Raw genomic sequence first — 115343 nt, 5'->3', positions numbered from 1 at the left:
GGGCGCGTGACATGGATTCCACACCACCAGCCACAATCAGATTCGCTTCACCGGCTTTAATGGCACGTGCCGCAATCGCTATTGCATCCAGGGAGGATCCGCAAAGACGGTTAATGGTAGTGGCTGGCACTTGATAAGGTACACTTGCAAGCAGTGCTGACATACGACCCACGTTGCGGTTGTCTTCACCGGCCTGATTGGCACAGCCGTAGATAATGTCATCAACTTTTTCCCAGTTGATACTTGGGTTGCGTTCCATCAAGGCTTTAATCGGGATCGCGCCAAGATCATCAGCACGAACAGGTGCCAGCCCACCAGCATAGCGACCGAATGGGGTACGAATGGCATCGATGATATATGCATTTTTCATTGTGTATTTGCTCACATATTTAAAAGAAGAAAACTCCTCCCTTTTTAAAGGGAGGTTGGGAGGGATTTAATGAAGTAGTTTTAATCCTCAAATCCTCCCTAAATCCCTCCTTTAATAAAGGAGGGACTTCCCCTTAATTTGATTGAGTCGCATCAATCAGTTTGGCACCAGTTAATGCCTGCAATTCTTCAAATGACAGACCTTCAACTTTCTCAATCACTTTCATCCCTTCAGGTGTCACATCAATCACACAAAGATCGGTATAAATACGGTCGACACATTTCAGGCCAGTCGCAGGATAAGACAGTTCGGCCACGATTTTTGGCTCGCCTTTTTTGGTTACGTGATCGGTGGTAATAAAGACTTTTTTCGCACCCACAGCCAGATCCATGGCACCGCCCACCGCTGGAATCGCATCTGATGCACCGGTATGCCAGTTGGCCAGATCACCATTTTCAGCCACCTGGAACGCGCCCAGTACCGCGATGTCTAAGTGACCGCCGCGCATCATCGCAAAAGAATCACCATGATGGAAGAAAGAACCACCTTTGAGCAAGGTCACGAATTCTTTACCGGCATTAATCAGCTCAGGATCGCGGTCTTCTTCAGCAGGAGGAGGACCGAAAGCCAGCAGGCCATTTTCAGAGTGCAGGAATACGTCTTTGTCGCTTGGCAGGTAGCTTGAAATCTTGGTTGGTAAACCAATACCGAGGTTCACATAAGCACCATCAGGAATGTCTTGTGCCACACGTTCAGCGATCTGGTCACGGGTCAGTTTGTTATAGCTCATGAATCTTCTCCTTATCCGTGATTACTGTGCAGGTTTAACTTGAACAACGTGTTGAACAAAAATTCCTGGGGTAATGATGTGCTCTGGATCCAGTGCACCCAGTTCAACCACCTCAGAAACCTGTGCAATGGTTACATCAGCTGCCATCGCCATAATCGGGCCAAAGTTACGGGCAGATTTACGGTAGACCAGATTGCCCCAACGGTCGCCCTGATGGGCCTTAATTAAAGCAAAGTCAGCTTTAATCGGATTTTCCAGGACAAAATCTTTGCCTTCATAGTTCAAGGTTGGTTTGCCTTCAGCCAGCAAGGTACCAAAACCGGTTGGGGTATAGATTGGACCTAAGCCCATACCTGCTGCCTGAATACGGCAAGCCAGATTACCTTGCGGCACCAGTTCCAGTTCGATCTTGCCTGCACGATAGAGTTCGTCAAATACCCAGGAATCAGACTGACGCGGGAAAGAGCAGATAATTTTACGCACAGCGCCCGCTTTAAGCAGTTTCGCCAGACCATAGTCGCCATTACCAGCATTATTATTGACAATAATAAGATCCTTGATTCCCAATTCGATCAGACCATCAATCAGTTCAGCAGGCTGACCCGCTGTCCCAAATCCGCCGATCATAATGGTAGAACCATCCTTGATCTGGGAGAGTGCTTCTTTCAATGATAATGAACTTTTATCTATCATAATCTGGTCCTTACATACCCTAAACTAATGGATGTCTTTAAATTCGTTTTGAATCTGATGTTGCAACCGGAACAGCATTACGGTCTTTCTGTGACAGCAGAAAATGTGCTACCAGGCCAATACAAATCCCCCAAAAGACTGAACTCAGCCCCAAGAAATGCATGCCGGAAGCAGTTGCTAAAAAGGTGATCAGTGCGGCATCACGTTGCGACTCTTTGCCCATCGCCATAGAGATGTTAGTGGCAATTGCTCCGAGTAAGGCCAGTCCTGCCAAAGCTGCAATTAATTCCTTCGGCATCAGGCTAAACAGCATGACAATGCTGCCGGCAAACAGGCCGCCTAAAATATAAAAAAGCCCGTTCGCCACACCCGCGATATAACGCTTTTCTTTCAGCTCGTGCGCGTCTTTGCCTAAACACAATGCGGCCGTAATAGAGGCCAATACAATAGTAATCCCCCCCACACAGGCTACTGCGAGCGAGGCAATACTGGTTGCACTGATAATTGGCTTGGCAGGCATGTCATATCCACTGATCTTGATAATGGCCATTCCTGGTAAGAACTGGCCCGACAGACTGACCAGAATAAGCGGGAGGGCCAGATTCAGGGTGGAACTCCAAGTCCATTCCGGTGCAATAAATTGCGGAATTGCCAGACTGAAATCTGCCGTGACCGGATTAATCTTGCCCAGCAGCATGCTTAAAATCACACCGGCAACCAGCACCCAGACCATGGCATAACGTGGACTGAAACGCTTGGCCAGCAAAAACACCGCCAGCATGCCAAAGACGATATAGGGCATGGTATCGGTCGCGGTGAACAATCCTAAACCAAACTGCAGTAAAATTCCGGCCATCATTCCGGCAGCGACTTCCTGGGGAATCCAGGACAGCAATTTGTCGAAATAACCGGTAATCCCAATGAGAAAAATCACCACAGCAGAGGTGATATAGGCCGCAACCGCTTCATTGAGCGAAATATCGGGAAACAGCGTGACCAATAGTGCCGTTCCGGGCGCAGACCAGGCGGTGACAACAGGTATTTTGTATTTAATCGATAAAAAGATACCTGCGAGCGCCGCACCAATAGAAATTCCCCAAATCCATGAAATCATCATGTCTGGGGAAACCTGGGCTTGCTGCGCTGCCTGGAAAAAAATGATCAGTGGTCCTGAATAGGAAATCAGCACTGCTAGAAATCCTGCAACAGTCGCTGAAATTGACCAGTCATTTTTTAATGTCTGAAACAGGGTGTTCATTGGTAATGTGCCTCCTTGCGTCGAACCATGAGCCTGTCAAAAATCGTGATGATCAGGACTAGCCTTGATCTCCACCACCGACCGGTACTACGGTACCTGTCATATAAGATGATTCATCGGAAGCCAGGAATAGAATGGCATTTACTTGCTCCTGAATCGTGCCGTAACGTCCCAGGAAAGTACGGTCAATAGTTTGATCCACCACTTGCTGCATCCATACTTTTTCAGTTTCCGTTAATGGATTGGCATTGCGCGGTACTTTACGGGGAGGTGCTTCGGTGCCACCCGTTGCAACTGCATTAACGCGAATACCATCTTTGGCATGTTCAAAGGCAAGGGAAGCCGTCAGGCCATTTACGCCACCTTTCGATGCCGAATATGGCACACGGTTAATGCCGCGTGTGGCAATAGAAGATACGTTTACAATGGTACCCTTCTGATTTTTAATCATTTCTGGTAAAACTGCACGGCAGCACCACAGCGTTGGAAACAGCGAACGGTTCACTTCCTTGATAATTTCCTCTTCAGAAAATTCCTCGAAAGGTTTCATCCAGATCGCGCCACCGACGTTATTGATGAGCGCATCGACACGACCATAGGTTTCTAGCGCTTTTTCAACGACTGACTGAGCACCGGCAAACGTTTCCAGATTGGCTTTGACGGTAATCGCATCACCGCCAGTCGCTTCAATTTCAGCCAGAACTTCTTCCACATAAGGGGAAAGATCAGCCATGACGACTTGAGCGCCTTCGCTCGCCACTTGCAGCGCGACACCGCGCCCGATGCCCTGAGCGGCACCGGTCACGATTACAACTTTATTTTCAAATCTTGGGTTACAGTTCATGAGGTTCTCCGGCTTCTAAACTTAGTTGGCAGAGAATTTTTCAAACAGGAAGCTGGCAGGTTTGACACCTTCAGCATCCAGCCAGCTGCGAACCGCTTCAACCATTGGCACCGGACCACACAGGTAGATGTCGACATCTCCAGCATTCAGCCATTCGTTTTCGATATGACCGGTCACATAGCCTTTACGTTCATGTGCAGATTCCGGGTTTGCCACTACAGTACGGTATTCGAACCACGGGAATTTGTCCTGAAGTTCATTCAGCTTTTCGATTGCGATCAGGTCAAAGTCATTGGTCACACCAAATACCAGACGTACTGGATGTTCCGAACCTTTTTCTTCCAGAACTTGCAGCATAGACAGGAACGGGGCAATCCCGGTACCACCTGCCAGCATCAATACCGGCCGGGTCACATTACGCAGATAGAAGCTGCCGAATGGACCGGTAAAGGTCATTTTGTCACCGGCTTTTGCGTCAGCGCTGAGGAAGCTCGACATTTTGCCGTTAGGGACATTACGTACTACAAAACCAGTTAAACGGTTACCCGGTTTAGAGCTGAATGAGTAAGAACGGGTTTCAGTGGTTCCAGGAATACCGACATTGACATATTGACCTGCCAGAAAGTGAATGTCTGGTTGACCTTCGTCTAACTGGATATCAAAAGTAATAGTTGAATCAGACAGGTTTTCTACACGCGCCAGCGCACCCTGGAAAGTATGAATTTCGGTTTTACACACTTCTGAAGAAGCCTGAATCTGGAACACTGCATCTGACGTTGGCTTACATTGGCAAGCCAGGATAAAACCTTCTGCGGCTTCTTCTGGTGTCAGTGCATCTTCAATGTACATTTCTTCAGGCATGTCATACGCACCTGATTCACAAAAAGCGCGGCACGTTCCACATGCACCGTCACGGCAATCTAGAGGGATATTGATCTTTTGACGGTAAGCTGCATCGGACAAGGTTTCGCCTTGGGCAACACTAATAAAACGTGTAACGCCATCTTCAAATTGGAGTGCAACATTGTGGTTTGACATGGCTGAATATCCTATATAAATCTTTGAAACTTAGCCTTTCAGCCATATTTCCCCGGCTGAAAGGTTTGACCTTGCTGTCGAGACAGTCTTAGAGGTGATAAATGTCGATAACCTGGTTGATGTAATCGTTTTTCAGTACCACGTATTTGCTTAAAATCTGTGGTTTTTCGCCTGAAAAATCGATTACATAACGAGACATACCGAAGTAGCTGTAACTGGTTTTGTAGCGGAAACTCAGGGTATTCCAGTTAAAACGTACAGTGACCTTGTCGCCATCACGTTCCACAATTTCAATATTGCAGATGTTGTGGCTGGTACGGGTATCCGGCATGGTGGCAGATGAACGTTCTGTCTTGATCCGGAACACACGGTCTTCAAGACCCTGACGGTCTGGGTAGTAAATCAGTGAGATTTCAGACTGTGGATCTTCAGTCAGACGGTCATCATCATCCCAAGCAGGCATCCAGAAAGAAGCAGTAGGGGCGTAGCACTGTAACCAGTCATCCCATTGCTCATCATCTAAAAAGCGGGCTTCCTGATACAGGAACTGTGCAATATTTTCTAAAGTGATGTCGCTCATGCGGTTTCTCCTTCAGTGCTTGCAGCAATTTCTTTTTCAGTCGCAATGCCTTTTTTGATCAGCTCTAACCAGTACTGGTGCTGAGCCAGGTACAGGCCTTCATCTTCTGTTTTAATACCAGACAGTTTTGGTTTCAGGCCAATTTCATTGGCTGCATCATCTGGCCCTTGAATCCAGTGCTTAGACCCGCGACACATGTCGTTCCATTCCAGTGCGATCCCGGCATAACCAGCCTGACAGGCACGGAATTCTTCCAGATCGTCTGGGGTAGCCATACCAGAAGCATTAAAGAAATCTTCATACTGACGGATACGGCGAGTGCGTGCTTCCGGCTCTTCACCGACAGGACCGATACAGTAAATCGTCACTTCAGTCTTATCGACAGAGATTGGACGCAGAACACGGATTTGTGAGCCGAACTGATCCATGAAGTAAACGTTTGGATAGATACACAGGTTACGTGAACGTTCGATCATCCATTTCGCCATGGCTTCACCATACCGTTCGGTATATTCATCTTTCTTGGCAAAGTTTGGACGGTCTTCCGGGTTGGCCCATTGTGTCCAAAGCAGCATGTGACCATGTTCAAAGCCGTAAGAACCACCGCCTTGTTTGCCCCATGAACCTGCGCTCATGGCACGAATATTATCGCCAGCTTCTTTTTCCTTACGTTGCTGAGTCGTTGCAGCATAGTTCCAGTGCACGGCAGAGACGTGATAACCATCGGCACCGTTTTCTGCAGTCAGCTTCCAGTTACCTTCATAGGTATAAGTCGACGAACCGCGTAAAACTTCCAGACCTTGCTCAGACTGACCCACGATCATGTCGATGATCTTGGTGGCTTCACCCAGGTATTCTTCCAGAGAAGGAACATCCGGATTCAGGCTGCCAAACAAGAAGCCTTTGTAATTTTCAAAACGGGCTACTTTTTTCAGGTCATGAGAACCGTCCTGGTTAAAGCAATCTGAATAGCCTGCATCAGCCGGATCTTTCACTTTTAACAGCTTGCCCGAGTTATTGAATGTCCAGCCATGGAATGGGCAGGTATAGGTTGCTTTATTGCCACGCTTATAACGGCACAGTTGTGCACCGCGGTGAGAGCAGGCATTGATCATGGCATTCAGTTCGCCATTGCGGTTACGTGCAATGATGATTGGCTGACGGCCAATATGGGTTGTGTAGTAATCGTTGTTATTGGGAATCTGGCTCTCATGGGCCAGATAAACCCAGTTTCCTTCAAAGATGTATTTCATTTCCAGATCAAACAGGGCTTGATCAGTAAATACGGAACGGTGCAGTTTAAATTCACCAGATTCAAAATCATCGACCAGTAATTCATCAATACGGTCTAAATGGCTGGTGTTAATTACAGGAATACGAGGCATGTCCAGTCTCCGACTTTCCAAGGAGGGGAAGTCATCGGGATGTTGCTCAGACTGACATCCCGATTCCATTTTGAATTAAGCGCTTGCGCGACGACGTTCTACTTCAGTGCTTGGCGCTGCAGCCTGGTCTTTCACCAGTTCAATATTGAACTGGATATGTTTGAATGGACCATTTAAACCACGGCGTGCGATTTCAGCTTCATCGGTCACATCAACAGCGGTTGCGACCAGACCATCACGTGTGGCGAAGGCAAAGTCATCCCACAGGTATTGATCGCCTTCGATATTGAACTGTGTGGTTAACTTTCGGTAACCCGGTGCAGATACGAAGTAATGCACATGAGATGGGCGGTTACCGTGACGACCTAATTTGTCCAGTACGAACTGGGTAGTACCTTCAGGTGGACAGCCATAACCGACCGGCATGGTAGTCAGGGCAACATATTTACCGTCTTGATCGGTAAAGATAGAACGGCGTAGGTTAAAGTCAGATTGCGACTTGTCAAAGAAAGAGTAGTTGCCCAGGCTGTTGGCATGCCAGACTTCAACTTTTGCACCTTCAATGATGTTGCCGTCAGTATCGGTCACTGTGCCTTCAATAATCAGGGTTGGAATTTTGCCCTCTTCAGAACCGTCATCCATACGCGCAAAACCAACTGACTCAGGAGCACCTGCAACATACAGCGGGCCTTCGATGGTACGTGGTGTACCGCCAGTAATGCCTGCTTTGGCATCTGCTTCATCCGCGCGTAAGTCTAAGTAATGTTCCAGACCCAGACCTGCAGCCAGTAAGCCTAATTCATTGGCTTGACCTGCATCAGTAAAGTATTCCAGACCTTTCCAGAGTTCAGTCTGAGAAATATCAAGATCTTCAATAGCCTGGAAAAGATCACCTAATAAACGTACAACAACTTGTTGTACACGCTCATCAACTGGTCCTGTCGCTGTATCGACATTCATTTTTTTAACCAGTGCATCAATTTCTTGGCGGTTCATACTATTGCTCCTAAAGTATGTCTTTCATATTTTAGTGGCGCATGTTTAGCATTCGTTTGGCTGGCTAAATCTTGCTGGCCACAAGTCCTTTTGGATTACCCTCAGGTGTAAGGGGGGAAGAAAACTCTTTCATTTCCATTCCCGAATTTATTCATTACTTGTCATCATCCCGAATCGATGATGGATGGCGGTTCAATGCCATAACTTTGATGTTCATATACGGGTAGAGCGGCAAGCCTTGTAGCAGGTTGTGCAACTCTTCATTGCTTTCAACATCAAAAATACTGATGTTTGAATACTGTCCGGTGATGCGCCAGATATGACGCCACTTACCTTGACGTTGCAGATCCTGTGAATAGGCTTTTTCAACTGCCTTAATTTCATTGGTCTGTTCAACCGGCATATCTTTTGGAATATTGACGTCCATTCGTACTTGGAAAAGCATGGGGTTCTCCTGGAATTATTGACGACGCAAGTTGTCAATTTTGTTTTCATCCAACTCAATACCCAGACCTGGTCCTTTCGGAATCTCAAGTTCAAAGTTTTGATACTGGAGTGGGGTTCTTAAAATTTCATCAGTTAACAGCAGTGGACCAAACAGTTCGGTGCCATAAGCGAGACTTTCAAAAGTCGAGAAGGCATGGGCAGAGGCGATCGTGCCCACCGGACCTTCAAGCATGGTGCCGCCATACAGATCGATACCTGCCAGCTGTGCCACTTTTGCAACTTCACAACCTTCAATCAGGCCACCAGATTGCGCCACTTTGACTGCAAAAACTGATGAGCCATGCTGACGTGCGATCTGATAGGCAGACTGCGGACCCATCAAGGATTCATCCGCCATGATGGCGATATCAAAACGCTGGGTCAGACGTCGCATTGCATCCAGATTATCAATGGCACATGGCTGTTCAATCAGGTCAATGCCGCCGTCCTGGAGTAACTGAATGCCTTTAATCGCGTCTAGCTCTGTCCAGGCACGGTTCACATCAACACGGATCGAAATGTCTTTGCCTAATGCCTGTTTAATGGCAAGCACGTGTTCAACATCCTGTTCCACTGGACGAGAACCAATTTTCAGTTTGAAAATATTGTGGCGTTTGGCCGCAATCATTTTCTGGGCTTCAGCAATGTCTTTCTCGGTATTGCCAGATGCCAGGACCCACAGCACTGGTACGCTGTCACGTAAACGTCCACCTAGAATTTCACTCAGTGGCTGGTTCAAACGTTGTGCCTGAATATCCAGTAGCGCAGTTTGAATGGCACACTTGGCAAAACGGTTACCATTAATATTCTTTTTGATGGCTTGTAATGTCTGTGCAACATTCAAACCTGATAATGTTTTCAGAAGCGGTGCAAAGTAAGTCTCAATATTCACTTTGACACTTTCTGGGCTTTCTTCACCGTAGCCTAAACCGCCAATAGTGGTGGCTTCGCCCCAACCCACATAGCCGTCTTCGGTGGTGATTTTGACCAGGACCAGTGTCTGGGTTTGCATGGTTGCGACAGCCATCTTGTGAGGACGGATCGTCGGTATTTGAACCAGCAAGGTTTCAACTGACTTATACATAATTACGCTTCACATTCTTGCTTTAATGTTTTGACTTGATATACCTTAAAAGAATAATTTTGATTGGTCTAAGATCGATTTAGCATTTTTTTATACTTTAAAGGTATGCAATAATATGGAACTCAGGCATTTGCGTTACTTCGTCGCAGTCGTCGAAGAACAAAGTTTTACCAAGGCGGCAGAAAAACTGTTTATTGCTCAACCACCTTTAAGCAGACAGATACAAAATCTGGAACAGGAACTGGATATTCAGCTCTTTGAAAGAGGTAGCCGACCGCTTAAGACCACAGAAGCAGGTCAATTCTTCTATCAACATGCGGTTAAACTTTTGTCTAATGCGGAAGAAATCAAATCGATGACCAAGCGGATTGGTATCGCGGATCGCACCATTAGCATTGGTTTTGTTGGCTCGTTATTGTTCGGTTTGCTATCGCGTATTGTGTTTCTATTTAAGCAGCAACATCCCCAGCTCAAAATTGAGATGGTTGAAATGAATACTTCAGAGCAGATTCAGGCACTTAAAGAAGGGCGGATTGATGTCGGTTTTGGACGTTTAAGGATTTCAGATCCGGCAGTGAAACGGGTGTTGCTGCGTGAAGAACGGCTGATGGTCGCGGCACATTCCAGCCATTTTCTCTCGCAACGAGATGGCGTGAACCTGACTGAACTGGTGGATCAGCCACTCTTTTTATACCCGAATAATGGTAAGGCTAATTTTTCTACCCAGGTGCGCGGTATATTTTCCGAGTATGGGCTGGAACCGAAAAATATCCGTGCAGTCAGTGAATTGCAACTGGCGCTTGGTTTTGTGGCTGCCGGAGAGGGCGTCTGTATTGTGCCGGAAAGTGCCCAGAATATTCGTCTGGCACATTTAAACTTTATCCCTTTATTAGATGAATTTGCGGTCAGTCCAGTTTTTATGGCTATTCGTAATATGGATGAAAGTGAATATATTCGATATCTGTTTGATGCGGTCTATCAGGTCTATGATCTTGAAGCGATTAAATATGATCGTGCTGTATTTTAATTCAGATCAATACCTGTCTGGATCTTATAGGGAATAAAGCGAATCCATATTTTAATATTGAATGAAGGTTTCATTTTTTGGATGAATATCATTAAGGCATAGTAAATAAAGCCTTTTCTTTAAGGCAGACTTTATAGGTATAGAAGCATGCCTATTCAGTTTTGGACATTTATGCACATCTTCTGCATTGTGAATCTCATAAATTGAACTTCACAATTAGGAGGTGGAGATGTCTACAAATAAAGTGAATATAAATACGCTGATTGATGAAGCAAAGTTCACGCCATTTCATTGGGGCGTCCTGATCTGGTGTTTGCTGATCATTATTTTTGACGGTTATGACCTGGTAATTTACGGCGTGGCTTTACCGCTACTGATGCAGGAATGGGCACTCAGTGCAGTACAGGCAGGCATGTTAGCCAGCACCGCCTTGTTCGGTATGATGTTTGGAGCGATGAGTTTCGGCACTTTGTCCGATAAACTGGGACGTAAAAAAACCATCATGATCTGTGTCGCGATCTTTAGTGGTTTTACGTTTATCGGTGCCTTTGCAACATCACCTGTCGAATTCGGAATTTTACGCTTTCTTGCCGGACTCGGAATTGGGGGCGTGATGCCAAACGTTGTTGCCCTGATGACGGAATACGCACCAAAAAGGATTCGCAGTACATTAGTTGCCTTGATGTTTAGTGGCTATGCCATCGGAGGCATGACATCTGCTTTGCTTGGCGCATGGCTGGTACCACAGTTCGGCTGGAAAATCATGTTCTTGCTTGCGGGTACTCCTTTACTGTTCCTGCCGATACTCTGGAAATATTTACCAGAATCCCTGATGTATCTGACCAATAAGCAGCAAACGGCTGAAGCGCAAAATATTATCCAGAAAATCTCGCCAACCCAGGTAATTGGATCTGACACCCAGTTCGTCCTGAATGAAGTACAAAAAGGCGATGAAGCACCTTTAAAAGCATTATTTCAGCAAGGCCGCACATTTAGTACCTTTATGTTCTGGCTGGCATTTTTCATGTGTCTATTAATGGTCTACGCACTGGGTAGCTGGTTACCAAAACTCATGATTCAAGCCGGATATTCACTGGGTGCCAGCATGATCTTCCTGTTTGCCCTGAATATTGGTGGCATGATCGGGGCTATTGGTGGGGGTTATCTGGCAGACCGTTTCCATATCAAAAAAGTGCTGACCATCATGTTTCTTTGCGGGGCAGCTTCTTTAATCCTGCTCGGTTATAACAGTCCGCAATTCGTGCTTTACAGCTTGATTGCTGTGGCCGGTGCAGCAACCATTGGTTCTCAAATCCTGCTCTACACCTTCGTGGCGCAATATTATCCATCAACGGTGCGTTCCACTGGCATGGGTTGGGCTTCCGGAATTGGACGTATCGGTGCGATCGTTGGACCGGTATTGACAGGTGCTTTACTCACCATGAATTTACCGCATCAAATGAACTTCTTTGCAATTGCGATTCCCGGTTTGATTGCTGCGCTGGCAATTTTCCTGGTGAACTTAAAGATGTCTGTAGAAGGTCAAGCCCTTGCTACACCTGAGATTCGCACTGATTCTCTCGCTGAAAAAGCAAGTTAATGGATTAAATATCAATTAATAAAGAAAACACTTCTAATGATAGAGATCGCCATCGTAAGCGGTGGTGATCTGTTGCTAGAATCGAGACGCATAATAAAAAAGTGAGTTTAGGATGAACACGAAACAATTATTTAATAATCAAACAATCACATTAAAACGCACGGTTCTGATGAGCATGATGGCAATGAGTTTAGGGGGCCTTAGCTTGTCTACCCAGGCACAAACTCCAGCTCAGTCCAATCAGCAGGAAATTGAGCAGTTGCGTCAGGAGGTTCAAGCTCTACGCGCCTTGATTGAACAGCAGCAGACTCAGACAGCTGCTGTGACTGCACCTGTAGCGACAACGCCGGCACCTGCAAATACAGCAGTAGCCCCTGCGAGCAAACCTGTGATGAAAATTGCCAGTGGGGCCGAGTTTAATCTATACGGTAATATCCGTGCTGATGCCTCTTATCAGGCTGAGGGCGGTGCAGCGACACGTATGTATAACCAGATTAATGCCGTACCTCTTGAAGGCACAGGTGAACGCAGTGATGAGTTTAAATCCACGCTTTCAGCCACCCGTTTAGGGATGGATTTTAAAGCGCCCGTGGGTGCTGGGGATAATGCCTTAAGCGGTAAGATTGAGGTCGATTTCCTGGGTGGAGCTGGTTTTGACAACCTGCGTATTCGCCATGCCTATATCAGCTATGCTGACTGGTTAATTGGTCAAACCTGGTCAAACTTTGCAACTCCGGACTATATACCTGAAACAGTAGATGCGCTGGTTTATGCTGGCGGTTCAATTAAACGGACGCCTCAGATTCGTCATACCAGTAATTTGAGTCCGGCAACCAATCTGGTGCTTGCAGTAGAAGACCCGAAAGATGCGACCATTACTGGAATCAAACAGCGTTTACCTGCCTTAACTGCACGCTTAAATCACAAATTTGCAGATAATCTTTCTGTCAGCGCGCGTGCGATGGGGAATGAAAAACGTGTGAATGAAGATGAAAAAACTGCATGGGGTGTGGGTTTAGGTGCGAAATATGAGTTTGTTTCAGGCACCAGTCTTAAGGCAGATTATTATCATGTCAAAGGTGATAGCAGCTTTGTCTCTTACGCTAATCCTGGCGTAGTTCGAGCTCCTAATGGTGATCTTCTACAGAGTGAATTTGACTCGATTACGGTTGGTCTAACGCAGCAGTTTAATGATAAATTGCGTGGCACAGTAGGCTATGGTTATATGAATTTCGACCAAGATAATGGCTATCTTGCTGCTCCTGGTCTGACTCTAACAGCAGTGAACAAAGACCTTTGGCAGGCTTGGGCCAATGTGTTCTATAACCCTACAAAACCGCTGAGTTTTGGCCTGGAATATGTTTATGGTGAACGTGAAGCATTGGGTGCTGCACCAAATGGCAGTACAAAAGGTGAAGATAACCGAGTGAATGCAGTTGCAATTTACAGTTTCTAAGCTCTAGCGATTTTACATAAGAGACTTAAAGCGTGGATGAATTAATCCACGCTTTTTATATGATTCAGGATCACCTCTGCCAGCACATTGACAGCGTTTTCTATCTCAGAGGTCCAGTCAAATGAGCAATTCAAACGAATATAATTCTGGCTGGTATGTTCCGGTTTAAACAGCAAAGCGGGTGCAATAGCAATATTGTGCTGAATCAGCTGTTCATATAAAACCTGTCCATCCAGCTGTTCGGGCAATTTGATCCAGAGAAAATAGCCACTGGAATAATAATAAATTTCACAGACTGAATCTAAACGCGCTTTGAGTTCCTGATAAAACTTTTGCTTATACTTTTCCAGCTGCTGTCTTAAATGGCGCAAATGCTTTTCATAATGATGATGGGACAGAAAATCGACCAGTGCATTTTGTAATAGCGGACTAACAGTCAAAGTACTCATGAGCTGTAAATGCTGGATTGCATCAGAAAATGGGCCAGCGAAAACCCAGCCGACCCGCGCACCCATGCCCAAGGTTTTGGAAAATGAAGAGCAGTGCAATACCCGTTGATGCTGATCAAAATATTTCACGGAAACCGGTTTATGAGCGCCGTAATTGAGTTCCTGATAGACATCATCTTCAATCAGATATACCTGATATTCATTCAACAGTTCCGCAATTCTTTGCTTGATCTCTGAATTTACCGTAAAGCCAATCGGATTATGCACATTCAGCATCAGCCAGCAAACTTTGATCGGGTACTGTTTTAGGGCTTGTTCAAATGATTCCAGGTCAAAACCAAACTGTGGATGTTCAGGGATTGTGATCACCTGCAAACCTAAACGTTCAGCCGCCTGCCAGGCACCATAAAAAATGGTTTGCTGGAGCAGAATAAAATCACCAGGTTGAGTCAAAGCCTGTAAAGACAGATTAAGGGCTTCCAATGCACCAGAAGTAATGACAATGTCATCCGAAGTGCAGTTTATGCCTTGTAACTGATAGCGGTTAGCAATCAGTTGGCGTAATTCCTGATTACCCGGTGGCATATGATTTTGATGGCTATAACTGCTTTTTCTTTTGCTATGCTGCGCCAAAATCTGCATAAACCGGCTGTTATATAACAGTTCAGCATTTGGAAAAGCTGAACCAAAAGGCGCAATATTTGGAGTTTGCAGTGACTTTAAATAATTAAATACCACAGAGTTAATTTTAACTTTGGAGTTTAAGCCAATCTGTACCGCGGGTTCTTTGCTGTTATAGGTTTGAGGTCGCTCCGCAATATAGTAGCCAGATTTATCTTTGGCATAGACCAATCCTTGCGATTCAAGCACCTGATAGGCATTAAGCACCGTCATCAGGCTATAGCCGGACAGTTCAGTTTGTTCCCGTAATGAAGGTAATTTGTCATGCGCCTTCCATGCGCCATTTTCAATCATCTGGCGAATATTTTGGGCTAGCTTTTCAGATTTGAACATAAGAAAATAAAATCTAAACTGTACTAATATAATCAGAATTATATTATGAATAAGTTATTAAAATATAACAAATCAAAAAAATAAGTGGCTAACTGTTATATTTTTTTAAATGAATATTGTATCTATACAGCTGATTTAGGTCTGCTGATAATAAAACTCATAACGCCAGACCAACCTATGGGTGATCATATGAATTCAGAAGACAACAAAGCACCAAAATATGCGGATAGCAGTATTTCTGATGCAGCATTCAAGAAGATGATTCTCTGGTTTGCACTTTATGCCGGTTTATTCTGCCTCGGCGTTATCTTTGTAGTAAATGCAGACAAAATTATGATGAGCGGCTTTTAAAATTCTCTTCTCCCTGAACACTATCATCGCCCCAATCTAAATTGGGGCTTTTTTATGCCACACATTACCAGTTTTATTTTCTACTTTTTCTGCATCCACTCTATGACTTTGTCACAATTTGACACTCACAAAGTCAGATTTCCTTGCTAGATTCAGACTGTTTGATGATAAAAATGAATACAGGCTTTTCGCCAGCGCATCATACAGAAATAACAACGATATAGCAGATGGACAAACAACAAGGATAAAGGAGTGAAGCATGCTCGGAAATATGATGTTCCAGCCCTTACTGATCAGCAGCATGATTGAACATGCCGGTCGTTATCATGCCGATACCGAGATCATTTCTAAAAATACTGATACCAGCATTAAAAAGACCAATTGGGGAGAAATCCGGGAAAACTCGAAACGTTTTGCCAATGTATTACAGCAATTCGGTCTGACACTCGGCGACCGGGTTGCAACCATTGCCTGGAATAATCATCGACATCTAGAATCTTGGTATGCCATTTCGGGAAGTGGGCTGATTTGCCATACCATTAACCCGCGGTTATTTCCGGAACAGCTGGTATTTATTATCAATGATGCTGCCGATCGAATACTGCTGTTTGATAAAACCTTTGCACCTTTAATTAAAGCCGTCAAACCGTTATTAAAAACTGTAGAACAGTATATCTGTCTGGATGCTGAAGATTCGTCGATTCGTGAAGCCATTCCGGAAGTTCAGTTTTATGACGATTTGCTTGCCCAGCAATCTGCAGAATTTGACTGGCCTGAACTGGATGAAAATACAGCGAGTTCACTGTGTTATACATCCGGTACGACTGGAAATCCGAAAGGGGTTTTATATAGCCATCGCTCAACAGTATTGCATAGTTACGCCATCATCATGCCGGATTCCCTGAATGTGGCAGCGCGTGACATCATGCTGCCAGTGGTACCAATGTTCCATGTCAATGCCTGGGGAACTCCATATGCCGCTGCCATGGTCGGTTGTACTTTGGTGTTGCCGGGGCCGGGCCTGGATGGAGCCAGTCTGGTCAATCTGATTGATACGTATAAAGTATCTGTGGCTTTAGGTGTTCCAACGATCTGGCAAGGGCTGATTGCGGCTGCCCAGCAAAGTGGTTCAAAACTGGAAAGCCTGAAACGGAATGTGGTCGGTGGTTCTGCCTGTCCACCGGCTATGCTGAAAACCTTTAAAGAGCAGTTTAACTGTGAAACCATTCATGCTTGGGGGATGACTGAAACCAGTCCACTTGGTAGTGCCAATCAGCTAAAAACCAAACATCTTGATCTAGCGGATGAAGAAAAAATGCAGATTCGCTTGTCTCAAGGTCGTCCACCGTTTGGCGTTGATTTGCGCTTAACCGATGAAGAAAAAGGAACTCAGGAAATTGCCCGCGACGGTGAAACCATAGGTAATCTGCAAATTAAAGGGCACTGGATCATTGATCATTATTTTGGTAAAGAAGAATCTGCGCTCACAGCAGATGGCTGGTTTGATACCGGAGATATTGCTACCTTAAATGAAGATGGATTTATGAAGCTGTGTGACCGTTCCAAAGATCTGATCAAGTCAGGCGGTGAATGGATCTCTTCAGTCGATCTTGAAAATATGGCGATGGGACATCCTGAAATTGCCATGGCTGCCGTGATTGCGGCACAGCATCCTAAATGGGATGAGCGTCCCGTTCTGATTGCGATTAAAAAGCCAGAGAGTCATGTGAGTGAAGCTGAAATGCTGGATTACTATGCGGACAAGGTCGCTAAATGGCAAATTCCGGATCGCGTGATCTTTGTAGATTCTATTCCGTTAAGTGGAACCGGCAAGATGCTGAAAAAAGACCTGCGTGAACTTTATGGCTCTATCTTGCTGGAACAGGCCGTAGGTTAAGCTATTTCTTTAAAAGGTAAAATTTTGCCTTTTTAACTCACCGAATATTTAAAACAGAAACTGATCTCTTATATAGAGGTCAGTTTTTTTATATGTTTTTGCTAAAAATATACAGACCAAAAAAGCAATTTATTCAGTTCATACAGTTTTAACAGCACTTTCTGGCTAGGATTGTCTTACAAAAAGTCCAACTATGGTTTCTAAGCACATAATTTGACCTACATTGACATGGTGTGAGCTTCAAAATTCTTTATTCTGGACTACATAATAAATAGACAGTTGTACATTAATGCTGTCTGCGGAATAGAGGGGATAAAAATGACAAGTATGACAACCTACAAGCCGCATTGGATTCGTGAAGATTTCATTGATTTTGTTGGTGAAAAAATCCATCCAACCTGGGCACTCAAAAAAGTCAAAGCATCGGTCGTGAATATTCAGGCGGTTAGCCCAGACTTTTTCAAAATCCAGTTACGTCCAAATTATAACTTTAACCGCGGGTCATTTCAGGCCGGTCAAAATATCGCGGTGACTCTGCGTCTGGATGGAGTACGTCATCAACGTCATTATTCTATCGTGACCATTTTAAAAAATGGTGATGTGATTATTGCAGTCAAGCAGCAAGGTAAGGTGTCACGCGCCTTAACTTTATTGCAACTGGGTGCAGTGGTCGAGCTGTCTCAGCCACAGGGCGAATTTACGTTATTAAACTCTCCTAAACCGATTCTGTTTCTGGCATCAGGCAGTGGCATTACTGCAATTTATTCCTTATTGCAAAAAGCAGTCGTGCAGTTTCAGCATCCGATTGATCTGATCTATTTCACCCGTGATGATGCATTTCATGCCGAGATCAAAACCTTGGCGTTGATGCATCCTCATCTGAAATATCATCATTTTAATACAGTCGAGCATAAGCAGCATCTGAGCCAGCAATTGCTAAACAAGCTGGTACCAGACTTTGAACAGCGTGAAATCTATGCCTGTGGTTCAGCGGGAATGATGAAAACTGCACTCAAAATTGCCGATAAACTGGCGGTGAAATCCAGCTTCCATTCTGAATATTTCCAGATTGCGATGGATGAAAAAGTGAAAGCTCAGCCTGTACAGTTTTTAAGATCGCAGCAGGAATTCCAGGCAGAATCTAATCTGCTGGAAAGTGCAGAGCAGGCGGGTCTTCGTCCAGCGCATGGTTGCCGTATGGGCATTTGTAATACTTGCTCATGTACCAAAGTCAGCGGTTCGGTAAAAAACATGCTGACGGGTGAGATCGACCACGGCAGCAATACTCCAATCAAACTTTGTATTTCACAGGCCGTCAGTCCTGTGGTGATTAATTTATAAGCTATTTCAACCATTACTAAACGAATAAGAAGGTGCTTCCATGAATATGCAAATTGATTTTAAAAAACACAGTAAATCTCAATTTCTAAGCCCGGAACAGGTTGAAGAGTTCGGTGCCAAGGTTGATGCTATCCGCCGTGAAGTAATGGAAGATTTGGGCGAAAAAGACGCAGAATATATTTATAAAATCCGTAATTTTGTACGTTATAGCGAGATTGCTTCCCGTGGCATGCTGATGTTTGCAGGCTGGTTGCCGCCGGTCTGGTTAGCGGGAACAGGCTTATTGGGTATCTCGAAAATCGTGGAAAATATGGAACTTGGCCATAACGTGATGCACGGCCAGTTCGACTGGATGAATGATCCGAGTCTGAATGGTTCGACTTATGATTGGGATACTATTTCCACTGGGGATGACTGGAAATACACGCATAATTATATTCACCACACGTATACCAATATTGTCGGTATGGATCACGATGTCGGTTATGGTCTGATCCGTGTCAGTGAATCTCAGTCGTGGGAACTACGTTTTATCTGGAATATTCCTTTAACCATTCAGTTGATGGTGTTCTTTGAATGGTATGTGGGTGTACAGCGTTTGCATCTGGAAGATGTGATTGCCTATAAAACCAAAACCTGGAAACAGGTCTGGGAAGAAGCAGCGCCTTTACGCAAAAAAATGCGCCGTCAGGTCCTGAAAGATTATGTATTTTTCCCACTGATTGCCGGTCCAAATGCCATCCCAGTATTTACCGGGAATGCGGTTGCCAATGTGATTCGTAGCCTATGGGCGTCCGCGGTGATCTTTAATGGACATTTCACTGAAGATGCAGAAACCTTTGAAATGGACAATACCGACAATGAAACCCGTGCGGAATGGTATCTGCGTCAGATCCGTGGTTCGAGCAACTTCAGTGGCGCGAACTGGTTGCATATTCTGAGTGGTAATTTAAGCCATCAGATTGAGCATCATCTGTTCCCAGATATGCCAGCAAACCGTTATGCCGAAGTAGCACCAAAAATCAAAGCCTTATGTGCTGAGTACGGGATTCACTATAACGAAGCCAGCTTTATGAAACAGTTCTCGACTGTATGGGTCAGACTGGCGAGATGCTCACTGCCAAATGAATGGAATCAGCAAATTGCAGAAAAAACTCACGCAGTTAAATCGGTGTTTCGTTACTTTAAATCCAAACTTGTAAATTAATTTTTTAAGGTTTCTCTATTATCCAGTTTGGTACTCCTCAATAGATTTGGATGGTCTATTGAGGATTTTTTTATCTGTTAAAAAGTGGTCAGTTCACACGAATTTATGAATGAAATATGAAGATGATTTTCAAAAAATGACGAAGGCGGGACAGATTTACTACCGCTGAAACGCTTCGCCTACAAGCTAAGCGTTTACCTCAAGGAGGTTCTTTTTATAATGGCCGCGTTCTATCATTCAAGGTCTCAGTTTTGAAATATCTTAAATATTTTTCAGGCATCTCACTTTTATTGCTGTTAACCGCGTGTAATACCCCGGAAACTCCAGCACCAGATTATCAGGGGAACTGGAAAAATACACTGGAAAATCCAAAATTGGAAAATATCCTGGTGATTTCCAAAAATGGTGAAAACTATTTCATTACCAATACCATTAAAGACAAAGAAAGCGGCAAAACCGACAAGAAAAATCCGATGCCAGCTTCAGTCGCTGATAATGGTCTGCTTCAGATTAATTCAGGTACAGGTGTCGTTGATTTCGCAATTGACGAAAAAACTGGCAATCTGGTCGGTTCAGGCTCCGTCTATAAAAAAGCCAAATAATGCTCTAATCTAATCAATTCAGAGATAACACGAAAAATGCCATGATCAGGGAGGATTCATGGCATTTTTTTAGTTCACCAATTTTATGAGACCAGCAAAATCTTCTACAAAATAATCTGCCTTGGCTTTGATCAGGTCTATTTCATGCGCAGAATACTGGTCGTAAATTGCAACGACATCAATTCCCGCATTGTTGGCAGCTTCCACCCCAATTAAAGAGTCTTCAACAATCAGGCAATCTTTAGCCTCAATTTCAAAATGCTGGAGCGCATTTAAATACACTTCTGGATGCGGTTTGATATTCTCAACATTTTCACGAGTCAAAATAATCGCAAAATCATCATCAAAACTGATTTTCTGATTAATCTTCTGGTTATTGTCCTGATAACGCTGCACATTGAACAAGCTGGTGGTAGTCGTGAGTGCCAATTGTATCCCTTGCTGTTTTAGGGCTTGAATCAGCAGCTCAGCTTGCGGTTTGAGTTCAATCACATGATCCAGAAAATGCCGTGAAATATGATAACGGCGATTTTTAACCTCTTCCTTGCTTGGCTTGAAACCATATAGGTCTTTTAAATAGCCACAATATTCCAGATAGGGATCGGGCATATGTCTAAAGGCTTTCAGTTGCAGGTCACGCTGTTGCTGAATCTGATCCAGACCGACTTCGATCCCCGACAATTCCTGAATCAGGGCAGCATCGACTTGGTTCCAGATTCCCACTGAATCAATCAAGGTCCCATCCAGGTCAAAACATACCAGCTTTTTATCTTTAAACATGTCACACCCAATTCTCTTTCACCGCCATTATCCCGTTTTTGGATAGAGATAAAAAGTCCAGTTTGGGTGCACATCCAGACTGTATTTATCAATAAATTCGTAAAATGAACTTATTTTGAGCATTTTAAGTATTACTAATAATAAAAATCGTAATACTAAATTGGCACGTCATTTGCATTTATTTACACATCATAAAGTGATCTAGGGTTCCGGCAGTTTTTTCAAAAAACTGCGCCTGAGACCGAGAGTTCACGGCTCGATTTGAGCTACACGGAGGGATAAAAGCCCGGGAGGTAGGAACAAAAACCTTAGAGAGGTCATGCACATGGGCGTAATAGACAATAAGTACCATAACAATCAAACACTTTGGACTGAAATCCTGCCGGGAGGGCATCATTGGTCCGGACGCATTCAAAAAGGTGCGGTTCTGCAATTCAAGGCATTGGGTGCCAATGCAAACGTATCCCTGTTCTGTGTCAATGCTGAAGATAAACTGGAACGTTACAATATGCCAGACAGCCTGAAAGGCCAGCATACCGCATACCTGACAGCAGGAAATGTGCTGTATTCCGATCTGGGTCGTGTAATGGCATCCATCGTTAAAGATGAAGCTGGCTGGAACGATACCTTCTGTGGTCCATCCCGCCCTGAACAGATTGAAAAACAGTTTGGCATCCGTAGCTTCCAGGATGCCCGCAATGACATGTACCAAAGCGGTTTAGATGGTCTGTTAGTTGAATTATCTAAATTCTCACTCGGTCAGACTGACCTGAGTGCGACCGTCAACCTGTTCTCGAAAGTCACTCCGAATGATGCGGGTGCATTGTCTTATATGCCTTCAGACAATACTGATCAAGTGATTGAACTGCGTTTTGAAATGGATTGTCTGGTGTTCCTGTCTGCTGCACCGCATGGTCTGGATAACAGTGCGGCATATCAGCCGGCTGACATTCAGTTATCTTTGTTTAAAGCCAATAGCTTAGGCGAAACCGATATCTGTCGCGACTCCTGTCCACAGAACCAGCGTGCATTCCAGAACAACGCACGTTACTACGCACTTTCTAACGTTTAAGGCAGGAGAATGACCATGACAGCTCTACAACAATTCGAAAAAACAGTTCTTAGCGAAATCTGTCCTGCTGGTGAAGCATGGATGTGCGAAGTCAAGAAAGGCCAGTATTTCCGCATCATCGATCTGGAAGGAAATCAGGCGGTCGATACCTTATTTATCTCGGCTGAAAATACAGAAGAGCGTTATAGCGCAACCGATACCTTAGCGATAAACCAGCAGATTTATCTGGAAAAAGGTACCTCTTTATATAGTAACTTTGGCCGTGCCATTGCCGTGATCAATGATGATAACTGTGGTCGTCATGACACTTTAGGTGGTGCATGTTCATGTGAAAGTAACACGGTCCGTTATGCACATGACAAATACCCAATGCACAGCTGCCGCAACAACTTTATGTATGCACTGGCAAAACATCCGGTAGCGAAAAAACATGGCTTAAACGTGCGTCACATCGGTCCAAACATCAACTTCTTTATGAATGTGCCAGTAACGGCTGATGGTCACCTGAAATTTGATGATGGTATTTCGGCACCGGGCAAGTATGTGGAAATCAAGGCAGAAATGGATCTGATCGTACTGATCTCGAACTGTCCGCAATTGAATAACCCATGTAATGCCTATAACCCGACACAAATCCAGCTGGTTGTGCGTGAAGGCGAGGAGGCTTAAGTCATGTTTGATAAAGTTCTGATTGCCAACCGTGGCGCGATTGCCTGCCGCGTGATCCGTACCCTGAAAAAACTGGGGATTCAATCTGTAGCCGTATATTCTGAAGCAGACCGTGATTCGTTACATGTCACTCTTGCGGATGAAGCTGTGTATATTGGTGAAGCACCTGCCAGCCAAAGTTATTTAAATGTCGAAAAAATTCTGGAAGTGGCAAAACAAACCGGTGCACAAGCGATTCATCCGGGTTATGGCTTCCTGTCGGAAAATGCTGAATTCTGCGACCTGTGTGAAGCGCAAGGCATTGCCTTTATTGGTCCAAACTCGGCACAAATGCGTGCTTTTGGTTTAAAGCATACAGCGCGTGAGCTGGCAATTCAGGCTAACGTACCATTACTGCCAGGTAGCCAGTTACTGGCAGATGAAGCAGAAGCCCTGGCCGAAGCTGAACGTATCGGCTATCCAGTCATGTTGAAAAGTACTGCGGGTGGTGGCGGGATCGGCATGCGTCTGGTCTGGAACGAAGCTGAGCTGAAAGATGCCTATGCAACAGTTTCATATTTAGCACAAGCCAACTTCAAAGATGCCGGTCTGTACCTGGAAAAATTTGTACAAAATGCCCGTCACATTGAAGTGCAGATTTTTGGTGATGGCCAAGGCAAGGTAATTGCTCTTGGTGAACGCGATTGTTCGGTACAACGCCGTAACCAGAAAGTGATCGAGGAAACGCCAGCACCGCACATTAGCGATGAGCAACGTGCCTATATCCAGAATGTCGCGATTCAGCTGATGGAGTCAGTGAATTACCGTTCTGCCGGTACGGTTGAATTCGTGATGGATACCGACACCCAGGAATTCTACTTTCTTGAAGTGAATACCCGTCTTCAAGTCGAACACGGTGTGACGGAGCAAGTCTTTGGTGTGGACCTGGTAGAATGGATGGTGACATTGGCCAGCGGTGACTGGGCTGCACCAACCGGGCAACTGGAATCCAAAGGTCATTCGATTCAGGTACGTCTCTATGCCGAAGACCCGATCAAGAACTTCCAGCCAAGTGCCGGTCTGCTGACTTATGTCGAGTTTGATGATAATGCACGTAACGAAACCTGGGTGGAAACCGGATCGAATGTATCATCTTTCTATGATCCAATGATTGCTAAAATCATTGTCACAGCAGATGATCGTGACGCAGCCATTCAGGCGATGACGGATACACTGTCGAAAACTCAAGTGGCGGGTATCGAAACCAACCTGGAATATCTACAAAACATTATTGATGGTGAGGTGTTTAAAGCTGGTACACAAACCACGCGTTTCCTGAATACTTTTGAATGGAAAACCCAAAAAGTTGAAGTGCTACAAGCGGGCATTCAAACTGCTGTGCAAGATGTGACAGGTCGTTTGGGCTACTGGGATGTCGGTGTGCCGCCATCAGGTGCGATTGACCCATTGTCATTAAATGTGGCAAACCAGTTATTAGGTAATGCCCCAAATACAGCGGGTCTAGAATGTACCCTGCAAGGGCCAACTTTAAAATTCCATTGTGACAGCCAGATTGTATTGGCCGGTGGTGACATGCCATCAACACTGGATGGTGTGGCTGTGCCAATGTGGCAAACCGTGAATGTGCGTAAAGGTCAGATTTTAAAATGTGGCAAGATCGCCACCGGTTGCCGTACCTATATCGGCATTAAGAGCGGTCTGAATGTGCCTGAATATTTAGGTTCACAAGCGACCTTTACCCTCGGTCAGTTTGGCGGTCATGCCGGCCGTAACCTGCTGATCGGCGATATGCTGCCAATTACGGCGTATACATCTGATGAAGTTAAAGCACTAGCGCCAGCGCAAATTCCGACTTTCAGCCATGAATGGGAAATTGCGGTGATGTATGGCCCGCATGGTGCGCCAGATTTCTTCACCAAAAAGGACATTGATACCTTCTTTGCCAATAATTTTGAGATTCACTTTAACTCTAGCCGTACCGGTATCCGCCTGATTGGTCCAAAGCCGGAATGGGCACGTGAAGATGGTGGTGAAGCCGGTCTGCATCCATCCAATATTCATGACAACGCGTATGCGATTGGTGCGATCGACTTTACAGGCGATATGCCAATTATTCTCGGTCCAGATGGCCCAAGTTTGGGGGGGTTTGTTTGTCCAGCGGTGGTGATCAATTCTGAGCTGTGGAAACTAGGTCAGCTCAAAGCCGGTGACAAAGTGAAATTTGTTCCAGTCAGCTATCACCAAGCCAAACTGTTGAATGAGAAATATCACGCACAACTAGAAGCGCTGGATACTCAGGAAGTTTCATTTAATGAATCCTTCTATCCTGAACTGGCTACGCTGAAAAATGCCGTACTGGATACCTTAAAAGGTGAAAATGGTGCGCCAGATGTGGTGTATCGCCCAGCGGGTAATAACTACATGCTGGTGGAATATGGCGAGCTGGTGCTGGATCTGAACCTGCGTTTCCGTATCCATGCCTTGATGCAATGGGTACAAAAACAGAATATTCCGGGCATTATTGACCTGACACCGGGCATCCGTTCGCTGCAAATCCATTTCAATTCAATCAAGCTGGATCAGCTCGACCTATTGCGCCTGTTGCAAGTGGCTGAAACTGAATTGCCTGATGTGACTGAAATGGAAGTGCCATCGCGTACGGTATATCTGCCACTTGCTTGGGAAGATTCGCAAACCCAGTTGGCAACTGAACGCTATATGCAAACTGTGCGTCCAGATGCGCCGTGGTGTCCGGACAATATCGAGTTTATCCGCCGTATTAATGGCCTGAAAGATAAACAGGCAGTCAAAGATGTGGTGTATAACGCCAGCTATCTGGTGATGGGCCTAGGCGACGTGTACCTCGGTGCACCTGTGGCAACACCGCTTGATCCGCGTCAACGTTTAGTCACAACCAAATATAACCCGGCGCGTACCTGGACCCCTGAAAATGCTGTGGGGATCGGCGGTGCTTATATGTGCGTGTACGGTATGGAAGGCCCTGGTGGTTATCAGTTCGTCGGTCGTACTACGCAAATGTGGTCGCGTTACCGTAAAAATGCCGACTTCGAGCAAGGCAAGCCATGGTTACTACGCTTCTTTGACCAGATCAAGTTCTATGAAGTGTCTGAAGAAGAACTGATGCAAATGCGTGAGGACTTTAAGGCAGGCCGCCTGAAACTGCGTATTGAAGAAGGTGTATTGAATCTGAAAGAGTACAACCAGTTCCTGACCGACAATGCCGACACCATTAGCGAGTTTAAGACAACGCAACAAGCGAACTTTGAAGCAGAACGCCGTCGTTGGCATGAAGCAGGACTTGCCGAATATGTCTCTGAAAGTTTAGATGCTGTGGATGATGGTGAAGGCGTTGAAGTGCCTGAAGGTGGCTGTGCGGTGGAATCACATATGCCGGGTTCCATCTGGAAAATTGAATGTCAATCAGGCGATATTGTGGAAGAAGGTGCAACGCTTGCTGTGATTGAAGCGATGAAAATCGAGATTCCAATTATTGCCCCTGAACGCATGAAAGTTGAAGCCATTACCATTGAAAAAGGGCAAACGGTAAAAACAGGACAGGTGTTGTTTACTTTGGCGCCAATTACGGCAGACGCATAAATTCGAGGGGGCTTTTCAATGGATACTCTTCATTTGCAGAATCAGGAACAATATTTTGTCATTCATCAGATTACAGAATATTTATACGCCATCGAAGAGCCCTCTTATTATCAGGGTAATTTTTCCTACCTGATGATTGGCAGTGAGCAGGCCTTAATGTTTGATGCCGGTGCCAGTCCTGAGCATGATATGACTCAGGTCATCAAGCAGTTAACGGATAAACCCTTTGCGGTTTTACCTTCACATTTGCATTTTGATCATATTGGTGGGCTCAAATTTTTTGAGCGGATTTATCTGCCCAATTTAGATTGCCTCCACAGTTTTAAGGATGAAGCCGGTCTGTATCAGATTCCGGATGAATTCCATTTGGGCAGTATTGATGGCTTCAAACCTGATCCTATTCAAGTCGAAAAAATGCTGGATGTGGGAGATGTCATTGATCTTGGCGGCATTTCATTTCAGCTGCTCTATGCACCAGGACACTCCAAAGACTCGATCATTTTATACAGTGACAGCTTAAATATCTGTTTGCTTGGCGATGTACTTTATCCGAGTGAGCTGTATGTGGGAAATGTGGCAGATTATGAAAAATCATTGGCCTATATCCAGTCGATGACCAATGCCGAAACGCAATTCTTTGGTGCACATCCTTTTGTTACTTCGCAACTTCCTCAAATCAGCATGGCTGAACTGGAACTGACCTTAAAGGTCATGCAAGCCATTGCCCGAGGTGAAGCAAAAGTGCATAAAGTCGAACCTTCGATTTTGGTGCGTGAGGGGAAACGTCATTGTGTGGATGAACGGATTTGTATTTATACCGACATTACCTTTAAGGATGGTCAACGCCTTGAATATTTATAATTTTTATTGATTTTATTTGGATGGTTATGATTGATCTTAAACGCACGGCATTGATTGTGATTGATATGCAGCGTGATTTCTGCGAAAAAAATGGTTATGCCGATCATATGGGTTTGGATGTTGAAATTCTTAGACAACCGATTGCCAATATTCAGAAATTACTGGACTGGGCAAGACAACATCAGCTGTTGGTGGTGCATACCCGTGAAGGTCATCGTACCGATTTAACGGATTTATATTCACTCAAAAAAAAGCGCACTGCAGGGCTAAAAGCGGAAATTGGTGCTGAAGGCCCAATGGGCAAGTTAATGCTCAGAGGTGAATATGGGCATGACCTGATAGACGATTTAAAACCAATCGCGGGTGAGCCGGTGATCGATAAGCCCGGCTATTCAGCATTTGCCTATACCGATCTCGAGTTAATCTTAAAAAATCATGATATTAAACATCTGATTATTAGCGGTGTGACCACCGAAGTGTGCGTATCCAGTACCTTTAGACAAGCCACCGATTTGGGCTTTTATTGCATTACGGTTGAAGATGCCTGTGCATCGGCCAATGTAGATTTGCACCATTCTGCACTGCAGATGATCACCGTTGAAAATGGGATTTTTGGACAGGTGATGTGTACCGAACAAGTCCTCAAATTGGTCCCAGAAAAATAATTGAAATATAAAAGGATTGTGGAATAGATTTTGCATTTATCAATATTACGAATTTTAAATAATGTAATACTGACTAAAGAGGCTGTAAGTATGTTTAAAGCAAAATCTATTTTATTTTCTGTACTTGCAAGTACCTTACTTGTTGCCTGTGACAGCGGAAATAAAGCAAATCTCCCAAGCGAAACCTCCAATGCATCTGCAACTGAAATGAGCCAGAAAATTAAAATTGGCTACAGTGATTATCCAGGCTGGGTGGCATGGCAAATTGCCATTGATAAAGGCTGGTTTAAAGAGCAGGGACTGGATGTTGATTTTGAATGGTTTGATTATTCTGCGTCATTAAATGCATTTAGTTCCAAGCAAATTGATGCAGTGACCATTGCACACGGTGACAATCTGATGGTTGCAGCCAGTGGGGTCAACGGCATTTTGGTTTTGGCGACAGACTTGGGCAAGACCAATGATTTAATCATTGCCAAACAGGGGATTGAACTAAAAGACTTAAAAGGCAAAAAAATTGCGGTAGAAAAGGGCTTGGTAGATCACTTGCTCTTGGATAGTGCACTGAAAGATTTAAATATTAAAAGTAACGAAGTTGAATTGGTCAACACGACAACCAATGAAATTCCTCAAGTATTTACTTCTCCTGATGTACAGGTTGCAGCTCTTTGGCAGCCAAGTGCAAATCAGGCACTGAAAAATGTACCGGGCTCGAAAATTATTTATTCCGCTGAAAATAAACCGGGCATTATTTTTGGTGCATTAACGGTCAATTCTGAAAGTTTGCTGCGTAACCAAAAAGAATGGAAAAAAATCATTCAGATTTGGGACCGAGTGGTGGCTTATATTGAAGATCCAAAAACACATGATGAAGCCATTCAGATTATGGCCAATAAAGCTGGCGTACCTGTTGAACAGTATCGTGAATATGTGGACGGTACAGATTTCTTAAATGTGAAAGCCAACCAAGACGTCTTTAAGAAAAGCGACAAACTGACCTCTATCTATGGCTCTAGCTACCACGTGAATGAGTTTAATATCGAGCAAGGTGCATATAGCAAAAAACTGGATGTGGACAGCTTGATTAGCCCAGTGTTACTTATGCCTTAATAGGTTAAATAGCATCATATAAAAAGGCTGCTGAGCAGCCTTTTTATTTAAAATTATTTAGATTCTAAATTATAAAATGTTATGGCAAGTTTGAGGTTAGATATTTGATCTTCAGTTAATTGACATGTATCTAGATCTTCAAATTTTTTTTGAGAAGTTTCAAGATATTCAGCAATTGCAAAGTTAATTTTCTGTTGAAAAAGCATATTGATAAATTTAGATTTACTAATTCCCATTTTTTTGCAATAAAATTCTAGTTTTTCAAATTCAACTTCGGGTAGTTTGAAAGTAAGAGGTGAACTTTTTTCATTTTTTTCTTGTCCTTCATTAGCATGAATTTTTCCTAATTCTTTGAAGTAATTGCTCATTTCATTGATTCCTGAGGGTTAAGTCTATCAAATTCTTGCCATGCCATATTTTCAATATCATTACTTATTTTTCTCATTTTGAATAATGACCACATAACATGATTTGGTTCATCAAGCTCAATTGCATCTGTTCTTAGTTCTTCAATTAAATTTTCTAAATTTAATTGCCCCCCTCTTTGCAAGTGTTTGCCAAGTAGATAGTTTAAATATGCAGAATCGGAATAACTCACAACCAATTCTTCTAAAATTTTAGCTCGGCTTATATCAAGGTTATGTGCACAGAAATCTAATTTTTGTTTTTGATCTTCATTTAATTTAATAGAAATACCTTTAGTTTGGTAATTTTCCTTATTTAATTGAGCCTTACTACCTAAATTAAAAAAAATCGACAAATCATCAAACGTATAGAGTCCATTATTCTCGTGATCTAATTCTAATAGATTGTGTAGTTTTACATTTTCTGTGGTCTGAAAAAATTCAATAAGTTCTTCGACTTCCTTTAAAGCAATTGAGCTTAAAAGCTTTTTCGAGTCATAGGCATAAGCTTTTTTTGAGTTTAGGAACAGTTTTAAAACCATTTCTATATTTTCATTTCTCATTTTTAATACTCCGAAGGGATTGAAGCAAGCATAAAATGAGGTTGGATAAATGTCAAATACAATACAAATAAAAAAATATATAAATTGTATTTGACATTTGTTTGGGATAATCGTAGCCTAAAAAACAACCAATAATTGGGGTGTATAAAATGTTGCAGTCAAATCACTTTATGAAGCGTGCTAAGCAAAGAGGTATTACATATCGAATGGTGCAATTCGCTTTGAAATATGGAGAAGTTAAAGGTGAACGTTCATTTATAAATAAAAAGATCCTAGATGATCTAATTAACAATTTAACGAAAGAATTAATGGCAGCAAAGCGCTTAAGGGACAAAGGTGGGATCGTTATTGTTTCTGATAAGGAGAACTTAATTACTACTTTTGACTTTGATAGCTATAGAAAATATTGATCGGAGTGCTGGGAAATGGATAATTACATATGGTTAAATCAATACAAGCGACAATTTGAAAAAAAATTAGAAATAAATGAATATTTAAGAGGAGAAAATGAATTTGATGATAATTTGCTCTCTTATATAGATAAATTAGTAGATGAAGTCTCAGAAGTGGCAAATCAGAATGGTTTAGAAATTAAACGTATTCATAATCTAATTAGAATTTATTCAAGAGAATCTCAAACAGTTCTATTGTTAATAAAGGCTAAATATCTTATGCATGATGGTAGAAAAGAAATTGTTTTTACTATTGAAAAACATAGAACTGTAGACTTTACAGAACGGTATAAGGGGAGCTTCATTACTGATCCTAAAAAGTGGATTCAGAAATTTATAGAAAAAATTGTTGAGAGAAGATTAAAGTTTACGATTGATTTTGAAAAAACCTATAAACCTACGGATAATTCTATTATAAAAGTAAGCCCTGCTATCTCTTTTTCTTGCCGATTATGTGGTGGTGATGGGGGAGCAACTGGTAATTGTCCAAGATGTGGAGGAAATGGGTTAGAACAAGAATAGGTAGATGAATTATTAAGTAATTTGTAAAAATTACTTAATAAATTTTAGAATTATAAAATTAAATTTATTTAAAAGACCGCAATAAAGCGGTCTTTATTTAGTCGGAATCTTATAACTTCACCAACTCTACCCGACGATTTTTCGCCTTACCATCTCCGCTTGCATTATCTGCAACAGGTTGTATATCCCCAAACCCTTTAGCAGTTAAACGACTGCTTTCAATACCTGCTTTAGCCAGGGCACTCACCACACTTTGCGCACGTTGATCAGACAACTTTAAATTATGTGCAGCATCACCGCTATTATCCGTATGACCATAAATGCCCAGTTTTAACTCAGGATTGTCTTTTAATAAAGCAACAATCTGCTCAATTTGATCTTGTGAGTCTGGCAAAATCTCGGCTTTATCGGTTGCAAAGTTAATCTGTACGCTCACTTTATTGTCTTGATCCAGACTTTGTTTTAGTGCACTCGAAGTCAGTGCTTTGGCAGTGACATTTAAAGGCTTGGATTCAGCCACCATCAGCGAAATATAATTGCCAGATTGGGTTAGCTGGAACCATGCGGTCTTATCTTCCTGGCGAACTACATAAGTCTTGGTCGGGTAGTTAAAAATATCACCCAGGCCAGCATAATACTGCACCTGAAAATCCTTAGGAATTTTCTCAATGATATCTTTGGGAATCTGGCTATTGGCAATTTCTACACCGCCCAAATCCTTGATCACACTCTCCAGATTACGCTGAATTTCTAAAAAATTGCCTTCTTTATATTCCGGTTTCGAGGTAATGCCTGAACTGAATAATTTGCCTTCAACCCATTCCAGTTGCTGTCCTGTCCAGAATGGAACGCGCTCAAAATTGCGCTGCTCAGTATTTTGATAGATATAACCGTCTGGCAGGGAAATATAAGGAAAGTCACCGAGTGTCGCTGTGCTGAGTGGAATTTTACTGATGTCAAAAGCTTGTGCCGGTGCCGTTTCGGCAGCTTGCGTGGTATCTTCCTGCTGGATTTCGGTTTTGGAGGTTTCTGCTTGCTCGGTTTTGCTACATGCCGCAAAAATAAAAGGCATACAAAGAATAGCAGTACGAAGGAGAGTGGAAGTCTTCATTAAATTTCCTTATTGTTCGGGCATTTTTATGGAATTTATTGTATAGAAATTCACCTGTAGTGCAAATTTTAATCAAAACCTAAATCTGAGCGGCTTTAGTATTCATAATTAAAGCCAGAGAAGAGTAATTGGTGAAGATTCCATTATCAAAAACTGTACCATAAAACCCCATTTTGATATCGTTTTGGTGCAAGTTTGATCACTCTTGGCGCATAAATATTTTAGACACATTTTGTAGCATTTATTAAGTTTCAACTAACTGTTTTAAATCAATTTTTTAATAATAAAAAACTCTTTATATTTGGCATATTTTCTGCTTTTATTTATATACCGAATTAAAAGAGGAGAGCATATTACTTGAAGAACCAGACGCAATTCTCGATCAATCCATCATGTCTAAAAATAATTACAGTACATGATTAATTTAACGACCTCTTGGTGAATTAATTCACTCATTTTGATTCCAAATAAGCCCCATAACCGTTGATGGGGCTTTTTTGAGCTGAATTTCTGCCTTTTCTCCTCGTAATTAGCAAATTTCCTCATCTAAAACTGGCACGCTTTCTGCTTTTCCTTAAGTAATACGAAATTTACATTCAGTAATACCGAGGAGATGCGCATGAATAATCAAAGCAAAAAAGCCAAGCTGCATCCATTTGCCCAATTTTTCATTGAACTGCTCAGCGTTCGCGCCGGGCTTTATGTCAAACAGGATTCACTCAAGGAAAGCAGACGTGTCTAAACCGAAATTGGCACGAATCAGTATCACCGTGCCGGAAACCACCTTACAGGCCATGGATCAGAAAATTGTCGAGCAGCATTATGAAAGCCGCTCGCAGGCCATTGTCGACATGATTAACCGCCACCTGATTGATGAACTGGTTTCTCGTGATGAAGTGATGGTCGGTACGCTGACGCTGGTTTATGACGTCAGCCTGAAACCGTTACGTTCCCAATTGGTCGATTTGCAACAGCAATATCTGGAACAGGTGATCAGCTCGCTGCATATCCAGCTGGATGATCAGAAAGTCCTGCAAGTGATGCTGATGCAGGGTGTAAGCAGTGATTTAAAAGAAATTAGCGAACAATTTATTGCATTAAAAGGGGTGCTCAAAGGACACCTGGAACTGATGGATGCCGTGATGCCTCCCATTCCCCAAAATACCAATAAAGGAGTATTGTCATGAATACTTTATGGACAATTCAAAACTGGCAGAACGCCTACCAACAGCAGCAGATTCAGTTACAGGACCTGATCGATTATGTTGCATCATTTCAAAATGATGATCATGCCTGGATTTCAATTGCATCTGCAGAACAATTACAAGCACAAATTGATGCCTTAACAGGAAAATCACTAGCCGAATTGCCACTCTACGGCATTCCATTTGCAGTCAAAGACAATATTGATGTAGCCGGTTTTTATACCACTGCAGCCTGCAAAGAAGCATCTTATCTCGCAACCAGCGATGCCACTGTCGTCACTAAATTAAAAGCTGCAGGTGCAATTGTGGTGGGTAAAACCAACCTGGACCAGTTTGCAACTGGCTTAGTTGGTGTACGTTCACCCTACGGCGCAGTGAAAAACAGCTTTAATCCGGAATATATCAGCGGCGGTTCAAGCTCAGGTTCATCGGTAGCGGTGGCGAATGGTCAGGTGCCTTTTAGTTTAGGTACCGATACGGCGGGTTCAGGCCGTGTACCGGCAGGACATAACAATATTGTCGGCTTGAAACCCACCAAAGGCTGGTTTTCTACCACAGGTCTGGTGCCAGCATGCCGCACCATTGATGTGATTTCAGTCTTTGCCCTGACTGTGGATGATGCATGGCAAGTCGCACAAATTATGCAAGGTTATGACGCGACAGATGAATATTCACGCCAGCATCCAGCCAATGTGCCAACCCAATTTTCCAAAAGCAAAATCGCGATTCCGGCACAGCTGGAATTCTATGGCGATACTGAAACCGAAAAAGCATTTAAACAGGCTATTGCCCGGGTAGAGCAGCTTGGTTATGCAGTGGAAACCATTGATTTCACTATTTTCAACCAACTGGCTTCCGCACTATATAACAAGGCTTGGGTCGCAGAACGGACCAGTGCCGTTGAAAAATTGGTTTCTCGTGACGTGACCCATCCGGTGATTAACCAAATTATCAGTCAGGCAGATAACTTTAATGCCGTGGATATGATGCAGGCGGAATATGAGCGAGCGCAATTGGCTCGTCAGATCAATCTAGCCCTGGCAGACTTTGATGCCTTGATGGTGCCAACGGCGCCAACCATCTACAAGATTGCCGATGTAGAAGCCGATCCACTGGTGAAAAACAGCCACATGGGCGCTTATACCAACTTCGTGAATTTTGCGGATTTATCGGCTTTGGCACTGCCTAATGCAATTCGTGCTGATGGTTTGCCAAGCGGGGTGACCTTTATTGCACCAGCATGGATGGATCAGGCCTTGGCAAACTTTGGTCAGACCTGGCAGCAGGCAACGGCGTTGACACTGGGTACTTCGCAAAAAAATTATACGCCAAGCACAGAGATTCAATCGCAGCATGCAGTGAAACTGGCAGTCGTCGGTGCGCATCTGACTGGTATGCCTTTGAACTTTCAGCTCACCACACGTGGCGGCACTTTAGTGAAAAAAACCAAAACTTCAGCCAGCTACAAGCTGTTTGCGCTGAAAAATACCACACCACCGAAACCGGGTTTGCAGTACCACAGTAAAGGTCAAGAAATCGAAGTGGAAGTCTGGGATATTCCATTCGCCAACTTTGGTCAGATCGTGGCAGAAGTTCCGGCACCGTTGGGCATTGGCAATTTCCAGCTGGCAGATGGCAGCTGGGTTAAAGGTTTTATCTGCGAAGGCTATGCGCTTGAAGATGCAACTGACATCAGTCATTTCGGCGGCTGGCGTGACTTTATCAAATCAAAACAAATTTCAAATACGCGTTTTAAATGTAATTTCATAGGAGAAGTAGCACAATGATCAAGAAAGCCGGTTTATCTATTTCTATTCTTGGGGCAATTTTTTTAGCTGGTTGTGATAACAGTGCAAAAATACCAGAACCAAATAATGGTGCGAAAGAATCCACCACAGTTAGTACTAAACCAATTACTATTGGTTATAGTGATTACCCTGGTTGGGTAGCTTGGCAAGTGGCTATTGAAAAAGGTTGGTTAAAAGAAGCTGGAGTGAATGTAGACTTTAAATGGTTTGATTATTCATCATCCTTAAATGCATTTTCGGCAAAACAAATTGATGCTGTAACCGTAACTAATGGTGATAATCTAGTAATAGGTGCAGGTGGTATGAGAGGTGTCATAATAATGGCAACCGACTACTCTGCCGGCAATGATGCAATTGTAGCTAAACCAGGAATTAATTCGATCCAGGATTTAAAAGGTAAGACTGTAGCATTAGAAAAAGGCTTGGTTGATCATCTTTTATTTAATACAGCTTTAGCTGATGCAAAGCTTTCACCATCTGATGTGAAAATAACGAACGCTGTAACAAATGAATTACCACAAGTATTTACCTCACAAGATGTGTCAGCAGTTGCAGTTTGGCAACCAGTAGCTAACCAAGCTCTAAAAAATGTAACAGGTTCAAAAATTATTTATAGTTCAGCCGAGAAGCCTGGACTTATATATGACACAGTTTCTGTAAATGCAGAGCATCTTGCCCAACACAAAGAAGAATGGAAAAAAATTGTTAAGGTCTGGGATAAAGTTGTTTCATACATTAATGATCCTAAAACACATGATGATGCCGTTCGGATTATGGCAAATCGTGTAGGGGTAGACCCTAAACAATATGAGCAATTTATCAGCGGCACCCATTTCCTGTCTGTGGCAGATAATAAAAACGTATTTAAAAAGTCTGAGGGATTGGAATCTATTTATGGGTCAAGCTATTATGTAAATAAATTTAATCTTGATTTTAATATCTATGAAAAAGATATTAATGTTGATAGTTTAATTACTGATGAAATTGTTAATAGTATTGAGTAAAATTTAATTTAAAAAAACCAAACGTCAAGTTTGGTTTTTTGCTATTAATAATACCTAGTTTAAAGAAGAGAACTCTTTATTGGATTAACAATATGAACTATAAAAAAACCTGCTATAGCAGGTTTTTTTAAATACAAGATATTTAGAACATATCACTATAACATTCAATTTTCCATTTACTTACCGATAAATGATAGCTTTCCCATTCCATAGTTTTGTATTTAATAAACTCATCTCGTAACTCTTTACCTAAAGTTTTTTCAACTAGAGAATCATCGGCGAAAGCCTGTACGGCCTCTTGTAAAGTTTGTGGTAAGAATTTGATACCTCGTGTCTGGCATTCTGCTTCGGTGAACTCATATAAGTTATCTTCGTTTGGTTTACCTGAATCAAGTTGTTCACGGATTCCTTCCAAACCTGCAGAGAGTACAAGTGCCGTAGCCAAATATCCAAATATAGATTAACTGAGTCATCAACGTTACGGGATTCACAATGACTACCGCCATTCTGAATATGAAAAGAGTTGGTACGGTTATTAGAACCTTAAGAGTTAAATACAGGCGCCCAGCTAAAATTATTCATTGCACCACGACGTACAAGACGTTTATAGCTATCCAAAACTAAGCCATTGGTTTAATTGTAAATTTTACCTTGAGTTACGCATTCTAAAATGCAAAATTGGAGTTGAGATCAAAGGCAAAAAACGAAAACCAAGGAAATTTTTAGTCATATGAAATTGCATAAAAGTATTACTGAGTTGGTTACAGAAAAATGCCAAAAGTGCGCTAAATTTAGTTGATCTATTAGATTAAGATTTTGATAAATATAATTATTTTCTGGTAAATAGAACAATATTGGTCGTTTGAATATTCAACCTAATTTTATTTTAAAATGGTGCAGAAAAGTTGAATTGAGCCCATTTACAAGGCATTTAAAAGCACTGTTTAAATAACTTAGAATGTTACATAGTGGAGAGAAATAGATATAAAAAAGAATCCAGTTCAAAAAAGATGGACTGGATTCTGATAAATATCCTTAAAATTAAAGGATTAGAACATATCGCTATAACGTTCAGTTTCCCATTTGCTTACAGATAAATGATAGCTTTCCCATTCCATAGTTTTGTATTTAATAAACTCATCTCGTAACTCTTTGCCTAAAGTTTTTTCAACTAAAGGATCAGCAGCAAATGCTTGAACTGCTTCTTGTAAAGTTTGTGGTAAGAATTCGATACCACGTGCTTCACGTTCTGCATCTGTGATTTCGTATAAGTTATCCTCGTTTGGCTCACCTGGATCAAGCTTTTCACGAATCCCTTCTAAACCTGCAGCTAATACGAATGCAGAAGCTAAATATGGGTTTACTGCACCATCTACATTACGGGATTCACAACGACCACCACCACTTGGTACACGAACTGAGTTTGTACGGTTATTAGAACCATAAGAGTTAAACACAGGTGCCCAGCTAAAATTGCTCATGGCCCCACGGCGTACTAGACGTTTGTAACTATTCACTGTTGGTGCAAATACCGCACAAAGTGCACGACCATGTTTTAAAATACCTGCAATAAATTGATAGCCAAGTGTGGTTAAGCCAATACCGCGTGGGTCATCTTTCGGGTCGCAGGCAAATAGGTTTTTGCCATCTTTTAAGTCATATAAAGACATATTAAAGTGAGCAGCATTCCCTGTTTTATCTGCAAATGGTTTTGGCATCATAGTTGCCAGCAAACCTTCTTCCTCAGCAAAGTGTTTTGCCATAAATCTAAAGAAAATCAAACGGTCACAGCTAGTAAGGGCATCAGCATAGTTAAAGTCAAACTCAAATTGACCGTTAGCATCTTCGTGATCGAAAGAGTAAAGATCCCAACCCAAGTTATTGATTTGCGTTGCAACTTTATCCAACCAAGAGAAGTTGTCTACAAAAGATTGTACGTCATAGCATGGTTTAACTAATTTATCTTTTGCATGTGGCACAGTGAGGGTGCCATCTGCTAATTTTTTAAGAAGGTAAATTTCGCACTCGATGCCTAGGTTCATGCCATAGCCCATTTTTGCAGCTTCAGCCAGTTGGTTTTTAAGCGCAACACGGGTATTCAATGGGTATGGATTACCTTGAAAATAGTTATCAGCAGGAATCCACGCCAATTTTGGTTCCCAAGGAATTTGAATCGCTTTGTCCAAGTCAGGTACAGAAGTTAACTCATCATCGTTTGGAGCCTGACCTAAACCGTCAAGGGCATAACCTGTATAGCGTTCAGATCCATTTGCCATTTGGTGTAAGTGGTCGATTGGAACAACTTTGGCTTTAGGGATACCATGAATATCGACATAAGCACCGATACAGTATTTAACCCCTTTCTCAACAAGTTCATCTTTGAGTTCAGTAATTTGTTCATTTGTATACATAGTATTCACCTATTCTATTTGGGAAGAATTTTTTTCAGTTAGGGTTATTTAGTGTTTGCAACAATATGGGGTGTCTAAAGGCGGCTCTTCTTGGCTACCTTTTAAAATCACTTGACAAAGGTCTTCGACCATCCACTCAAAGCCTTGTTTGCCTTTTTCAATGCTGGCACGGCTTGGATAGCCCGTGACACCATTTTTGCTGGTATGGTTTACAGGATGAGCAAAGATTAGATTTTCAGTACGGTCAGGGTCATCAGCAACATCAAGCTTGTCAGCACGGAATAACTCTGGTGTACGAGCCATAATGACTGAGGTTTCGGCATCGTTTGCATGCCAGTCTTCTGCATCTGAAAAATGAAATTCTTTGACACGTGTGCTGATGCTGGCAGTATGGATAATACTCACCATCAAATCATCGTAACTTGCTCGTAGCATCTCGAGGGCGCAGCGTAGTGGGGCTGAATTCGTTACATGGGCATTAACAATAAATAAACGTCGAACACCACCAGCGTATGCCCAATCTCCAATTTGTTTGACAAATTCGATTAAAGTAATAGGTTGGATGGCAATTGTTCCTGGCCAATGTTTACTGTGCCCAATAGAACAACCATATGGCAGGGTAGGTAGCATAGGGACTTTAGTACGCTTAGAAACTTCCTTGCATACAATATCGGCGATAACACTATCTACACCACAGCCTAAATGTGGACCATGCTGTTCAGTTGCGCCTACAGGCAGGATCGCTGAATAATTCACAGCTTTTAAAACTTCAGGAATTTCTTCCCAGGTTAATTCAGACCAAAGCATTATAATCTCACGATATAAGGTAGGCCGTCATACGGCATTATTTTAGTAATACGAATATTTAAAAAAGTATTACTGATATTTATAATGCAACTACTATGCCATCATTTAAAATCAGTGAAATATATATATTTGATTTATTATTAAGTGTATTAATGGTGGTTCTTATGATTTTAAAATTTATTTTCTTATTAAATGGTGCACTTTATAAATAAAACCGCACTATTAATAGTCAAAATAAAAAGACTAATATAAATTAGCCTTAAAATCTTATAATGTTAGTTTTATTTAATATTATTAAATTTAATAAAATGATAATTATGTAATAGATATTTCTATATCAATAGATATAAAAAAGCCATATTCCTCCTTATAACACCCGTTCTGCATGATGGAGCAGGTGATTCTGTTCCGCGCTCATCCACTGTGCTGCTTCTGCAGTCGTGGTAGTCGTGTGCTGAAACTCATATTCAGGTTGGTAGATATCAATCTCAAAAATCAGATCAATTGCACGGCCCTCAACTTCTACATGCTGGACCAGACGGGTTGCATCCAGAATTTCAAAATTGTTCAGGTCAAAGGCGTTGCCTGTTTCACCGATACGGGTGCTGTAGGTTTTGCTGAAGCCCTGAGTACCAATAGAGACTTCAAAGCTTTGTAATAGATTAAATGAAGTAGCATCGGCTGATTTGATATTTAGTTCTGCGACTTGAGATTGCACTTCCGGCAAGCGGGTCAGGGCATAAGCAATATGATCATCACAGATGATCAGACCGCCATCCATTTCCAGCTTTGCACCTGATTGGACATCTACCGCAGATTCTAGGCGTAGGCCTAAGAACAAGCCTTTCTTCACTTGCTGACGCCAATCTTCGACATAAACATTGCTCGGTGAAAATTCCAGAATACAGTTGCCGATCGCGTGCAGTTTTGCGGGTTCAGGCCATTGCACATGGTTCTGGTAATTGGCGTAGTCTTCTACTTCCCAGGACAAGAGCTGCATTGCATCATCCCATACTGTATTGCCAATCCAGCCCTGCCGTTCTGTCACTGGTGTGTCATTCTGACTTTTCAGCCGTAGATCTATAGTAAAGCTGCGTGACTGGAACCAGTACACAATGGTGTTTTGATCGGTCAGGCCATTAAAAAAACTGATGCTTTTCCTGCGAAATGCCCCGTATAAAAAGCTCGGAACAACTTCAGGTTGAGCAGTTGTCGGTGTTAAGGTTTTTATGGCTTCTAACAGGTTCATGATGCTGCCTCCGATTTTTCATTCAGACCAAAGGAAGACAGCGGAACGGCATTTTTCAGCACCAGCTCACCATTGGTAATTCGCTGTTTTAAATACTGGAACGTTTGTGCGGTCTGGTTAAACAGGTGTTCACCACCAATTAAAGGTTTATATTTGGAATCATTGGTTTGTACTACCGGTTCAATCACCGTGTCATAGTTGCAGGCACAGAACAGCGGGAAGGAATATCGTTCTTCAGAGACTTTTTTTACGCGGTGTTTGGTTGCCAGGTATTTGCCATTAGACAGGATTTCCATCATGTCTCCAATGTTCATCACCAGCGTATTTTCGATCAGTGGAATATCGATCCATTCACCAGCTTTGTTCAGCACCTGCAAACCTGGTGCGGTAGGCAGCAGCAGGGTAAAGCATTCATAGTCGGTATGTGCGCCGATGCCTTCGGCATCTTTGATATCAGGATTGTACGGATAATGAATCAGGCGCAATTGACTTGGTGCATCATTAATTTTATCGGCAAAGAAATCTTCTTTGACACCGAGAGCCAGGGCAAAAGCAGAAAAAATCTGTTCGCTAATGGTGCGCAAGTGACCGTAATATTGGCTGACAATGGTTTTAAAATTTGGATGATCAGGCCATAAGGTTGGGCCAAGCAATGGGTAGTCTGTTCTAGAACCCTGATAATCATAATTCACATCATAGGCTTCTTTGAGGTCATAACTGTTGCCCGCGAACTGTTCTTCACCAATTGGCACATAACCGCTATGGTTACTGGATTTGCCAATATAGTGCTGCATTTTTGTGTCCAGGTCCTGCTCGAAATAGGATTTGGCCAGTTCAACCATCGACTTGGCATAATCAAAGTTAAACTGATCCCCTTTAAGATAAAGGAATCCGACATCTTTACAGGCCTGGTCTAAAGCTGCCGCAACTTCAAGACGATCGGCCAGATGTGGACTTTGCATTTTAGAAATATCGACGAGTGGGAGTACGTATTGGTCTTGCATTGCAATCACCTTATTGTTGGTCGTCCAACACAGCGACTAAAACCTTTGGGTCGTCCCAAAGGCTTGTTTTAAAAGGATTATTTGCTCGTGCTGACTTTGGTCAAGCGTGGAATTTCTGGAAGATCGGCTAGTGCAGGATCCAGCTCATCCTCCTGTGCATGTACCAGATGATTGACGTGCTCACGCAGCTGTTTAAATTCCGGAGTCAACATCAGATCTGGATGGCGTGGACGTGGTAAATCCACTTCAATAATTTCCTTGATTTCACCTGGATTGGCTTTCAGCGCCACAATCCGGTCTGCCAGCAAGATGGCTTCATCCATATCGTGGGTCACGAAAATGATGGTAATGTCGATGTTTTGCCACAGATCCATCAGGTGACGCTGCATTTTCTGGCGCGTATGCGGATCCAGTGCACCAAAAGGTTCATCCATCAGCAACACTTTGGGTTCATTGACCAAGGCGCGGGCAATCGCCACACGTTGCTTCATTCCGCCTGAAAGTTGATGCGGATACTGATCCTGATATTTTTCCAGGCCAATGATGTTGATCCATTCACGTGCCTGCGCTTCAGCAGAAGCATTACTTTGACCTTTCATTTTCGGGCCAAACATGATGTTTTCTTTCACGGTTTTCCATGGAAACAGGGTATAGCCCTGAAACACCATGCCGCGTTCCGGGCTTGGGCCAGTAATCGGCTTACCATCCACCAGAATTTCACCGCTGGTATAAGGATCAAGCCCAGCAACAACGCGGCTAAAGGTTGATTTACCGCAACCCGAGGGACCAATCACACAGATAAACTCACGTTTATGAATTTTCAAATCAATGCCATTTAAAATGGTGCGTTCAGTTTTGCCATGCTTGAAGGATTGGGTGAGCTGTTTGGCTTCCAGGATGACCGGACGGTTATAAATCTTGTCAAAGTATTCGCGAGCATTAAATTCAGTGCTGTTCATTAGTTTGCTCCTGGTTTCCATTTAAACAGGCGTTGGCCCAATTTCATTAAAATCACATCGCAAAGCAGGCCGATCACACCGATGATCAGAATCGCTGCAAAGACATTTTCAAAGTGCTGGTAACGGGCTTGTTGGGTGATAAACCATGTAATACCGGAAGTACTGCCAATCAGTTCAGCCACGATCAGGTAAGTCCATGCCCAACCGAGCAATACGCGCAGGTTGCGGTAGATTTCTGGTAATGCTGCTGGAATCACCACATACAACAGGCTTTTCAGTTTACTAGTACCGAGGGTAAAGCCGGCTTCAATCAGGCTGCGATCGACCAGTCGTGTGGTATTGGCAATGATCAGGATTTGCTGGAACAAGGTGCCAATCACGATGATGGCAATTTTTGGTGCATCATTGATGCCTAAAATAGCCACCGCTAGTGCGCCAAAAGCTGGGGCAGGCAGATAACGGAAGAATTCTACAAATGGTTCAGTGAGTTGCGACAGCTTATTGGAGAAACCACACAGAATGCCCAGTGGCAAACCTACAATCGAGGACAGGATAAAAGCGGTAAATACCAGCTTGATACTGTGCCACAGGCTTTCATGGAACCAAGGGGCATTGTCTTGCAGCGGTGGAGTGGTAAAGGCAGTCACTAATGCTTTCGCCACTTCATGTGGTGCAGGCAGGTAAATTGGATTGACCAGTTTGCCTTGTGGTGGTGTCAGGCCATTGTCGACCGCATTTTGTGCTTCCTGATAGAAAATGGCTTTTTCGACACGGCTGCCTTCCTGTAAAAAGGCCACGCTGCCTGAGTCAGTAATCTGGACTTGTGGATGCCATACGAATGGCAGATAGCTCACTGCACACCAGATCAGAATGGGTATTAAAAATGAACCCAAACCGAACAGGACTTTTTGTTTTTGACTCAGTTCACGAGCGACATAACTCATCGTGGCTGCCCCCAATATTACAATTTTTATAAAACGTAATACTATTAAGCAAAATGAATGCCATAATAAGCAGAAACATTCAAAATGATAAAATAAACTGATATTTCAAAAGAAAAATTTAAACTGATAGGCAGGAATAACAACTTACTTAAGTTAACAGTTTGATTACATCCAGAAACATAAATAATCGTATTTTAGTCTTTATTGATCAATTTATAGTCAGAACTATTTCATATCTTTACATCGGTTTATTTAATCTCTTATTTTCCTTAAGGTATTGTCCACTTCTTAACTCATTGAATTATAAAAGGGGAGCAATGCTAGAATTTAAAAATCAAATCGTACACGGCGCAATTTTCGATATGGATGGAACCATGTTTGATACTGAACGTTTGCGCTTTCAAACCTTGCAACAAGCTTCGCGTGAGCTGATCGGCGTCGAATTTTCTGAAAACTATTTAATGCAGTGTTTGGGCTTAAGTGCCCGTAGTGCCGAGCAGCTGGCCAAAGAGCGTTATGGACAAGATGTTCCTTATGCCGAGATCCGCCAGCGCGCCGATGTACTGGAACTAGAACATGTACGCAATTATGGTGTTCCAATTAAAAAAGGTTTATTACAGGTACTGGAACGCCTACGCAAGGCAGGTCTAAAAATGGCTGTGGCGACTTCGAGTCGACGTGCGATCGCAGAAGAATATCTGATCAATGCCAATGTCTATAAATTTTTTGATGTGCTGGTGTGTGGCGATGAGATTAAACAGGGGAAACCTCATCCAGAAATTTTTATCAGCGCAGCCGAAAAAATCAATTTAAGTCCGGCTCAATGCCTGATGTTTGAAGATTCTGAAAATGGCCTGCGATCTGCTTATGATGCAGGTGGTATGACGGTACTTTTCAAAGACATTAAAACGCCGAATGAATCGATGCTGGCAGAAGCCCAGTATTATTATGAAACAATGGAAGATTTTCTGACAGACCTGAACCAGTTTGTTCCTGTTCTGGAAATGCCAGAACTTGAGACCGCATTTCCGCAAACGCTGAATCAGTTAACAGTTGGGATTCACGGCTTCGGTGCAATTGGTGGTGGTTATCTGGCTCAGGTGTTATCACACTGGGATGGTTATACGCGTCCACGCAAAATTATTGCCTCGACCCGTAATCCACTCTATCAGTCTGCCGTTAATGCGTTTGGCACCTATTGCATTCGTTATGGTCAGAACTCTTTTGACCAGCGTATTGAAAATATGAGCGTGATTGATGCATATGATCTGAAGCAAATGCAGAATATGTATATTGAATCCAGTCTGGTGGCAGTCTGTGTCCCTGAGGAAGCTCTGGTTTCTGAAGCAGAAGTAATTGCACAGGGTTTATATGCGCGATACTTGGCCTACGAGCAGCAGGAACAGCCGCTGACGCTGTTAATTATCCTGAATAAAATCGGGGCCAAACAGCTGGTGATGCAGCAGATTCTGAGCCGTCTGAAACAGATTACGGATGAACAGACAGCGCAGCACATTATGGATCAGCATTATTTCTGTGACACAGTGGTGAACCGTATGGTCTCCAAACTGTCCGACCAGAAACTGTACCGTCAGCTGCGCATCAAATACAACATGTTCAAGCAGTATCAGCTGGATGAAGATCTGTCCGTAGTGGATCTGGATGATTCTACAGCCCTGAATGCAGAGCAGGAACATCAGGCGGGCTTATATATTGAAGACCTGCGCCGTAATTTTCAGCCAAGTCATATTCTGCAGTCGATGGACCTGATTCTGTTTAATGCCGAAACGGATATGCCAATCTATGTGGAAAATAACAGTCCATTATTGGCTAAAATGCGCCAAATGATTCTGGTAGATGATATTGCCAATATCCAGCTGATTAAAAACCGCTTATGGAATGGTGTGCATGCGATGATGGCCTGGTATGCCAGCCTGCGCGGTCATCAGACCATTGGCGTGGCCATGTCAGATCATGCGGTCAGAAAATTCATGCAGCAGGCCTTAGCGCAGGTGAAGCATGGTCTCTGTTACCAGATTCCTAAGCATGCTTCAGATCTGGAACGTCTGGCACAAAGTTTTACTGAATCCTGTGCCTATGCTTATCAGGACCCATGTGCACGTGTAGGGCGTGAACCCTTAAGAAAGCTGAAACACAATGAACGGGTTATGGGTTCATTATCGACCTTGCTTAAATATAGTTTACCGTTTGATGTGGTTTTAAAAGGCGCAGTGTTAGGTTATATCTATGCTCTGGAACAGGGTGAATGCGAGCAGCAGGAACTGTTGATGCATTTACAAATCCAGTTAAGACATATGGCATTAGAGCCGCAGCTACATGAGACCTTGTATGATGAAATGTCACAATTCATCAATCAGATTATCGCTGGAAAATTGTCCTTACAAAAATTCATGCAACTGGATTTGCAGCAAGCGCTCAGCTAAATATCAGCAGTAAATAAAAAGACCCAGAACGATTCTGGGTCTTTTTTTATGGAAGTTTATAAATTTATAATTTATACAGTCGTGGATTCTTGCTGATAAATACAGGATTGGGCAATCTGTTGCTGATCATCTGCGGACAGATCAATATTTTCCCATTTTTCCATCTGCTCTAATAGCCAGATAAAATCGGTGAATTGAGGCTCAACACTTTCACCTGCAAGGTTACGAATAATATTCTGAATCTTATGGAAGTCATAAACGTGTCGAGAAGCTGAACATTCAAACTGGATAATCTGATAATCCATCAGCATGTCCCAGACATCAGAAAGATCCGTAGCATGCTTTAAATCCATCTGAGCTTTTTTTACAGCAGCGACTAAGGCCTCTACAGTCAGTGGATGCAACTCGCCCCATTCCTGAGTTATTGCCAGCACTTTGTCTGCCACTTTAGGAATCACATTTTGGCTTGCTGCGACAATCAGGCTATAACCTTCAAGCTTGGCCTGAATATTCCAAGGTTCACCCACACAAAAACCATCAAAAATCTGTGCTGCAATCCCTTTGACCATCAAAGGGGGAGGTGAGGTCTTGAGCAATATATTTTTAGCATATTGCGCATCAGTTAAAGCCAGCCATTCTCTTAAACAGTAATGATGAATGGAGTATTTATAAACATGAGCCAGACCTACTTTATGTTGCTGCTTTAAGGCACTGACCAGCTTTTGTGACGTGATCTGTTCATTATCTTCAGGCTGAATGCCCAGTTCATAACACAAATCCTGTCTTAAGCTGATAAATGCCTGATTGATACTGAGGACTAATGGGGTCTGCAAAGCGACTTGTAACTGGTCTGCGCCCAAAGCAGCCGCGGGAAGCATGGCAGACAGGCAATGGGCAGCATCCAGAAAGCCATAGGCCAGACGGTCGCGTAAGCTGGACCAGGAGGCTTCACGGATCAGGTTTACCTTTAAACCCTGTTCAGTAAAATAACCTTGTCGCTCCGCCCAAAGAATGGCAACACAATCAAGCAGTGGAATATAGCCAATATTGAGTTCTGTTTTTTCTAATGTTGTCATTGAATGCTCCTTATTGGCCGGATAACAGTTTTTGTGCATCAAGTAAGCGCCTTGCCATATCGCCAATGGTAATCCGGTGACTCATGGCATTTTTGCGCAACAGGGCAAATGCTTCTTCTTCGCTCAGTCCATGTAGCTGGATCAGCAGGACTTTGGCTTTATCAATATCCCTGCGATCACTTAATTTTTCCTGAGTTTCCTTCAGGTCGTGTAACAGTTTTTTATGTTTCTGGAATTGTTCAATCGATATTTCCAGAATATTTTCCAGTTTGGTTGGATCAATCCCGTCCACAATATATGCCGTAACTCCGGCATCAATGGCATTTCTGATGGTGTCCTTGTTGGAATTTTGGGTAAACAGAACCGTAGGTAATTCATACTGACTTACGCAGCTTTCGATAATATCGCGATGAGGATGATCCATATTTAACAGAATGACATCGGCATGCAGACTTTTGATATCAACAATGTTGAGGTCATTCAGAATGACACAGGCCACCACATGAAAATCATGTGCAAGCAAAGAAGCCTGAATAAATTCAGCGCGTTCTGGATCATCATCAATCAGGGCAATTCGTAATTTAGACATGCAAGATTTTTAGCTAGTACATCGGGGAATATTCCATAAGGACTTATGCAAAAAACATACCATGCAATTTGGTGCAAAAAATCAGGAGATCAGGTTAAAAGTGTCATAAAAATAGTGCAGAGGAACTTAAAAGGCCGAATTAACCTGACTAAAATAAGGCGTTGTTGAAATAATCGCACTAAAATAAGGAATTTTAAGACAATAAAGAATATAAAAATTACCGCTTAGATCAATTTTAATTTCATCAAGATGATCGGGAAAAATAAAAAATCAAATATAGATAAAAATATTGGAATAATAATTGCTTATTTTTAATCCACTATAAATAAAAAGGTGGAATAGACATGAAATTAAAACTTATACCATCACTGCTAGTAATAAGCAGTCTTTTGATGGCGGGTAATGTGATGGCAGAAGATGGTGGTTTACGCTTTACCGAGAAAACTCTGGCCAAAGTGGCAGAAATGAAAACCAAGAAAAAACCAGCCGAAACCCAGCAAGCTGCACTATTACAAGCGCAAGTAATTGAAAATGCCTCTAAATAAAATCATAGCCAGAATACATGAAGAAACTCTCCAGCAGGAGGGTTTCTTTTCTAGGCTGAAATTTATAAGCCGTAGTTCAAAAAATAAGAATTCTATTTTCTAGTTATGACTTAGATTTTTGTCTAGAAACCTGTCTATTAAACTGATCTTGATGAATCAGAATATTGTTTATATCTTCAAAATTTTTAATTTAAATCACTTTTTGCCAACTCGAAAGAGATGGTTACAAGAAAAAAATACATATCTATAAATTACAAATACTTAATAAATTAGATGTCAGAACTTGTTTGAATCTGTCTGTGATCTTGCAAAGTACTGACAGATTTTTTGTATAGAAAAAATTAAAAATATTGCCGCACCAGTCAGATATTTTGGCAGAAAATATCTGCTTAATTTTACATGCTTCATTTATGCTACAGCTTAAATTTTTAAGCCAAGTCCTAAAGCAGATTAGGATCACTTATACAGGATTGTATAAATTCGCCATGAATATGATAAAAATTCCTCTCAAAAAAAATCCGCTTAGCCTGATGATACTGTCGGCATTTTCAGGCCATCTTTATGCTGAAACTACGCTAGCACAGGATAGTGTTCAGCAACTGGAAACTATTGTGGTGACCACTGAGCAAAATACAAATTCCCAGCAAGAGACTGCGGCCGAACTTGCCAGCGTTTCGGGAGGAACCAATTTTATTTCAGATCAGCAGCTCGAACATCAGCGTCTGGGAACCATTGCTGACGTCTTCCGTCTCCAGCCCGGCATTTATGCCCAATCGCCGGGCAATGAAGGAGCCAAAATTTCTATCCGTGGTTCTGGCATTAACCGTACTTCTGGTGCACATGCATCCGGAACTTATGTCATGATCGATGATATTCCCTTTACCGGACCGGGTGGTACAGCTTATGAACTGCTTGAACCATGGTGGATTGATCATGTTGAGGTGTACCGTGGTGCCAATGGTTTAAAACAGGGCGGATTGTCCTTAGGTGGAACAGTTAATTATAAAAGTAAGACTGGTGCAGAGCAGAATGGCTCTGAATTAAAATATGAAACGGGTAGCCATGGCTATCAGAAATACCAGTTTAGTACTGGCCGACAACTCGATAAGTTAGATTACTATCTGACAGTAACGGGTTCACAGTTTGATGGGATTCAGGATCATGCCGAAGGTGATGGTAAAGGTCTAGCTTTTAATCTGGGTTATCAGATCAGTCCAGATATTGAGACCCGCTTTTATGCCCGTTACCGTGAAAGCAAACATTTAACGCCAGGGCGCATTACCCAGGAACAGCTCAAGAATAATCCTGAAGCAGCCAATGATTTTAATCTGGCTGTAGATGCCAAGCGGATTCAACCGGGCAGTACCTGGCTGGCAAATACTACCACTTGGAACTTGCAGGATGATGCCAAACTGACCGGTAGTCTGGCTTATCACCATTATCCATTGGATCTACGTGAAAGTAGTTATCGTACCAATGTCGATTATGAGGATATTAGTGCGCGGGTTCAGTATGAGAAACCTTATCAGTTATTCGGTCTTGAACATCAAGGAAAAGTTGCTTTTCGAAGTACCACGCACCGTCCAAATAGTGGTGTAACCGAAACAATTCGACGCGATACTACAATTGATGGCACGCTTTATCCGGCAGATACCGTAACACGCCGTTATACTTATCGTGGTTCAGACAATGTGCTGCAATTTGATCAGGAAACTCAGTTGAATGATCAGTTTAAGCTTGATCTAGGATTGGCAGCAGCCTATACCCACCGTGAGAGTGAAGTGACTTATCCTGTGGCTAGTCCTGAAGTTAGCCGCTATGAATGGAATTTCGCCCCGCGTATTGGCCTGACTTATCAGCCAAATGAAACATTACAATGGTTTGCCAATTTAAGCCGTAGTATTGAACCGGCACATCCATGGGCGATGGCATGGTCTTCGCCATACTATTTTGACAGTGGTGTCGCTTCAGGGCGGGTACGTGAACCTATTTATCTGGACACGCAAACTGCAAATACTTTAGAACTGGGTGGCCGGGGCCAATCAGCCTGGGGTGATTGGGCACTGAGCTACTATTATTCCAAAGTTAAAAACGAGTTATTAACCTCAGAGTTGATCAAAACCTATGAGGATGGATCGGAACGACCTTCTGAGCCAATTGCTGTAGAATCCAATGCAACTCCCACCCTTCATCAAGGTGTAGAACTCAGTCTGGATACACCATTGTATGCATCACAGCAGGGTGAACTTCGCCTACGACAGGCTTATACCTTGAGTGATTTCCAATATAAAAACGATCCTTTATTTGGCAAAAACCAGCTGCCGGGAATTCCAAAACATCTTTATCAGGCGCAGCTCAGTTATGCCTTGAATAACGGTCTTTATGTGGGTCTAAATACAGAATATGCATCGAAGATGGCACATGATTATGCCAATAGCCGCTTCAGTGATGATTATCAGATTTGGGGTATTGATCTGGGATATGCGCCAGAAGATCAGTCATGGAGTGCCTGGGTTAACTTCAAGAACATCACCGATGAAAAATATGCAGCAGTGGTAATTCCAGGCTATGACGACAAAGGTGCAGATCTAGCACGATCTTCACCGGGTGAAGGCTTCTCGACTTATGCAGGCGTGTCGTTTAAATTTTAAAATCACCACTTCATAAAAAAGCGGGCATTTTTGCCCGCTTTTTTTATTGTCAGCTTATATAAAACTAGCCTTCCAGAATTCCACTGACACCTGTCACAATCATATCAATGGCGATGGTTCCGATTAACAGTGCTGCAACACGACCGACAATATCGACATACAGGTCAATGTAGTTGGAATATTTATGCTGTAAATGATCATGCAGGTATTTCATCAGAATTAGCAAGCTACAGGTCAGAAACAGGGTAAAGAAAATCACCAGAATGGTTTGCATTAAACTGAGCTGAATCCCGGTAATCACGGAAGCCGAAATGGTGCCGGGACCGATCATAAAAGGCATGGCAATCGTACCCGCCAGATGATTCGGCGCACCCCGCATCACCCCAATGGTATCCGCACCTTCAAAGACATAGCGATAACCAATCACCAGAAAAATCAGACCACCAAAAATCTGGAAGGATTCAAAGCGAGCATGTAGCACTTCATTAAAGAAGGCTTCACCAGTTTTCGCAAAAATGATGAAAACAATAAAGCTGATCAGGCTGCCCTGAATCAATGCCATATTGAAGACCTTTGCTTCGGAATTACGAATAATTCCGAGCATATAGATACTCATCAAAAATGGATTGAGTAACGAAAAAAACAGGGCAAAGGCATTTAAACTTGCTGACATCATTCAATCCTTCCGTAGTTGAGTGATCCTAGATTTCACGATCCGGGAAAAGTGGACGTTTACCCGGGCTGATCCGGTTGATGTGCAGATACATCATATGACGTTCATATTTATCCAGAATGTCGTTAATAACTTGTTCCTTGCTGTAACCGACCAGATCATTGCCCTGAGATCCTTCAAACAGGTAACTTTCCAGACGATAGTAATAGCGTTTAGTCCGTTTACCCCGTGAACTAAAGTTCGGTGTGGCATAACGTACTGGCCAGATTTGATAGACAAAGTTTTCTTCTTCATCCAGCTGAATGGTGAGATCCAGATGATACAGTTCAGGTTCTTCCTCAAGCGGTTTTTCCTGAATATTCACTTGAATACCCTTATCGGTTAACTCAGTCGCAACTGCCTCAATGGCCGGCTTGCAGACGTCATCCAGCATGGCGCGAGTCTGTGAAAGGCTTGGATGCAACATCACCCGGCTCAGACGTTTCTTCCAGTTAAAGATGTCAACATTACCGACGACTGGTGCAGCATTCAGACTGGTACTGGCCTGACGGAAATCCTCAAGCCGCAAGGATTTATACAAACCGGCCATGACAAAGAAGATCACGAAACTAAAAGGTAAGCCCATAATAATGGTGGTGTTTTGCAATGCTGTCACACCGTTAGCCATTAGCATAGCTAGCGTCAACAGGCCAATCGCAATCGCCCAGAACACACTGAGCCAGCGCGGTGAATCATGCTCAATATTAGTGAATTTAGTGGTGAAGTTCCCCAATACCAATGCCCCTGAATCCGCTGAAGTCACATAGAACAGCAAACCTGTAATGGTGGCGACACCTGCGAGAAATGTGAAACCTGGATACTGTGCCAGCAGGTCATAAAAACCATGTGCCGGATTTTCTAAAACAGTTGTCGCAAGCTGAGTATTACCATCAAAAATCACGCTGTATAAAGCACTGTTACCGAAAATAGACAACCAAGTGAGGGTAAATAACAGAGGAATAACCAAAGTCCCGGTGACAAATTCACGAATAGTACGACCACGGGAAATACGTGCCAGGAACAGACCTACAAACGGCGACCAAGCAATCCACCATGCCCAGAAGAACAGGGTCCAGCTATTCATCCATTCTTTAGGCTGCTCAAAAGGAAAACTGCTTAAAGAGAGTTTCGGGAACTGGCTGAGATAATCACCAAAATTCTGAATTAGAGCCGCTAATAAAAACTCGGTATTTCCCATAAAGAGAATAAAGAGCAGCAACCCGATTGATACATAGATATTAATTTCAGACAGAACCCGAATACCTTTATTGACACCCGCAGTGACGGAAATAATAGTAATAATGACTGCAACACCAATTAATGCAGTTTGAATCCAGATATTTTCCGGCAAGCCAAACAGGACATGCAGACCGTAATTTAGCTGAACCACACCAATACCGCAGGTTGTGGCAATACCGAAAATCGTACCGAGTACCGCAGCAGTATCCACCGTATGGCCGATCGGGCCATTAATTCTTTTTCCAAATATAGGATAAAGCGCAGAGCGAATTGTCAGTGGTAAATTATAGCGATAACTGAAATATCCCAACGCAACCCCAATCAGCGCGTACATGCTCCAGCCAGTCAGACCATAGTGAAACAGGGTCCAGACCATGGACTGACGCGCGGCTTCAAAGGTTTCAGCTTCACCGACTGGTGGACTCATATAGTGCGACAGGGGTTCAGCGACCGAGAAGAACATCAAGTCAATCCCGATCCCGGCTGAGAACAACATGGCCGACCAGCTCAGCAGGCTGAATTCGGGTTTAGAATGTTTCGGTCCAAGCTTGATTTCGCCATAACGTGAGCAGGCGATAAAGACTATAAAAACCAGATACAGCGTTGCCGCCAGCAGGTAATACCAGCTAAAGGTACTACTGACCCAGTTTAAAATATTAATAATGACTAGATTGGCTTGTTCATTAAATAAAATCGTGATGATAGAAAACAGCAGAATAAGCGTCGCCGAACAATAAAAGACTACCTTATTCAGACTATCTTGCACCTCTTCGTTTTTCTTTTGCATAAATCTCTGACCATCGTTTTTGTTGCCGGATGATCTACAGTGCAGTGTGATTTAAAAGCAAAAACTGGCCCTAAAGCTTCCTTGTTTTCGTGAATTACAAACTTTTGCAAATCCAAAACAAACTGCGCTGTACATCAAGGGTGAGCTGGCACTATAATTTTTATTAATTGAACGTTCAATTAAAAAAGCGTTTATGAATTGTTACATCATTCAGCTATTTGCTTTAGCAGAATGATTTTTTATTGCTACATCCGTTATTCAGGTTAGTCCTATGCCAAAAGTTGGTATGCAACCGATCCGTCGTCAGCAACTGATCGATGCCACCTTAGCTGCAGTGAATGAGCTAGGTTTTGCAGAAGCTTCAATTAGTCAGATTGCTCAGAGGGCAGGTGTCTCAACCGGCATCATAAGTCATTATTTTCAAGGTAAAAATGGGTTAATTGAAGCCACAATGCGTTACTTATTGCAGCAATTAGGTAAATCTGTTGCTGAAATCAAGTCACAGGTGAATGACGCCCCTGAACAACGCTTACTGGCGATTGTGCGTGGCAATTTTACTGCTCCACAAACGGATAAAGCGGCCATGAAGGTGTGGTTGGCTTTTTGGGCCAGCAGTCTGCACCAGCCTGATTTACATCGTTTACAGCAAATAAACCATTACCGCTTACATTCTAATCTTAAATATGAATTCATGAAAAAGCTGAGTAAGGATCAAGCTGAGAAGGCAGCACAAGGTCTGGCTGCACTCATTGATGGATTCTGGCTAAGAGGTGCTTTAGTAAGTGGCGAAATTGATCCAGAACTGCCGATTGAACTGTGTAGTGAATATATCCGGCAACAACTCAAATAACCAATCTGCGAGGGAATTCCATTGACAACATTCAAACTGCAACGTCCTTATATCCATGGACAATATGTCGATGCAACGTCCAATAGCACGTTTCAAACTATTAATCCTGCCACCGGTGAAGTCCTGGCTGAAGTGCAAGTCTGTTCAAAAAATGATATCGATCGTGCGGTTGAATCTGCACAACAAGGGCAAAAAGTCTGGGCAGAAATGGCCGCGATTCAACGTTCGCGCATCTTAAATAAGGCAGTGGCCATTTTACGCGAGCGCAACGATGAGCTGGCAAAATTAGAAAGCTTGGACAGCGGTAAAGCCTTTAGTGAAACCTCTACCGTTGATATTACAACAGGTGCAGATGTACTCGAATATTATGCGGGCATTTTACCGGTTCTTGAAGGCCAACAAATCCCGCTGAGAAGCAGTTCCTTCGTTTATACCCGTCGTGAACCTTTGGGTGTCGTCGCTGGAATTGGTGCATGGAATTATCCAATTCAGATCGCTTTATGGAAATCTGCACCGGCACTCGCTGCAGGCAATGCCATGATTTTCAAAGCCAGTGAAGTTACCCCTTTAACTGCGCTAAAACTGGCAGAAATTTATACTGAAGCCGGTGTACCGCATGGTGTCTTTAATGTGGTTACCGGCAGTGGTGAAATTGGGGGTTATCTGACTTCGCATCCTGATATTGCCAAAGTATCGTTCACTGGTGGCGTTTCTACCGGCAAAAAGGTCATGGCGCAAGCTGCAAATTCTAGCCTAAAAGAAGTCACGATGGAGCTGGGCGGTAAGTCTCCGCTGATTATCTGTGAAGATGCCGATCTGGATTTGGCGGCCGATATTGCCATGATGGCCAATTTCTATAGTTCCGGTCAGGTGTGTACCAACGGTACTCGCGTATTTGTGCCTTTGGCATTGAAAGCAGAATTTGAAGAAAAGATTTTGCAGCGTGTTGAACATATCCGTATGGGTGATCCTCTCGATCCTGAAACCAATTTCGGCCCAGTGTCCAGCTTTGAGCATATGGAAAAAGTGCTGGGCTATATCGAAAAAGGCAAGATAGAAGGGGCGCGCTTATTATGTGGCGGCGGCCGTGCCGAAGATGAACAGTTTGCCCAAGGGGCTTATGTCCTGCCAACCGTATTTACCGACTGCCGCGATGACATGACCATTGTACGTGAAGAAATCTTCGGTCCAGTCATGAGCATCCTGAGTTATGACACCGAGCAAGAAGCCATTCGTCGTGCCAATGATACCGATTATGGTCTGGCCGCCGGTGTTGTCACACCAGACTTGGCCCGTGCACACCGAATTATTCATCAGGTAGAAGCAGGTATCTGCTGGATTAATACCTGGGGTGAATCACCTGCAGAAATGCCGGTCGGTGGCTATAAGCATTCCGGTGTTGGACGTGAAAATGGGCTTGTGACCTTGCAGCATTACACCCAGACCAAATCGGTTCAGGTCGAACTCAGTCCTTTCCAATCTGTATTTAGCGCATAAGGGGGATTTGATGAATTACGACTATATTATTATCGGTGCGGGCTCTGCGGGTAATGTTCTGGCAGCGCGTTTAACTGAAGATCCAGATACTAAGGTGCTATTACTTGAGGCAGGTGGCCCGGACTATCGTCTGGATTTTAGAACCCAGATGCCGGCTGCTTTAGCTTATCCTTTACAAGGACGCCGTTATAACTGGGCCTATCTGACCGATCCAGAACCCCACATGAACAATCGCCGTATGGAATGCGGCCGTGGTAAAGGTCTGGGCGGATCTTCACTGATTAATGGCATGTGCTATATCCGTGGTAATGCTATGGATCTGGAACAGTGGGCCAGCCTTAAAGGTCTGGAACACTGGAACTATGCGCAGTGTCTACCCTATTACAAAAAAGCTGAAACCCGCGATATTGGCGGCAATGACTATCATGGCGATTCAGGCCCGGTTTCAGTCGCAACACCTAAGAATGGTAATAATGAGCTGTTCCATGCCATGGTCGAAGCTGGAGTACAGGCGGGTTATCCACGTACCGATGACTTGAATGGCTACCAACAGGAAGGCTTCGGGCCAATGGATCGTACTGTGACACCACAAGGTCGTCGCTCCAGTACGGCACGTGGTTATCTGGATATGGCCAAAGGCCGGGATAATCTCACTATTATTACCCATGCCATGACCAACCGAATTCTGTTTAATCGCAATCAGGCGATTGGCGTAGAATATTTTGAAGGTCAAAATACCTTACAGCCGATTCAGGTCTTTGCGGATCGTGAAGTTCTACTATGTGCAGGTGCAATTGCATCTCCACAAATCCTGCAACGCTCTGGTATAGGTCCGGCTGAATTGTTAAAAAGTCTGGATATTCCGGTGGTTCAGGACCTGCCGGGTGTGGGTGAAAACCTGCAAGACCATCTGGAAATGTACTTACAATATAAGTGCAAAAAACCGGTCAGCTTATATCCGGCATTGAAATGGTATAACCAACCCATGATTGGCGCAGAATGGTTATTCCTGGGTAAAGGCATTGGTGCCAGCAACCAGTTTGAAGCCGGGGGCTTTATCCGTTCTTCGGATGAGTTCGAATGGCCAAATATCCAGTATCACTTCCTGCCAGTGGCGATTAACTATAATGGGACCAATGCTATCCATGAGCACGGCTTCCAGGCCCATGTCGGTTCCATGCGTTCACCATCTCGTGGCCGAGTTCGTCTGAAATCCAAAGATCCGTTTGAGCATCCAAGTATTTTGTTCAACTATATGAGTACCGAACAGGACTGGCGTGAATTCCGTGATGCCATCCGCATTACCCGTGAAATTATGCATCAGCCAGCCTTGGATCCATATCGTGGTGAAGAAATCAGTCCGGGCAAAAATCTGCAAACTGATGCAGAAATTGATGAATTTGTTCGTAATCATGCAGAAACAGCGTATCATCCGTCCTGTAGCTGTAAAATGGGTGAGGATGATATGGCAGTTGTCGATGGTTATGGACGTGTGCATGAGATGCAAGGCCTGCGTGTCATCGATGCTTCAATTATGCCGCTTATTATTACAGGCAACCTCAATGCAACCACGATCATGATGGCTGAAAAGCTTGCAGATCATATCCGTGGCAAGCAGGCATTACCTGCTTCTACAGCGCCTTTCTACCGGGCCCCACGCGCTTAAGTCATGGCTATATTCCTGTTGCTTGTTGCATCAAGGAATATAGCGGAATTTATTTTTACCCAAAGCTGGATAGGGCTGTAATTGGTTTCAGTGTTATCCATTCTTTGCTTAATATAATTTATATTTTATGAGAATTTTCAAACAAACAGTCCTTTTCGGCTGTGCTGCTGTTTCTAGTGTTTATTGTTTTGCAGATGATGCAGACGCAAAAAAAATTGAAACCAGTGGAAACATCAGTGTAGTTTCTAAATACATCTCCCGTGGTCTGACCAATGCACCAGAAAATGATGACATTGCCTTACAGGCAGCGCTGAATCTGGCTTATGGTAATTTTTATGTCGGTTACTGGGGCTCAACCTTAGGTTATTCCTACCCAGAACTGGAAGGCAAGAAATCACATCGTCGTGATAAAGTCGAACATGATTTTATCGTGGGCTATACCTATAGCAGTGAAAACTACGACTGGAATTTCTGGGATGCGACCTATTATTATCCGGGTGGCAGCCATACCACTTCAAATGAATTAGGTTTGAATGTGAGTCGTGCACTGAATGACAAGACCAGCGTTACAGCAGGTGTGTCGACCTATTTATATGATGTGGCTTATGCCAATCAGGGCGATACTTTTTATACCCTGGATTTAACCCATCAGATTAATGATAAGCTGGGTGCGCATGTCGGTGCAGCAGGTGGTTATTTTAATGATGAAGGCAAATATGAAGGTAATGAGCTGGGTAATACCACAAAACAGCATGCTTTCCGTTATGCAACTGCCGGATTGAGTTATGAAGTTGCGCCGAAATTGACCTTGTCTGGTGATTATATCTTCGGTGGTTACGACCGTTTTGGTGATAAACAGCGCGATCTCGCTGTGTTTGGTATTGGCTATGACTTTTAATTTGGATCTTGATCTGATTTAAAAAACGCATTTCCCAGTCCATAAAATCCAGTCGGGAACAGCAAGTATTAATAAAAACAGTCTGTTCCCGGCTTAAAGCCAGATTTTCTGAATATTTAATTAACAGATATTTTGATAAATCTGCAGGAAATTCGAGCAAACATTATCAATTTCATAAAATGATTCTATAATAGCGCCCATTCTTACTCGAGCTTATCCTGAAACTAACTGGTTGAAGGTTTAACCCGGGTTATTTTTATTTTTGAGTCAAATTCTCCTCCGTGATTCGGCTTGTATATTCAGATTTAGCATCTTATCTGTCCGTGGTGGCACATAAGAATATTTAGGTATCCACATGGAAATTAAGGTCAATTATCTCGATAATCTTCGTCAGGAAGCCAAGTTCGATGACTTCACGGTAATCGCCGATCAGCCGATCCGCTATAAAGGTGATGGTTCTGCGCCAGGTCCATTTGATTATTTTCTGGCTTCATCTGCGCTGTGTGCGGCCTATTTCGTTAAAGTTTATTGTGCAGCGCGTGACATTCCGACCGACAATATCCGTCTGTCTCAAAATAATATCGTCGATCCTGAAAACCGCTACAAACAGATTTTTAAAATTCAGGTCGAGTTACCAGCTGATATCTCTGAAAAAGACCGTCAGGGGATTTTGCGTTCGATCGACCGTTGTACCGTCAAAAAAGTCATTCAAACCGGTCCTGAATTTGTCATAGAAGAAGTTGAAAGCATTGATGCCGATGCGCAGGCTTTGTTGATGCCAAATCTGGCTTCAGACAGCCTAACCTGTATTCCGGGTAAAGACTTACCACTCGAAGAAACTATTGCCAATATGTCTGCGATTCTGGCAGGCCTCGGCATGAAAATTGAAATTGCGTCTTGGCGTAATATCGTACCGAATGTCTGGTCGCTGCATATTCGTGATGCTCAGTCACCGATGTGCTTTACTAATGGTAAAGGTTCAACCAAAGAAAGTGCGCTGGCGTCTGCACTGGGTGAATTCATCGAGCGTCTGAACTGTAACTTCTTCTATAACGACCAGTTCTGGGGTGAAGATATTGCCAATGCAGAATTTGTGCATTATCCGGATGAAAAATGGTTCCAGCCAGGTCCAAATGGCGAGTTGCCAGCCGAAGTTTTAGATGAACATACCCGTGAAATTTATGATCCTGAAGATGAGTTACTGGGTATCCATCTTTATGATACTAACTCAGGCAATAAAGCACGCGGTATCTGTTCATTGCCATTTGTACGTCAGTCTGATGGTGAAACTGTATATTTCCCATCGAATCTGATTGAAAATCTGTACCTCAGTAATGGTATGAGTGCGGGCAATACTTTGGCTGAAGCTCAAGTACAATGCCTGTCTGAAATTTTTGAACGTGCGGTTAAACGCGAAATTCTGGAAGGTGAGCTGGCACTTCCAGATGTCCCTGAACACGTATTGGCAAAATATCCAAAGATTGTAGAAGGCATTAAAGGCTTAGAAGAGCAAGGCTTTCCAGTACTGGTCAAAGATGCTTCTTTAGGTGGCCAGTTCCCGGTGATGTGCGTGACCTTGATGAACCCGCGTACGGGTGGTGTCTTTGCCTCATTCGGTGCCCATCCAAACTTTGAAGTCGCTTTAGAGCGTAGTCTGACTGAACTGTTACAAGGTCGTAGTTTTGAAGGCCTGAATGATCTGCCAAAACCAACCTTCAGTTCAAATGCAGTTACTGAACCGAATAACTTCGTTGAGCACTTTATTGACTCAAGTGGTGTCGTATCTTGGCGTTTCTTCAGCGCAAAATCTGACTATGATTTTGTCGAGTGGGATTTCACCAATAATGGTCAAAACTCAAATGCCGATGAAGCGCAGGAATTGTTTACCATTCTTGAAGAGATGGGCCACGAAGTTTATATGGCGGTTTATCAGCATTTAGGTGCAACCGCTTGTCGTATTCTGGTGCCGGGTTATTCTGAAATTTATCTGGTGGAAGATCTGGTTTGGGACAATACCAACAAGGCGCTTTTATATCGTGAAGACATTCTGAACCTGCATCGTCTGGATGATGAGCAGCTGGAAGCTCTGGTTGAACGTCTGGAAGAAGCAGATGAAGATGATTATACCGAGATCCGTACCTTGATCGGGATTGAATTTGACGAAAATACCGAATGGGGTCAGCTGACCATTCTGGAACTAAAACTGCTGATCTATCTGGCTCTACAACAATTTGAAGAAGCTAAAGATTTGGTCGAACAGTTCCTGCAATACAATACCAACACGGTTGAACGTGGCCTGTTCTATCAATGCATGAATGTCGTACTTGAAGTCATTCTGGATGATGAAATGGAACTGGAAGACTATGAACACAACTTCCGCCGTATGTTTGGCGATACCCGTATGGATGCAGTCCTCGGTTCAGTAGAAGGTAAAGTACGTTTCTACGGTTTAGCTGAAACCAATATGCAGCTTGAAGGTCTGGATCGTCATCTACGTTTAATTGACAGCTACAAGAAACTGCATGCAGCACGAGCCAAGTTTGTAGCAGCGTAGTAAGTGAAGATGATTAGCTGACTTTGCTGGTCTTTAAATCTTTAAAAAATAGCCCATCTTAGAATGGGCTGTTTTTTTATATTGCACTAATATTTTGCGAGTGTTTAAAAAAAAAGAAAAATAAAGGGTGATCATTACCGCCCATTTAAATCTTAAATAACAGCTTAAATATTATTTAAAGTCAAGGAAATGTTATTGACCATATGAATCAGGCGAGGACCGATTTCATTTTCCAGTTTTTCCTGATTGAGCAGATAAGTTGGCGCGCCGCAGTTAAAGGTCAGAATACCATGTTTAGGATGAATTAAAGGCACCGCGACAGAGTTCACATCTTTGGCCCAATCACCGAGAGATAAGCAATAGCCATAATCCTGATAATCACGGATAGCACGTTCTAAATTACGCTTAATGGTTGGCCATTGATCTTCATTTCTTTTCTTGATCGCATCAAACAGATATTCACGTTCTTTAACTTCCATCGCAGCCAGACAGGCACGGCCCATCGCACTACTATGAATAGGCAGGGTAGAGCCAACTGGACGACGCATGGTCAAAGTAGATTCCGTGTGAACGACTTCCAAATAAATCATGCTCAGACGATCACGTGTTGCCATGGCGACAGGCGCTTGCGCATAACGTGACATTTCTTCCATAAAGGGATAAGCCTGTGTACGAGCCGAAATATTGCTTAGCGCCGCATAACCCAAAGCCAATACGCCAACATCCAATAGGTATTTGGTCGTATTCGGTAACTGTTTTAGATAACCTAAAGAAACCAGCGTGCTGGTAATCCGGGCAACAGTCGGTTTTGGCAGATTAGTCAGTTGTGCAATTTCCTGGTTGCCCAGTAATTGATTCGTTGCAGAAAAACATCTCAGGATTTCTAAACCACGTGCAATAGACGCGATAAATTGCGGGTTATTTTCTCTATGAATATGTGAAATCGGATCTAAACGGATCTCATCAAAATTAGGTATTTCGCCAGTTTTATTTTTTGTCATGGTCAGAGCAATTAAAGGTAAATTAATAAATATGATAGCAATTAAATTTCACGATACAAAATAAAACACTTCTATTAATGATAAAAATAAATAAAAAAGTGCTCATTTTATCTGTATTTAAGTCAATTAGCGCTATTCAGCTAAAAACGATGCAGAATTTACAGGTTTTTGAGACCTGTAATGATCTTTAAGTATCTTTAGAAAATTTAAAGTTCGCCAGATAAAATTTCAGGAAAATGGAGCCAATAAAAACTAGAATCATCAGCACGATTTAATTGAAACATTCTTATCTCGCTGCGCTTTTATAGAATCAATTATGACCTGATTCCGATCATCTAACTCTTTTCTAAATCTACTAACAATCTAAAAAATTTCGCATTGTGAAATAAAATTCTAACTATAATTTTTAATTAAAGCTAGAAAAATTTGCTTTTTTGCTTAAAAAATAAAATTTTTAATAATTTTTCTTGCTCAAAATGAATTTTTATGATTATTTATTTCGTATTACGAAACTAAAATTAAAGGGTAAAGGAATTTACCCAGATGAACTAAATAACATGGAGATCCCTATGATTCGCGATCCGGAAATGCTCGAGCAACTTCTTTCGACTATTCGTAACTTTGTCAAAAATGAACTAGTCCCTTTAGAACATGAAGTTGAAGAAAGTAACGCGATTCCTGAGCGTATTGTCGAGCAGATGAAAGAATTAGGTCTGTTTGGCCTAACTATTCCAGAGGAATACGGCGGTTTAGGTATCACCATGGAAGAGGAAATTCTGGTCGCAATGGAATTAGGCCGTACATCGGCTGCATTCCGTTCTTTGATCGGGACCAATAACGGGATCGGTTCAAGCGGGATCGTGATTGACGGTACAGAAGAGCAAAAACAAAAATACCTGCCACGTTATGCGACTGGTGAAATCATTGGTTCATTCTGTTTAACTGAGCCAGATTCAGGTTCAGATGCAGCATCTTTAAAAACCAGCGCGGTTAAAGATGGCGATTACTATATTTTAAACGGTACCAAACGTTTTATTACCAATGCACCGCGTGCAACAACATTTACGGTGATGGCGCGTACCAATCCTGATATCAAAGGTGCAAGCGGCATTTCTGCATTCCTGGTAGAAGCGAATACACCGGGCCTAAGTCTGGGCAAAATTGATAAAAAAATGGGTCAACACGGTTCATACACTTGTGACGTGATTTTTGACAACTGTAAAGTTCATAAAGATCAGTTGATCGGTGGTGTTGAAGGCATTGGCTTTAAAACTGCAATGCGTGTCCTGGATAAAGGCCGTCTGCACATTGCTGGCTATAGCGTAGGTATGGCAGAGCGTATGCTAGAAGACGCTTTAAATTATGCAGTGGAACGTAAGCAGTTCGGTCAACCAATTGCGAATTTCCAACTCATCCAAGGCATGCTGGCAGACTCTAAAGCTGAGATTTATGCGGCGAAATGTATGGTTCTAGATGCTGCTCGTCTGCGTGACGAAGGCAAGAATGTAACCACTGAATCTTCATGCGCGAAAATGTTTGCCACTGAAATGTGTGGCCGTGTAGCGGATCGCTGTCTGCAAATTCATGGTGGCGCGGGCTATATCAGTGAATATTCAATTGAACGTTTCTATCGTGATGTGCGTTTGTTCCGTCTGTATGAAGGTACTACTCAAATCCAGCAAATCATCATCGCACGTGAAATGATTAAACAAGCGACTGCTTAAGCAGCAGATTTTTAGAATATTGGAAATATTAAAATGAGCACAAGAATTAGATTTGACTGGCAAGATCCATTTTTACTGGAACAGCAACTGACTGAAGAAGAACGCATGATCCGTGACAGCGCACATGCATACTGTCAGGACAAGCTGATGCCACGCGTATTAGAACAGTTCCGTCATGAAAAAACTGATCCAACCATTTTCCGTGAAATGGGTGAACTCGGTCTGTTGGGTCCAACCATTCCTGAGCAATACGGCGGTGCCGGCTTAAATTATGTCAGCTATGGTCTGATTGCCCGTGAAGTAGAACGTGTGGATTCAGGTTATCGTTCAATGGCCAGCGTACAAAGCTCGCTAGTGATGGTGCCAATCAATGAATTTGGTTCTGAAGAACAGAAGCAGAAATATTTACCGAAATTGGCGACCGGTGAATATATCGGTTGTTTCGGTCTGACTGAACCAGATCATGGTTCTGATCCGGGCAGCATGATTACTCGTGCCAAGAAAGTTGATGGTGGTTACCGTCTGACTGGTGCGAAAATGTGGATCACCAACAGCCCAATTGCTGATGTCTTTGTGGTTTGGGCAAAAGAAGTATCTCCTGAAGGCAATGTCGGTGACATTCGCGGCTTTATCTTAGAAAAGGGTTGGGAAGGGCTTTCTGCACCAGCAATTCACGGTAAAGTTGGCCTACGTGCTTCGATTACCGGTGAAATCGTGATGGACAATGTTTTTGTTCCAGAAGAAAACGCATTCCCGGAAATCCGTGGTTTAAAAGGTCCATTTACCTGTCTGAACAGTGCGCGTTATGGCATTGCATGGGGTGCGATGGGCGCAGCAGAATTCTGCTGGCATACAGCGCATCAATACACCATGGACCGTAAACAATTCGGTCGTCCATTGGCTGCCAATCAGTTAATTCAGAAAAAACTGGCAGACATGCAAACTGAAATTGCGTTGGGTCTGCAAGTGGCATTACGTTTTGGCCGTATGAAAGATGAAGGTATTGCATCAGTCGAGGGTACTTCACTGATCAAACGTAATAACTGTGGTAAAGCTTTAGACATTGCCCGTTTAGCGCGTGACATGATGGGCGGTAACGGGATCTCTGATGAATTCGGTGTAGCTCGTCATCTGGTAAACCTGGAAGTGGTCAATACTTATGAAGGTACCCATGATGTACATGCCCTAATTCTAGGTCGTGCTCAAACAGGTATTGCTGCATTCTCCAACTAAATGCAGATCAACTTCTAGCCAGCAATGCTGGCTAGTTTGTTTTGGCTGACTTTAATTAAAGTCAGCCAATCCAGTTCTGGGATGGTTTTTTAAAATCTAGTCAGTTTCAGAATTAAAGATCAATTAAACATTCTATGTTTCATTTAATTAATTAGGTGAAACATAAACTTCTAAAGGGCACAGGAGTGCCAGCAAAGTGTAAAGGACATTATGAATACGCTTAATTCACAACAAAACCTTCTACCAGAAGAAAATATGCCTAAGAAAAAGGTCTGGATTCTGGCTTTTATCTTTTCATTTTTAGCGTTATTGGTAGATGGTGCAGATCTTGCACTATTGGCCTATAGTCTAACCAGCCTTAAACAAGAGTTTTCACTCAGTAGTATTCAGGCAGGTGCACTCGGTAGCTGGACACTTGCTGGTATGGCCATTGGTGGCTTTTTTGGTGGCTGGGCTTGTGACCGCTTCGGGCGAGTGCGGGTGATTGTTGTTGCGATCGCTTTATTCTCTTCATTAACCTTCTGGCTGGGCTTTACTCAAAGCTATGAAGAATTTAAGTGGTTGCGATTCTTTTCAGCAATTGGCTTAGGCGCCCTCTATATTGCCTGTAATACGCTAATGGCAGAGTATGTGCCAACAAAATATCGTTCTACAGTACTTGCTGCTTTAATGACAGGTTGGACACTTGGTTCAGTTGTTGCCACTGTACTTGCAGGATGGCTGCTTCCAGAACTAGGCTGGCGTTACCTTTACTATATTGCCATTGTTCCGATTGTTCTTGCCATTGGCATGTTCTTCCTGGTACCAGAACCACAAGCCTGGTTAAAGGCACGTCAAGAAAGATTGGCAGCCAAAGCCAGCGGCGTAGTGCAGGAAAAACCGAAGAATACGTTTAAAATGATTTTTGCCGATGCTTTAAGCCGTCGCATGTTCATCCTCTGGTCGTTCAGCACCGCATTCTTACAGTTTGGTTATTACGGCGTAAGTAACTGGTTACCGGCTTATCTGGAATCAGACTTAGGTATCAAATTTAAAGAAATGACCACCTATATGATTGGGACCTTCCTGATCATGATGTGTACCAAAGTGATCGCGGGCATTATTGCGGATAAAATTGGTCGTCGTGCAGTATTTGCTTTCGGTACCATGGGCACCGCAATCTTTATTCCCATCATTGTCTTTGGTAATACACCAGACAACATCTTATGGCTGATGCTGTTTTTCGGATTCCTTTACGGTATTCCATATGGCATTAACGCGACTTATATGACAGAAAGTTTCTCTACTAAAGTCCGTGGTACAGCTACAGGTGGCGCTTATAACATTGGCCGTTTAGGCGCAGTATTGGCACCTTTAACCATCGGTTATTTTGCGCAAGGTGGCTCAATTGGTACAGGTCTACTCATCATGAGTGTGGCTTATTTTATTTGTGGTTTGATCCCAGCGATTTTCATTAAAAACCGTTTGTTTGACCCACAAAAAGCTGACTAATTGATTAATCAAACATTTATAAAGACAGGAAGATGCTAGGAAGCAATTAAATGAATAAAATCACACAGGATATCGAAACCATACTCAAGCAGATTCCAGATGGTGCGCATATTATGACCAGTGGCTTCGGTCTGGCAGGACAGCCAATCGAACTGATTGAAGCTTTGATTGATATTGGTCCTAAAGATCTGACTATTATTAATAATAATGCAGCTTCTGGTGACCGTGGTCTAACCAACTTGTTATTGTCAGGACTGGTGAAAAAAATGATCTGTTCATTTCCTCGTGCCAATAACTCCAAGGTTTTTGAAGAACTGTATAAAGCTGGAAAGGTTGAACTAGAGTTGGTGCCACAAGGCAACTTGGCTTGCCGTATTCAGGCAGCGGGTGCAGGTCTGGGCGCTATTTTTACGCCTACAGGTTACGGCACCAAGATTGCTGAAGGCAAAGAAACCCGCCATATCAATGGCAAGGACTATGTGCTGGAATATCCAATTCATGCAGACTATGCCTTGGTTTATGGCAATCAGGCTGATCAATGGGGCAATTTAACCTACCGTAAAGCAGCCCGAAACTTTGGCCCGTTAATGGCAAAAGCAGCCAGAACAACAATTGCCCAAGTGCATGAAATTGTAGAGCTAGGCGAGCTTGATCCAGAGATTATCGTAACGCCGGGTATTTTTGTGCAGCATGTGGTGAAGGTAGGAGATATCAAATAATGACAATTCAAAAACGTACACGCGAACAGATTGTAGAAAAAGTTGCACAGGATATTCCGACCGGTTCTTATGTGAATTTAGGCATTGGCTTACCAACACGCGTTGCCGGTTATTTAAAGCCTGAGCAAGATATTGTCTTGCATTCCGAAAATGGCGTTCTGGGTTTTACCGCTTTAACTGATCCTGATCAAGCTGATGATGATCTGATTAATGCCGGTAAAGAGCTAGTCAGCATGCTGGATGGCGGCAGTTTTATGAACTCTGCAGATTCCTTCGATATTATGCGTGGCGGCCATTTAGATTTCTGTATTATGGGCGCCTTTCAGGTTGCTGTGAACGGTGATCTCGCTAACTGGCATACCGGTGCACTGGATGCGGTTCCAGCGGTGGGTGGGGCGATGGATCTGGCGGTTGGTGCTCGCTGTGTTTATGTTTGCATGGAACATGTCACTAAAAATGGCGAACCACGGATTGTGGAAGAGCTGACTTATCCGATTACCGGTAAAAACTGCGTTGACCGTATTTATACCGATTTGTGCATTATTGAACTCAAAGATAATCAGGCTTGGGTGCTAGAAATAGTGGATGGCTTGAGTTTCGAAGAACTTCAGCAACAGACTGGTTGCAAGTTACAAGATGGCCGCGCAGCTGCACAGTTAAAAGCATCCGTATAATAAGCTAAATCATTTAAATATGGTTAAAAATCGCAGCTTAGGCTGCGATTTTTTTTACGCTGTATTTTTATGCGTTTAGTTACGTATTCTAAAAGTGGACATTTCTATTTTTAGATTGCAACTAAATTTTGCATAATCGCCATTATGTTAAATGAGCTAGAAATTTTTAGGCAAAGCTTATTACAAAATCAATAATTAATAATATACATCCAATTTTCCCTAGTGTATGAGCAAAGATCCCAACTGGTGAGAGAGATAGAGATTTATCTTTGGAAAAGAAATTTCTTAACGTTACTTCAGTTGTGAGTTGTTCATAAGTCATTAGAACGCCCATTTCAATACATACTAGAAATAACCCGATATTTCCTAAATATGCACTAATTTCTGTTTTACCATCTACAATATCCGAATAAATTAGGAATAAAGAGAATGCTGCAAATCCAAAACAGAAATACTTGAAATATGATTGCATCTTCATTCGGTTTTATTCAAAAGATTAAGTGCCATCAATCTAATGTATTTGTACAAGAAGTAATAGATATACCTGGAACAAGAGAAAACATTTCTTAGCAACTACAAGGCTAAAAATTCTAAACTTTCATTAGAAGAGATCATGTAACAAATGGCATATTATTTAAGAAATTTATTAGGCTCATTTGTAGGTTTAGTAGCTTTAACTGGTGCTGTATTAACACTGTTTGCATATAGCTCTGGGCCTTATATGACCCTAGGTATTATCTGCGGAATCATTGTTATGATATTAGGATTAACGCTCATTGGTTATATCAATGCAGCTACCGCACTGCAAAGTAAGACTCAACAAACCTTATACTTACATTCCGTATTAGTGATCTTGCTCTTCGCTACAGATTTAATTTTTGGCAATTTAGACTTATTGTTTACTATTTTAAGAAACATAGGCTTCTTTGTAATACTCCAATTTGGAGTCTATCTTCATGTAAAAAAGCGACAAATGAGCTTTAAAGAATTTCTAAAATTAACATAGATAATGTGTCATGTACTGCGCACCCAATCTTATATTCTATGAGTGCACAAGGTATGAGTTTAGATTGATTATGACTGGGACTGAATATTGACCAGATTGCGTTCTCGGCTTAGGTCGTAACGGTTAATACTAAAGATGAGCAGGGCAAAGACAAAGCCCAATGCAACGCAGGCTGACCAGCCGTACATTTTCCATAGGTTTAGCGATAGAAATGCACCGATTCCAGCACCTGAAAAATAACAGGTCATATAGATTGCATTAATACGGGAACGGGCCTGCACTGAGATCCGATATACCAGATTCTGATTTAAAACATGTAGCGAAGAAATCCCAAAATAGGCAGGAATTAATCCAATGATATATACCCATAAATAGCTTTGCGCAAAAAACAAGGGAATCCAGGCCAGAATTAAACCCGTGGTAGCAAGTTGTGCAACCCATTTTTCTCGGTGCCGTCCAATCATTTTACCAGTCCATTGTGATGACCAGATGCCAACCACACCAACAATGCCCATCAAGCCAATCTGGAAATCATTAAAATGATAGGGTGCTTCCGCCAGCACAAAAGTCATGGTGGTAAAAATAATACTCAGCATACCAAAGCCCAAACCACCAATGATGCTGCGTCGAATCAGCATCGGTTCTGTTTTGGCAAAGGTAAATAGTGAGCGATAAATCTGCATGATGCTCATTTGTAGCTGGCTTTTCGCCTTAGGCAACTGATACCACATGGCGATGCTGAGCAAGAGAATAGAACAGCCACTTAACAGATACACTGCATGCCAGGACCATAAGGTAGAAATCAGTCCTGATACAGTTCGTGCAAATAGAATACCGACTAGAACGCCACTCATCAGCAGACCGACTACTTCAGCACTTTTTTCTCTTTGAGACAGGTTGGCCGCAAAAGGAATCAGAATCTGGGTGGTAATCGAACAGAAAGAGGCGAGCAGGGTGAAACCATAGAGCATATGTAGATTGGTACTAGCAGAGAGACCGATCAGTGCCAGACCGGTACATAGCATGAGGCTGCAAATATAGAGGCGTTTTTCAAATAAATCGCCTAGAGGCACAAACAAAAATAACCCGGTGGCATAACCAATCTGGGTTAAAACGACAGTCCAACCAGACTCGGCCACACTGATATGCAGATCCTCTGCAATAGAATAAATTAATGGTTGGTTAAAATAGTTACAACCCGCGCAGAGTGCGCAGGTCATAGCCATCATAAACATAAATTTTCTTGAAATTTGCCCTTGGGCTGACATCCTTGTCTCCTGAGGCTTTAGAAACTATAAGTCGCTGATAAATTCACGCGAGAAACATCCGCTTCTTGATTATCAAAAGTTTCACGCTTGCCTTGATGATATTCAGCACCCAGATTGATATTTGGCACTGGAGAATAAATCACGTTTGCTACGTAATCCGTTAAACGCTTATTGGTTTCAGGATTCGCACGTGCATAATCGCTGGAATCATCAAAATCAACAATACTGGCATTAATACTACTACGTAGCTTCGGAGTAAATTTATGTGTAAAGCCGATATTTAGACTATTAAACTCATTCAGTAAAAGTTCATTGTTCGTTGGATCGACAGAATAGTCTCCACCCAAAGCTGAACCATCAGCAGTTGAACCTTGGATTAGAAAGGCTGCAATACGTTGGTCACCGACCATATGGAAATAGTTCCCCTGAATCGAGTTTTGATCATCAAAACGGTAGCGGCCACCTAGACCCACACCCCAACCTACTTTGTCGATATCACCTGTATCTGTCTGTGCTTGTTTTTGATTGACAAAACCTTGAGCTAATAGGTGTACTGGACCAGACTGATGCACAAACTTTGTGGTTAATGCAGGGAAGGCAGAAGAGCGGTCACCGCCGGCCATATATTCCAAACCTACATTCCAGGTATTTTCTGGATCAAGTTTAAAAGCATAGCTGACTTGAGGGGTACGTAATATCGAACCGCCTAGAAACAAACTGTAATCTACAGCTTCGGTGCTAATTTCAGGGGTAGACATCAGTGACCACGCCTGACCAAATGTCCAGTTATAGTATTTTAAGTGGGCATGACGAACTCGTAATCCACCATCGCCTTTACCATTATTGGTCCAGAAGTCCGCCTCTAAACGGGCTGAAACATTTGGATTGCCACCTAGATCTTTTGCTAGGAAACCGATACGGCTGGCTGCTGCAGTAAAATCGGAACGGGTAGAGTCAGGTTCAGTAAAAGGCACTTTATTGATCTGATTAATGGTACGGCCACGTTCTTTAGGAGTACTCTTAAAATCAATGGCACCATCAAGACGGATCAAACCATAGACGTCGACATTGTCCACTAACGATTTCAAAGCTTTGGAGTCTTGAGTTTTGGCTTGTTCCTGCTGGTCTTTTAATGCAAGTTGTGCAGCTTTTTGTTGTTCAAGTTCGGCTTGTATCTGCTTTAACTGTGATTCTAAGAATTGCATGCGGTCTTCAGAAGCTTCTGCTGAAAATGCCTGTGCTGAAGCAATACCACATAATGTCGCTAAAACTAATTTTTTCATTTCTTAATCCCTAAAGAAATATTCTGATATCTAAGAAGGAAAATCTTTCCTTAATGTTGCTCTTATTGCGCAATGCAGAGTTTTTGACTTTTGAATGATGAATACGAGTCTCGTTCAACCCAGAAACATCCTGTTCAGGTCAAAGGGCATGTATTTGATATTTAAAGTCATAAAAATATGAATGAAGGAGGGCAGTGAATTAACCACTCTCCTGAGTTAAAAGTTATTCAGCTTTTTGTGGATCGTATAAACGGTCTTTAATAAACAGGGCAGGAATCAAACCGCAAAGGAAGTAAGCTGCGCCCATTACCAATAGACCAGTACCGATCGAACCATTCATCGCAAGATAACCAATGGTAATTGGAGCGAAGATTGCACCGATACGACCAATATTGAACGCACCACCGACTGCTGTACCACGAACCCCAGTTGGGAAACTTTCAGTGAGATAGGTTGCATTAATCGCATATGGAATACCGTACAGGAAGCCGAAGATCAGCATCAGTACACCAATGTTATCGGCATTATGCATATATACGACAACAGGAATAAACAGCGCTGTGCCCATGGTGCCGAAAGCAAACACAATACGACGACCAATTTTATCAGCCACATAACCTGCAATGATTTTGGCGAACATCATGGTGATAAAAGTACCCACCATGTATAGCGCCATTTCCTTGAATTTAATGCCTAATTCAGCTTCAAGATAACTTGGCAACCAGTTACTTACACCGAAATAACCGAATAGCAGGAAACCAGAGCTGAAAGACCACAAGATAAACATCTTGCCATGGGTCTTGTCTTTAAGAATGGTGATATATGGATTGCCTTTTTTGGCATCGTTATCCACGATCTGGCCAGTTCTTTTCATTTCACGGACACGTTTCCATGATTCTGGCTCTGGCACCATAAAGTGCATCAGGATACCCAAAGCTAATGGAGCAATTGTCACCCAGTACAGCATACGCCAGCCGAATTCAGGAATGATCCAGCCTGAAACCATGGTAATCACCAATGAACCTAAAGTGAAACCAGTCATTAATGTTGCCAATACTGTAGTACGGTATTTGGTCGGTACGTATTCTGACATCAGGGTATTACAGGCAATATATAAACAGCCTAAACCTAAGCACGAAAGGGTGCGTAAAATCGCAAACTCTTGATAAGACTGGGCAAAACCTGAATAGGCAGACAAAATCGAGAAGGAAATAGTGGCCAATACGATGACACGTACGCGACCGAATTTGTCACAGGCCCATCCGCCAATAAAGCCACCGATCCCCATACCCAAAAGAGAATAACTTCCCAAGGCACCGGCCTGTACAGAAGTTAGCCCCCATTCTGCTTTCAAACTGGTCAAGCTGAAAGCCAGAATACCAATGTCTGCACCGTCACATAGTAAAATCAAAAAAGCGAAGACAAAGGCCGTCATCCACAGGCGTTTAGGTGCTTGCTTAATGGTGCCGTCGGAGGAGACCCCCGTTTTAGTTTCCTCAGCTACGATGGTATCGCTTGTCATTCTTATATCCTCTATATATTAAAGTAGCATTCCTCTGCTACCGCTAAATCCATTTTCTTCCTCACGGAAAAGCATTTTCCTCATCTAAGGTCTAAGCGTCTGTGCGCATTCGCCCTGTTACGATCAGGCTGGATCTGATTTTTCCGTTTCACCTTGAGTGAAAAATCACTGAACAACGTAGTATCCTTATGACGGAAATTAATTTTTTTATTTTGTATTGTGGTTAATATTTACATAAATGAATAACCAAAATTCGAATTAAATAATTAATTCCGTATTGCGAAATCAATTAATCATAAAATAGCCAACTGAACAAGAGTTTTTACTCTAATTTTTATTAAAAAATAACTTTTTTGAGTTTTTGAGAGAAAAAATCTTGATTTATGGGTCTAGAAACCGTAGTTTTATATAAAATAAAATTTCGCTATACAAAATAAATGGAGATTTTTGATGGAACAGGTAGTTCAAGTAGAGCAAATCTCGACACATGTGGCGATGGTCAAGATCCATCGTCCAGAAGCTAAAAATGCCCTGAATACAGAAGTGCGTCAGAAACTGGCTGCGGCTTTTCTGCAATTGAATGACGATGAAAATATCCGTGCCATTATTCTCACTGGCGGTGAAACTGACTTCGCTGCAGGCGCTGACCTTAAAGAACTGGCCAATGCTGAAACGATCCAGATGATGCAGCGTCGTACCGAACGTTACTGGCAAGCGATTGCACAATGTTCAAAACCAGTGATTGCAGCAGTAAACGGTTATGCATTGGGCGGCGGTTGTGAACTGGCAATGCATGCGGACATTATCATTGCTGGAAAAAGTGCCCAGTTCGGTCAGCCTGAAGTCAAAGTAGGGGTAATGCCGGGTGCTGGTGGTACACAGCGTTTATTCCGTGCCGTGGGTAAATTCCATGCAATGCGCATCATTATGACGGGTTGTCTGGTACCAGCGCCGGAAGCTTATCAGATTGGTCTGGTGTCTCAAGTAACTGAAGACAGCGAAACCCTTGCAACAGCAATCAAAATGGCTGAAGGTTTGGCAAAAATGCCGCCAATTGCGCTTGAACAAATCAAGGAAGTGGCTTTACTGGCTGAAGATGTGCCACTCAATGCCGGCTTAATGCTGGAACGTAAATCTTTCCAGATGCTGTTTTCTTCAGAAGATCAAAAAGAAGGTATGCAAGCCTTTATCGAAAAACGTAAACCAAATTATCAGGGACGATAAGCATGAGCATTCAAATTCAGAAAATCGGTATTATAGGCGTAGGTACGATGGGTGCGGGCATTGCCCAAATCGCGATTCAGTCTGGTCATGATGTGGTACTGTTTGATGCCAAAGCAGGGGCAGCCGAACAGGCACAGGACAAACTGGCCAAAACATTAAATACCTTGGCAGATAAAGGAAAATTCAGCCATGAAAAAGCTGCTGAAGATCTTGCTCATTTATCCATTGCCCAGCAGATCGAAGACCTGAAAGATTGCGATTTAATCGTTGAAGCGATTATTGAAAATCTGGAAATCAAACAAAAGCTGATGCAGCAACTGGAAGGCATTGTGAAACCGGAAGCAATTCTGGCATCCAATACATCTTCACTGTCTATCAGTGCGATTGCCGCCAATTGCAGTCAGCCAGAACGTGTTGCTGGTTATCACTTCTTTAACCCGGTTCCACTGATGAAAGTGGTTGAGGTCATTGAAGGCTTTAATACCCGTACTGATATTGTGGATGCACTTACTCAGTTGTCGACCAAGATGGGACATCGCCCGGTAAAAGCCAAAGATACCCCGGGATTTATCATTAACCATGCTGGCCGTGCTTTTGGTAGCGAAGCCTATGCGATTCTGAATGAAAATGTCACGCCATTTTATGACATTGACCGCATCTATCGTGACGGGATCGGTTTCAAAATGGGACCATTCGAGTTAGGCGATCTGACCGGCATGGATGTATCTCATCCGGTAAGTGAATCGATCTATCACCAATATTATGAAGAAGCGCGTTACCGCCCAAGCGTGATTACCCGCCAGCGTTTTATTGCTAAACAGCTAGGTCGTAAAACCGGTAAAGGTTTTTACGATTATACCTCAGGGAGCAAAGTAGGTGATGTGGCTCCAACCTTGGTTGAAAAGCTGGATCAATATCCATCGGTTTGGTTAGGTACAGAATATAGCGAAGACCGTCAGGCGCTTGAGCAATATCTGCAGCAGTTCAATATTCAGATCGAGCAAACTGACGCACCTTCAGCAAATGCTTTAATTCTGATTGCCACTTATGGCGAAGATGCAACTTCAGCAGCAGTCCGCTATCAGGTGTCTCCGCAGCAAGTAGTCTGTATTGATCTGCTTTACGGTCTGAATAAACACCGTACTTTAATGCCAACGTTTGTGACCAAAGCTGAACTGATAAAAGCAGCCCAATCGATTTTCAATCTGGATGGTGTGACCGCCAGTGTAATTCAGGAAAGCGTCGGCTTTGTGGCGCAGCGTGCGTTGGCCATGATTGTAAACCTGGGCTGTGATATTGCCCAGCAAGGTGTTGCCACTGTAGAAGACATTAATATTGCCGTGAAATTAGGCCTTGGTTATCCATACGGCCCAATTGAATGGGGCGATGTATTAGGTGCTGAAAAAATCCTGAAAATTCTGGATCGTATGACTGCGATTACTCGTGACCAGCGTTACCGCCCAAGTCCTTGGTTGCGCCGCCGCGTTCAGCTCGGTTTAGCTCTTGTTCATACTACACATTAATTAAAAAGTTAAAGGAATAACACTCATGTTAAATGCCTATATTTATGATGGTTTACGTTCACCAATCGGTCGCCATGCAGGAAGTCTGGCAAGCGTACGTCCAGATGATCTGGCAGCGACTGTCATTAAAAACCTGCTGGAAAAAACCGGTATTCCAGCAGCTGACGTAGAAGATGTGATCTTTGGCAGCACGAATCAGGCCGGTGAAGACAGCCGTAACGTGGCTCGTTTTGCGGCACTGCTTGCAGGTATGCCAGTGACAGTTCCGGGTCAAACGGTAAACCGTCTTTGTGCTTCAGGCTTGGGTGCTGTGATTGATTCAGCACGTGCCATTACCGCAGGTGAAGGTGAGCTGTATATTGCAGGTGGTGTAGAAAGCATGACGCGTGCACCATTTGTAATGGCTAAAGCTGAAAGCGCGTATTCACGTGATGCCAAAATCTATGACACCACGATTGGTACACGTTTCCCGAACCGTAAATTTACCGACCAGTTTGGCGCGCACAGCATGCCAGAAACAGGTGATAACGTTGCTGAAGAGTTTGGCATTACGCGTGAACAGGCAGATACTTTTGCTGCTGCATCACAAGCGAAATATCAAGCTGCAAAAGAAGCAGGTTTCTTTGAAGGTGAAATTACCCCGATTGAAGTTTCACAAGGGCGTAAATTGCCGCCTAAATTAGTGACTGAAGATGAACATCCACGTCCATCTTCAACATTTGAAGCATTATCCAAGTTAAAACCGCTTTTCGAAGGTGGTGTTGTGACTGCAGGTAATGCATCAGGTATCAATGACGGCGCTGCAGCACTGATTATCGGCAGTGAAAAAGTTCAGGAACAGTATGGCTTAAAACCTTTAGCTCGTATTCTGTCTTCTGCAGCCGCTGGCATTGAGCCACGCATCATGGGTGCGGGCCCAATTGAAGCAATCAAAAAAGCTGTAAAACGTGCAGGTTTGACGCTAGATGATATGGACATTATCGAGATCAATGAAGCATTTGCCAGCCAGGTGTTATCTTGCCTGAAAGGTCTGGATGTGGCTTTTGATGATCCGCGTGTCAACCCAAATGGTGGTGGCATTGCGATTGGCCATCCACTAGGCTGTTCAGGTGCGCGTTTGGCTTTAACTGTTGCGCGTCAATTACAGCGTACTGGTAAAAAATATGCCGTGATCAGCCTGTGTATCGGTCTGGGTCAAGGCCTGGCGATGGTGATTGAAAACCCTGAAGCTGCATAACAGCTTTAGTTATCGTATTAATGCCATGTATAGATGATATGCATGGCATTTTTTATTGGGCTATTTATATAGAAATACAAATCCCTGCAAATGCAGGGATTGTTTAAATCAGCGTAAGGATTATTTACGGCCAGTAACCAATAAAGTTGCTGAACCGAAAGCATAAAGTTTACCGTCTTTATCTACAATTCGGCCTTCTGAAGTCAACACATTACGACCAATGCGGATCACTTCACCAATGGCAGTATAAGTTTCGCCATTTTTCATGGCTTTGAGCATTTTGACATTCAAGTCAATAGTAGAAAAACTGACACCAGCATCAACTGTGGTATGAACCGCTGCACCTGTTACGCTGTCCAGAACAGTAGCGCAAAATCCACCATGAATGCCACCTTGTAGGTTGAAATGACGTTCATCTGGATAAACTTCATATTCCACGTAGTTTTCACGGACGACACTGAGTTTCATGGGAATCAGTTGTCCCATCGCTGAACCAGGCAATTCGCCATTTTTAATTGCAGTTAGATATTCAAGTCCATTCATTTGAGCTGTAGTCATATAACTTCCCTTTAATAAAATATTTCGCTTTATGAAATAATATTCTGTTTTTCTAAAATTATGATATAACAGATAGTGATCGAAATGCTATATTTTTCCAGGATGGAATGATGACAATAAAAAATCTCGTTACAGCTGCTGAATGGCAGGCACGCTGTGAACTGGCTGCGCTTTATCGCATTATTGCGCATTATCGGATGACTGACTTGATTGATACTCATATCAGCCTAAGAGTTCCAGATCAGCCAGATTGCTTTCTGATTAATCAATATGGGGTCGCATTTGAAAAAATGCGTGCCTCAACGCTGGTGAAGATTAATCATGAAGGGCAGGTGGTAGAAAGCTATGAACAAGACAAGCCAGTCAATATGGCGGGCTTCGTCATCCACTCCGCAATTCATGAAGCACATGCTCATCTGAACTGTGTCATTCATACGCATACCGCAGATGGCATAGCAGTGTCTGCACAGAAACACGGACTTCTTCCCATTTCCCAGCATGCGTTGAAATTTTATCAGCAGGTGGCCTATCACGAATATGAAGGCGTGGCACTCTCAACAGATGAGCAGGAGCGCCTGATTCAGGACCTGGGCGGCCATCGCGCCATGATTTTACGCAATCACGGACTTTTAACGGCTGGCGAAACCATTGCACGGGCTTTTCATGAAATCTATTTTCTGGAACGCGCCTGTCAGGCACAGGTGAAGGCCTTAAGCGGCGGTGCCGAGTTGCATTATCCAGCTGAAGAAGTCCGAATTAAAACAGCCAAACAGTTCGCCAGTCCTCTCATTGAACCGATTTTACAGCGTGCCTGGCAGGCCGCTTTGTCCCTGATTGAGCATCAATATACGGAGTATGCATCATGATTGTTATTTCCAGTTCTGTACCAAATATTGAAGCCATTCTGGTCAAGTCTTTTCAAAAATATGCGCCAGCTGGTAGTTTCTGTACAGTTGACAGCCCTGAAGCTGAACAGGCAACCACGGTTGCTGCCTGGTTTCCAGATCTGGAAAAAGTGCAGCAGCTACCAAAGCTTGGCCTGATTCATTCGATTGCTGCTGGGGTAGAACATTTAAACTTAAATGCTGTACGCCCAGATCAAGCCGTTTGCCGGGTACTGGATCCACATCACCAAAAGGGCATGTTTGATTATCTGCTTTGGGGCGTGCTGTATTTTCAGCGTTATTTTGACCGCATGATCCAACAGCAAAAGCAGCAGCTGTGGAAGCAGTATCGCCAGAGCTATAGCCATCATATCCAGATCGGGATTATGGGACTGGGGCATATGGGCGGATACGTAGCAGAACGTTTCGCAGACATGGGCTATCAAGTCTCTGGTTGGTCGAATTCCCCAAAAGACATTAATCAAGTCAAAAGTTATGTGGGTCAAGAACAGCTTTCCGAGTTCCTGGCGCAAAGTCAGATTCTGATTAACCTGCTACCACTTACTGAAGAAAATACCGGTATTCTTTCTGCTGAATTATTTCAGCAACTGCCTGAACAGGCGGCTTTGATTCATGTCGGGCGTGGCCAGCATTTAATCGAGCAGGATTTATTGGATGCGCTGGATTCAGGTCATCTTCGTGGTGCGATTGTTGATGTGTTTGAGCAGGAGCCGTTACCTGTGGACCATCCATTCTGGCAGCATGAAAAAATTGTGGTGACACCACATGTTGCCTCACATGCCCCAATGTCTGTGGTGGTAGAGCAGATACTGGAAAATGACCGCCGATTAAATCAGGGCCTGGATTTGTGTCATCAGGTGGATGTCAATAAAGGCTATTAATTGTAGAGATACAGACAAAAAAATAAGGAAATTGATGATGTGGGAAATGATTCAGACCCAGGTTCAGCAAGGCGTTGCCACTTTAAGTTTTAACCGTCCAGATTCACTGAACAGTTTCAATCGGCAAATGCATGAGGAAGTGCAGCAGGTGCTGAAAAGCTGGAATACAGACTCGGATATTCGGGTGATTGTGATTCGTGGTAATGGTCGGGCATTTTCAGCGGGACAGGATTTAAAAGAACGTGCCGGGCAGCTCGGTAGTGTGCCGTTGCCTCCCGAAGGCTCTCTAGCCAAATATTATAATCCTTTGATCAACCTGATTCGTAAAAGTCCCAAACCGGTGCTTGCGGCAGTAAATGGTGTGGCTGCCGGTGCAGGGGCCAATATCGCGCTGGCTTGCGATCTGGTTATTGCCAAGGAAAGTGCCAAATTTATTCAAGCCTTTTCTAAAATTGGCTTAATTCCTGATGCCGGCGGCACCTGGATGTTGCCGCGTTTGATCGGCTATGCACGTGCCATGGCACTGACTTTACTTGGTGAGCCTGTGCATGCCAAAGAAGCGGCTGAAATGGGTATGATCTGGAAAATGATCCCTGATGCAGAATTTGATGCTTATATCGATGAGCTTGCACAGCGACTGGCACGACAGCCGACCTATGCACTGGCCTTAACCAAACAGGCTTTGCAACGCAGTGCTGAAAATAGCATGGATCAGCAACTGGAGCTGGAACAAAACCTGCAATACTTGGCCTTAAGTAGCCAGGACTACAAAGAGGGTGTGCAGGCCTTTGTTGAAAAACGTCCTGCACAATTTACCGGACGCTAAGGAGAACATTCATGAACATTCAAACGCGTATCACCGAGCTTTTAGGCATTCGCTATCCGATTATTCAGGGCGGCATGATGTGGGTCGGTACCGCAGAAATGGCCAGTGCAGTCTCCAATGCGGGTGGTTTGGGAACGCTGACGGCATTGACACAACCCACACCTGAAGCGCTGACCAAGGAAATTGCACGTTGCCGTGAAATGACGGATCAGCCTTTTGCGGTCAATTTAACTTTATTACCCGCTGTAAACCCACCGCCGTATGCCGAATATCGTCAGGCCATTATTGAAAGTGGAATCAAGATTGTAGAAACGGCAGGTAACAAGCCACATGAACATATTGAGGCCTTTAAACAGCACGGCATCATTGTGATTCATAAATGTACCTCGGTCAGACATGCACTTTCAGCACAACGAATCGGTGCGGATGTGATCTCGATTGACGGTTTTGAATGTGCCGGCCATCCGGGTGAAGATGATATTCCTGGACTAATCCTGATTCCTGCAGCCGCTGATCAGCTTACCGTACCAATTGTGGCCAGTGGTGGTTTTGCTGATGGACGTGGTCTGGTGGCAGCACTTGCTTTAGGTGCAGAAGGCATCAATATGGGGACACGTTTCTGTGCCACACAAGAAGCGCCAATCCATCCCAACATCAAGCAGTTTTATGTCGACAATGATGAACGAGCAACGCATCTACTTTACCGCCAGTTCAGAAATACTGCGCGTGTTGCGAAAAATGCGGTATCTGACCTCGTCGTTAAAATGGGTGAAGATCCAAATCTGGAATTTGAACAGATTCGCCCTTATGTCAGTGGCTTAAAAGGCAAGCTGGCTTTGGAAAATGGCGATGTAGATGCAGGCGTACTGACAGCAGGTCAAGTCATGGGATTGATCCATGATATCCCGACCTGTCAAACGCTGATTGACAATATCATGCAAGAAGCAGAACAGATTGTTCAGCAACGTTTGGCTCAGTTTTTCCCGCGCTAGATCGATTTATTTTGATCATTTAATAAAAAGCCATTCATTACCGAATGGCTTTTTTATACCAAAGTTTTAATTTTTTAAATGTGATTTTTTATGTCATGACTAGATTTTATCCATGCACTTATATTATATTCGACCTAAAACATAATTTCGTATTATGAAATTAATTGTCATAAATATACAAATTAGAACTCATACAAGGGAATTACGATGAGAAATTATATTGCGCCATTAAAAGACATGAAGTTTGTCCTGAAAGATCTGCTCAATGTTGAACAGAAATACGAAGGCTATGCAAAGTTCGCAGACAAAGTTTCTATGGATATTATGGAACAATATCTGGAAGTCGCTGCTGATTTTTGCCAAAACGAACTTCTACCAATTAATGCGACAGGCGACCAGCAGGGCTGCCGTCTGCAAGATGGCGTCGTGACTACACCGGATGGTTTTAAAGCTGCTTATGACAAATATGTAGAACTTGGTTTTACCTCATTAACTGGTGATGAAAAATATGGTGGCCAAGGCTTCCCGACCTTATACCGTATTGCCATTTCAGAAATTATTACGGCGACTAACTGGTCTTGGGGTATGTACCCAGGCCTGTCTCATGGTGCGATGCGTACTTTAGAGCATCATGGTAGCGATGAACAGAAACAGAAATTCCTGGTACCTTTAATTGCAGGTCGCTGGACCGGAACCATGTGTTTAACTGAATCACATGCCGGTTCTGATCTGGGCCTGATCCGTACTAAAGCGGTGCCAAATGAAGATGGCAGCTACAGCATCAGCGGTGAGAAAATCTTTATTTCAGCAGGTGAGCATGACCTGGCTGAAAATATCGTACACATTGTATTGGCGCGTTTACCGGATGCGCCTGCAGGTACTAAAGGTATTTCGCTGTTTATCGTGCCTAAATACAATCTGGATGAAGCTGGAAATGTGGCTTCACGCAATGGTGTGGTGTGTAGCGCGATTGAACACAAGATGGGTATTCATGGCAATGCGACCTGTGTACTGAATTTTGATAATGCCAAAGGTTTCCTGATCGGGCCTGAAAACCGCGGTTTGAACTGCATGTTTACTTTCATGAACTCTGCGCGTATCGGCACAGCGATTCAAGGTTTGGCTGCAGCTGAATCTTCTTATCAAGGCGCGTTGGCTTATGCCAAAGACCGTCTGGCCATGCGTTCACTTGAAGGTGCGAAAGAGCCAAACCTGCCTGCGGATCCAATTATCGTGCATCCAGCAGTGCGTAATATGCTACTGACTCAAAAGGTATTTGCAGAAGGTTCACGTGCCTTGGCTTATTATCTGGCAACGTATGCTGATATCGCTGAAGCAACGGATAATCCTGAAGAGAAGAAAGCTGCAGAAGACCGTCTGGCATTATTGACCCCAATTGCTAAAGCCTTAATGACCGAAACAGGTGTAGAAGCTGCCAAACACGGTATGCAGGTCTTTGGTGGACACGGCTATATTGCTGAACATGGCATGGAACAGATTGCCCGTGATGCACGTATTGCCAGTCTGTATGAAGGTACTACTGAAATTCAATCAATCGACTTGCTGGCGCGTAAAGTGCTAGGTTCAAAATTGGGTTTGCTCACTGCATTAACGGATGAGATTCAGGGCTTTGTTAAAGAGCATCAGCAACATGCCCAGTTTAACCAGCAGGTTGCACAAGTGAGCCAGCTGACTGAGCAATGGCTAGAATTAACCAAAACGATTCAGGCTCAGGCACAACAGTCTGCCAATGAAATCGGTGCGGTATCTGTGGATTACCTATATTTCTCTGGTTATGTGGTGTCTTCGTATTTATGGCTGAAAATGGCGATTACGGCGCAGCAAAAAATTGAGGAAGGCAATACTGATCCGTTCTATGCAGCGAAGATTAAAACCGCGCAATTCTTCTTTGCACGTATTCTGCCAAGAACTTCAACCCACATTGCCAATATTCAGGCGGGTGGTGAGAGCCTGTTCCTGCTGACTCCTGAAGAGTTTAAATTCGATTAATCCTTTTGCCCACGATCAATCTCTCGATCGTGGGTCTTTTTTTGTTACTACTTTTTTTATCCTGCACAAAACTCAATATCGATAGGTACTTTTCAGTATTACATCGGCCATAAAACAACAAGATCAGGAGTCTATATGGATTTAGACACGATTACTCGACAATGTCCTTATGGTGATCTGCAACTGACTTATCATGAAGTCGGACAGAAATCCTCATATCCCACCATCATTCTGATCCATGGTACGGGTGGAAATACGGACAAACATTTCAGCTATATTTTCCCCATGCTCGGTATCCATCAGCGGGTTTTATCGCTTGATTTGCATACTCCAGATAAAGCCGATCTGGCAGTGACTGATTTTAGTCAACAAGTTGAAGCACTGATCCAGCATGCAGTTGCAGAAGATGAAGCAATTACTGTGGTGGGTTATTCACTTGGTGCTGTGATTGCTACACAAGTAGCTGCGAGTCTTAAACAGCGCGTGGCACGTTTGATTCTGTTAGCAGGTTGGGCAAAAACCAGCTCGGTGCAACAACTACGGACCACGATCTGGCAACAGCTATTTAACGATCAATCCGCAGCTTTACCGCATTTTGTGAATTATTGCCTGTATAGCGATGATTATTTGTCTGCACGTAGTGAACAGCAGGTGTTGGATCTGGCACGCTTCGTTAAGCCTTCTCAAGATGCAGCCAAACAGCGTGAACTGAATTATCGCATTGACATCACCGCCATTTTGCCGAACATCTCTGCGGAGACTTTGATCGTGGCTTGCCGTGAAGACCGGATGGTGCCTTTAGCGCAAGCAAAATTACTGTTTGCTTCGATTCAGAACAGCCGCTATATCGAAATAGCTTCAGGACATGCAATCCATATTGAAGCGCCAGCGGAAGTGGTGCAACTGATCAACCAGTTTAGCCAGCATCCAGAACAGTATCCGGCGAATCAGAAAATCCAGCCCATGATGCCTTAAAAAAAGGAGAAAAATAATGCAAGCTCAAGGACAGCGCAGCAAGATTTTAATTGTAGGCAGCGGTTTTGGTGGATTAGGCATGGCGATCCGTCTTAAACAGCAGGGCATTCACGATTTTAAAATCATTGAACGTGCCGCAGAAGTGGGCGGAACATGGCGTGATAATACCTATCCCGGTGTCGCCTGTGATGTACCCTCACATTTATATTCTTTCTCGTTTATTAAAAATCCCAACTGGTCACGTGTCTTTCCGCAAGGGGCAGAAATTCAGCGCTATTTGATTCAATGCTGTGATCAGGAAAATATCCGGCCACATATCGATTTTCAGACTCAACTGGAAAAAGCCAGCTGGAATGCCGAAAAACGTATCTGGAATATTCAGACATCTAAAGGTTCTTATGAAGCAGAATTTCTAATCACCGCTACTGGACATCTGGCAGATGAACATTTACCTCAAATTCTAGGACTGGATGAATTCCAAGGTCAGGTGATGCATTCTGCACGCTGGAATCACGAAGTAAATCTGGAAAACCAGCGCGTAGTTGTAGTGGGTTCAGGGGCTTCTGCCATACAGCTTGTACCAGAAATTGCCAAAACAGCCAAAAGCCTGACCGTATTGCAGCGCAGTGCACCGTATATCTTGCCGCGACCAGACCGACCTTATTCTGAGTCAGAAAAACAGCTTTTCCGCAAAGATCCGGACAGCATGGCAGAGTTAAGACATTCCTTGTTCTGGGGCAATGAATATAATTTTGCCCAGCGCCGTAATCTGAAAAGCCAGATCGAGCGGGTCAAGAAAAACTGCCTGCAATTCTTGAAACACCAGATACCAGATCCCGAATTACAGCGAAAACTCACACCGAATTATGAACCAGGCTGCAAGCGTTTATTGCTGTCCAATGATTATTATCCAACTTTTCTAAAACCGAATGTCACGCTTGAAGATTCAGCTTTGGCTGAAATTACGAAAGATGGTGTGATCAGTAAGTCCGGCAATGAGTTTTCTGCAGATATCATCGTCTTTGCTACTGGATTTGAAGCAGCACGTCCACCTTATGCGGCAAAGGTGGTAGGTAAACATGGCTTAAGCCTTGAGCAGCAATGGTCTAGTGGTATGCAGGGTTATCAATCTACGACAGTCCATAACTTTCCGAATCTGTTTATCTTAAACGGTCCAAATACCGGAAGTGGGCATAACTCAGCGCTTTATTTCCTGGAAACCCAATTTGATCTGGTACTGGATGCCTTGCAGTTTTTTGAACAGGAACAGATTCAGGCCTTTGAAGCTGATCAAGATGCTGAAAATGCCTATATGCAGGAGTTACAGCAGCTTTCCCAAGGCAGTGTCTGGTTATCAGAAAGCTGTAAAAGCTGGTATCTGGATCCGGTCAGTCGCCAGCTGACTTTGGTCTGGCCAGATTATGCGCATTCATTTAGAGACAAAAACCAGCATTTTATTCGCAGTGGTTACCATTATGAATACATGGAAAATGTTCAAAGAAAAGTCGTCTGATTTTTAAATTTTATTCATTAAAAAACCAGTCTATTTGACTGGTTTTTTATCAAAAGATGATAGAGATTAATCTGCTTTTTGCGGATCATATAAGCGATCACGTATAAACAGTGCAGGAATCAGACCGCAAATAAAATAGGCACCTGCCATTACCAATAGTCCCGTTCCAATTGAGCCTCCATGGGCAAAATAACCAATAGTGAGTGGGGCAAATACTGCTCCGATACGGCCTATATTGAATGCACCACCTACTGCTGTACCACGAATCGAAGTAGGGAAGCTTTCAGTCATATATGTGGCATTAATGGCAAATGGCATACCATACAAGAAGCCGAACATGAGCATCAGGTACAAAATATTGGTCGGTGTATTGAAATAAATTACAATCGGAAGAAACAGGGCTGTGCCCATGGTTCCAAAAGCGAACAAGGCACGTCGTCCGAAACGATCTGCCAGAATGCCTGCGACGATCTTGGCAAAAATCATGATCATAAACGTGCCAACCATATAGCCAGTCATGGCCTTAAAGCTGATGCCCAGATCCGATTCGAGATAGGCAGGTAACCAGTTACTTAAACCGGCATAACCAAATTGCAGGGCACCTGCACTTAAAATCCATAGTAAAAACATCCAGCGGTGATTTTTATCTTTGAGAATGACTTTATAAGGATTCTGCTTTTTCACCTTAACTTTGCTAGCTGCTTCCTGACGTTTTAATTCACGTGAACGTAGCCATGAATCCGGTTCAGGAACAAGAAAATAAAGCAGAAAAGCCAGAACGATCGGGCAAATGGTAATCCAGTACAGCATACGCCAGCCATATTCAGGAATAATCCAGCCCGCCAGTAAAGTTGCACATAATGAACCTAAGGTAAAACCGGTCATAAGTGCTGCCAGAACAGTCGTCCGGTATTTTGTCGGAACATATTCTGACATTAAGGTATTACAGGCGATGTATAGGGAACCCAGTCCAATAGCTGCAATACTGCGGATAATTAAAAACTGATGGTAAGATTCTACAAAGCCCAAGGTGCAGGATAAGCTGGAAGCAAGAATCATATAAAATACAATAACTTTCACCCGGCCAAAACGGTCACAGGCCCAACCGCCAATTAATCCGCCAATCACTCCACCGACCAGACTCCAGCTCCCTAAGGCACCTGCCTGAACCGTGGTTAAATTAAATTCAGCTTTGATACTGGTGAGGCTATAGGCCAAAAAAGCCAGATCAACACCGTCTGCAAGTAAAATAAGAAAACATAGAATAAACGCGGTCATCCATATTTTTTAGGCTGAACTGTGACTCGTTCAGCTTCTAGCACTGAAGTTTCATACGTCATCATCGACATCCTTTTCTTGTTACGTTGTTGTTTTATAAGAATGAATCTACATTCTTTTGTTGATTTGCTGATTTATTATTTCGCTATAAGAAATGTTATATTATTAATTGATAAAATATATCCAAATAATTAGCCATAAAATTCGTGATTTTATTTGTAAAAATTTGAAATTAGCCAAATATTGCATTGATTTGGGAGGAAAGATAACGTTATTATTTTTTAATCAAAATAAAGTTTCACAATACAAAATAAATTTAAAATCAAGGATAGGAGTGCTGTAATGACAAGTCAGCCATGGATGGAAGAATATAAAAAATGGAACGTCAATCCGGAATTTACCCGGCCCGATCCTGACAAAACTTTGAGTACGATGATTGCTGAGAATCTGCTTAAGTTTAAGGATAAGACTGCATTCTTTTATCTGGATCGAAAGTTCAGCTACCAGGAGATTGACGTTTATAGCCAGAAACTGGCGACCTATCTTCAAAATCTAGGCTTGGCAGCTGGTAGCCGCATCGCGGTGATGTTGCCGAATATTATTCAATATCCGATTGCGACTTTCGCGATTATTCGTGCGGGTTATATTCTGGTGAATGTAAACCCGATGTACACCCAGCGTGAGTTGTATCATCAAGTTCAGGATTCAGGAGCAGAAGCCTTGATTATTCTGGGCTCAACCTTAGAACAGTTAAATAATCTGGATGAATGTTCTGCGCTAAAACATGTGATTTCTACCCATCCGCTCGATTTCATTCAGGATCAGTCAGTTTCAATTTATAGCCAAACAGCGCAATATCCTGATAAACATTTTTCTGACTTTAAGCAGGCCATTGATCAGGTACAGGTGATTGATTTTGTAGCGCCTGTACAGCAGCAGGAAGATACTGTCATTCTGCAATATACCGGTGGGACTACAGGTGTTTCCAAAGGGGCTGAACTCAGTCATCGCAATATCTTATTTAATATTGCCCAGAACAGTACGGTGTTCATTAGCCATTTTGGCGATCGTTATGCCACTGAAGAAGAATATGTGTTTTGTGCCTTGCCGCTGTATCACATTTATGGTTTTACCATCTGCCTGTTCAGTTATGGACTAAGTCGAGGTTTTGCCAATGTCCTGATTCCAAATCCAAGAGATCTGGATGCATTGGTAGATCAATATCATAAGCATCCACCGACGGTGTTTCCGGGCGTGAATACCATGTTTAATGCATTGGCTCATCATCCACGTTTCCGCGAGCTGGATCACTCACGCCTAAAAACCACGACAGGCGGTGGTGCATCTGTTTTAAAAAACACGGCAGAATTATGGTATGAAGTCACAGGCTGTCATATCTATGAAGGCTACGGTCTTTCTGAGACCTCACCAACGGCAACATTTAACCCGCCTTTAAGCAAGCGCTTTAGCGGTAGTATTGGCTTGCCATTGGCAGGGACTGAAATTCTGATTCTGAATGATGAAGGAGAACCTGTAGAGCTTAATCAGGCTGGAGAAATCGCCATACGTGGTCCACAGGTGATGAAAGGATACTGGCAGCAACCGGAAGCAACAGCACAGGTATTTACCAAAGATGATTACTTCCTGACAGGTGATATCGGTTGTATGGACGAACAAGGCTATATCACCATTCTGGACCGCAAAAAAGACATGATTCTGGTCTCCGGATTTAATGTTTATCCCAATGAGCTGGAAGGCGTACTGTCCAAACATCCTAAAATACTGGAATGTGCAGTGATTGGTATTGATGATGAAAAATCTGGACAAGTTCCGAAAGCCTTTATTGTAAAACAGGATACCAGTCTAACCGAGAATGAAGTCATGACTTATCTGAGACTACAATTGACCAGTTATAAGCTGCCAAAATATATTGAGTTTGTGTCTGGATTGCCAAAGTCTGCAGTCGGTAAAATTCTACGCCGTGAGTTGCCTAAAACCGTGCAGCCGGATGCCAAAGCCTGCTGAGAAATGACATAGTCAAAATAAAAAAGGAATCTTTCGATTCCTTTTTTTATTGCTGAGCAGTTTAGCGCTGCTGGATGACTTTTTTACTTTTCAGCTCTTCCATTTCAGCAGGGCTTAAATACTGGCTCAAGATGGCGTCGGTATCTTCACCCAGACACGGTGGTGCTTTTTTATATTCTACCGGGGTCTTGGAAAGTTTAATCGGCGAACCAATCGAGGTGTAATCGTCACGTAGAGTATGCGGCATCTGAATGACCATTTCACGCGCCAGAACCTGTTCTTCTTCCAAAGCCTGTTTCAGGTTATTGATCATGCCCACTGGGACTTTGACTGCATGAATCAGATCTACCCAGTGTTTTGCCGGTTGAGAGTAGAAATGAGCCTGTAAGAGAGTGGTGAGTTCTTCACGATGTGTAACCCGGCCTGAATTTTTCAAGAAACGCGGATCTTCTGCCACTTTGGTCAAACCCACGGCCTGACACAGCGCTTGAAATTGCAGGTCATTCCCACAAGCAATAATGAATTCACCTTCCTGTGCTTTAAACACCTGATAAGGCACAATATTGGCATGGGCATTTCCGAAGCGGCCAGGGACTTTACCTGAGGTCAGATAATTCATGGCTAGAACAGAGAGGGAAGCGACCTGGGTATCCAGCAGTGCCATATCAATATGCTGACCTTCACCAGTTTTTTCACGGGACAATAAAGCAGCTTGAATCGCAATTGCAGCATATAAGCCAGTGGTCAGATCAGCAAAGGCTAGACCTGCTTTTTGCGGACCACCCCCTGGAAGGTCATCACGTTCACCCGTAACACTCATCATACCGCCCATACCCTGAACAATGAAGTCATAGCCTGGTTCTTGCGCACGCGGGCCATTCTGGCCAAAGCCGGTAATTGAACAGTACACCAGACGCGGATTTATCTGGCTCAGACTTTCATAATCCAGACCATATCTTTTCAACGAACCCGCTTTATAGTTCTCAATCACTACATCACTCTGTTCTGCGAGTTTCTTGATAATGCGTTGACCTTCCGGAGTAGATAAATCTACGGCAACTGAATGTTTACCGCGATTGGCTGAAAGATAGTAAGCCGATTCATGGGTATCTTCCTGCTGATTATTTTTAAGCCAAGGTGGTCCCCAGATGCGTGTGTCATCTCCATGATCAGGCTTTTCAATTTTAATCACTTCCGCACCTAAGTCCGCCAGAATCTGGCTACACCAAGGACCAGCCAAAATCCGGCTTAAATCCAGTACACGAAAGCCCGTTAAAGCACCCATCGTTACGCTCCTTGTTCGATGTTATTTAGATTACATGTCATTTTAATAATCGCTTTAAAGCTATATGAAAATGGAAAAACAATCAACTTTATGATACTTAATTTCGCCTAACAAAATAAAACATCTAAAATGATTGAAAAATCATCCTAACTTCTTTAGCCTGATGACGAGAATAAATACGATTCAAAAATAACAGGAGAGGGAAAAGTCTCGGGAATGAGACTATAAGAACAGGAGTAAGTACTGTGCTTTGAAAACGGATCGCGCTTAAAGCGCATGCATACAGAAGTGTGCATACACAAGATCAGAATGAAAAAACCTAAGGATAGGAATAGAGATTTAAATATGACGGAATTAGTAAGAGAACAACTTTTAGAAAGAGAACTCGCAAAGATAAAACCCACTACCAAACGAACCCAGCAGATCGCCTTTGTCTTTGCCTTTTTGGCACTCCTGGTCGATGGCGCGGATATGCTACTGCTGTCCTTCAGCTTAAACAGCCTGAAAGCAGAATTTGGTTTAAGTAATTTACAAGCCGGTACCTTGGGTAGTTTTACACTGGCGGGTATGGCGATTGGTGGTTTTATTGGTGGCTGGGCTTGTGACCGTTTAGGCCGGGTACGTACAGTCGTTATTTCAATTCTGATCTTTTCAGTATTAACTGCAGCCTTGGGCTTTACCCAAAACTATGAACAGTTCGCGGTACTACGTTTCCTGTCTGCGTTTGGGATCGGGTCTTTATATATTGCAGCCAGTACCCTGATGGCTGAATATGTACCAACCAAATACCGGACTACAATTTTAGGTACCTTACAGGCAGGTTGGACGGTCGGCTATATCGTAGCTACTGTATTGGCAGGTTGGATTATTCCTGAATATGGCTGGCGTACACTGTTTTTTGTCGCGATTATCCCATCCGTCATGGCGATTTTTATCCAGAAACTGGTTCCTGAACCAGAATCGTGGCAGCGTGCAAGATTACTGCGTTTATATGCACCCGCTGAAGAAACCACCAAACAACCTGTTAAGAAAAGTACCGTTAAAGAAATCTTTGCAGATCCTGCGAATCGTAAAATGTTTATTTTATGGATTTTTACGGCTGGGTTCCTGCAGTTTGGCTATTACGGTGTAAATAACTGGATGCCGGCTTATCTAGAATCTGAATTACACATGAACTTTAAATCAATGGCGGGCTATATGATCGGGACTTATGTCGCCATGATTTTTGGTAAAGTTCTGGCCGGTTTTGCTGCAGACCGTTTAGGTCGACGCGCCGTTTTCTCTTTTGGCGCGATTGGTACGGCGATTTTTCTACCCGTAATTGTGCTGTTCAACACCCCAGATAATATTGCCTATCTGCTAATTTTCTTTGGTTTCCTATATGGTATTCCATATGCAATTAACGCAACTTATATGACTGAAAGCTTTGCGACGTCAATCCGCGGTACAGCAGTCGGTGGTGCTTATAATGCAGGGCGTATTGGGGCCATGTTTGCGCCTGCGATTATTGGCGCAGCAGCGAGTGGTGGTTCAATTGGCTTGGGCTTCCTGATTATGGGCGGTGCCTATTTCTTGTGTGGTGCAGTGTCTGGGATCTTTATCAAAGATCGTCAATATGACCCACAAAAAGCATAATGATCATTTTAAACAATGATGTTAAAAATGAGCCTCATAAGGGCTCATTTTTTATCTATTTAATTTAAAAATAAGATTTCTATTTTTTATTGGTCCGACTCTTTTTGCAGATGAATACTTTTCAGACCATCATTTACTTTATTGAGTAAATGAATCAGGGTAATCACATCATCAAAAGCCAGTTTATTTAAGGCTTGTCCATAAAACTCAAAAAAATCATCCTGCAGGCTATCCCAGGTCTGAAAACCTTCCGTGGTAAGCGCAACAATTTTGGCACGTCGATCCTGTTCATTGATAACACGCTCTACCAGTCCATCACGTTCCAGTCGTTTTAAGACGGCATCCAGATTTTGTCGGCTTACACCCAGATATTCGGTCAGATCTGAAAAAGACATACCAGACTTAACTTTAGGACGAGACAGGGCACCGAGCACCGCCCAATGCACGGGAGATATTTTTAGCTCATTTAAGCATTTTCGATCCAGACTGTTTCCCACCTGAAACAGCCGGAAAAACAGCCGGTTATGAGCGGAATATAAGGATTGATCATATTTTTTTGACAAAGTATCACTCACTATATGCAACATCCTCAATACTGAAATAGCCAAACGGCGCAAAGTATAACCTATCGCTTTTTCGCATAAATCAGTTTCTTTTATAATTTGTTTTAAAAATCATAGTTTTTTAGTAGAAATCTGCATCTTTAAATCCTGTACTAAGCGATTAAATCATTTAAAAATATCTTTCTTGATATTCACAGTTTCAGTTTGTTCTCTAGCTGAATATCAAGGCAGTCATCTAGCAAACTAAAGAAATAAAACATCCTTCATGAAACAGAAACAGCTTAGTAATAAACTGGGGCTAGATATAGGTTACTCTAAAGGTAAATGTCAATATAGGTCAATACATTGAATAAATAAAATTATTAAATAATTGTTATTTATACATTTATAAAAATATAAATATTATTTTATGTAAATATATTGACATAAATCTAATCTCTTTCTATTTTAGATAAAACACACCGAATTAGAACAACAGCCGATTAAATTCGACAACAAATAGCGTAGGGATAAAACAATGAAAGGATTAAAAGATAAGGTCGTGATTGTGACAGGTGGTGCTGGCGGAATTGGTTCCGCAACCTGCCGACGTCTGGCTGAAGAAGGCGCAAAAGTTGCCATTTTTGATATGAATCTGGAAGCTGCCGAGAAGCTGGCAAATGAAATTAATCAATACGGTCAGGCGTTAGCAATTCAGTGTGATATTACCCAAAGTGACGTCGTTGAACAGGCAGTCCAAAAAACGGAAGCCGAACTGGGCCCGATCGATGGACTGGTGAATAATGCTGGTTGGGACATTTTTAAACCCTTCATTAAAAGCACCCCAGACGAATGGCAGAAACTGATCCAGATCAATCTGGTCGGTATGCTGAATATGCACTTTGCTGTGCTGAAAGGCATGGTCGAACGTAATTCCGGCAGCATCGTTAATATTGCCTCAGATGCAGCTCGTGTCGGTTCTTCAGGCGAAGCAGTTTATGCAGCCTGTAAGGGAGGATTGCTATCTTTCTCCAAAACTCTGGCACGCGAACATTCACGCCATAACATCAAAATTAATGTGATTTGCCCAGGTCCAACAGACACCGCTTTACTTGCAGGCGTGACTGAGGGTGCGTCGAATCCAGAAAAATTACGTGAAGCCTTTGTTCGTGCCATTCCACTGGGCCGTTTGGGTCAGCCGGATGATTTAGCTTCTGCGATTGCTTTTTTCTTAAGTGAAGATGCCAGCTTTATTACCGGACAGGTCCTTAGTGTTTCTGGCGGTTTGACCATGAATGGTTAAAGCATCAAATTAATTAACACTAAATTAGACAGATAAAACAGTACAGGACGTAATGAACATGAATTTTGAAGATATCTTATATGAAGTAAAAAACGGTGTAGCCTGGATCACGATTAACCGTCCAGAAAAAATGAATGCCTTTCGTGGTACGACCTGTGATGAACTGATCAAGGCTTTAAATAAGGCAGGCTATGACCGTAACGTTGGGGCGATTGTATTGGCCGGCGCGGGTGAAAAAGCGTTTTGTACTGGTGGTGATCAGTCTGCGCATGATGGTAATTATGACGGTCGCGGTACCATTGGTTTACCGATGGAAGAATTGCATACCGCCATTCGTGATGTCCCCAAACCGGTAATTGCGCGCGTACAAGGTTATGCGATTGGGGGAGGTAATGTACTGGCCACGATTTGTGATCTGACGATCTGTTCAGATAAAGCAATCTTTGGTCAGGTCGGACCAAAAATGGGTTCAGTCGATCCAGGTTATGGCACAGCATTTTTAGCACGCGTCGTGGGTGAGAAGAAAGCCCGTGAAATCTGGTACATGTGCCGCCGTTATTCTGGTCAGGAAGCGGTTGAAATTGGATTGGCCAATAAATGTGTACCAGCAGATCAACTCGATGCAGAAGTTCAGGCATGGGGCGAAGAAATCTGTCAGCGTAGTCCGACCGCAATCGCGATTGCCAAACGCAGTTTCAATATGGATACCGCACATCAGGCGGGGATCGCTGGCATGGGCATGTATGCGCTAAAACTTTATTACGATACTAAAGAGTCTCGTGAAGGCGTGAATGCATTGAAGGAAAAACGTCAGCCTGAATTCCGTAAGTATGCTAAATAAGGAGACTGATCAATGAAAAAGAATCCTTATATCACCGAAGATCTAGAACTTTTAGCTGAAACGGCAGAAAAGTTTGCCCAGAAATATGTGGCTCCGGGATTTCTGGAGCGCGACCAAAGCCGAGTCTTTGATCGTGATCTGGTGAAAAAAATGGGGGAAATGGGCTTTATTGCACCAGAACTGCCGGAACAATACGGCGGTCAGGGCATGGGCCGACTGGCAGCAGGGATTATCCATGAAGCCATTGCCAAAGCAGACTTAAGTTTTTCCTATATCAACTTGCTGGCTTCTTTAAATGGTCAGATTCTGGCAGAACATGGACAGCCTGAAGTGGTGGAGCCATGGTTAAAAAAACTGACCGCTGGTGAAGCGATTTTTTCTATTGCGTTGACCGAGCCGCGTGGTGGTTCAGATGCTGCCAACTTACGTTTAAAGATTGAACGTGATGGCGACGAATATGTGATTAACGGCGAAAAGACCTCAATTTCTGCGGCCGATCAGGCAGATGCTTCAGTGGTCTTTGGCCGCAGCGGTACAAATGAGAGCGGAGCCCATGGTGTTACGGCGCTCTTGGTTCCGATGAATTTACCAGGCATCAGCACCACACGATTTGACTGCCATGGTCAGCGTGCGATTGGTCGCGGTTCGATCTTCTTTGACAATGTCCGTGTACCAGTAAATCATCGTCTGGGCAATGAAAATAAAGGTTTCGTTCAGGTTATGCAGGGCTTTGATTTCTCGCGTGCCCTGATTGGTCTGCAAGTTTTGGCGGTTGCACGCGTCAGTCTGGATGAGGCTTGGGAATATGCTGCGCAACGTGAAGCTTTTGGTCAGCCATTGACTGCTTTCCAGGGTGTTTCCCATCCGTTAGCAGAATATGAAACGCAGGTTGAAGCTGCGCGCTTACTTTGTCTGCAAACATTATGGTTGAAAGACAACCATCTGCCACATACCTCTGAAGCAGGCATGTGTAAATGGTGGGGGCCGAAACTGGCCTATGATGTGATTCATCAATGCCTGCTGACTTTTGGTCATGCCGGTTATGACCGTGGTGTGATGGAACAGCGCATGCGTGATGTACTGGGCTTCCAGATTGGCGATGGCACAGCACAGATCATGAAAACAATTATCGCTCGGCATAAGGCAGGACGTAAGGCTGTACCAGCTTAAGGAAAGTATGCCCCCGCCAAAATAAGACTATTATAAAAAATGAGGAATAAGCGAATGGATTTCGATGCGGTTCTGATCCCGACAAGAAAAGAGGCCATGCTCAAACAGGGACACTGGCTCAATCAAACAATTCTCGATTTTTTACGCAGTGCGGTAGAAAAAAATCCGGACAAAACAGCTTTAGTGAGTTTTAAGGTCGAGAATCAAACTGAACAGACTTTCAGCTACCAGCAGATTTGGGACATGACCAACAAAATTGCGCTGGGCTTGAAACAGTTGGGTATTGAGAAAAATGATGTGGTGTCTTGCCAGTTGCCGAACTGGTGGGAATTTACCTTGCTGTATCTGGCTTGTAGCCGTATTGGCGCCGTATTGAATCCACTCATGCCGATATTCCGTGAACGTGAATTGGAATTCATGCTTAAACATGGTGAATCTAAAGTATTTGTTGTGCCTAAAATCTTTCGTAATTTTGGCCATGAACAGTTGGCCAATCAGCTACACAACAAGCTGGACACCCTAAAACACGTAGTTGTAGTGAATGGGGATGGCGAGAATAATTTTGATCGCCTGTTGCTTAATCATAGTCTGGAACAGAATGCTGCAGCCATTGCTGAGCTAGATGGGCTTGAATCTGGCCCAGATGATATTACCCAACTAATCTTTACCTCGGGCACTACAGGTGAACCGAAAGGCGTGATGCATACGGCCAATACCTTATTTTCCAATATTGTGCCTTATGCAGAGCGTTTGCATTTAACTGAAAATGATGTGGTATTGATGGCGTCACCGATGGCGCATCAGACCGGATTTATGTATGGCCTGATGATGCCGATTCAGCTCAATACCAAAGTGGTATTACAGGATGTCTGGGATGTCTCCAAAGCAGTAGACTTGATTCATCAGCATCAGGTGAATTTCACCATGGCTTCAACGCCATTTTTGAACGACCTGTCCAATACTGTGGCTGAACAGCATGACAAAGTCGATTCACTGAAAATTTTCCTTTGTGCTGGTGCGCCAATTCCGGGACCATTAGTGCAAAAAGCCCGGGAGATTTTAGGCGTAAAAGTGATTTCAGCCTGGGGAATGACCGAATGTGGTGCGGTCACTACTACCTGTCCAGAAGATGACGATGAACGTTCTTTTAATACTGATGGTATTGCCTTACCGGGTGTAGACGTCAAAATTGTCGATAAAACAGGGAAGACCAAGCCGGTAAATGAGTCTGGTCGTTTGATGATTCGTGCTTGTTCTGGATTCGGTGGCTACCTCAAACGTGCTCATTTAAATGATACCGATGCAGATGGCTGGTTTGATACGGGCGATATCGCCTATCAGGATGAAAAAGGTTATATCCGGATTTGTGGCCGTAAAAAGGATGTAATCATTCGTGGCGGTGAAAATATTCCGGTCGCAGAAATTGAATCACTTTTATATAAACATCCCAATGTGGCGGTGGTCGCTTTAGTGGCCTATGCAGATGAACGGCTAGGTGAGCGTGCCTGTGCGATTATCAAGTTAAAAGATCAAGCACAGTCTTTAAGTTTTAATGAGCTGGTGGATTTTCTGAAAACCCATAATCTGGCAATGCAATATATTCCAGAACGTTTGGAGATTTGGGACGAGATTCCGATGACGCCATCGGGGAAAATCCAGAAATTTAAACTCAGAGAATTACTGGCCCAGCATATTGCATCAACTGTGGCAGTAGCAAATTAGAACTGAGAATAAAACTGAACAAACCCTGATGTGACATCACATCAGGGTTTTTTACCAGCAAATAAGTAAATGAACAAAATTACTTATATCTGGATGAAATTATTTTAATAACTTTAACAGCGCCTCAGCCGTTGCAGCAGAAGATGCCGGATTCTGTCCGGTAATTAACAGGCCATCTTGCTGTACATGCACTTGCCAGTCCTCAGCCTTGGAATACTGTCCGCCTTTTTCTTTCAGCGTATCTTCAACTAAAAATGGCACGATATCAGTCAGGCCAACACCATCTTCTTCAGTGTTACTAAAGCCAGTCACTGATTTACCTTCGACGATAGGTCGGCCTTCTGCATTTTTAACATCGCGAAGCACACCCGGTGCATGACAGACAAGTGCCACAGGTTTATTGGCCTGTAGAGTCTGTTCAATTAAGGAAATAGAATTCTGGTCATTGGCCAGATCCCATAACGGTCCGTGACCACCCGGATAAAAGATCGCATCAAAATCCTGATTCAGCACATCACTTAATTTATGCGTATTGGCAAGAGCCTGCATGGCCACTTCATCTGCTTCAAAACGTTTGGTTGTTTCGGTTTGCGCATCAGGTTCATTGCTTTTTGGATCAAGTGGTGGCTGGCCACCGGCTGGAGAGGCCAACGTTACGTCTGCGCCTGCATCAATAAAAGTGTAATAAGGAGCAGCCAGTTCTTCGAGCCAGAATCCGGTTTTTTTACCCGTTTCGCCAAGTTGATCATGGGAGGTTAATACAATCAGAATTTTCATATTTTTCCTTAAAATTATCTTGAATGATTTGATGGAATAACAAAACAGAGGAAAGAATCTGAATACCTAAGGCCATCAGACTTTTTCGATTGCTTAAAAAATAAAAGGAATAAAATCTAGATAGTTGAACTGATGCTAAATCAATAGCATCACTTTCCTTGAACTTTGGATAGCTCAGTTTTTCTTTTTCTTGCCACCGCCGTCCTGCTTATTCACAGTCGACCAGGCAATACGCTCTGCTTCGTCTTCAGGACGACCACGATCTTTTTCACTGTCTTCAATATGCTTAGCCTGTCGTTTTTGCTTTTCGGTATAAGCTGATTTATCACATCTAGACATTTTACTATCCTCATCAGGTAGGGTCTGAAATCACTATAACAAGGGATGATTTTGGCGCGGGTAATCATCTGTCAGGATTTGTTTGAATTGTTTTGTTTTATAGCTTTTAGATGAATTTTATAGATATCCATTAAATTCTTTTTTTAAAGATGTCTAAACTAGATTTCTTTCATAAATCATTTTTTGCTCAGTTCCAAGTTGTAGATTCCAGCGATTAAATTGAATCTCAAACCAAGCCTTTTACCTCTATTTCGATAACGCTCAGCAAGGATTTTGAAGGTTTTCAGGCTGCCAAATACATGCTCAATTCCGATTCTTCTTTTATTGATTTCTTGATTATAGATTTTCAATTCAGGATCCAATTTACAGTGTCTTTTGGCTTTTAATGGCAACAGGCTATTCGGATACAACACATAAATCCCCTGATAGCCTTTATCTGCAAGGATAAAAGCCCCAAAAGGAATCTGGTTTAAATTGCGTTTGAACAACTCGAAATCATGCACTGCACCGCGACTGGTACATAAACTCAGAATTTGCTGAGTTTTGTAGTGAATCATGGCCTGTACTTTAAAGGTATGGGTCTTTTTCTTGCCGCTATAGCTTTTCTTCTGTTTTTTTAGGCCTTTGGATTGGAATTTCCGTGGCATCCACGATCACAACATTCCAGTCGATGCCTTCGCCCTCGGGTAAATCTTTGGGTAAATTAAACAGATTGGACCGAATCAGGCAGTCTTCAACATGACGGACAATTCTTGAGGCTGTGGGCTCTGAAACCCCGTAACTCGTCGCAACGTGAAATAAGGTTCGGTATTCCCGCCAATAGCTCAGACAGAGCAGAACCTGATCCTCCAGGCTTAACTTGGGCGGTCTGCCTTTGGCAGAGACATGCTTCTGCAATTGCTCAACCATCAAATAGAAAGTTGACCATGAGATGCCTGTGTATCGCTTGAACTGAGGATCAGAAAGCTTGTTTGAATCGATGTATTTCATCCGCAGATTATGCACGAATGCTAAGAAATCCGGAGTGCAAATATTAACCAAAAAGAAGATCGTTTTTTGATTTATGAAAGAGAGCTACTAAAACGTATTAGATATTTTAGAAAAAAGTAGATAACAGCTAGAAAGACTGCTATCTACTTTCAAACTGTGATTAGCCGTTAATAATACTGCCGCCATTTACATGAATGACCTGACCTGAGATATAGCTGGCTTCTTCACTGGCTAGGAATAAATAGGCAGGAGCGACTTCACTCGGTTGTCCCATACGTCCCATTGGTGTCTGTTTACCAAAATCTTCCAGTTGTTCTTCATCAAAGCTACTTGGAATGAGTGGTGTCCAGATTGGGCCTGGTGCAACACCATTCACACGAATTCCGGTTTTATTTTTCGCCAGATTGGTAGATAAGCTGCGGGTAAAAGAAGTAATCGCACCTTTGGTGCTTGAATAGTCTATCAGTGTGTCATGTCCATGATAGCTGGTGATACTGGTGGTATTGATAATACTGTCACCTGCCTGCATATGTGGAAGTACCGCCTGAGTCAGATGGAACATGGACAGGATATTGACATTGAAGGTCTTGAATAACTGGTCTGGAGAAATATCGGTAATACTGTCCTGCGGATACTGCACACCTGCATTATTTACCAGAATATTAATGGTTTTAAATTCCTGAAGGGTCTGCTCAACCATTTTCTTGATTTCATCAGGATGCTGTAAATCGCATTGAATCAGCAGGCAACGGCGTCCTTCTGCTTCAACCATTTTTTTGGTATCAAGCGCATCCCGGTCTTCATCCAGATAGCAAATGGCAATATCAGCACCTTCGCGGGCAAACAATACTGATACAGAGCGACCGATCCCGCTGTCACCACCTGTAATGAGTGCTACTTTGCCTTTTAATTTATCGCTACCTTTATAATTCTCTTTAATGACTTCCGGGGCAGGATCCATTTTAGTCTGGTCACCCGGTTGATGGGCTTGGGTTTCAGTTGAAGCTGGAGTTTCAGGATAGTTATTCATATTTTTTCCTTGATTGCTCTTGAGGAAAAAATATATTAGGAGCTTTTAGTTGGCATTAAATTAGACTCAACATTTCATAACAGAACCTCTGCAGGATTTAGCATTTATTCATTTAGCTTAAATTGACACTTTAGAACTGCCTGTTTTAGTTATTTAAAGTCGACTTCTAGAATGAAATATCGGGTTTCTTTTTAAGGAAAAGAGCGATAAGCAGGAATATACCTTCAGTGGATTACAGAAGAGTTAAGTCGATTTAGGAACCAATCTGCAAAATAAAACCAATAACTTATTTACAACCAAATAAATCTAAAATATACAGCTAGATAAGCTACAAGTATTTCTTTACAACTGCGCTTTTAACCAGAATGGAGAAGCACATTGCGCGCTATCCGCTATAAATATATTGTCCTGATCCTTTTACTTTTGCTCGTTGCATTTGGTGTATTTCGCTGGTGGCAAGGGCCACAAGTCACAGGTTATACCTTAGAGCCGATGCCGCTGGTGCAATCAGTGGTTGCCACCGGGCAGGTCATCACCGTTTCACGTGCTCAAGTCGGTAGTGAAGTAACCGGCGTGGTACTAGAACGTCGGGTCAAGGAAGGCGATCGGGTCAAACCGGGCGATTTGCTGGTTGTACTTAAATCGGATGAACTGGCAGCCCAAGTTCGTCAGGCAGAAGTCGCATTGAATGAACTGGCAACCAATCGCCGTCCACAAGCCTCAGCAGAATTGGCTTCAGCAAAAGCTCAGCTGGAACAGGCCAGCCGTGAAGCGACGCGCCGTCGCAATGCCGAAGCAGGCATCCTTTCGGCAGAAGAAATTGAACAGGCTGTAGAGGCAGAAAGGGTAGCACGCAATAATTATGAAACTGTGCGTTTAAAAGCAGCTGCACTGGCACCTGGTCAGGTAGAAGAGGCTTCATTACGTGAGCAGCTTTCGGTGGCACAGGCTCAACTGGCTAAAACTAAAATCCGGGCAACTGTTGCTGGAACGGTGCTGACCCGTGATGTTGAGCCTGGCGATCTGGTTCAGCCAGGACGTACCTTATTTACCATTGCAATGGATGGCAATACCGAAATCCGTGTACCACTGGATGAACGTAATCTGTCACGACTGGCGTTGTCCCAGAAAGCGACTGCAATTGCCGATGCTTACCCGGATAAACCTTTCCCAGCCCGGATTAATTTTATTGCACCGAGTATCGATCCTCAACGCGGCACGGTAGAAGTGCGTCTATCGGTTGATCCGGTACCTGATTTCCTGCGTCAGGATATGACGGTATCGGTTAATGTCGAGACAGGTCGCCGTGATCGTACCTTAGCGATTCCGAATGATGCGCTAGGGAAAGTACAGGGCGATCAGGCCACCGTATTACTGGTACGTGATAGCAAAATCCAGCGACAAAAAGTGAAACTGGGTCTGCGCGGACTTGCCATGTCTGAAGTGATTTCCGGTTTAAAAGTGGGTGACCAGGTACTGTCAGATGCAACTTCAACTTTAAAAGATGGCACACGAGTTCGATTTAAGCCCGAAGAAATCAACTATGCCGACCAGAATAATGATGCCAGCAATAAAAATGAATTACCGGTGAAATTCGAGTGAAAAAATTACTAGGGCGTCTCTGGATTGAATGGAAGATCGCAATCAGTTTTTTGCGAGAAGGCCGAATGCAGTCTCTGATGATTACAGTGGGTGTTGCTGTAGGGGTGTCTGTGATTGTTTTTATCTCGGCACTGATACAGGGCTTGCAGTCTAATATCATCGAAAGGACTTTAGGGACACAGGCGCATATCCGTTTACTGTCCCCCGATGAAGTGAACCAAGTTATACCAGCACCCGCAGGCACTGTGCAGCTGGTTCTGGAAGATAAACGGGCCCAACGTCTGCGTTCTATCAATAACTGGCAAGAGGTTGTGACGACCTTGGATCAGGTGCCTTTATTAACAGCTGTTTCTCCAGTAGTTTCTGGACCTGCATTCGCACAGCGCGGTGAAGCTCAGGAATCGGTTGCGCTGGTGGGCATGGATCCAGAACGTTATCAGAAAATAATTCCACTTAAAGAATATATGATCAGTGGGCAGTTACGTGTCGGCGCGGATGATGTACTCATTGGCAGTCAGCTGGCTAAAGATCTGGGTGTACAGGTGGGTAGCAAGCTACGATTAGATACTGGGCAGGATAACAGTACTGTCGTAAATATTGCCGGGATTTTTGAACTCGGAGTACGTGAGCTGGATTCGCGCTATGTCTATATGGATTTAAAGCAGGCGCAGTCCTTACTCAGCCTGCCAGGTGGGATCACCGTAATCGACCTGACGGTAGAAGATATTTTTGAAGCAGAAAATATTGCAACGCAGGTCGGGCGTTTGACATCCTTACAGGCAGAAAGCTGGATTAAAACCAATGGTCAGTTAATGAATGCCATCTCAGCGCAAAGCCTTTCCACCAATATGATTATTATTTTTGTGGCCATATCCGTTGCTTTTGGTATTGCTAGCGTCTTGTCAGTCAGTGTCGTACAACGGACTCGTGAAATTGGCATTTTAAGGGCGACAGGGGCTACACAAAGACAAATCCTGCGCGTTTTCCTGTTTCAGGGCGCAATTTTTGGCTTGTTGGGGTCTATTATCGGCAGTGCAGTCAGTTATTTACTGGTCTGGATCTTTAATGAATTTGGCCCAGGCCTGTTCTATATTCCAATTTCAATCAATCTGCTATTGCTGGCTTTATTGCTGGCCACATTGACTGGTGTAGTGGCAGCGGCTATACCATCCCGTCGTGCTGCGGCACTTGATCCTGTGGAGGCAATTCGTCATGTCTGATTCATCGAATGAAGTCTTGCGGCTGGAAGCACTACGTAAATCTTATAATATTGGTCAGCCTAATGAAGTCGAAGTTCTGCATGGCATTGATTTGTGTATTGAACGTAATGACTTTGCAGCACTAATTGGTCCTTCAGGCTCGGGGAAAAGTACTTTATTGAATATTCTGGGTCTATTGGACCAGCCGACTAGCGGTGAACTGTATCTGCTTGGTCAACCCACCAGCCGTATGGATGACGCTGCACGTACCGCATTACGCGGCAGCAGTATTGGATTTGTATTTCAGTTTCATCATCTGATTCAAGCTTTTAATGCATTAGACAATGTCCTTATGCCGTTAATGATGGCGCATGGAAAGCCTGATCAAAAGGCTCTAGACCGAGCCTATGAACTTCTGGCTGCAGTCGGGCTGGAAAAGTATGCACATCGAAAACCGAATGAGCTTTCCGGCGGGCAACAGCAACGTGTTGCAATCGCTCGAGCACTCATTACAGAACCTGCCTTGTTGCTGGCCGATGAACCGACCGGGAACCTGGATACCCAGACCGCGTCTGAAGTTTTTGAACTGTTTCGTAAAGTAAATAAGGAACAGGGCTGTGCCATTTTGCTGGTGACTCATGATCCGCGCTTGTCTGTTAGTTGTGATCGCACCATCAAGTTAGTTGACGGCCTGATTCAAAGTGATACCAGAACAGCTCCAGCAGATATTCCTGAAAATACTTAATTTTTAAATATTTTAAGAATTTGTATTCTCCAATTATGGATAAATAAAGATTTTTCTTATCACTTAAGCCTTGCAATAAAGCTGATACAAGGTTTGCATCAGGGTAAGTACTTTGGGGTCGGAAAGCTGATAGAAAATCTGCTTTCCTTCACGACGCGTGCTGACCATTTCGGCTTTTCGGAGCACCGTAAGTTGTTGTGAGAGAGTGGGTTGGTGAATATCTGTTTGTAGCTCAATCTGTTGCACATTCATTTCACTATCGACCAGTACACATAGAATTTTCAGTCGGTCAGAATTTGACAACACTTTTAAGCGTTCGCTTACCACATGAGCCTGAGAAAAATCAATACGTGTCTGAGTTTCATCTGCTGTCATATAAAAAACCTGTATTAGTCACACAATATTTAAAAACCGTCTTGATTAATATTTATAATTATATAATATAAAATTATATATTTTAAGTGGAATATGCTCATGCATGACTTTTTGGCAGCGTTTCTCGGTGGATTACTGCTTGGTCTTTCAGTGGTCGGCTATCTGTATGTGAATGGCCGTATTGCGGGCGTGAGTGGGTTGGTTGGGCAGGTACTTAATCGAAAGACAATTTTCAAAACTCCTGCGGTCTGGTTTTTAGCAGGACTATTTATAGTTCCATTTATCTACGGCGTATTGTTTCAGCCAGAAATTGAGCTGAATGCCAGCCCATGGATGATGGTCATTGCCGGTTTGCTGGTTGGTTTTGGTACACGTTTAGGTTCAGGTTGTACCAGTGGACATGGCATCTGTGGGATTAGCCGTCTGTCAAATCGCTCCTTTGTTGCGACCGGGTCTTTTATGCTGGCGGGATTTATCACGGTTTATGTTGTTCGTCATCTGGTTGGAGCTATCTAAATGAAAAATCTATTCGCTTTTCTATTTGGTGGCCTGTTTTCAGTCGGCTTAATGCTCTCAGGTATGTCTAATCCTGAAAAAGTTCTGGATTTTCTGGATCTGTTTGGGGATTGGGATGCCAGTCTTGCCTTTGTCATGATGGGGGCAATTCTGGTGGCTTTTATTCCTTTCCAGAAAGCTAAACATAATCCACATCCGACCACTTTATTTAATGAACCCATTGATTTACCAAAGAATCAAAAGATTGATCCTAAACTGCTGGCGGGTAGTTTATTATTTGGTATCGGTTGGGGAATTGCAGGCATTTGTCCGGCACCCAGTTTTACCCTGATTGGTTTGGGACATTATCAAGCCTTGTATTTTATTGCAGCTATGCTGCTTGGGGTCTGGATTCACCGTAAATGGGCAGGAGTATAAATATGACACAGCAGCCACACGTCAAAGCATTTTTTGATAAAAATACCAATACTTTTAGTTATGTGGTGAGCGATCCTCAAACTGCCCAATGTGCCATTATTGATAGCGTGCTGGATTACGATGCTGCGTCTGCCACCACATCGACCGAGCATGCCGATCAGATGATTGCCTATGTGAAATCACAAGTTTTGACCGTGGAATGGATTCTGGAAACCCATGTACATGCTGATCATCTGACAGCCGCACAATATCTGAAACAGCAATTAGGCGGCAAGATTGCAATCAGTAAGAAAATTGCGCTGGTGCAGGAAACGTTTGCCAAGATATATCATCTGGACATGAAACAGATCAATGCGCATCAGCCTTTTGACTATCTGTTTGAGGATGGTGAGCATTTCAAGATTGGAGAACTGGAAGTTTATAATATTCCTACGCCAGGCCATACACCTGCCTGTTTAAGCTATGTGATTGGTAACGCCGTCTTTGTAGGGGATACACTGTTTATGCCGGATTATGGCACGGCTCGTTGTGATTTTCCAAATGGCAGTGCCTCGGTTTTATATGATTCTGTTCACAAGCTGTTTCAGCTCCCGGAAAGCACCCGTGTATTTTTGTGTCATGACTATTTGCCAGAGTCACGTCATGAATATCAATGTGAAACCACGATTCAGCAGCAAAAACAGCAAAACATTCATATCCGTGAAGGGATTAGCAAATCTGAATTTGTGCAGATGCGTCGGCAGCGTGATGCGGGTTTAAGTATGCCAAAGCTGATTTTGCCTGCGATCCAGATTAATATGAATGGCGGACAGTTTCCAATGCCAGAAGCCAATGGCGTGTCTTATGTGAAGCTGCCGCTAAATTATTTTAAGAAGTGATCAACTTAACAGGAACAAAATATTAATTTTTAAATTAAGCGCTTATAAAGTTTGCGAATTTTAATATTCCCCCCTATGCTATTTGGATTATCTCATTTTTATATTTTCAGGGTGCATCTTGCTCAGACAGTTCTTTAAACAGATCTGGTTTGTGATGCTTATGGTCTTCGCCGTAGGCTGGAGCAGCATGTCTGTTGCTTCAGCAAAAACGATGCATCTGGAAACGTCAACCAAGCAGATGGGTTCCCATTGTAAGGAAATGGAAAAAATAGAGAAGTTACATCGCCAGCATCAAGCTATGCATGATTCTGCTCATGATATGAGTCAGGACATGGATTGCCACTCCGATTTAAATGAACACAAAGATGACTGTCTGGATTGTATTTATAGTTCTTGCCATAACCTGAGTAGCTGGATCGATGTGGAAATCTCGAAGTTATCTCTCCCTGAGATCCATGTTTTAGAAACTACTTTTATTTCTAATTATCAAGCCAAGCACCTTGCCGGGTATTGGCAGGAAATTCTGCGCCCACCTAAAGCTTAATCCTCGTTATTAATATTTCAAAAATCAAGGATTAAGTTATGTCGATTAAAATTAGTCAAAGCCTGTTATTGGGCTTAAGTTTAGTGATCTCGTCTTCATTATTGGCTGCTGTAAAAGAATATCAGCTGGTTATTGATGAAGGTCCAGTCAATATCACCGGTAAAACCGTACAACGTATTACAGTGAATGGAAAATTTCCTGCACCTTTACTGGAATTTGAGGAAGGTGATGAGGCGATTATTCGCGTTAAAAACAAGCTAAAGAATAAAGAAAGCTCTCTGCATTGGCATGGTTTATTGCTACCCGGCCTGATGGATGGTGTCCCCGGTTTTAACGGGTTTCAGGGCATTGCACCTAATCAGGAATTTGTCTATCGCTTTAAAATTCGTCAGAGTGGAACCTACTGGTATCATGCCCATTCCAAGGGGCAGGAACAGGACGGCCTTTACGGCGCCTTTGTAATCTATCCCAAAAACCAGGCGGAAGTTCCTGCACATGAGCAGACCGAGCGTGATTATGTGGTCATGCTTTCAGAATTTCATGAGCAGTCCGGCCAGCAGATCATGAATAATTTAAAAAAATCTGCCGAGTATTATCAAAATCAGCGTGAAACTCTGAGCGATGTTTTTCAGCAAATCAAACGGGAAGGGCTTAAAGCCACCTGGAATGATCGCAAAATGTGGAACCAGATGCGCATGCTGAAAACTGATCTGTCTGATGTAACCGGCTATACCTTTTTGGTGAATGGAAAAACGCCTGAACAGAACTGGATAGGACAGTTTAAACCGAATGAAAAAGTGCGATTGCGTTTTATCAATGCCTCTGCCATGTCATTTTTTGATGTGCGTATTCCACAGTTGAAAATGACGGTGGTCAGTGCAGACGGACAGCCTGTCAAACCTGTAGTTGTCGATGAATTCCGCATTGGTGCCGCAGAAACCTATGATGTGATTGTGGAGCCCACTGCGGAACATTATCAGATTGAAGCTGAATCGATTGACCGTTCCGGTTTTGCGATTGGCAGCTTACAGAATGAATTAAAGCCAGCTCATCATGCCATACACAAACCTATATCCCGTCCTCGTGCCTTATTGACCATGGAAGATATGGGACATGGCAATATGCAGGGTGAAGCACACGAGCAGATGAATCATCAGAATCATGCTAGCCATGACATAAATGTTAAAAAAGATACTGAACATTCGATGATGGGACATAAGCAGCATGCATCAGCCAAAATTATCGAACAAGGAGAGGACAATCATACCGAGCATTCAGATACTTCATCCGCTATAGATCATGTGAATCACTCAAATATGACCGGGGATATGCAACATGAAAAAGATGCCAAAACTTTTACGCAGCAACCAGTTTACGGCTGGGCCAATGCTTCTACACCGGTAGGGCATAAAGCTTTGCAATATAGCGACCTCAAATCTTTAACTCCGCAAAAAGATATTCGCGACGCAGAAAGCGAATTGGTGATTCGTTTAGGCGGCACCATGGAACGGTATATCTGGACCATGAACGGCAAGAAATTTAATGAAGCAGAGCCGCTCAAAGTGAAATTTGGGGAACGGATCAGGCTGAAATTTATCAATGACAGTATGATGGCACATCCGATGCATTTACATGGCATGTTCATGCAGCTCGAAAATGGCCAGTTTGCAATAGATATGCCGAATAAACATACAGTGATTGTCCCACCTGGAAAAACCGTTACGACTTTGCTGACTGCAGATGAACTAGGTGAATGGGCGATTCATTGTCATCTGTTGTATCACATGACTGCCGGAATGATGAATAAACTGATTGTAGCAAATGTTCAGGAAAATGGCGTTTCGACTCAGGATACTGTGCGGGAAGATCATTCCCATCATCACATGACAAAACCAGTAGAAAAACAAGGAGATGCTCATGTGCACCATTAATCTTTGTCTGAAGCCTGTTTTGGCTAGTGTATTAGCGTTGGGAAATATGGCTGTTTTTGCTGAAGAAAGTTCTCAACAGCATATTGATCATTCGATGCATCATCAACAATTTATCCAATCTTCAGAGCATCATTTAACTTCAGCAGCACTGGAAGTTACTGAAAATTTAATTCCAGATTCAGCTTCAACCTATTCCAGCGAACATGATCATCGCAAGGAACATGGAGGGCAAATTTATACGCGGGTCAAACTGGACAATAAATGGATCAAAAACTCAGAAGGTGAGGGAGGCTTACAGTCTGAGAATGAGCTTCGGATTGGCACGGATGAAAATAAACTGTTCATTAAACTCAAAGCTGACAAGCAGGAATCCAGAGCAACAGAATATGCAGTCCAAGCTCTGTATAGCCGGAATATTTCAGATTTCTGGGATGCTCAGGCGGGTCTTCGCTACCGTCAGGAAAATTTGGGTCAGCCTAATGCTGGGCAAAATATTGAACATGTAGATGCAATATTTGGATTCCATGGGTTGGCGCCGTATTTCTTTGAAACCAATGCACATCTGTATCTTGGTCCAGATGATTTTATCGGACTTGAGCTAGAAACAGAACGTGATCTGCTACTCACACAAAAACTGATTTTGCAGCCTTATGTTGAAGTTGACCTCATTTTGAAGGATAAAGCAGCCAATGCTAAAAAGACTGGAATAAGTCATGCAGCATTAGGTCTGGAAACTCGTTATGAGATCAATAAAAAGATCATGCCTTACCTTAATATTGCTTATGAATATTCCAAGGGCAACGAGAAAACTTCATGGCAGGACGCATCTGATTCTGAACAGGGCGGGCGTTATGGAATCGGTTTAAGAGTGATGTTCTAAACAGATATCTATATAAGCTAATATTTATGAGGCGGAAAAATCATTTTCTCGCCTCATATACTCAGCTATATTTTATTCTTAAGGCCTTTATAAACTTTTATATTTTTCTTTGTTTTAAATTATTTATCTTCAGAATAAATATAAATACGATTGGACTTATAAAAACCCAAAGTGCCATAAAGCTAATACTACTACTGAATTGAGTTCGTAAAAGGGACAATACCAATAGTAAAAGACTGCCTGAGATCAATTTAACGATGACCGGATAACTCACCAGAAAAGAATATCGAGACTGTCTGGTTTTTAAAATCTGTTTTTCACTCACTGCATAAAAACCAAAACAGGCCATCCAGATCAGTCCTACTATTGCCATCCATATCATGAAGAAGACTCCTGCTGTGCAGTTTTAAGCTTGGCCTGAATTTTATGAACAGCTTTTTGCTGGATAGGTGTAATTTTCTGATGTAGGAAGTAAGCGAGAAGTGCCAAGATCCAGAGCATCAGATCGATACGCAAAAACAGCCAATAGTTCGCAAAAGAATCCAGATAATGCTGGGACCACAAATAATACAGGTCGATGAGTGGAAGCATAAAAGCGGCACAGATGAGAATTTTAAGCTGCGTTTTCCATAAATGCTGTTGTGGCGTTAAACAGGCCAAGATAAAACTACTCAGCCAAATACTAAAGAAGATATAGATTTCATAATTTGTGGTGCCCACAGGAATGTGAATCAAACGGTTTGCATAAAGATAAGCCAGCATGGAAATAGGTAAACCAATTATCATGGTGATATTCAGACGATTCACCAGATAATATCCAAAGTGAAAACGATCCGATTTTTTCTGCATCTGTCGTTTCAGGCTCCAGAGCAATAATCCGGAAGCGATCATGGCACAGCCTAATATGCCTGAGAAAAATAGGGCGAAACGTAAAACAGGTTCGGCAAAACGTGCCATATGCAAACCATATACTCCAGCATTCAGGGTAGCAATTGCACTGTCATTACGGGTGTTTTCAAGCAATTTGCCTGTCGTCGCATTTAATACGAGTTGTGCCTGATTGCGGGTAATAGAATGATCTTTCAATTCGGTTAAGGTAATCTTTGCCAGCTGGGTATTCGGCTGCTTCACGGTAATATTGTCAAATTCTGATTTTCCCCAGTGCTGCTGCGCCGTAGTGATAAAATGTTGAATGGGCAACATCTCCGTTTTAATGGGCACAGCAGAGGGAGCAAGCACATTTATGGTTCGGATTTCTTCAAAATATTGAAATGGATTTTCTGGATATAGCTTTTTCATGCCAGAAGGCAAAACAATATAAAAGAAAATAGCCAGGCCAGTAAAAGTCATAGTTAAAAAGAACGGTAGCGCAATGACGGAACTGACATTATGAAAATCCAGATAGGAGCGTTGTCCTTTAAAAGCTCTCAGAGTAAAGAAGTCGGTCAGAATTTTTTTATGGGTAATGATTCCGGAAATCAGGGTCATCAACATGATGAATGCAGCAATGGTGACAATCAGACGGCCAATGGTATAAGGTACGCCATATAGCTGAAAATGAAAGTTATAGAAAAAATCTCCGCCCTGTGTAGCCGAAAGCGTTAATTCCTTACCTGTCATAGCATCCAAGGTTTTAAGTTGATAAGCACCCTCTGCAGTTTGCCAATAAATTTTATTAACCGGTAAATCATGATTTGCTACCCCGATATACCAGTTCTGTGCATCAGGTGCATGTTGCTGTAAATAGCTATAAGCAGTTTTTAAAGCTGTTTCCTGGTTCACCTGCATCATGACAAATTGTGGCTGCATCCACATTGTAATTTCATGGCGATAATAGGTAACCGCACCTGTTAAAAAGATCGCGAAGAGGAGCCAGCCAAAACTTAAACCTAGCCATGAATGTAGCCATGCCATAGATTGACGGACAGATTTATGCATGGTTTAACCTATGAAGCGGGAAATGACAAATAAAACAATGAGAGGAATCAGGCTATAGACTGAAAGTGTTTTAAGACTTTGAATACAGAAGATTCCAATCACAAAACAGACATAAAAAATGAGGGCAATAAAGGCAGCCAGATAAACCGATTCAGCTTTGGGTAAACTCGCCTGTAAAAAATAGGCCAGATCGAGAGCAATCAGATAACTACATAAATAACCAATACCAAAGCTCATGCTTAATCGATACAGGATAGCAAGTGGCTGAAGGGTAGAAATCATGGAAAGGCCTTTATATGAATCTGTATAAATAAATATTGAGGCAACTTAATGCACGAAGCTTAAGGTCGTGACCAGGTACTGTTTCTTATACACTTGCTGATTCAATTTTCCTGTCTTGTCTATTTCTTGACTCACCTCTAGTACATATTGACCCTTCCATGGCGTAGCAATATTAATTTGGCCTTGGTTGTTGGTCGTATAATTTTTAAGCCAGTGCTGTGGGGAATAGACAGTCACTTTGACATCCGCAGCGGGTTTACCCTGATACATGACTGTAAAAGTATTACTGTTCGGCTGAACCGGTACGATATCCAGCTCTGAGTCTGCTTTCTGGTTTTGTCTGCCGGATTTCGCGTGATAGCTGAGTAAGGATTCCCCATAGATCAGTTCATGATGGAGCTGTACATCTGCTTGATCTTTTGTAGAGTAGACCAGATGATCCTGGTGTAGTTGGGGACTAAATTGTTTTTTAGTCTGAATCGCTTTTGCTTGGCTGAATGACTTTAAGGCACCTTCTTGAGTCTCTTTGAGCTGTTCACTATATTCACCAAAGAATGCATGTGTTTTTGCATCTGAAGCACGTTCTAGCCAAAGCATATGGGCCTGAGCAGAAAGGGTCAGTGACAGTCCAATTGTCAAAGTAATGATTTTTTTCATGAATTCTACCTGATTATTGTTTACATATAAGAAAATGAGCTCCGAATATTCTTTCAAAGCTCAAGCGAAAAATTAATATTTGAATTTTACGGCCACACTGTAATTTGCCGGTGCACCATAGAAGCCTTGCTGATTCGGGAAATTAAATAAGTATTTTTCATTGGTCAGATTATTCCCGTTGGCCTGCAAAGTAATGTGATCATTGAGTTCATAACTGGCCATCAGATTCACAAGCGCATATGCATCCTGTTTGATAATGCCTGCTTGTTGGGTAACAACACCCTCTGTAGCAGCTTCAGGAACTTCTAGATAAGTTTTATCCTGCCATTGCACACCAAGGCCCAGTTTCAGTTTTGGAATCTGTGGCACCTGATAGGTGGTCAGAAGATTAAAAGACTGATTAGGATTAAAGGTACGGGCATCACCACCGTTGATCAGATCTTTAAGACTAAACTGAGTATAGCCAAAGCTTAGATTTAAATGATCCGTTAACTGACCAGCCAAACCAAATTCATAACCTTGTGAACGTAGATCACTCACCTGGGTTTTACGTAAAGTCGGGATACCGTCAGAATCTCGCAACGGATAATTGCTTTGCTCTGTTCTGAATACGGCCATGCTGGCGGTGAGCTTATCATCTAGCCAGGAACTTTTAATCCCGGCTTCATAACTTTCACCTTCAACCGGTTTATTAACACTGCCATCCAGAGCTTTAGTTGTTTGTGGACGGAAAATTGAGGTATAGCTTAGATAACCTGTATATTCAGGACTAAATTCATAAGTCAGGCCTGCATAAGGTAATAGCTTATTCTCATCATAAATCGTGTCTGTTCCATAACTGCTGCCTGTACTTTCAGCCTGAACATAGTTGGCACCTAAAAGCAGTTTCAGATCGTCAGTCATATGTAAACGGGTGGCGGCATATAGGCTTTGGTTTTTTTGCCGGATGTGCATTTCACCACTGGTTTTTGACATATCCCAAACTGGTTCGGGCGGCGTAAAACTGGATAGATCTGTGGTAAGTGGGTTGGTAAAGCTGCCTGCATAACCTAACTCATTCAGATTGTTTTCAGCCCAGATATAGCCAAAAGATGCCTCATGTTGTTGTCCCCAAAGTGGATAGGTGCCACTAAAACTCAGACTGGCCTGCTGTTCCTTGTTGTCATCAATATACATACCTGGATATAAGAAAATACCTGAAGTACCGTCAGCACCAGGTTTACCGGACAGGAATAAAAGTTTTGAATCCCGGTCAGTCCGTTTTTCCTCATAACTCAGTTTAGCTTTCCAATCAGCGCCAAATTGTTGTTCGATCTCGGCAAAATAGTTTTTAATATTACTGTCCCAGTAGGCCCAGTCCGGACTGTAATTATAATTTCTTGAATAGCTTAACTGTTCACCTTCAGTATTGATTAAAGGATTAGAACCCCAATTGTCCCCATTGGGATTATGATTCGTTTCGGTATAACCAGCAGTTATTAAGGTCGAATCAGTCAGGTCAGCCTCAACCACGGCACCAATGCCATTTTTTTCGAGTTCATAGTGATCCAGATAACTATCACCTGTCTGCTGATAGCCAAATACTCGGCCTCTGATTTTTCCATCCTGTGTCAGGGGAGAGGAAACATCTGCTTCATAACGTTGGGTATTCCATGAACCATAACTGGTATTAAACGCGGCCTGAAGTTCCTGAGTAGGGCGTTTTCTAATCATATTAATGGTAGCGCCCGGATCGCCAATACCATTATTTAAGGCATTTGCACCTTTAACGATCTCTATACGGTCAAATAAAAAGCTGTCTGGATTGTCATTATTGTAGTTATAGCCTTCAAGCGGAATCCCAACGCCGTCTACCAATACGTTTGAGATTTCAAAACCACGTGATAGATAGGAAGTTCGTTCGGTCTCCTGGTTACTTACAATGATCCCCGGTGAGTTGCGGAGTACATCACGGGTATTATCCAGTGCAAAGTCATCTAATTGTTGACGCGTCACTACATTCACTGTTTGTGGCGTTTCCTTAAGAGGAATATTTAGTTTAGAAGCTGTTGCAGAATTTTGAATAATATAGCTTTTAGTCTGTTCAGAGCTTTCTGTTGTTTGTGCTGCATCAGTGACTATCGTGATGGTAGGAAGTTGCTGACTATTTTCTGCAAAACTTTGCTGTGTCATCAATATGGCAAAACTGAGCAAAGATAGCTTGAAAGTTGGATGATTGGTATAAAACATTTTAATGAATGTAAATGATAATAATTATCGCTAATGTTATTGATTAGATATTTTTAAATCAATCTAAATATAATAGGAAATTTAAATTAAAAATTACTCATTGATAGAGGAATACTTTGCAGTTAAAGCAGATTAAAAGAAGAAGGGGTTAAGATTTTGCTTAAAATAAAAACGATTTATTTTAGTAAAATAATATGTAAATTATTGACTTCATATTAATTTTTTAAATTTATAAAGTATATTTGCTAAATTTTTTTCATGTAGAGAATGAGATTAATGCTCAAATATAAAAAGAAAAATGAAATAAAAAAAAGCCATCACATTGATTAATGCCAGTCAGTTAAGCAAATTTTAGTAAAATGTAGTAAAAATGAGTGTATGTAAATACGCTCATTTTTTTATGTCTTTATCTGAACATTTAGAATCCACTCTTGAACATTCTCTCCCATCACTC

105 protein-coding genes and 1 riboswitch (1 of these 106 running past the window's edge) are annotated in these 115343 nt (G+C 42.9%); of the genes, 59 read left to right on the top strand and 46 right to left on the bottom strand.

Features of this window, described 5'->3' with window-relative positions:
* From pcaF to FTU01_RS01520, 11 genes are all read right to left on the bottom strand, one after another.
* Nucleotides 1–370 carry the start of a 3-oxoadipyl-CoA thiolase gene (gene pcaF / locus FTU01_RS01570; protein ID WP_180137919.1) on the bottom strand. It extends 836 nt beyond the left edge of the window, so the window shows 370 of its 1206 coding nt (coding positions 1–370); its start codon is at nt 368–370; its stop codon lies off the left edge, out of view.
* Between the two features lie 133 nt (nt 371–503).
* Nucleotides 504–1160: a 3-oxoacid CoA-transferase subunit B gene (locus FTU01_RS01565; protein WP_180137918.1), complete on the bottom strand. Its 657-nt coding sequence runs from the start codon at nt 1158–1160 to the stop codon at nt 504–506.
* 21 nt (nt 1161–1181) lie between these two features.
* On the bottom strand, nt 1182–1853 hold the full coding sequence (locus tag FTU01_RS01560) for a 3-oxoacid CoA-transferase subunit A (protein WP_086044785.1): 672 nt from the start codon (nt 1851–1853) through the stop codon (nt 1182–1184).
* A 37-nt stretch (nt 1854–1890) separates the two neighbouring features.
* Nucleotides 1891–3111, bottom strand: a complete 1221-nt coding sequence (gene benE / locus FTU01_RS01555) for a benzoate/H(+) symporter BenE (protein WP_064096714.1) — start codon at nt 3109–3111, stop codon at nt 1891–1893.
* Between the two features lie 58 nt (nt 3112–3169).
* Entirely contained in the window at nt 3170–3955 is a 786-nt protein-coding gene (gene benD, locus FTU01_RS01550) for a benzoate diol dehydrogenase BenD (protein ID WP_180137916.1), read from the bottom strand.
* 21 nt (nt 3956–3976) lie between these two features.
* Nucleotides 3977–4993 carry a benzoate 1,2-dioxygenase electron transfer component BenC gene (benC, locus tag FTU01_RS01545; protein WP_180137914.1) on the bottom strand — a complete coding sequence of 339 codons (1017 nt, stop codon included), beginning with the start codon at nt 4991–4993 and terminating at the stop codon, nt 3977–3979.
* A gap of 88 nt (nt 4994–5081) precedes the next feature.
* Nucleotides 5082–5573, bottom strand: coding sequence for a benzoate 1,2-dioxygenase small subunit (gene benB, locus FTU01_RS01540; RefSeq protein ID WP_004785632.1), 492 nt, complete (start codon nt 5571–5573; stop codon nt 5082–5084).
* Nucleotides 5570–6958, bottom strand: coding sequence for a benzoate 1,2-dioxygenase large subunit (gene benA / locus FTU01_RS01535; RefSeq protein WP_104426109.1), 1389 nt, complete (start codon nt 6956–6958; stop codon nt 5570–5572). The genes benB and benA overlap by 4 nt, the downstream gene beginning before the upstream one ends.
* A 75-nt stretch (nt 6959–7033) precedes the next feature.
* Nucleotides 7034–7954, bottom strand: a complete 921-nt coding sequence (gene catA / locus FTU01_RS01530) for a catechol 1,2-dioxygenase (RefSeq protein WP_104426110.1) — start codon at nt 7952–7954, stop codon at nt 7034–7036.
* Between the two features lie 154 nt (nt 7955–8108).
* Nucleotides 8109–8399 carry a muconolactone Delta-isomerase gene (catC, locus tag FTU01_RS01525; protein WP_166138511.1) on the bottom strand — a complete coding sequence of 97 codons (291 nt, stop codon included), beginning with the start codon at nt 8397–8399 and terminating at the stop codon, nt 8109–8111.
* Nucleotides 8400–8414: 15 nt separating this feature from the next.
* Complete coding sequence (locus tag FTU01_RS01520; protein WP_180015425.1) at nt 8415–9524, bottom strand: muconate/chloromuconate family cycloisomerase; 1110 nt, start codon at nt 9522–9524, stop codon at nt 8415–8417.
* Nucleotides 9525–9639: 115 nt separating this feature from the next.
* Between FTU01_RS01520 and FTU01_RS01515 the strand changes: the two genes are divergently transcribed.
* From FTU01_RS01515 to FTU01_RS01505, 3 genes are all read left to right on the top strand, one after another.
* Nucleotides 9640–10551, top strand: coding sequence for a LysR family transcriptional regulator (locus tag FTU01_RS01515; RefSeq protein WP_180137912.1), 912 nt, complete (start codon nt 9640–9642; stop codon nt 10549–10551).
* 229 nt (nt 10552–10780) lie between these two features.
* Nucleotides 10781–12151 (top strand): MFS transporter, encoded by a 1371-nt coding sequence (locus FTU01_RS01510; protein WP_180137910.1) that lies wholly within the window; start codon nt 10781–10783, stop codon nt 12149–12151.
* 112 nt (nt 12152–12263) lie between these two features.
* Complete coding sequence (locus FTU01_RS01505; protein ID WP_180137908.1) at nt 12264–13607, top strand: DcaP family trimeric outer membrane transporter; 1344 nt, start codon at nt 12264–12266, stop codon at nt 13605–13607.
* A 41-nt stretch (nt 13608–13648) separates the two neighbouring features.
* On the opposite strand, the gene FTU01_RS01500 is transcribed toward FTU01_RS01505, so the two are convergent.
* Nucleotides 13649–15070, bottom strand: coding sequence for a PLP-dependent aminotransferase family protein (locus FTU01_RS01500; RefSeq protein WP_180137906.1), 1422 nt, complete (start codon nt 15068–15070; stop codon nt 13649–13651).
* 189 nt (nt 15071–15259) lie between these two features.
* Here FTU01_RS01500 and FTU01_RS01495 point away from each other — a divergent pair, with 189 nt between their 5' ends.
* From FTU01_RS01495 to FTU01_RS01475, 5 genes are all read left to right on the top strand, one after another.
* Nucleotides 15260–15421 (top strand): hypothetical protein, encoded by a 162-nt coding sequence (locus FTU01_RS01495; RefSeq protein ID WP_162835335.1) that lies wholly within the window; start codon nt 15260–15262, stop codon nt 15419–15421.
* A 259-nt stretch (nt 15422–15680) separates the two neighbouring features.
* Nucleotides 15681–17318, top strand: coding sequence for a long-chain-fatty-acid--CoA ligase (locus FTU01_RS01490; RefSeq protein WP_180137905.1), 1638 nt, complete (start codon nt 15681–15683; stop codon nt 17316–17318).
* A gap of 318 nt (nt 17319–17636) precedes the next feature.
* On the top strand, nt 17637–18659 hold the full coding sequence (locus tag FTU01_RS01485) for a flavin reductase family protein (protein ID WP_180002026.1): 1023 nt from the start codon (nt 17637–17639) through the stop codon (nt 18657–18659).
* Between the two features lie 40 nt (nt 18660–18699).
* Nucleotides 18700–19866 carry an acyl-CoA desaturase gene (locus FTU01_RS01480; protein ID WP_180137903.1) on the top strand — a complete coding sequence of 389 codons (1167 nt, stop codon included), beginning with the start codon at nt 18700–18702 and terminating at the stop codon, nt 19864–19866.
* Nucleotides 19867–20117: 251 nt separating this feature from the next.
* Entirely contained in the window at nt 20118–20468 is a 351-nt protein-coding gene (locus FTU01_RS01475; RefSeq protein WP_159122938.1) for a hypothetical protein, read from the top strand.
* A gap of 69 nt (nt 20469–20537) precedes the next feature.
* On the opposite strand, the gene FTU01_RS01470 is transcribed toward FTU01_RS01475, so the two are convergent.
* The gene (locus FTU01_RS01470) at nt 20538–21248 is read right to left on the bottom strand and encodes an HAD family phosphatase (protein ID WP_180053247.1); all 711 of its coding nucleotides are present in this window, start codon (nt 21246–21248) and stop codon (nt 20538–20540) included.
* A gap of 190 nt (nt 21249–21438) precedes the next feature.
* Nucleotides 21439–21543, top strand: a riboswitch (guanidine-I (ykkC/yxkD leader).
* A gap of 30 nt (nt 21544–21573) precedes the next feature.
* Here FTU01_RS01470 and FTU01_RS01465 point away from each other — a divergent pair.
* The 6 genes from FTU01_RS01465 to FTU01_RS01440 all read left to right on the top strand — a co-directional run bounded on the left by FTU01_RS01465 (nt 21574) and on the right by FTU01_RS01440 (nt 29243).
* Nucleotides 21574–22320, top strand: coding sequence for an urea amidolyase associated protein UAAP1 (locus FTU01_RS01465; RefSeq protein WP_180137901.1), 747 nt, complete (start codon nt 21574–21576; stop codon nt 22318–22320).
* A 15-nt stretch (nt 22321–22335) separates the two neighbouring features.
* Nucleotides 22336–22989, top strand: coding sequence for an urea amidolyase associated protein UAAP2 (locus tag FTU01_RS01460; RefSeq protein ID WP_180104935.1), 654 nt, complete (start codon nt 22336–22338; stop codon nt 22987–22989).
* A 3-nt stretch (nt 22990–22992) separates the two neighbouring features.
* A complete protein-coding gene (uca, locus tag FTU01_RS01455; RefSeq protein ID WP_180104936.1) occupies nt 22993–26607 on the top strand; it encodes an urea carboxylase in 3615 nt (1204 codons plus the stop codon).
* 18 nt (nt 26608–26625) lie between these two features.
* On the top strand, nt 26626–27468 hold the full coding sequence (locus tag FTU01_RS01450) for an MBL fold metallo-hydrolase (protein ID WP_180104937.1): 843 nt from the start codon (nt 26626–26628) through the stop codon (nt 27466–27468).
* A 26-nt stretch (nt 27469–27494) separates the two neighbouring features.
* Nucleotides 27495–28133, top strand: a complete 639-nt coding sequence (locus FTU01_RS01445; protein ID WP_257224642.1) for a cysteine hydrolase family protein — start codon at nt 27495–27497, stop codon at nt 28131–28133.
* Between the two features lie 90 nt (nt 28134–28223).
* Nucleotides 28224–29243 (top strand): ABC transporter substrate-binding protein, encoded by a 1020-nt coding sequence (locus FTU01_RS01440; protein WP_180137899.1) that lies wholly within the window; start codon nt 28224–28226, stop codon nt 29241–29243.
* Between the two features lie 53 nt (nt 29244–29296).
* Here FTU01_RS01440 and FTU01_RS01435 read toward each other — a convergent pair whose 3' ends face one another.
* The gene (locus FTU01_RS01435) at nt 29297–29611 is read right to left on the bottom strand and encodes a hypothetical protein (protein ID WP_180137897.1); all 315 of its coding nucleotides are present in this window, start codon (nt 29609–29611) and stop codon (nt 29297–29299) included.
* Nucleotides 29608–30210: a hypothetical protein gene (locus FTU01_RS01430; RefSeq protein ID WP_180104837.1), complete on the bottom strand. Its 603-nt coding sequence runs from the start codon at nt 30208–30210 to the stop codon at nt 29608–29610. Before FTU01_RS01430 ends, FTU01_RS01435 begins: the two co-directional genes overlap by 4 nt.
* Nucleotides 30211–30359: 149 nt before the next feature.
* Here FTU01_RS01430 and FTU01_RS01425 point away from each other — a divergent pair, with 149 nt between their 5' ends.
* Nucleotides 30360–30620: a DUF4258 domain-containing protein gene (locus FTU01_RS01425; protein WP_218951188.1), complete on the top strand. Its 261-nt coding sequence runs from the start codon at nt 30360–30362 to the stop codon at nt 30618–30620.
* Nucleotides 30621–30635: 15 nt separating this feature from the next.
* The gene (locus tag FTU01_RS01420; RefSeq protein ID WP_180104838.1) at nt 30636–31184 is read left to right on the top strand and encodes a hypothetical protein; all 549 of its coding nucleotides are present in this window, start codon (nt 30636–30638) and stop codon (nt 31182–31184) included.
* Nucleotides 31185–31293: 109 nt separating this feature from the next.
* On the opposite strand, the gene FTU01_RS01415 is transcribed toward FTU01_RS01420, so the two are convergent.
* Entirely contained in the window at nt 31294–32295 is a 1002-nt protein-coding gene (locus FTU01_RS01415; RefSeq protein WP_180137895.1) for an OmpA family protein, read from the bottom strand.
* A 619-nt stretch (nt 32296–32914) separates the two neighbouring features.
* Here FTU01_RS01415 and FTU01_RS15495 point away from each other — a divergent pair.
* Genes FTU01_RS15495 through FTU01_RS01400 form a run of 4 tightly spaced genes read left to right on the top strand, consistent with a single transcriptional unit; the run spans nt 32915 to nt 36312 of the window.
* Entirely contained in the window at nt 32915–33037 is a 123-nt protein-coding gene (locus FTU01_RS15495; protein ID WP_257224637.1) for a hypothetical protein, read from the top strand.
* A complete protein-coding gene (locus FTU01_RS01410) occupies nt 33030–33482 on the top strand; it encodes a CopG family ribbon-helix-helix protein (RefSeq protein WP_099339103.1) in 453 nt (150 codons plus the stop codon). Before FTU01_RS15495 ends, FTU01_RS01410 begins: the two co-directional genes overlap by 8 nt.
* Complete coding sequence (gene atzF / locus FTU01_RS01405) at nt 33479–35287, top strand: allophanate hydrolase (RefSeq protein ID WP_180137893.1); 1809 nt, start codon at nt 33479–33481, stop codon at nt 35285–35287. The genes FTU01_RS01410 and atzF overlap by 4 nt, the downstream gene beginning before the upstream one ends.
* The gene (locus tag FTU01_RS01400) at nt 35284–36312 is read left to right on the top strand and encodes an ABC transporter substrate-binding protein (protein WP_180137891.1); all 1029 of its coding nucleotides are present in this window, start codon (nt 35284–35286) and stop codon (nt 36310–36312) included. The genes atzF and FTU01_RS01400 overlap by 4 nt, the downstream gene beginning before the upstream one ends.
* Nucleotides 36313–36454: 142 nt before the next feature.
* On the opposite strand, the gene FTU01_RS01395 is transcribed toward FTU01_RS01400, so the two are convergent.
* From FTU01_RS01395 to FTU01_RS01365, 7 genes are all read right to left on the bottom strand, one after another.
* A complete protein-coding gene (locus tag FTU01_RS01395; RefSeq protein ID WP_218952457.1) occupies nt 36455–36757 on the bottom strand; it encodes a glutamine synthetase in 303 nt (100 codons plus the stop codon).
* A gap of 604 nt (nt 36758–37361) precedes the next feature.
* The gene (gene glnT / locus FTU01_RS01390; RefSeq protein WP_180137889.1) at nt 37362–38723 is read right to left on the bottom strand and encodes a type III glutamate--ammonia ligase; all 1362 of its coding nucleotides are present in this window, start codon (nt 38721–38723) and stop codon (nt 37362–37364) included.
* Between the two features lie 48 nt (nt 38724–38771).
* Nucleotides 38772–39530 (bottom strand): creatininase family protein, encoded by a 759-nt coding sequence (locus FTU01_RS01385; protein ID WP_180137887.1) that lies wholly within the window; start codon nt 39528–39530, stop codon nt 38772–38774.
* Between the two features lie 367 nt (nt 39531–39897).
* On the bottom strand, nt 39898–40779 hold the full coding sequence (locus FTU01_RS01380) for a hypothetical protein (RefSeq protein ID WP_180137885.1): 882 nt from the start codon (nt 40777–40779) through the stop codon (nt 39898–39900).
* Entirely contained in the window at nt 40776–41783 is a 1008-nt protein-coding gene (locus FTU01_RS01375) for an isopenicillin N synthase family oxygenase (RefSeq protein WP_180137883.1), read from the bottom strand. The genes FTU01_RS01380 and FTU01_RS01375 overlap by 4 nt, the downstream gene beginning before the upstream one ends.
* 77 nt (nt 41784–41860) lie before the next feature.
* Nucleotides 41861–42742, bottom strand: a complete 882-nt coding sequence (locus FTU01_RS01370; protein WP_180137881.1) for an ABC transporter ATP-binding protein — start codon at nt 42740–42742, stop codon at nt 41861–41863.
* Complete coding sequence (locus FTU01_RS01365) at nt 42742–43686, bottom strand: ABC transporter permease (RefSeq protein WP_180137879.1); 945 nt, start codon at nt 43684–43686, stop codon at nt 42742–42744. The genes FTU01_RS01370 and FTU01_RS01365 overlap by 1 nt, the downstream gene beginning before the upstream one ends.
* 317 nt (nt 43687–44003) lie before the next feature.
* Here FTU01_RS01365 and mtlD point away from each other — a divergent pair, with 317 nt between their 5' ends.
* The gene (gene mtlD, locus FTU01_RS01360) at nt 44004–46130 is read left to right on the top strand and encodes a bifunctional mannitol-1-phosphate dehydrogenase/phosphatase (protein WP_180137877.1); all 2127 of its coding nucleotides are present in this window, start codon (nt 44004–44006) and stop codon (nt 46128–46130) included.
* Between the two features lie 71 nt (nt 46131–46201).
* On the opposite strand, the gene FTU01_RS01355 is transcribed toward mtlD, so the two are convergent.
* Nucleotides 46202–47206: an ABC transporter substrate-binding protein gene (locus tag FTU01_RS01355; protein ID WP_180137875.1), complete on the bottom strand. Its 1005-nt coding sequence runs from the start codon at nt 47204–47206 to the stop codon at nt 46202–46204.
* A 10-nt stretch (nt 47207–47216) separates the two neighbouring features.
* Entirely contained in the window at nt 47217–47795 is a 579-nt protein-coding gene (locus FTU01_RS01350) for an ANTAR domain-containing response regulator (RefSeq protein WP_004785667.1), read from the bottom strand.
* A 392-nt stretch (nt 47796–48187) separates the two neighbouring features.
* Here FTU01_RS01350 and FTU01_RS01345 point away from each other — a divergent pair, with 392 nt between their 5' ends.
* Together FTU01_RS01345 and FTU01_RS01340 are read left to right on the top strand one after the other, a co-directional pair.
* On the top strand, nt 48188–48340 hold the full coding sequence (locus FTU01_RS01345; RefSeq protein ID WP_180137873.1) for a hypothetical protein: 153 nt from the start codon (nt 48188–48190) through the stop codon (nt 48338–48340).
* 485 nt (nt 48341–48825) lie between these two features.
* Entirely contained in the window at nt 48826–50991 is a 2166-nt protein-coding gene (locus tag FTU01_RS01340) for a TonB-dependent receptor domain-containing protein (protein WP_180137871.1), read from the top strand.
* Between the two features lie 64 nt (nt 50992–51055).
* Here FTU01_RS01340 and FTU01_RS01335 read toward each other — a convergent pair whose 3' ends face one another.
* Nucleotides 51056–51664: a MarC family protein gene (locus FTU01_RS01335; protein ID WP_166138693.1), complete on the bottom strand. Its 609-nt coding sequence runs from the start codon at nt 51662–51664 to the stop codon at nt 51056–51058.
* 28 nt (nt 51665–51692) lie between these two features.
* On the bottom strand, nt 51693–53729 hold the full coding sequence (locus FTU01_RS01330) for a choline transporter (RefSeq protein ID WP_159122945.1): 2037 nt from the start codon (nt 53727–53729) through the stop codon (nt 51693–51695).
* 271 nt (nt 53730–54000) lie between these two features.
* Between FTU01_RS01330 and betI the strand changes: the two genes are divergently transcribed.
* The 5 genes from betI to FTU01_RS01305 all read left to right on the top strand — a co-directional run bounded on the left by betI (nt 54001) and on the right by FTU01_RS01305 (nt 61194).
* Nucleotides 54001–54579, top strand: a complete 579-nt coding sequence (gene betI / locus FTU01_RS01325; protein ID WP_005235723.1) for a transcriptional regulator BetI — start codon at nt 54001–54003, stop codon at nt 54577–54579.
* Nucleotides 54580–54600: 21 nt separating this feature from the next.
* Nucleotides 54601–56076 (top strand): betaine-aldehyde dehydrogenase, encoded by a 1476-nt coding sequence (gene betB, locus FTU01_RS01320; RefSeq protein ID WP_180137868.1) that lies wholly within the window; start codon nt 54601–54603, stop codon nt 56074–56076.
* A gap of 10 nt (nt 56077–56086) precedes the next feature.
* A complete protein-coding gene (gene betA, locus FTU01_RS01315) occupies nt 56087–57742 on the top strand; it encodes a choline dehydrogenase (RefSeq protein ID WP_159122947.1) in 1656 nt (551 codons plus the stop codon).
* Between the two features lie 127 nt (nt 57743–57869).
* Entirely contained in the window at nt 57870–58640 is a 771-nt protein-coding gene (locus FTU01_RS01310) for a hypothetical protein (protein WP_180137866.1), read from the top strand.
* 355 nt (nt 58641–58995) lie between these two features.
* Nucleotides 58996–61194, top strand: a complete 2199-nt coding sequence (locus FTU01_RS01305) for an OsmC domain/YcaO domain-containing protein (RefSeq protein ID WP_180137864.1) — start codon at nt 58996–58998, stop codon at nt 61192–61194.
* Nucleotides 61195–61358: 164 nt separating this feature from the next.
* On the opposite strand, the gene FTU01_RS01300 is transcribed toward FTU01_RS01305, so the two are convergent.
* Nucleotides 61359–62195 carry an IclR family transcriptional regulator gene (locus tag FTU01_RS01300; RefSeq protein ID WP_004785687.1) on the bottom strand — a complete coding sequence of 279 codons (837 nt, stop codon included), beginning with the start codon at nt 62193–62195 and terminating at the stop codon, nt 61359–61361.
* A gap of 569 nt (nt 62196–62764) precedes the next feature.
* Here FTU01_RS01300 and FTU01_RS01295 point away from each other — a divergent pair.
* The 5 genes from FTU01_RS01295 (at nt 62765) to FTU01_RS01275 (ending at nt 68036) form a co-directional block, all read left to right on the top strand.
* Nucleotides 62765–63919: an acyl-CoA dehydrogenase family protein gene (locus FTU01_RS01295; RefSeq protein WP_034171043.1), complete on the top strand. Its 1155-nt coding sequence runs from the start codon at nt 62765–62767 to the stop codon at nt 63917–63919.
* Between the two features lie 33 nt (nt 63920–63952).
* The gene (locus FTU01_RS01290) at nt 63953–65152 is read left to right on the top strand and encodes an acyl-CoA dehydrogenase (RefSeq protein ID WP_005235711.1); all 1200 of its coding nucleotides are present in this window, start codon (nt 63953–63955) and stop codon (nt 65150–65152) included.
* Between the two features lie 210 nt (nt 65153–65362).
* Entirely contained in the window at nt 65363–66643 is a 1281-nt protein-coding gene (locus tag FTU01_RS01285) for an MFS transporter (protein WP_004785691.1), read from the top strand.
* Nucleotides 66644–66693: 50 nt separating this feature from the next.
* A complete protein-coding gene (locus FTU01_RS01280) occupies nt 66694–67362 on the top strand; it encodes a 3-oxoacid CoA-transferase subunit A (RefSeq protein WP_179992559.1) in 669 nt (222 codons plus the stop codon).
* Complete coding sequence (locus tag FTU01_RS01275; protein ID WP_180137862.1) at nt 67362–68036, top strand: 3-oxoacid CoA-transferase subunit B; 675 nt, start codon at nt 67362–67364, stop codon at nt 68034–68036. The genes FTU01_RS01280 and FTU01_RS01275 overlap by 1 nt, the downstream gene beginning before the upstream one ends.
* Before the next feature lie 166 nt (nt 68037–68202).
* On the opposite strand, the gene FTU01_RS01270 is transcribed toward FTU01_RS01275, so the two are convergent.
* Complete coding sequence (locus FTU01_RS01270; RefSeq protein WP_180137860.1) at nt 68203–68514, bottom strand: hypothetical protein; 312 nt, start codon at nt 68512–68514, stop codon at nt 68203–68205.
* Nucleotides 68515–68658: 144 nt separating this feature from the next.
* On the opposite strand from FTU01_RS01270, the gene FTU01_RS01265 reads away from it, so the two are divergent.
* Nucleotides 68659–69042, top strand: a complete 384-nt coding sequence (locus FTU01_RS01265; protein ID WP_180137858.1) for a hypothetical protein — start codon at nt 68659–68661, stop codon at nt 69040–69042.
* Between the two features lie 68 nt (nt 69043–69110).
* Here FTU01_RS01265 and FTU01_RS01260 read toward each other — a convergent pair whose 3' ends face one another.
* The 3 genes from FTU01_RS01260 to FTU01_RS01250 form a co-directional block, all read right to left on the bottom strand.
* Nucleotides 69111–70310 (bottom strand): MFS transporter, encoded by a 1200-nt coding sequence (locus tag FTU01_RS01260; protein WP_180137856.1) that lies wholly within the window; start codon nt 70308–70310, stop codon nt 69111–69113.
* Between the two features lie 17 nt (nt 70311–70327).
* Nucleotides 70328–71593: a DcaP family trimeric outer membrane transporter gene (locus tag FTU01_RS01255; RefSeq protein WP_180079263.1), complete on the bottom strand. Its 1266-nt coding sequence runs from the start codon at nt 71591–71593 to the stop codon at nt 70328–70330.
* A gap of 223 nt (nt 71594–71816) precedes the next feature.
* A complete protein-coding gene (locus tag FTU01_RS01250) occupies nt 71817–73115 on the bottom strand; it encodes an MFS transporter (protein WP_180137854.1) in 1299 nt (432 codons plus the stop codon).
* A gap of 450 nt (nt 73116–73565) precedes the next feature.
* Here FTU01_RS01250 and FTU01_RS01245 point away from each other — a divergent pair, with 450 nt between their 5' ends.
* The 3 genes from FTU01_RS01245 to FTU01_RS01235 are packed head-to-tail and all read left to right on the top strand — an operon-like array spanning nt 73566 to nt 77099.
* Nucleotides 73566–74339 (top strand): enoyl-CoA hydratase, encoded by a 774-nt coding sequence (locus FTU01_RS01245; protein ID WP_004785705.1) that lies wholly within the window; start codon nt 73566–73568, stop codon nt 74337–74339.
* A 2-nt stretch (nt 74340–74341) separates the two neighbouring features.
* Entirely contained in the window at nt 74342–75862 is a 1521-nt protein-coding gene (locus FTU01_RS01240) for a 3-hydroxyacyl-CoA dehydrogenase (protein ID WP_180137852.1), read from the top strand.
* Nucleotides 75863–75887: 25 nt separating this feature from the next.
* Nucleotides 75888–77099 carry a 3-oxoadipyl-CoA thiolase gene (locus FTU01_RS01235; protein WP_159123593.1) on the top strand — a complete coding sequence of 404 codons (1212 nt, stop codon included), beginning with the start codon at nt 75888–75890 and terminating at the stop codon, nt 77097–77099.
* Between the two features lie 120 nt (nt 77100–77219).
* On the opposite strand, the gene FTU01_RS01230 is transcribed toward FTU01_RS01235, so the two are convergent.
* The gene (locus FTU01_RS01230) at nt 77220–77657 is read right to left on the bottom strand and encodes a PaaI family thioesterase (RefSeq protein WP_179993394.1); all 438 of its coding nucleotides are present in this window, start codon (nt 77655–77657) and stop codon (nt 77220–77222) included.
* A 110-nt stretch (nt 77658–77767) separates the two neighbouring features.
* Between FTU01_RS01230 and FTU01_RS01225 the strand changes: the two genes are divergently transcribed.
* The 7 genes from FTU01_RS01225 (at nt 77768) to FTU01_RS01195 (ending at nt 85759) form a co-directional block, all read left to right on the top strand.
* Entirely contained in the window at nt 77768–78523 is a 756-nt protein-coding gene (locus FTU01_RS01225; protein ID WP_180137850.1) for a class II aldolase/adducin family protein, read from the top strand.
* Nucleotides 78520–79443, top strand: coding sequence for a glyoxylate/hydroxypyruvate reductase A (locus FTU01_RS01220; protein WP_180053273.1), 924 nt, complete (start codon nt 78520–78522; stop codon nt 79441–79443). Before FTU01_RS01225 ends, FTU01_RS01220 begins: the two co-directional genes overlap by 4 nt.
* 37 nt (nt 79444–79480) lie before the next feature.
* On the top strand, nt 79481–80269 hold the full coding sequence (locus tag FTU01_RS01215; RefSeq protein ID WP_125278514.1) for an enoyl-CoA hydratase-related protein: 789 nt from the start codon (nt 79481–79483) through the stop codon (nt 80267–80269).
* An 11-nt stretch (nt 80270–80280) separates the two neighbouring features.
* A complete protein-coding gene (locus FTU01_RS01210) occupies nt 80281–81261 on the top strand; it encodes a nitronate monooxygenase family protein (RefSeq protein WP_180053274.1) in 981 nt (326 codons plus the stop codon).
* A gap of 207 nt (nt 81262–81468) precedes the next feature.
* Entirely contained in the window at nt 81469–83271 is a 1803-nt protein-coding gene (locus FTU01_RS01205) for an acyl-CoA dehydrogenase C-terminal domain-containing protein (protein WP_180137848.1), read from the top strand.
* A gap of 135 nt (nt 83272–83406) precedes the next feature.
* A complete protein-coding gene (locus FTU01_RS01200) occupies nt 83407–84246 on the top strand; it encodes an alpha/beta fold hydrolase (protein ID WP_180104862.1) in 840 nt (279 codons plus the stop codon).
* Between the two features lie 16 nt (nt 84247–84262).
* Nucleotides 84263–85759, top strand: a complete 1497-nt coding sequence (locus FTU01_RS01195; RefSeq protein ID WP_180137846.1) for an NAD(P)/FAD-dependent oxidoreductase — start codon at nt 84263–84265, stop codon at nt 85757–85759.
* A gap of 66 nt (nt 85760–85825) precedes the next feature.
* Here FTU01_RS01195 and FTU01_RS01190 read toward each other — a convergent pair whose 3' ends face one another.
* On the bottom strand, nt 85826–87037 hold the full coding sequence (locus tag FTU01_RS01190) for an MFS transporter (RefSeq protein WP_180137844.1): 1212 nt from the start codon (nt 87035–87037) through the stop codon (nt 85826–85828).
* A 342-nt stretch (nt 87038–87379) separates the two neighbouring features.
* Between FTU01_RS01190 and FTU01_RS01185 the strand changes: the two genes are divergently transcribed.
* Nucleotides 87380–89062, top strand: coding sequence for an AMP-binding protein (locus tag FTU01_RS01185; RefSeq protein ID WP_180137842.1), 1683 nt, complete (start codon nt 87380–87382; stop codon nt 89060–89062).
* Between the two features lie 61 nt (nt 89063–89123).
* Here FTU01_RS01185 and FTU01_RS01180 read toward each other — a convergent pair whose 3' ends face one another.
* Entirely contained in the window at nt 89124–90347 is a 1224-nt protein-coding gene (locus tag FTU01_RS01180) for a CaiB/BaiF CoA-transferase family protein (RefSeq protein ID WP_180012227.1), read from the bottom strand.
* A gap of 345 nt (nt 90348–90692) precedes the next feature.
* Here FTU01_RS01180 and FTU01_RS01175 point away from each other — a divergent pair, with 345 nt between their 5' ends.
* Entirely contained in the window at nt 90693–91982 is a 1290-nt protein-coding gene (locus tag FTU01_RS01175; RefSeq protein WP_180018075.1) for an MFS transporter, read from the top strand.
* 86 nt (nt 91983–92068) lie between these two features.
* Here the strand turns inward: FTU01_RS01175 and FTU01_RS01170 are convergent, their stop codons facing one another.
* Complete coding sequence (locus FTU01_RS01170; RefSeq protein ID WP_034706362.1) at nt 92069–92557, bottom strand: MarR family winged helix-turn-helix transcriptional regulator; 489 nt, start codon at nt 92555–92557, stop codon at nt 92069–92071.
* A gap of 505 nt (nt 92558–93062) precedes the next feature.
* On the opposite strand from FTU01_RS01170, the gene FTU01_RS01165 reads away from it, so the two are divergent.
* The 4 genes from FTU01_RS01165 to aliA are packed head-to-tail and all read left to right on the top strand — an operon-like array spanning nt 93063 to nt 97560.
* Nucleotides 93063–93827 (top strand): glucose 1-dehydrogenase, encoded by a 765-nt coding sequence (locus FTU01_RS01165; protein WP_159123581.1) that lies wholly within the window; start codon nt 93063–93065, stop codon nt 93825–93827.
* 58 nt (nt 93828–93885) lie between these two features.
* Complete coding sequence (badI, locus tag FTU01_RS01160) at nt 93886–94668, top strand: 2-ketocyclohexanecarboxyl-CoA hydrolase (protein WP_180137840.1); 783 nt, start codon at nt 93886–93888, stop codon at nt 94666–94668.
* Nucleotides 94669–94680: 12 nt separating this feature from the next.
* Nucleotides 94681–95838, top strand: coding sequence for a cyclohexanecarboxyl-CoA dehydrogenase (aliB, locus tag FTU01_RS01155; protein ID WP_166138721.1), 1158 nt, complete (start codon nt 94681–94683; stop codon nt 95836–95838).
* A 54-nt stretch (nt 95839–95892) separates the two neighbouring features.
* On the top strand, nt 95893–97560 hold the full coding sequence (gene aliA / locus FTU01_RS01150) for a cyclohexanecarboxylate-CoA ligase (RefSeq protein WP_180137838.1): 1668 nt from the start codon (nt 95893–95895) through the stop codon (nt 97558–97560).
* A 99-nt stretch (nt 97561–97659) separates the two neighbouring features.
* On the opposite strand, the gene FTU01_RS01145 is transcribed toward aliA, so the two are convergent.
* From FTU01_RS01145 to FTU01_RS01125, 5 genes are all read right to left on the bottom strand, one after another.
* The gene (locus FTU01_RS01145) at nt 97660–98337 is read right to left on the bottom strand and encodes a type 1 glutamine amidotransferase domain-containing protein (protein WP_179993040.1); all 678 of its coding nucleotides are present in this window, start codon (nt 98335–98337) and stop codon (nt 97660–97662) included.
* A gap of 174 nt (nt 98338–98511) precedes the next feature.
* Entirely contained in the window at nt 98512–98676 is a 165-nt protein-coding gene (locus FTU01_RS01140; RefSeq protein ID WP_180137836.1) for a hypothetical protein, read from the bottom strand.
* A 176-nt stretch (nt 98677–98852) separates the two neighbouring features.
* Nucleotides 98853–99323 carry an IS5/IS1182 family transposase gene (locus FTU01_RS01135; RefSeq protein ID WP_004809604.1) on the bottom strand — a complete coding sequence of 157 codons (471 nt, stop codon included), beginning with the start codon at nt 99321–99323 and terminating at the stop codon, nt 98853–98855.
* Nucleotides 99271–99681, bottom strand: a complete 411-nt coding sequence (locus FTU01_RS01130) for a transposase family protein (protein WP_171054439.1) — start codon at nt 99679–99681, stop codon at nt 99271–99273. Before FTU01_RS01130 ends, FTU01_RS01135 begins: the two co-directional genes overlap by 53 nt.
* Nucleotides 99682–99826: 145 nt before the next feature.
* Nucleotides 99827–100696 carry an SDR family oxidoreductase gene (locus tag FTU01_RS01125; protein ID WP_180137834.1) on the bottom strand — a complete coding sequence of 290 codons (870 nt, stop codon included), beginning with the start codon at nt 100694–100696 and terminating at the stop codon, nt 99827–99829.
* A 378-nt stretch (nt 100697–101074) separates the two neighbouring features.
* Here FTU01_RS01125 and FTU01_RS01120 point away from each other — a divergent pair, with 378 nt between their 5' ends.
* The 3 genes from FTU01_RS01120 to FTU01_RS01110 are packed head-to-tail and all read left to right on the top strand — an operon-like array spanning nt 101075 to nt 104242.
* Nucleotides 101075–102298 (top strand): efflux RND transporter periplasmic adaptor subunit, encoded by a 1224-nt coding sequence (locus tag FTU01_RS01120; protein WP_179993039.1) that lies wholly within the window; start codon nt 101075–101077, stop codon nt 102296–102298.
* The gene (locus tag FTU01_RS01115) at nt 102295–103518 is read left to right on the top strand and encodes an ABC transporter permease (RefSeq protein ID WP_180137833.1); all 1224 of its coding nucleotides are present in this window, start codon (nt 102295–102297) and stop codon (nt 103516–103518) included. Before FTU01_RS01120 ends, FTU01_RS01115 begins: the two co-directional genes overlap by 4 nt.
* On the top strand, nt 103511–104242 hold the full coding sequence (locus FTU01_RS01110; protein WP_159123573.1) for an ABC transporter ATP-binding protein: 732 nt from the start codon (nt 103511–103513) through the stop codon (nt 104240–104242). Before FTU01_RS01115 ends, FTU01_RS01110 begins: the two co-directional genes overlap by 8 nt.
* A gap of 63 nt (nt 104243–104305) precedes the next feature.
* Here FTU01_RS01110 and FTU01_RS01105 read toward each other — a convergent pair whose 3' ends face one another.
* Nucleotides 104306–104617, bottom strand: a complete 312-nt coding sequence (locus FTU01_RS01105; protein WP_125278654.1) for a metalloregulator ArsR/SmtB family transcription factor — start codon at nt 104615–104617, stop codon at nt 104306–104308.
* Nucleotides 104618–104716: 99 nt separating this feature from the next.
* Here FTU01_RS01105 and FTU01_RS01100 point away from each other — a divergent pair, with 99 nt between their 5' ends.
* The 6 genes from FTU01_RS01100 to FTU01_RS01075 all read left to right on the top strand — a co-directional run bounded on the left by FTU01_RS01100 (nt 104717) and on the right by FTU01_RS01075 (nt 109783).
* Nucleotides 104717–105133 (top strand): YeeE/YedE family protein, encoded by a 417-nt coding sequence (locus FTU01_RS01100; protein WP_034170880.1) that lies wholly within the window; start codon nt 104717–104719, stop codon nt 105131–105133.
* On the top strand, nt 105134–105550 hold the full coding sequence (locus FTU01_RS01095; protein WP_125278655.1) for a DUF6691 family protein: 417 nt from the start codon (nt 105134–105136) through the stop codon (nt 105548–105550).
* 2 nt (nt 105551–105552) lie between these two features.
* A complete protein-coding gene (locus FTU01_RS01090; protein WP_180137831.1) occupies nt 105553–106428 on the top strand; it encodes an MBL fold metallo-hydrolase in 876 nt (291 codons plus the stop codon).
* A gap of 118 nt (nt 106429–106546) precedes the next feature.
* On the top strand, nt 106547–106972 hold the full coding sequence (locus tag FTU01_RS01085) for a hypothetical protein (RefSeq protein WP_180137829.1): 426 nt from the start codon (nt 106547–106549) through the stop codon (nt 106970–106972).
* Nucleotides 106973–107010: 38 nt separating this feature from the next.
* The gene (locus FTU01_RS01080) at nt 107011–108903 is read left to right on the top strand and encodes a copper resistance system multicopper oxidase (protein ID WP_180137827.1); all 1893 of its coding nucleotides are present in this window, start codon (nt 107011–107013) and stop codon (nt 108901–108903) included.
* A complete protein-coding gene (locus FTU01_RS01075; RefSeq protein ID WP_180137825.1) occupies nt 108890–109783 on the top strand; it encodes a copper resistance protein B in 894 nt (297 codons plus the stop codon). Before FTU01_RS01080 ends, FTU01_RS01075 begins: the two co-directional genes overlap by 14 nt.
* Before the next feature lie 378 nt (nt 109784–110161).
* On the opposite strand, the gene FTU01_RS01070 is transcribed toward FTU01_RS01075, so the two are convergent.
* The 4 genes from FTU01_RS01070 to FTU01_RS01055 form a co-directional block, all read right to left on the bottom strand.
* Complete coding sequence (locus FTU01_RS01070) at nt 110162–111721, bottom strand: PepSY domain-containing protein (protein WP_180137823.1); 1560 nt, start codon at nt 111719–111721, stop codon at nt 110162–110164.
* A 3-nt stretch (nt 111722–111724) separates the two neighbouring features.
* Complete coding sequence (locus FTU01_RS01065) at nt 111725–112003, bottom strand: hypothetical protein (protein WP_104426131.1); 279 nt, start codon at nt 112001–112003, stop codon at nt 111725–111727.
* A 45-nt stretch (nt 112004–112048) separates the two neighbouring features.
* Complete coding sequence (locus FTU01_RS01060; RefSeq protein ID WP_180137821.1) at nt 112049–112660, bottom strand: DUF4198 domain-containing protein; 612 nt, start codon at nt 112658–112660, stop codon at nt 112049–112051.
* Nucleotides 112661–112732: 72 nt separating this feature from the next.
* A complete protein-coding gene (locus FTU01_RS01055) occupies nt 112733–114889 on the bottom strand; it encodes a TonB-dependent siderophore receptor (protein WP_180137819.1) in 2157 nt (718 codons plus the stop codon).
* Nucleotides 114890–115343 lie beyond the last annotated feature (454 nt).

Origin of the sequence: Acinetobacter sp. YH12043, assembly GCF_013419915.1 — a bacterium.
Taxonomy (GTDB): domain Bacteria; phylum Pseudomonadota; class Gammaproteobacteria; order Pseudomonadales; family Moraxellaceae; genus Acinetobacter.
This window is presented reverse-complemented; position numbering and strand designations above follow the sequence as displayed.

Bases quoted from the DNA above. Each gene is read 5' to 3' on its own strand.
- FTU01_RS01565 (WP_180137918.1), bottom strand. From the start codon at position 1,160: ATGAGCTATAACAAACTGACCCGTGACCAGATCGCTGAACGTGTGGCA.
- FTU01_RS01560 (WP_086044785.1), bottom strand. From the start codon at position 1,853: ATGATAGATAAAAGTTCATTATCATTGAAAGAAGCACTCTCCCAGATC.
- benE (WP_064096714.1), bottom strand. From the start codon at position 3,111: ATGAACACCCTGTTTCAGACATTAAAAAATGACTGGTCAATTTCAGCG.
- benD (WP_180137916.1), bottom strand. From the start codon at position 3,955: ATGAACTGTAACCCAAGATTTGAAAATAAAGTTGTAATCGTGACCGGT.
- benC (WP_180137914.1), bottom strand. From the start codon at position 4,993: ATGTCAAACCACAATGTTGCACTCCAATTTGAAGATGGCGTTACACGT.
- benB (WP_004785632.1), bottom strand. From the start codon at position 5,573: ATGAGCGACATCACTTTAGAAAATATTGCACAGTTCCTGTATCAGGAA.
- benA (WP_104426109.1), bottom strand. From the start codon at position 6,958: ATGCCTCGTATTCCTGTAATTAACACCAGCCATTTAGACCGTATTGAT.
- catA (WP_104426110.1), bottom strand. From the start codon at position 7,954: ATGAACCGCCAAGAAATTGATGCACTGGTTAAAAAAATGAATGTCGAT.
- catC (WP_166138511.1), bottom strand. From the start codon at position 8,399: ATGCTTTTCCAAGTACGAATGGACGTCAATATTCCAAAAGATATGCCG.
- FTU01_RS01520 (WP_180015425.1), bottom strand. From the start codon at position 9,524: ATGTATAAGTCAGTTGAAACCTTGCTGGTTCAAATACCGACGATCCGT.
- FTU01_RS01515 (WP_180137912.1), top strand. From the start codon at position 9,640: ATGGAACTCAGGCATTTGCGTTACTTCGTCGCAGTCGTCGAAGAACAA.
- FTU01_RS01510 (WP_180137910.1), top strand. From the start codon at position 10,781: ATGTCTACAAATAAAGTGAATATAAATACGCTGATTGATGAAGCAAAG.
- FTU01_RS01505 (WP_180137908.1), top strand. From the start codon at position 12,264: ATGAACACGAAACAATTATTTAATAATCAAACAATCACATTAAAACGC.
- FTU01_RS01500 (WP_180137906.1), bottom strand. From the start codon at position 15,070: ATGTTCAAATCTGAAAAGCTAGCCCAAAATATTCGCCAGATGATTGAA.
- FTU01_RS01495 (WP_162835335.1), top strand. From the start codon at position 15,260: ATGAATTCAGAAGACAACAAAGCACCAAAATATGCGGATAGCAGTATT.
- FTU01_RS01490 (WP_180137905.1), top strand. From the start codon at position 15,681: ATGCTCGGAAATATGATGTTCCAGCCCTTACTGATCAGCAGCATGATT.
- FTU01_RS01485 (WP_180002026.1), top strand. From the start codon at position 17,637: ATGACAAGTATGACAACCTACAAGCCGCATTGGATTCGTGAAGATTTC.
- FTU01_RS01480 (WP_180137903.1), top strand. From the start codon at position 18,700: ATGAATATGCAAATTGATTTTAAAAAACACAGTAAATCTCAATTTCTA.
- FTU01_RS01470 (WP_180053247.1), bottom strand. From the start codon at position 21,248: ATGTTTAAAGATAAAAAGCTGGTATGTTTTGACCTGGATGGGACCTTG.
- FTU01_RS01465 (WP_180137901.1), top strand. From the start codon at position 21,574: ATGGGCGTAATAGACAATAAGTACCATAACAATCAAACACTTTGGACT.
- FTU01_RS01460 (WP_180104935.1), top strand. From the start codon at position 22,336: ATGACAGCTCTACAACAATTCGAAAAAACAGTTCTTAGCGAAATCTGT.
- uca (WP_180104936.1), top strand. From the start codon at position 22,993: ATGTTTGATAAAGTTCTGATTGCCAACCGTGGCGCGATTGCCTGCCGC.
- FTU01_RS01450 (WP_180104937.1), top strand. From the start codon at position 26,626: ATGGATACTCTTCATTTGCAGAATCAGGAACAATATTTTGTCATTCAT.
- FTU01_RS01445 (WP_257224642.1), top strand. From the start codon at position 27,495: ATGATTGATCTTAAACGCACGGCATTGATTGTGATTGATATGCAGCGT.
- FTU01_RS01440 (WP_180137899.1), top strand. From the start codon at position 28,224: ATGTTTAAAGCAAAATCTATTTTATTTTCTGTACTTGCAAGTACCTTA.
- FTU01_RS01435 (WP_180137897.1), bottom strand. From the start codon at position 29,611: ATGAGCAATTACTTCAAAGAATTAGGAAAAATTCATGCTAATGAAGGA.
- FTU01_RS01430 (WP_180104837.1), bottom strand. From the start codon at position 30,210: ATGAGAAATGAAAATATAGAAATGGTTTTAAAACTGTTCCTAAACTCA.
- FTU01_RS01425 (WP_218951188.1), top strand. From the start codon at position 30,360: ATGTTGCAGTCAAATCACTTTATGAAGCGTGCTAAGCAAAGAGGTATT.
- FTU01_RS01420 (WP_180104838.1), top strand. From the start codon at position 30,636: ATGGATAATTACATATGGTTAAATCAATACAAGCGACAATTTGAAAAA.
- FTU01_RS01415 (WP_180137895.1), bottom strand. From the start codon at position 32,295: ATGAAGACTTCCACTCTCCTTCGTACTGCTATTCTTTGTATGCCTTTT.
- FTU01_RS15495 (WP_257224637.1), top strand. From the start codon at position 32,915: ATGAATAATCAAAGCAAAAAAGCCAAGCTGCATCCATTTGCCCAATTT.
- atzF (WP_180137893.1), top strand. From the start codon at position 33,479: ATGAATACTTTATGGACAATTCAAAACTGGCAGAACGCCTACCAACAG.
- FTU01_RS01400 (WP_180137891.1), top strand. From the start codon at position 35,284: ATGATCAAGAAAGCCGGTTTATCTATTTCTATTCTTGGGGCAATTTTT.
- glnT (WP_180137889.1), bottom strand. From the start codon at position 38,723: ATGTATACAAATGAACAAATTACTGAACTCAAAGATGAACTTGTTGAG.
- FTU01_RS01385 (WP_180137887.1), bottom strand. From the start codon at position 39,530: ATGCTTTGGTCTGAATTAACCTGGGAAGAAATTCCTGAAGTTTTAAAA.
- FTU01_RS01380 (WP_180137885.1), bottom strand. From the start codon at position 40,779: ATGAACCTGTTAGAAGCCATAAAAACCTTAACACCGACAACTGCTCAA.
- FTU01_RS01375 (WP_180137883.1), bottom strand. From the start codon at position 41,783: ATGCAAGACCAATACGTACTCCCACTCGTCGATATTTCTAAAATGCAA.
- FTU01_RS01370 (WP_180137881.1), bottom strand. From the start codon at position 42,742: ATGAACAGCACTGAATTTAATGCTCGCGAATACTTTGACAAGATTTAT.
- FTU01_RS01365 (WP_180137879.1), bottom strand. From the start codon at position 43,686: ATGAGTTATGTCGCTCGTGAACTGAGTCAAAAACAAAAAGTCCTGTTC.
- mtlD (WP_180137877.1), top strand. From the start codon at position 44,004: ATGCTAGAATTTAAAAATCAAATCGTACACGGCGCAATTTTCGATATG.
- FTU01_RS01355 (WP_180137875.1), bottom strand. From the start codon at position 47,206: ATGACAACATTAGAAAAAACAGAACTCAATATTGGCTATATTCCACTG.
- FTU01_RS01350 (WP_004785667.1), bottom strand. From the start codon at position 47,795: ATGTCTAAATTACGAATTGCCCTGATTGATGATGATCCAGAACGCGCT.
- FTU01_RS01345 (WP_180137873.1), top strand. From the start codon at position 48,188: ATGGCGGGTAATGTGATGGCAGAAGATGGTGGTTTACGCTTTACCGAG.
- FTU01_RS01340 (WP_180137871.1), top strand. From the start codon at position 48,826: ATGAATATGATAAAAATTCCTCTCAAAAAAAATCCGCTTAGCCTGATG.
- FTU01_RS01335 (WP_166138693.1), bottom strand. From the start codon at position 51,664: ATGTCAGCAAGTTTAAATGCCTTTGCCCTGTTTTTTTCGTTACTCAAT.
- FTU01_RS01330 (WP_159122945.1), bottom strand. From the start codon at position 53,729: ATGCAAAAGAAAAACGAAGAGGTGCAAGATAGTCTGAATAAGGTAGTC.
- betI (WP_005235723.1), top strand. From the start codon at position 54,001: ATGCCAAAAGTTGGTATGCAACCGATCCGTCGTCAGCAACTGATCGAT.
- betA (WP_159122947.1), top strand. From the start codon at position 56,087: ATGAATTACGACTATATTATTATCGGTGCGGGCTCTGCGGGTAATGTT.
- FTU01_RS01310 (WP_180137866.1), top strand. From the start codon at position 57,870: ATGAGAATTTTCAAACAAACAGTCCTTTTCGGCTGTGCTGCTGTTTCT.
- FTU01_RS01305 (WP_180137864.1), top strand. From the start codon at position 58,996: ATGGAAATTAAGGTCAATTATCTCGATAATCTTCGTCAGGAAGCCAAG.
- FTU01_RS01300 (WP_004785687.1), bottom strand. From the start codon at position 62,195: ATGACAAAAAATAAAACTGGCGAAATACCTAATTTTGATGAGATCCGT.
- FTU01_RS01295 (WP_034171043.1), top strand. From the start codon at position 62,765: ATGATTCGCGATCCGGAAATGCTCGAGCAACTTCTTTCGACTATTCGT.
- FTU01_RS01290 (WP_005235711.1), top strand. From the start codon at position 63,953: ATGAGCACAAGAATTAGATTTGACTGGCAAGATCCATTTTTACTGGAA.
- FTU01_RS01285 (WP_004785691.1), top strand. From the start codon at position 65,363: ATGAATACGCTTAATTCACAACAAAACCTTCTACCAGAAGAAAATATG.
- FTU01_RS01280 (WP_179992559.1), top strand. From the start codon at position 66,694: ATGAATAAAATCACACAGGATATCGAAACCATACTCAAGCAGATTCCA.
- FTU01_RS01275 (WP_180137862.1), top strand. From the start codon at position 67,362: ATGACAATTCAAAAACGTACACGCGAACAGATTGTAGAAAAAGTTGCA.
- FTU01_RS01270 (WP_180137860.1), bottom strand. From the start codon at position 68,514: ATGAAGATGCAATCATATTTCAAGTATTTCTGTTTTGGATTTGCAGCA.
- FTU01_RS01265 (WP_180137858.1), top strand. From the start codon at position 68,659: ATGGCATATTATTTAAGAAATTTATTAGGCTCATTTGTAGGTTTAGTA.
- FTU01_RS01260 (WP_180137856.1), bottom strand. From the start codon at position 70,310: ATGTCAGCCCAAGGGCAAATTTCAAGAAAATTTATGTTTATGATGGCT.
- FTU01_RS01255 (WP_180079263.1), bottom strand. From the start codon at position 71,593: ATGAAAAAATTAGTTTTAGCGACATTATGTGGTATTGCTTCAGCACAG.
- FTU01_RS01250 (WP_180137854.1), bottom strand. From the start codon at position 73,115: ATGACAAGCGATACCATCGTAGCTGAGGAAACTAAAACGGGGGTCTCC.
- FTU01_RS01245 (WP_004785705.1), top strand. From the start codon at position 73,566: ATGGAACAGGTAGTTCAAGTAGAGCAAATCTCGACACATGTGGCGATG.
- FTU01_RS01240 (WP_180137852.1), top strand. From the start codon at position 74,342: ATGAGCATTCAAATTCAGAAAATCGGTATTATAGGCGTAGGTACGATG.
- FTU01_RS01235 (WP_159123593.1), top strand. From the start codon at position 75,888: ATGTTAAATGCCTATATTTATGATGGTTTACGTTCACCAATCGGTCGC.
- FTU01_RS01230 (WP_179993394.1), bottom strand. From the start codon at position 77,657: ATGACTACAGCTCAAATGAATGGACTTGAATATCTAACTGCAATTAAA.
- FTU01_RS01225 (WP_180137850.1), top strand. From the start codon at position 77,768: ATGACAATAAAAAATCTCGTTACAGCTGCTGAATGGCAGGCACGCTGT.
- FTU01_RS01220 (WP_180053273.1), top strand. From the start codon at position 78,520: ATGATTGTTATTTCCAGTTCTGTACCAAATATTGAAGCCATTCTGGTC.
- FTU01_RS01215 (WP_125278514.1), top strand. From the start codon at position 79,481: ATGTGGGAAATGATTCAGACCCAGGTTCAGCAAGGCGTTGCCACTTTA.
- FTU01_RS01210 (WP_180053274.1), top strand. From the start codon at position 80,281: ATGAACATTCAAACGCGTATCACCGAGCTTTTAGGCATTCGCTATCCG.
- FTU01_RS01205 (WP_180137848.1), top strand. From the start codon at position 81,469: ATGAGAAATTATATTGCGCCATTAAAAGACATGAAGTTTGTCCTGAAA.
- FTU01_RS01200 (WP_180104862.1), top strand. From the start codon at position 83,407: ATGGATTTAGACACGATTACTCGACAATGTCCTTATGGTGATCTGCAA.
- FTU01_RS01195 (WP_180137846.1), top strand. From the start codon at position 84,263: ATGCAAGCTCAAGGACAGCGCAGCAAGATTTTAATTGTAGGCAGCGGT.
- FTU01_RS01190 (WP_180137844.1), bottom strand. From the start codon at position 87,037: ATGACCGCGTTTATTCTATGTTTTCTTATTTTACTTGCAGACGGTGTT.
- FTU01_RS01185 (WP_180137842.1), top strand. From the start codon at position 87,380: ATGACAAGTCAGCCATGGATGGAAGAATATAAAAAATGGAACGTCAAT.
- FTU01_RS01180 (WP_180012227.1), bottom strand. From the start codon at position 90,347: ATGGGTGCTTTAACGGGCTTTCGTGTACTGGATTTAAGCCGGATTTTG.
- FTU01_RS01175 (WP_180018075.1), top strand. From the start codon at position 90,693: ATGACGGAATTAGTAAGAGAACAACTTTTAGAAAGAGAACTCGCAAAG.
- FTU01_RS01165 (WP_159123581.1), top strand. From the start codon at position 93,063: ATGAAAGGATTAAAAGATAAGGTCGTGATTGTGACAGGTGGTGCTGGC.
- badI (WP_180137840.1), top strand. From the start codon at position 93,886: ATGAATTTTGAAGATATCTTATATGAAGTAAAAAACGGTGTAGCCTGG.
- aliB (WP_166138721.1), top strand. From the start codon at position 94,681: ATGAAAAAGAATCCTTATATCACCGAAGATCTAGAACTTTTAGCTGAA.
- aliA (WP_180137838.1), top strand. From the start codon at position 95,893: ATGGATTTCGATGCGGTTCTGATCCCGACAAGAAAAGAGGCCATGCTC.
- FTU01_RS01145 (WP_179993040.1), bottom strand. From the start codon at position 98,337: ATGAAAATTCTGATTGTATTAACCTCCCATGATCAACTTGGCGAAACG.
- FTU01_RS01140 (WP_180137836.1), bottom strand. From the start codon at position 98,676: ATGTCTAGATGTGATAAATCAGCTTATACCGAAAAGCAAAAACGACAG.
- FTU01_RS01135 (WP_004809604.1), bottom strand. From the start codon at position 99,323: ATGCCACGGAAATTCCAATCCAAAGGCCTAAAAAAACAGAAGAAAAGC.
- FTU01_RS01125 (WP_180137834.1), bottom strand. From the start codon at position 100,696: ATGAATAACTATCCTGAAACTCCAGCTTCAACTGAAACCCAAGCCCAT.
- FTU01_RS01110 (WP_159123573.1), top strand. From the start codon at position 103,511: ATGTCTGATTCATCGAATGAAGTCTTGCGGCTGGAAGCACTACGTAAA.
- FTU01_RS01105 (WP_125278654.1), bottom strand. From the start codon at position 104,617: ATGACAGCAGATGAAACTCAGACACGTATTGATTTTTCTCAGGCTCAT.
- FTU01_RS01100 (WP_034170880.1), top strand. From the start codon at position 104,717: ATGCATGACTTTTTGGCAGCGTTTCTCGGTGGATTACTGCTTGGTCTT.
- FTU01_RS01095 (WP_125278655.1), top strand. From the start codon at position 105,134: ATGAAAAATCTATTCGCTTTTCTATTTGGTGGCCTGTTTTCAGTCGGC.
- FTU01_RS01090 (WP_180137831.1), top strand. From the start codon at position 105,553: ATGACACAGCAGCCACACGTCAAAGCATTTTTTGATAAAAATACCAAT.
- FTU01_RS01080 (WP_180137827.1), top strand. From the start codon at position 107,011: ATGTCGATTAAAATTAGTCAAAGCCTGTTATTGGGCTTAAGTTTAGTG.
- FTU01_RS01075 (WP_180137825.1), top strand. From the start codon at position 108,890: ATGTGCACCATTAATCTTTGTCTGAAGCCTGTTTTGGCTAGTGTATTA.
- FTU01_RS01070 (WP_180137823.1), bottom strand. From the start codon at position 111,721: ATGCATAAATCTGTCCGTCAATCTATGGCATGGCTACATTCATGGCTA.
- FTU01_RS01065 (WP_104426131.1), bottom strand. From the start codon at position 112,003: ATGATTTCTACCCTTCAGCCACTTGCTATCCTGTATCGATTAAGCATG.
- FTU01_RS01060 (WP_180137821.1), bottom strand. From the start codon at position 112,660: ATGAAAAAAATCATTACTTTGACAATTGGACTGTCACTGACCCTTTCT.
- FTU01_RS01055 (WP_180137819.1), bottom strand. From the start codon at position 114,889: ATGTTTTATACCAATCATCCAACTTTCAAGCTATCTTTGCTCAGTTTT.